The sequence below is a fragment of the Nonomuraea sp. PA05 genome (genome assembly GCF_008086045.1).
GTDB lineage: Bacteria > Actinomycetota > Actinomycetes > Streptosporangiales > Streptosporangiaceae > Nonomuraea > Nonomuraea monospora.
In genome coordinates this window covers 111,452-196,507 of record NZ_VSEY01000025.1, presented here as the reverse complement: position 1 = coordinate 196,507, position 85,056 = coordinate 111,452, and the positions used below count along the sequence as shown (strand labels likewise).

At 71.8% G+C, this 85,056-nt stretch carries 73 protein-coding genes (1 of these 73 running past the window's edge); 41 read left to right on the top strand and 32 right to left on the bottom strand.

The features are described 5' to 3' along the window. The 4 genes from FXF51_RS61135 to FXF51_RS35275 form a co-directional block, all read left to right on the top strand. On the top strand, positions 1–2,274 hold a 2,274-nt coding region (locus FXF51_RS61135; RefSeq protein WP_187414737.1), incomplete at its 5' end, for an ATP-binding protein. A gap of 73 nt (positions 2,275–2,347) precedes the next feature. Then, positions 2,348–3,484 (top strand): FAD-dependent monooxygenase, encoded by a 1,137-nt coding sequence (locus FXF51_RS35285; protein WP_148439035.1) that lies wholly within the window; start codon positions 2,348–2,350, stop codon positions 3,482–3,484. Between the two features lie 33 nt (positions 3,485–3,517). Next, positions 3,518–4,087 (top strand): hypothetical protein, encoded by a 570-nt coding sequence (locus tag FXF51_RS35280; protein ID WP_148439034.1) that lies wholly within the window; start codon positions 3,518–3,520, stop codon positions 4,085–4,087. A 134-nt stretch (positions 4,088–4,221) separates the two neighbouring features. Continuing rightward, positions 4,222–4,407, top strand: coding sequence for a hypothetical protein (locus FXF51_RS35275; protein ID WP_148439033.1), 186 nt, complete (start codon positions 4,222–4,224; stop codon positions 4,405–4,407). Positions 4,408–4,465: 58 nt separating this feature from the next. On the opposite strand, the gene FXF51_RS35270 is transcribed toward FXF51_RS35275, so the two are convergent. Beyond that, positions 4,466–5,566, bottom strand: a complete 1,101-nt coding sequence (locus tag FXF51_RS35270) for a serine hydrolase domain-containing protein (RefSeq protein ID WP_148439032.1) — start codon at positions 5,564–5,566, stop codon at positions 4,466–4,468. 105 nt (positions 5,567–5,671) lie between these two features. Between FXF51_RS35270 and FXF51_RS35265 the strand changes: the two genes are divergently transcribed. After that, complete coding sequence (locus FXF51_RS35265; protein ID WP_148439031.1) at positions 5,672–6,310, top strand: TetR/AcrR family transcriptional regulator; 639 nt, start codon at positions 5,672–5,674, stop codon at positions 6,308–6,310. Here FXF51_RS35265 and FXF51_RS35260 read toward each other — a convergent pair. Both FXF51_RS35260 and FXF51_RS35255 read right to left on the bottom strand, forming a co-directional pair. Next, complete coding sequence (locus FXF51_RS35260; protein WP_148439030.1) at positions 6,291–7,079, bottom strand: N-acetylmuramoyl-L-alanine amidase; 789 nt, start codon at positions 7,077–7,079, stop codon at positions 6,291–6,293. The genes FXF51_RS35265 and FXF51_RS35260 overlap by 20 nt on opposite strands. 120 nt (positions 7,080–7,199) lie before the next feature. Then, positions 7,200–8,885 (bottom strand): carbamoyltransferase C-terminal domain-containing protein, encoded by a 1,686-nt coding sequence (locus tag FXF51_RS35255; protein ID WP_148439029.1) that lies wholly within the window; start codon positions 8,883–8,885, stop codon positions 7,200–7,202. 183 nt (positions 8,886–9,068) lie between these two features. Between FXF51_RS35255 and FXF51_RS35250 the strand changes: the two genes are divergently transcribed. From FXF51_RS35250 to FXF51_RS35235, 4 genes are all read left to right on the top strand, one after another. Beyond that, entirely contained in the window at positions 9,069–10,553 is a 1,485-nt protein-coding gene (locus FXF51_RS35250) for an APC family permease (protein ID WP_222871599.1), read from the top strand. Positions 10,554–10,576: 23 nt separating this feature from the next. Next, positions 10,577–11,242: a GNAT family N-acetyltransferase gene (locus FXF51_RS35245; RefSeq protein WP_222871598.1), complete on the top strand. Its 666-nt coding sequence runs from the start codon at positions 10,577–10,579 to the stop codon at positions 11,240–11,242. A gap of 109 nt (positions 11,243–11,351) precedes the next feature. Beyond that, positions 11,352–12,467: an alkaline phosphatase PhoX gene (locus tag FXF51_RS35240; protein WP_148439028.1), complete on the top strand. Its 1,116-nt coding sequence runs from the start codon at positions 11,352–11,354 to the stop codon at positions 12,465–12,467. A gap of 51 nt (positions 12,468–12,518) precedes the next feature. Next, positions 12,519–13,367: an SGNH/GDSL hydrolase family protein gene (locus FXF51_RS35235; protein WP_148439027.1), complete on the top strand. Its 849-nt coding sequence runs from the start codon at positions 12,519–12,521 to the stop codon at positions 13,365–13,367. Here the strand turns inward: FXF51_RS35235 and FXF51_RS35230 are convergent. Together FXF51_RS35230 and FXF51_RS35225 are read right to left on the bottom strand one after the other, a co-directional pair. Next, positions 13,351–14,568, bottom strand: coding sequence for a PucR family transcriptional regulator (locus FXF51_RS35230; RefSeq protein ID WP_148439026.1), 1,218 nt, complete (start codon positions 14,566–14,568; stop codon positions 13,351–13,353). The genes FXF51_RS35235 and FXF51_RS35230 overlap by 17 nt on opposite strands. An 83-nt stretch (positions 14,569–14,651) precedes the next feature. Continuing rightward, positions 14,652–15,137 carry a hypothetical protein gene (locus FXF51_RS35225; protein WP_148439025.1) on the bottom strand — a complete coding sequence of 162 codons (486 nt, stop codon included), beginning with the start codon at positions 15,135–15,137 and terminating at the stop codon, positions 14,652–14,654. A 170-nt stretch (positions 15,138–15,307) separates the two neighbouring features. On the opposite strand from FXF51_RS35225, the gene FXF51_RS35220 reads away from it, so the two are divergent. The 11 genes from FXF51_RS35220 (at position 15,308) to FXF51_RS35170 (ending at position 27,745) form a co-directional block, all read left to right on the top strand. Next, complete coding sequence (locus FXF51_RS35220) at positions 15,308–18,838, top strand: ATP-binding protein (protein ID WP_148439024.1); 3,531 nt, start codon at positions 15,308–15,310, stop codon at positions 18,836–18,838. Between the two features lie 136 nt (positions 18,839–18,974). Then, positions 18,975–21,503: a glycoside hydrolase family 9 protein gene (locus tag FXF51_RS35215; RefSeq protein WP_148439023.1), complete on the top strand. Its 2,529-nt coding sequence runs from the start codon at positions 18,975–18,977 to the stop codon at positions 21,501–21,503. A 59-nt stretch (positions 21,504–21,562) separates the two neighbouring features. Then, a complete protein-coding gene (locus tag FXF51_RS35210) occupies positions 21,563–21,886 on the top strand; it encodes a PadR family transcriptional regulator (RefSeq protein WP_148439022.1) in 324 nt (107 codons plus the stop codon). Between the two features lie 161 nt (positions 21,887–22,047). Next, positions 22,048–22,470, top strand: coding sequence for a hypothetical protein (locus tag FXF51_RS35205; RefSeq protein WP_148439021.1), 423 nt, complete (start codon positions 22,048–22,050; stop codon positions 22,468–22,470). A 52-nt stretch (positions 22,471–22,522) separates the two neighbouring features. Next, complete coding sequence (locus tag FXF51_RS35200; RefSeq protein ID WP_148439020.1) at positions 22,523–23,143, top strand: TetR/AcrR family transcriptional regulator; 621 nt, start codon at positions 22,523–22,525, stop codon at positions 23,141–23,143. Continuing rightward, positions 23,140–24,453: an MFS transporter gene (locus tag FXF51_RS35195; protein ID WP_187414736.1), complete on the top strand. Its 1,314-nt coding sequence runs from the start codon at positions 23,140–23,142 to the stop codon at positions 24,451–24,453. Before FXF51_RS35200 ends, FXF51_RS35195 begins: the two co-directional genes overlap by 4 nt. Next, entirely contained in the window at positions 24,450–25,871 is a 1,422-nt protein-coding gene (locus tag FXF51_RS35190) for a pyridoxal phosphate-dependent decarboxylase family protein (RefSeq protein WP_148439019.1), read from the top strand. Before FXF51_RS35195 ends, FXF51_RS35190 begins: the two co-directional genes overlap by 4 nt. Before the next feature lie 104 nt (positions 25,872–25,975). Then, positions 25,976–26,374: a YbaB/EbfC family nucleoid-associated protein gene (locus tag FXF51_RS35185; RefSeq protein ID WP_148439018.1), complete on the top strand. Its 399-nt coding sequence runs from the start codon at positions 25,976–25,978 to the stop codon at positions 26,372–26,374. Next, a complete protein-coding gene (locus FXF51_RS35180; protein ID WP_148439017.1) occupies positions 26,371–26,700 on the top strand; it encodes a hypothetical protein in 330 nt (109 codons plus the stop codon). The genes FXF51_RS35185 and FXF51_RS35180 overlap by 4 nt, the downstream gene beginning before the upstream one ends. Beyond that, positions 26,697–27,185, top strand: a complete 489-nt coding sequence (locus tag FXF51_RS62955; protein ID WP_148439016.1) for a hypothetical protein — start codon at positions 26,697–26,699, stop codon at positions 27,183–27,185. Before FXF51_RS35180 ends, FXF51_RS62955 begins: the two co-directional genes overlap by 4 nt. Next, positions 27,182–27,745, top strand: a complete 564-nt coding sequence (locus tag FXF51_RS35170) for a hypothetical protein (protein WP_148439015.1) — start codon at positions 27,182–27,184, stop codon at positions 27,743–27,745. Before FXF51_RS62955 ends, FXF51_RS35170 begins: the two co-directional genes overlap by 4 nt. 3 nt (positions 27,746–27,748) lie before the next feature. Here the strand turns inward: FXF51_RS35170 and FXF51_RS35165 are convergent, their stop codons facing one another. The 3 genes from FXF51_RS35165 to FXF51_RS35155 form a co-directional block, all read right to left on the bottom strand. Next, complete coding sequence (locus FXF51_RS35165) at positions 27,749–28,903, bottom strand: monooxygenase (RefSeq protein ID WP_148439014.1); 1,155 nt, start codon at positions 28,901–28,903, stop codon at positions 27,749–27,751. A gap of 99 nt (positions 28,904–29,002) precedes the next feature. Further along, the gene (locus FXF51_RS35160; RefSeq protein WP_148439013.1) at positions 29,003–30,085 is read right to left on the bottom strand and encodes a sensor histidine kinase; all 1,083 of its coding nucleotides are present in this window, start codon (positions 30,083–30,085) and stop codon (positions 29,003–29,005) included. 151 nt (positions 30,086–30,236) lie between these two features. After that, the gene (locus tag FXF51_RS35155) at positions 30,237–32,246 is read right to left on the bottom strand and encodes a family 10 glycosylhydrolase (protein WP_148439012.1); all 2,010 of its coding nucleotides are present in this window, start codon (positions 32,244–32,246) and stop codon (positions 30,237–30,239) included. Positions 32,247–32,400: 154 nt separating this feature from the next. On the opposite strand from FXF51_RS35155, the gene FXF51_RS35150 reads away from it, so the two are divergent. From FXF51_RS35150 to FXF51_RS35140, 3 genes are all read left to right on the top strand, one after another. Next, positions 32,401–33,969, top strand: coding sequence for an N-acetylmuramoyl-L-alanine amidase (locus FXF51_RS35150; RefSeq protein WP_148439011.1), 1,569 nt, complete (start codon positions 32,401–32,403; stop codon positions 33,967–33,969). A gap of 190 nt (positions 33,970–34,159) precedes the next feature. Then, positions 34,160–34,648, top strand: a complete 489-nt coding sequence (locus tag FXF51_RS35145) for a SigE family RNA polymerase sigma factor (RefSeq protein WP_148439010.1) — start codon at positions 34,160–34,162, stop codon at positions 34,646–34,648. Continuing rightward, on the top strand, positions 34,648–35,952 hold the full coding sequence (locus FXF51_RS35140) for a TolB family protein (RefSeq protein WP_148439009.1): 1,305 nt from the start codon (positions 34,648–34,650) through the stop codon (positions 35,950–35,952). Before FXF51_RS35145 ends, FXF51_RS35140 begins: the two co-directional genes overlap by 1 nt. A 3-nt stretch (positions 35,953–35,955) precedes the next feature. Here the strand turns inward: FXF51_RS35140 and FXF51_RS35135 are convergent, their stop codons facing one another. Genes FXF51_RS35135 through FXF51_RS35120 form a run of 4 tightly spaced genes read right to left on the bottom strand, consistent with a single transcriptional unit; the run spans position 35,956 to position 38,989 of the window. After that, on the bottom strand, positions 35,956–36,717 hold the full coding sequence (locus FXF51_RS35135; RefSeq protein WP_148439008.1) for an SDR family NAD(P)-dependent oxidoreductase: 762 nt from the start codon (positions 36,715–36,717) through the stop codon (positions 35,956–35,958). Positions 36,718–36,737: 20 nt separating this feature from the next. Then, positions 36,738–37,316 carry a TetR/AcrR family transcriptional regulator gene (locus FXF51_RS35130; protein WP_148439007.1) on the bottom strand — a complete coding sequence of 193 codons (579 nt, stop codon included), beginning with the start codon at positions 37,314–37,316 and terminating at the stop codon, positions 36,738–36,740. A 46-nt stretch (positions 37,317–37,362) separates the two neighbouring features. Beyond that, a complete protein-coding gene (locus FXF51_RS35125; RefSeq protein WP_148439006.1) occupies positions 37,363–38,103 on the bottom strand; it encodes an ABC transporter permease in 741 nt (246 codons plus the stop codon). Next, complete coding sequence (locus FXF51_RS35120; protein WP_148439005.1) at positions 38,096–38,989, bottom strand: ABC transporter ATP-binding protein; 894 nt, start codon at positions 38,987–38,989, stop codon at positions 38,096–38,098. Before FXF51_RS35120 ends, FXF51_RS35125 begins: the two co-directional genes overlap by 8 nt. Before the next feature lie 131 nt (positions 38,990–39,120). On the opposite strand from FXF51_RS35120, the gene FXF51_RS35115 reads away from it, so the two are divergent. Beyond that, positions 39,121–40,251: a sensor histidine kinase gene (locus tag FXF51_RS35115; protein WP_148439004.1), complete on the top strand. Its 1,131-nt coding sequence runs from the start codon at positions 39,121–39,123 to the stop codon at positions 40,249–40,251. Further along, positions 40,239–40,892, top strand: a complete 654-nt coding sequence (locus FXF51_RS35110; protein WP_148439003.1) for a response regulator — start codon at positions 40,239–40,241, stop codon at positions 40,890–40,892. Before FXF51_RS35115 ends, FXF51_RS35110 begins: the two co-directional genes overlap by 13 nt. On the opposite strand, the gene FXF51_RS35105 is transcribed toward FXF51_RS35110, so the two are convergent. Genes FXF51_RS35105 through FXF51_RS35095 form a run of 4 tightly spaced genes read right to left on the bottom strand, consistent with a single transcriptional unit; the run spans position 40,885 to position 43,848 of the window. Continuing rightward, on the bottom strand, positions 40,885–42,093 hold the full coding sequence (locus FXF51_RS35105) for a hypothetical protein (RefSeq protein ID WP_148439002.1): 1,209 nt from the start codon (positions 42,091–42,093) through the stop codon (positions 40,885–40,887). The two genes, FXF51_RS35110 and FXF51_RS35105, sit on opposite strands and share 8 nt — an antisense overlap. Continuing rightward, positions 42,090–42,599, bottom strand: coding sequence for a SigE family RNA polymerase sigma factor (locus tag FXF51_RS35100; RefSeq protein WP_148439001.1), 510 nt, complete (start codon positions 42,597–42,599; stop codon positions 42,090–42,092). The genes FXF51_RS35105 and FXF51_RS35100 overlap by 4 nt, the downstream gene beginning before the upstream one ends. A 53-nt stretch (positions 42,600–42,652) precedes the next feature. Then, positions 42,653–42,796: a hypothetical protein gene (locus FXF51_RS61130; protein WP_187414735.1), complete on the bottom strand. Its 144-nt coding sequence runs from the start codon at positions 42,794–42,796 to the stop codon at positions 42,653–42,655. Then, positions 42,793–43,848 (bottom strand): glycosyltransferase family 9 protein, encoded by a 1,056-nt coding sequence (locus tag FXF51_RS35095; RefSeq protein WP_148439000.1) that lies wholly within the window; start codon positions 43,846–43,848, stop codon positions 42,793–42,795. The genes FXF51_RS61130 and FXF51_RS35095 overlap by 4 nt, the downstream gene beginning before the upstream one ends. Positions 43,849–44,029: 181 nt before the next feature. Between FXF51_RS35095 and rfaE2 the strand changes: the two genes are divergently transcribed. Together rfaE2 and FXF51_RS35085 are read left to right on the top strand one after the other, a co-directional pair. After that, positions 44,030–45,445 carry a D-glycero-beta-D-manno-heptose 1-phosphate adenylyltransferase gene (rfaE2, locus tag FXF51_RS35090; RefSeq protein WP_148438999.1) on the top strand — a complete coding sequence of 472 codons (1,416 nt, stop codon included), beginning with the start codon at positions 44,030–44,032 and terminating at the stop codon, positions 45,443–45,445. A 39-nt stretch (positions 45,446–45,484) separates the two neighbouring features. Next, entirely contained in the window at positions 45,485–46,027 is a 543-nt protein-coding gene (locus FXF51_RS35085) for a hypothetical protein (protein WP_187414734.1), read from the top strand. Positions 46,028–46,032: 5 nt separating this feature from the next. Here the strand turns inward: FXF51_RS35085 and FXF51_RS35080 are convergent, their stop codons facing one another. Beyond that, on the bottom strand, positions 46,033–47,586 hold the full coding sequence (locus FXF51_RS35080; RefSeq protein ID WP_187414733.1) for an IucA/IucC family C-terminal-domain containing protein: 1,554 nt from the start codon (positions 47,584–47,586) through the stop codon (positions 46,033–46,035). A gap of 80 nt (positions 47,587–47,666) precedes the next feature. On the opposite strand from FXF51_RS35080, the gene FXF51_RS35075 reads away from it, so the two are divergent. The 4 genes from FXF51_RS35075 to FXF51_RS35060 all read left to right on the top strand — a co-directional run bounded on the left by FXF51_RS35075 (position 47,667) and on the right by FXF51_RS35060 (position 53,114). Further along, on the top strand, positions 47,667–49,211 hold the full coding sequence (locus FXF51_RS35075; protein ID WP_148438998.1) for an IucA/IucC family protein: 1,545 nt from the start codon (positions 47,667–47,669) through the stop codon (positions 49,209–49,211). A gap of 112 nt (positions 49,212–49,323) precedes the next feature. Then, on the top strand, positions 49,324–50,145 hold the full coding sequence (locus FXF51_RS35070; protein ID WP_187414732.1) for an STAS domain-containing protein: 822 nt from the start codon (positions 49,324–49,326) through the stop codon (positions 50,143–50,145). Between the two features lie 73 nt (positions 50,146–50,218). Continuing rightward, positions 50,219–51,229, top strand: a complete 1,011-nt coding sequence (locus tag FXF51_RS35065) for a chemotaxis protein CheB (protein ID WP_187414731.1) — start codon at positions 50,219–50,221, stop codon at positions 51,227–51,229. 28 nt (positions 51,230–51,257) lie between these two features. Next, the gene (locus FXF51_RS35060) at positions 51,258–53,114 is read left to right on the top strand and encodes a CheR family methyltransferase (protein WP_148438995.1); all 1,857 of its coding nucleotides are present in this window, start codon (positions 51,258–51,260) and stop codon (positions 53,112–53,114) included. 4 nt (positions 53,115–53,118) lie between these two features. On the opposite strand, the gene FXF51_RS35055 is transcribed toward FXF51_RS35060, so the two are convergent. Further along, complete coding sequence (locus tag FXF51_RS35055) at positions 53,119–54,081, bottom strand: endo alpha-1,4 polygalactosaminidase (protein WP_148438994.1); 963 nt, start codon at positions 54,079–54,081, stop codon at positions 53,119–53,121. Between the two features lie 158 nt (positions 54,082–54,239). On the opposite strand from FXF51_RS35055, the gene FXF51_RS35050 reads away from it, so the two are divergent. Beyond that, positions 54,240–55,148 (top strand): hypothetical protein, encoded by a 909-nt coding sequence (locus FXF51_RS35050; RefSeq protein ID WP_148438993.1) that lies wholly within the window; start codon positions 54,240–54,242, stop codon positions 55,146–55,148. On the opposite strand, the gene FXF51_RS35045 is transcribed toward FXF51_RS35050, so the two are convergent. Next, on the bottom strand, positions 55,145–56,248 hold the full coding sequence (locus FXF51_RS35045) for a sialidase family protein (protein WP_148438992.1): 1,104 nt from the start codon (positions 56,246–56,248) through the stop codon (positions 55,145–55,147). The two genes, FXF51_RS35050 and FXF51_RS35045, sit on opposite strands and share 4 nt — an antisense overlap. 171 nt (positions 56,249–56,419) lie before the next feature. Between FXF51_RS35045 and FXF51_RS35040 the strand changes: the two genes are divergently transcribed. Further along, a complete protein-coding gene (locus FXF51_RS35040; RefSeq protein WP_148438991.1) occupies positions 56,420–57,826 on the top strand; it encodes a dihydrolipoyl dehydrogenase family protein in 1,407 nt (468 codons plus the stop codon). Positions 57,827–57,875: 49 nt separating this feature from the next. On the opposite strand, the gene FXF51_RS35035 is transcribed toward FXF51_RS35040, so the two are convergent. Genes FXF51_RS35035 through FXF51_RS35020 form a run of 4 tightly spaced genes read right to left on the bottom strand, consistent with a single transcriptional unit; the run spans position 57,876 to position 61,166 of the window. Further along, positions 57,876–58,307, bottom strand: coding sequence for an STAS domain-containing protein (locus FXF51_RS35035; protein ID WP_148438990.1), 432 nt, complete (start codon positions 58,305–58,307; stop codon positions 57,876–57,878). A 48-nt stretch (positions 58,308–58,355) separates the two neighbouring features. Continuing rightward, positions 58,356–58,883 (bottom strand): MarR family winged helix-turn-helix transcriptional regulator, encoded by a 528-nt coding sequence (locus tag FXF51_RS35030; RefSeq protein ID WP_148438989.1) that lies wholly within the window; start codon positions 58,881–58,883, stop codon positions 58,356–58,358. A 38-nt stretch (positions 58,884–58,921) separates the two neighbouring features. Further along, positions 58,922–59,917: a hypothetical protein gene (locus FXF51_RS35025; RefSeq protein WP_148438988.1), complete on the bottom strand. Its 996-nt coding sequence runs from the start codon at positions 59,915–59,917 to the stop codon at positions 58,922–58,924. Between the two features lie 43 nt (positions 59,918–59,960). Then, the gene (locus FXF51_RS35020) at positions 59,961–61,166 is read right to left on the bottom strand and encodes a hypothetical protein (protein WP_148438987.1); all 1,206 of its coding nucleotides are present in this window, start codon (positions 61,164–61,166) and stop codon (positions 59,961–59,963) included. A 378-nt stretch (positions 61,167–61,544) separates the two neighbouring features. On the opposite strand from FXF51_RS35020, the gene FXF51_RS35015 reads away from it, so the two are divergent. The 3 genes from FXF51_RS35015 to FXF51_RS35005 all read left to right on the top strand — a co-directional run bounded on the left by FXF51_RS35015 (position 61,545) and on the right by FXF51_RS35005 (position 66,021). Next, positions 61,545–63,581 carry a transglycosylase domain-containing protein gene (locus FXF51_RS35015; protein WP_262380041.1) on the top strand — a complete coding sequence of 679 codons (2,037 nt, stop codon included), beginning with the start codon at positions 61,545–61,547 and terminating at the stop codon, positions 63,579–63,581. Positions 63,582–63,809: 228 nt separating this feature from the next. Continuing rightward, on the top strand, positions 63,810–64,781 hold the full coding sequence (locus FXF51_RS35010) for a LacI family DNA-binding transcriptional regulator (RefSeq protein ID WP_148438985.1): 972 nt from the start codon (positions 63,810–63,812) through the stop codon (positions 64,779–64,781). Beyond that, positions 64,768–66,021 (top strand): serine/threonine-protein kinase, encoded by a 1,254-nt coding sequence (locus FXF51_RS35005; protein ID WP_148438984.1) that lies wholly within the window; start codon positions 64,768–64,770, stop codon positions 66,019–66,021. Before FXF51_RS35010 ends, FXF51_RS35005 begins: the two co-directional genes overlap by 14 nt. Positions 66,022–66,099: 78 nt before the next feature. Here the strand turns inward: FXF51_RS35005 and FXF51_RS35000 are convergent, their stop codons facing one another. Beyond that, on the bottom strand, positions 66,100–67,467 hold the full coding sequence (locus FXF51_RS35000) for a GH12 family glycosyl hydrolase domain-containing protein (RefSeq protein WP_148438983.1): 1,368 nt from the start codon (positions 67,465–67,467) through the stop codon (positions 66,100–66,102). Between the two features lie 261 nt (positions 67,468–67,728). Between FXF51_RS35000 and FXF51_RS34995 the strand changes: the two genes are divergently transcribed. Next, positions 67,729–68,790 (top strand): lytic polysaccharide monooxygenase, encoded by a 1,062-nt coding sequence (locus FXF51_RS34995; RefSeq protein ID WP_148438982.1) that lies wholly within the window; start codon positions 67,729–67,731, stop codon positions 68,788–68,790. Further along, complete coding sequence (locus tag FXF51_RS34990; protein WP_148438981.1) at positions 68,787–69,314, top strand: hypothetical protein; 528 nt, start codon at positions 68,787–68,789, stop codon at positions 69,312–69,314. Before FXF51_RS34995 ends, FXF51_RS34990 begins: the two co-directional genes overlap by 4 nt. A gap of 184 nt (positions 69,315–69,498) precedes the next feature. Here FXF51_RS34990 and FXF51_RS34985 read toward each other — a convergent pair whose 3' ends face one another. Both FXF51_RS34985 and FXF51_RS34980 read right to left on the bottom strand, forming a co-directional pair. Further along, positions 69,499–72,258 carry a glycoside hydrolase family 9 protein gene (locus FXF51_RS34985; protein ID WP_148439049.1) on the bottom strand — a complete coding sequence of 920 codons (2,760 nt, stop codon included), beginning with the start codon at positions 72,256–72,258 and terminating at the stop codon, positions 69,499–69,501. A gap of 50 nt (positions 72,259–72,308) precedes the next feature. Continuing rightward, complete coding sequence (locus FXF51_RS34980; protein ID WP_411268405.1) at positions 72,309–75,179, bottom strand: glycoside hydrolase family 48 protein; 2,871 nt, start codon at positions 75,177–75,179, stop codon at positions 72,309–72,311. A 378-nt stretch (positions 75,180–75,557) separates the two neighbouring features. Here FXF51_RS34980 and FXF51_RS63535 point away from each other — a divergent pair, with 378 nt between their 5' ends. Beyond that, on the top strand, positions 75,558–77,870 hold the full coding sequence (locus FXF51_RS63535; RefSeq protein ID WP_148438980.1) for a glycoside hydrolase family 6 protein: 2,313 nt from the start codon (positions 75,558–75,560) through the stop codon (positions 77,868–77,870). A gap of 473 nt (positions 77,871–78,343) precedes the next feature. Here the strand turns inward: FXF51_RS63535 and FXF51_RS34970 are convergent, their stop codons facing one another. From FXF51_RS34970 to FXF51_RS34950, 5 genes are all read right to left on the bottom strand, one after another. Further along, positions 78,344–78,751 (bottom strand): DUF1992 domain-containing protein, encoded by a 408-nt coding sequence (locus FXF51_RS34970; protein ID WP_148438979.1) that lies wholly within the window; start codon positions 78,749–78,751, stop codon positions 78,344–78,346. Between the two features lie 13 nt (positions 78,752–78,764). After that, on the bottom strand, positions 78,765–79,664 hold the full coding sequence (gene folP, locus FXF51_RS34965; RefSeq protein ID WP_222871597.1) for a dihydropteroate synthase: 900 nt from the start codon (positions 79,662–79,664) through the stop codon (positions 78,765–78,767). Positions 79,665–79,733: 69 nt separating this feature from the next. After that, the gene (locus FXF51_RS34960) at positions 79,734–80,207 is read right to left on the bottom strand and encodes an ATP-binding protein (protein WP_187414729.1); all 474 of its coding nucleotides are present in this window, start codon (positions 80,205–80,207) and stop codon (positions 79,734–79,736) included. A gap of 101 nt (positions 80,208–80,308) precedes the next feature. Then, entirely contained in the window at positions 80,309–81,358 is a 1,050-nt protein-coding gene (locus FXF51_RS34955; RefSeq protein WP_148438977.1) for an NAD-dependent epimerase/dehydratase family protein, read from the bottom strand. 53 nt (positions 81,359–81,411) lie between these two features. Further along, positions 81,412–82,593 carry a zinc-dependent alcohol dehydrogenase gene (locus tag FXF51_RS34950; RefSeq protein ID WP_148438976.1) on the bottom strand — a complete coding sequence of 394 codons (1,182 nt, stop codon included), beginning with the start codon at positions 82,591–82,593 and terminating at the stop codon, positions 81,412–81,414. A gap of 40 nt (positions 82,594–82,633) precedes the next feature. On the opposite strand from FXF51_RS34950, the gene FXF51_RS34945 reads away from it, so the two are divergent. Both FXF51_RS34945 and FXF51_RS34940 read left to right on the top strand, forming a co-directional pair. Next, positions 82,634–82,885, top strand: a complete 252-nt coding sequence (locus tag FXF51_RS34945; protein ID WP_148438975.1) for a hypothetical protein — start codon at positions 82,634–82,636, stop codon at positions 82,883–82,885. A gap of 87 nt (positions 82,886–82,972) precedes the next feature. Next, positions 82,973–84,331: a carbohydrate-binding protein gene (locus FXF51_RS34940; protein ID WP_148438974.1), complete on the top strand. Its 1,359-nt coding sequence runs from the start codon at positions 82,973–82,975 to the stop codon at positions 84,329–84,331. A gap of 27 nt (positions 84,332–84,358) precedes the next feature. Here FXF51_RS34940 and ispG read toward each other — a convergent pair whose 3' ends face one another. After that, positions 84,359–85,056 carry the 3' portion of a flavodoxin-dependent (E)-4-hydroxy-3-methylbut-2-enyl-diphosphate synthase gene (ispG, locus tag FXF51_RS34935; RefSeq protein WP_148438973.1) on the bottom strand. It continues 448 nt past the right edge of the window, so 698 of the gene's 1,146 nt are visible here — the last part of the coding sequence; the start codon falls outside the window, past its right edge — the gene reads right to left on this strand; it ends in the stop codon at positions 84,359–84,361.

Sequence of the window (85,056 nt, the reverse complement as noted above, 5' to 3'; positions counted from 1 at the left end):
GGTGAGGCGGCGGTCGGTGAGGCGGCGGTCGGTGAGGCGGCGGTCGGTGAGGCGGCGGTCGGTGGGGCGGCGGTCGGTGGGCAGGTGGCGCAGGTCGTGCTCGGGGCGCTCGGGGTGCGGGAGCCCGCGCTCAGGCCGCCCGCCGCCGGCGCGCCCGACCCCGCGGAACGGCTCGTCGCCGCGCTGGCCGGGCAGGAGCTGCTGCTCGTCCTGGACAACTGCGAGCACGTCATCGGCGAGGCCGCCGCGCTCACCCGCCGCCTGCTCGCCCAGTGCCCCGGCCTGACCGTCCTGGCCACCAGCAGGGAACCGCTGGGCATCACCGGCGAGCACCTCGTCCCGCTCGCGCCTCTCCCCACCCCGCCCCCGGACGCGCTGGACCCGATGGCCTACCCGGCCGTCAGGCTGTTCGCCGACCGGGCGGCGGCCGTCCGGCAGGGGTTCGAGCTCGACCCCGGCAACCTGGACGACGTGCTGCGGATCTGCGCCGCGCTCGACGGGCTGCCGCTGGCCATCGAGCTGGCGGCGGCACGGGTGCGGACGTTCAAGGTGGCGGAGATCGCCGACCGGCTGGCCGAGCACGGACGGTTCCGGCTGCTCTCGCGCGGCGACCGCACGGCCGCCGCGCGCCACCAGACCCTGCACGCGGTGGTGGAGTGGAGCTGGAGCCTGCTCGGGGCCGATGAGCAGGCGCTGGCCAGGCGCCTGTCGGTGTTCACCGGCGGCGCGACGCTGGAGGCGGTCGAACACGTCTGCGGCGGCGCCGCGGAGACCGTTGTGGACGTGCTGGCCGACCTGCTGGACAAGTCGCTGGTCGAGACCGACGGCGAGCGCTACCAGATGCTCGACACCATCCGCCTGTTCTGCCTGGAGCGCCTGGCGGAGGCGGCCGAGGAGGAACGGCTGCGGCACGCCCACGCCACCTGGTTCCTCCGGTTCGCCGAACGCGCCCACGAACACCTCTACCGGGGCGAACAGCTCGACTGGCTCGCCTCCCTGTCGGCCGACGACGCCAACCTGCAAGCGGCCCTGCGCTGGAGCGTCGAGCACGACAGGCCGACCGCGTGGCGGCTGGTGGGCACGCTGGGCATGTACTGGTGGCTGACGGGCCGGCGCGGCCAGGCGGTCCGGCACGCCGAACGCCTCCTCGACGCCACCGGCGCCGAGCCGCCCGCCGGGCTGGCGGAGGAGTACGTGCTGGCCGTGCTGCACGCCGTGCCCGACACCGGCTCACCGCACTGGGAGGCGGCCAAGGAGATCGTCGGGTCGCTGGACCAGCCGATGCGCTACCGGTTCGGCGTGGCGCTGTGGGGCATGATCGCGGGCCCGCCCGAAGGCGGGCTACCCGCGGATCGGGGCCGGTGGATGTCCAGGACCGACTCGTGGAGCCGGGCGCTCGACCAGCTCGGCGTCGCGCTGATGACGCTGCACGACGGGCGGCTCACCGAGGCGGAGACCAGGCTGGAGCAGGTGCTGGCGGACTTCGGCGCGCTGGGCGAGCGGTGGGGCATGGGGCAGGCGCTCGACTGGCTGGCCCTCATCGCGAGCTGGCGCGGCGACTGGCGGCCGGCGATGGAGCTGTGGGACCGGGCGCTCGCCCTGTTCGCCGAGCTCGGCGCGCTCGACGAGCTGGCGGACGTGCTGAGCAGGCGCGGCAACGCGCACTGGCGGGCCGGTGACGCCGAGGCCGCGCGGGCCGACAACGAGCGGGCCGGTGAGCTGGAGCGGCGGCTGGGGCGGCCGGAGCTGATGAGCTGGGTGCAGCTCCAGCTCGGGGACATCTCGCGGCACCAGGGCGATCTGGCCGAGGCCGAGCGGCGGCTCGACGCGGCGCTGTCCGGCTCGGAGACCGGGGCCTTCACGGCCGGGGGGACTCGGTCGCGCGTGTACACCGCGCTGGGGCGGCTGGCCGCCGCCCGGGGGGACGTGGAGGGGGCGGGGCGCATGCACGCGCGGGCGCTGGCGGCCGCGGTGGGCTCGCCGCTGGCGAGCGACGTGGCCGAGGTGGCGGAAGGGCTGGCCGGGCACGCCCTGTCCGAGGCCACGGGGCGTGCAGCAGGCAGGGACGCGGCGGCGCGGCGGGCGGCGGTGTTGCTCGGGATCGGGGCGGCGGTGCGTGGCACGGCCGTGGCCGGGGATCGCGACGTGGCCGCGACGGCGTCGGGCGCCACCCGCGTGCTCGGGCCCGAGGCGTTCGCGGCGGCGTACGCGAAGGGGGCGGCGATGAGCCGCGAAGAGGCGCTCACCACCCTGCGCGCCACCGCGGGCCTGTAGCGCTGACAGCCGCGCCGTGCACTGTCAGCCGGCAGTCGCCCCACTGTCAGCGTCGCCCACGAAGCTTCCCACCATGCGAAACGTCCTCATCTCCGGCGCCAGCATCGCCGGCCCCGCCCTCGCCCACTGGCTCACCCGCTACGGCTTCAAGGTCACCGTCGTCGAGAAGGCCCCCACCCTGCGCCCCGGCGGCCAGGCGGTGGACTTCAAGGGCGAGACCCACCTCACCGTGCTGCGCCGCATGGGCATCCTGGACGACGTGCGCCGCCTCCAGACCGGCGGCACCGACCAGGAGATCGTGGACGCGAACGGCCGCGGGCTGGCGACGATCCCCGGCGAGTTCACCGGCGGCGCCCTGGAGATCAAGCGCGGCGACCTGGCCGCGCTCCTGTACGAACGCACCGCCCCCCACTGCGAGTACGTCTTCGGCGACTCGATCACCTCGCTCACCGAGACCCCCGGCGGCGTCCAGGTCACCTTCGAGCGCACCGCGCCCCGCACCTACGACCTGGTCATCGGCGCGGACGGAATCCATTCGAACGTGCGCCGCCTGACCTTCGGCCCCGAGTCCGACTATGTCCGGCACCTCGGTTACTACTACGCCCTGGTGGACATCGACGGGAACTTCGGCGGGAAGCCGCAGATGTACAACGAGCCCGGCAGGATGGTGGCGACGGGCGGGCCGAAGGCGCCGGCGTTCTTCGTCTTCGCCTCCGAGCCGCTGACCTACGACCGCTACGACACCGGGCAGCAGAGGGAGCTGCTGGCCAGGGCGTACCAGGGCATGGGCTGGCGGACGCCGCGGATCATGGAGGCGGTGCGCCGGTCGGACAGCGTCTACCTCGACTCCATCAGCCAGGTCGGGATCGACCGCTACAGCCAGGGCCGGGTGGCGCTGCTCGGCGACGCCGGGTACGGCAACACGCTGGGCGGCTTCGGCTCGGGGCTGGCGGTGGTGGGCGCGTACGTGCTGGCGGGCGAGCTGGCCACGGCGCGCGGCGATCACCACGTGGCCTTCGCCGAGTACGAGCGGCAGTTCAGGCCGTACGCCAAGATCGCCAAGAACGGCAACGCCGGCCCCTTCCTCGCGCCGCCCACCACGGGACACATGCGCATGCGCAACTGGATGTTCAAGTCGAGCTTCCTCATGGGTCTGATGCTTAAGATGACCGACAAGTTCGCCACGGACATCACGATCAAGTCGTACTGAACTTTCTTCGCACCGGCCGCATCCAATCCCGGCATGAGAACCAAGAACGTGCTCGCGGCCCTGACGGCGGCGCCCCTCGCGGCGGCCCTGATCGCCGTCCCCGCCCACGCCGCGACCGCCGCCCCCGCCTGCCCGGCGCCCACCAAGGCCGAGCTGAAGGGGCAGGACGACAGCGACAAGCCCGCCAAGGGCACGAAGGCACTCAGGGGTGTGCGCGTCCGTCATCTTCCCAAGGGCTTCACCAACGGCTGGCTCTCGGCGATGAAGGACAACGGCATCACCGAGTACGGCTACACCTGGTCCGACAATCGTGACGACATCGACCTCGCGCACCGGTCTCTGTGGGTGCGGGTGGTGTGCTGGCCGAAGGCGACCAAGCTGTCGCACTTGAAGAAGCTGCCCGTGAGCGGGGGCACGTTCGCGGGCAACCCGCGGACCGTGAAGCTGGGCGGGCGCACGGTGCTCAGGAAGGAGGGTGACGGTGCGCTGGGTCATGGCCGGTTCGTCGGCTGGGTCGAGCGTCCCGGCGTCGTCGTCACCGTGATGGCCAGCCAGCCGCTGGTGCCCGAGCTCGCCGCCATCGTCAGGGGCATCAAGCTCTGAGAGATGGGGCTCCTACTCAGGACGTACAGAGTTACGGCCGCATGACGGATGCGCTCGGGGGCCGAGCCTGTGCATCCTGGTGGGGACAGGTCCGTTGGGGGCCTCGTTCCGGACCTGAGAGGAGCCAAGTGGGGATGAACGACACGGCTGGCCGCCCCACCGTGATCCTGGGCAACGGCGCCGTCGGCAGGGTCGTGCTGGCCCATCCGTCCCGGTGCGACCTGGTGCTCGTGCTCGGCATGGACGGCACCCTGCTGAGCTGTGCGCTCGACGACATCGCCTGCGTGGTCGGCGGCGCGCCGCTGTGCCGGGACGGCTGACCCTCTCGGCCGGACGCCGCTGTGCCGGGACGGCTGACCCCTCGGCGGCCCACCGGGGTCAGGAGCGCTCCACGAGCCCGCTGAGCAGCTCGGCCGCCGCGAAGTCGTTGGTGAGCCGGTTCTTGGTGAGCGCGAACGCGGTGCCTGTGGCCGTGTCGGCCCAGGCCGCGCTGCCGCCGGCGCCGCCGATCCCGAACACGGTCGGGGTCTGCTCCGGCGTGGAGCCGGGCCGGCCGATGTTGAATCCGAGCCCCCACGCGGACGGCATGCCGAAGACCTCGTCGGCGCCGCTCGACGCCACGGCCGTCACCTCGCGCAGCCGTTCCGGCGTGATCAGCCGCACGCCGTCCACCTCGCCCATGAGCGCCGCGTACATCCGCGCGATGGCCCTGGCCGAGGTCTTGCCGCCGGCCGGGATGTCGGCCGACAGGTAGTCGGGCCGGCTGCCCAGCTCCGCGTTCGGCATCAGCGTCATCGGCCCGGCCTTGAGCATCGGCAGGTCAGCGGGCATCTCGCCCCACTCGGACATGTCCATGGGCACGTCCTCCAGCCGGGCCAGCCGGGCGTGCTCCCGCTCGGGCATCCCGAAGTACAGCTCGCCGGCCACTCCCAGCGGCCCCGAGACCTCCTCCAGCAGCACCTGCGAGATGGGCTTGCCGGTCACCCGCCGGACGATCTCGCCGACGAGGAAGCCGAACGTGTAGGCGTGGTAGCCCATCTTGGTGCCCGGCTCCCACCACAGCTCCGCGTCCTCCAGCGCGGCGACCATCTTGTCCCAGTCGCAGACGTCCTCGGGGGTGGTGTCGAGCGGCACGCCGGGCACGCCCGCCGTGTGCGAGAGCACGTGCCGTACGGTGACGGCCTCCTTGCCGTGCCGGGCGAACTCGGGCCACAGCTCGGCCACGGGCGTGTCGTAGCCGAACAGCCCCCGCTCGGCGAGCACGTGGGCCACGGCGGAGGTAGCGCCCTTGCCGATGGAGAAGTTGTAGAAGGGGGTGCCGGAGGTGACGGGCCGGCCGGTCTCGGGGTCGGCCACGCCGGCCACCACGTCCACGACCTGGACGCCGTCCCGGTAGACGGCCACCTGGAGCCCGCGCTCCTCGCCTGACTCGACGAGCCTGTCGGCGGCTTCCTGCACCTGCTTCTGAAGATCACTCATGACGTGTCCATATCCTTGTTCGTCGAGGAAACTAGACGGTACAGTACTCACATCAGTACGGAACTGTCCAGTACTGTACGGAGCAGGCGAACGAGAGGGCGGTCGATGGCAGCGGAAGAGGACGGCCGGACGGCACGCAAGCGCAGGCAGATCCTGGAGGCGGCGCTCCCGGTGTTCCTGCGCAACGGCTACGTCGGCGCCAGCATGGACGAGGTGGCCGCACTGGCCGCGGTGTCGAAGCAGACCGTCTACAAGCACTTCACCGACAAGGAACAGCTCTTCACCAGCATCATCATGGACACCACCGGCCAGGTGGAGGGGCTGGCCAAAATGATCACGGCGGCGCTGGAGGACAGCGACGACCTGGAGAAGGACCTTGGCGAGCTGGCCCGCCAGTTCCTGGCCCGCATCATGAGCCCCGACGTGCTGCGGCTGCGCCGGCTGGTGATCGCCGAGGCCGACCGCTTCCCCGACCTCGGCCGCACCTGGTACGCGCAGGGCTTCGAACGCTCGCTCAAGACCATGACCACGGCGTTCGAGAAGCTGACCGAGCGCGGCCTGCTGCGTGCCGACGACCCGGCGCTGGCCGCCGAGCACTTCGTCGGCCTGCTGCTGTGGATCCCGGTGAACAAGGTGATGTTCTCGGGCATCGGCGAGCACTACACGCAGGCCGACCTTGAACGCCTGGCAGAGGCGGGAGTGGCCGTGTTCCTGCGCGCCTACGCTAACCCAGGAAGCGCTTGAGCCCGTCGGCCAGCGCGGTGGCCATGCGCTCGCGGAAGGCGGGGTCGGACATCTTGGCGGCGTCGCCCTTGTTGCGCATGTTGCCGCACTCGATGAACACCGCGGGCCGCTTCGACAGGTTCAGCCCGCCCAGGTCGGTACGGGTGTCGAGGCCGTTCTTGGCGGTGTAGGTGGCGTACGGCATGCCGGTGCCGTCGCGGTAGGCGTCGCGGATGTCGCGGCCGAGCCTGGCCGACGGCTTGACCACGTCGTCGTTGTGCCCGCGCAGCAGCCCCGGCATGATCACGTGGAAGCCGTGCCCGCCAGGCGTGGCCCCGTCGCCGTGGATCGACAGCACCGCGTCCGCCCTGGCCTCGTTGCCGATCGCGGCCCGCTCGGTGACGCAGGGGCCCACGCCCTTGTCGTCGGGGCGGGTGAGCACGACCTTGGCGCCCATGCCCTCCAGGATCGGCTTCAGCCTGCCCGCGACGTCCCAGGTGAAGGCGTGCTCAGGGAAGCCGTCGTCGGTCTCGGTGCCGGTGGTGTTGCACGCCTTGCGGCCGGTGATGATGTCGACCTGGCGGTTGATCTCCTTGGGGTGCGAGGCGTTGCCGCCGTTGTGCCCCGGGTCGAGCACCACGGTCTTGCCCGCCAGCGGCTTCCCGCCACCTGATGGCGAGGCGGGCAGTGCCACCTTCTGGGCGGCGGGCACGGCGGCGCCGCCGCCGCAACCGGCGGACAGCGCGGCGAGCATGGCCAGGGCCACGGGTCCGGCTCGGTAGGCGCGCATGTCACCGACCGTACCGGGCCGGGCACCCGAATCCCAAGACCCCGCTGACCTGCGATTTCGTGTCGCCGCACGCGGTCGGCCGCTCGGCAGGACCGCTCCGTCGCGCGGGTGAGCGGCCGCTCAGCCGCGCAGCCCCGCCGCGGGCGGCTCCTGCTGCTTGCGGATCAGGTACGGCGGCATCGCCAGCGCGTGCGTCCCGGTCGCGATCAGCGTCTCGATCGAGTGCTCCGGCGTCTCCGTCAGCGGCTCGCCCGGCCCGTTCAGCGAGGTGTTGATCAGGACGGGCGTGCCCGTGCGCTCGTGCCACCTGGTCAGCAGCGCGTGCAGGAACGGCGTGGTCTCCCGGGTGACCGTCTGCACCCTGGCCGTGCCGTCCACGTGCGTGATCCCCGGCAGCCGGTCGCGGTGCCCGGGCCGGACGGCGGCGGTGTACTGCATGAACGGGGCCGGCCGGTCCAGCTCGAAGATCTCCTCCGCGTGCTCGGCCGGCACCAGCGCCGCCAGCGGCCTGAACCACTCGCGGCCCTTGACCTGGAAGTTCAGGTAGTCCTGCATGTCGGGGTCGCGCGGGTCGGCCAGGATGCTGCGGTTGCCCAGCGCGTTCGGCCCCGACTCGCTGCGGCCCTGGTGCAGCCCGACGACGCGGCCGCTCTCCAGCAGCGTGACCAGGGCGCCCGCCAGGTCGTCCGGCTGCTCGGCGTACAGGCCGGCGGGCAGGGCGTGCACGGCGGCGTCGATCTGGCTCGCGTCGGCGTCGGGGCCGAGGAAGTCGTGCGTCCAGCGGAAGTGGCTGTCCACGCCGAGGCAGGCGATGAGCCCGTACAGGGCGCAGCCGACGGCCGTGCCGCCGTCGTGCGGGGCGGGCGGCACGAACACCTCGCGGAACGGCGACTCGCGGATCAGCGTGCCGTTGGCCGAGCAGTTGAGCGCGGCGCCGCCGGCGAAGGCCAGCGCGTCCAGGCCCGTCTCGGCGTGCAGCCAGGCGGCCACCCGGGCCAGCGCCCGCTCGAAGGCGCGCTGGCCGGCGGCGGCCAGGTTCGCGGCGCGGCGGAACTCCTCGCCGCCCGGCTCGTAGACGAACGCGTCCCCCCGGCCGAACGTCCGCAGCCAGGCGGCCGGGATGTGCACCTCGTGGCCGCGCACGTCGAGGTCGGGCAGGCCCAGCGCGTCCGGGTCGCCGAACGCCGCCAGGCCCGTCACCTTGCCCTCCTCGCCCTCGGTGCCCGGCCACAACATCCTCGTCAGCAGCGTGTAGAAGCAGCCGAGCCCGGCGGGCCTGGCCCAGTCGCCGTCCCAGAGCTGCTTGGCCAGGCATTCCAGGCGTCCGCGCCCGCACCGGTAGAACGAGGCCACCTCCAGCAGGTCGCCGCCCGTGCCAGGCGGCAGCGGGACGTCCTCGGTGAAGTCCCTGACGCGGCTGCCCCGCGCGTCGATGACCAGCCCGGCCGCCTCCTCGAACGGCGAGGGGTAGAACGCGCCGTAGAGGTGGGAGAGGTGGTGCGAGACCAGAACGATCGGCGCGCCGTCCCTGAGCCCGAGCGTCTCGCGCGCCTCTTCCTGGTACGCGGGCGCGTGCTCGACCTCGGTGTCGGACGAGTAGCCCTCCACGACCAGGTCCACCGGCTCCTTCAGCAGCGGCATGGCCGGTAGGTAGCGGTCGGGCAGGTCGCCGAGGCGGCCCCAGTGGTGCTTGCGCCGGCTGACGCGCTCCTTTTGCAGGCTGTACATGCCGGACTCGCCCACCGCGACGGCGATGGAGCCATCCTTGGTGCGATTTATACCGACGACGATGGGAAAGTTCGCCATCTACAGTGCCTCCTGATCGTGATCACGGGCACCGATACCCCAGGTCGTAACAAGTGGATCTCTCAACCGCGTAAGGGACACGTCAGCAGAGCTTGTCCTTGGCGAAGCGGCGGCGGCCGGGAGCAGTAAAGCGTGGCCGGCGCGGTGCTGGCCGGAATCGGCGATCCGCCGCACCATACGGACGTGCCGCAAACCTCCCCGACCGGCCCCGGGCAAGAACCCGCGGCGGGCGCGCTGGCCGCCGACCGGCTCGGCGCGCCCACGGTCGTCTACTTCGTCCTGTCGGCCGCCGCGCCGCTCACCGTCGTCGCCGGGGTGGTCACCACCGGCTACGCCGTCACCGGGATCACCGGGCTGCCCATCGCCTTCCTGGTCGTGGGCGTCGTGCTCGCGCTCTTCGCGGTCGGGTACGTGGCGATGGCCCGTCACCTGGCCAACGCCGGGGCCTTCTACACCTACATCACCAGGGGCCTGGGCCGCCCGGCCGGCATCGCGGCGGCCTGGATGGCGCTCATCGCGTACAACACGCTGCAGGTCGCCCTCTACGGCGCGTTCGGCGTGGCGACCGCGCCGCTGCTCGAAGGGTGGCTGGGCGTCACGCCCGCCTGGTGGGCCGTCTCGCTGGCCGCCTGGGCGCTGGTCGCGGCGCTCGGCCTGATGCGCGTGGACGTCAACGGCCGGCTGCTGGCCGTGCTGCTGACCGCCGAGGTGGCGGTCATCCTGCTGTTCGACCTGGCCGACCTGATCAACCCGGCCGCCGGCGGCTACTCCGCGGACACGCTGTCGCCCGCCGCGCTGTTCGTGCCCGGCGTGGGGGCGCTGCTGGTGCTCGCGACGCTGGGGTTCGTCGGGTTCGAGTCGTCCGTGGTGTTCTCCGAGGAGAGCAGGCGGCCGCGGCGGACGGTGCCGATCGCCACGTACGCGTCCGTGGCGATCATCGCCCTGGTGTACGCGCTGTCGTCGTGGGCCATGACCGTCGCCACGGGGCCCGGCCAGATCGTGGCCACCGCTCGGCAGCACCAGGCGGACACCATCTTCGTCCTGGCCGGGCAGCACCTCGGCGCCTTCGTCGTGGACCTCGGCAGGGTGCTCTTCGCCACCAGCGTCCTGGCCGCGATGATCTCCTTCCACAACACCAGCGCCCGCTACTTCTTCGCGCTCGGCCGCGAGCGGGTGCTGCCCGCCCTCTTCGCCAGGACGCGGGCCCGCACCGGAGCGCCCCAGGCCGGCTCGATCGCGCAGAGCCTGCTCGGCCTGGCCACGATCCTGCTGTACGCGGCGCTCGGCCTCGACCCGCTCGTGCAGCTCTTCTTCTACGGCGGCGCGTTCGGCGGCCTCGGCGTGCTGCTGCTGATCTTCGTGACGTCCGTCGCGGTCATCGCCTTCTTCGCCCGGCAGCCGAGCGGCGAGACGCTCGGCAGGCGGGTGATCGCGCCCGTGCCCGCCGCGATCGCGCTGGCCGTGATGGTGTGGCTGGCGCTCGACAACTTCTGGGCGCTGCTGGGCGTACCTCAGGGTGACACCCTGGCGTGGGTGCTGCCCGCCGTCTACGGGGCCGCAGCGGCGCTCGGGGTGGTGTGGGCGTTCGTGCTGCGTGCCGGACGGCCCGCCGTTTACGCTGCGGTGGGGATGGGCGCCAAGGCCGCCACCGTCCCCGACGGCGCATGATCGACGAGAGGAGACCTGGGCCGATGGAGGAGACCTTCCGAGCAGGGCCGGCAGAGGCGTTCGGGCCCTGGCCGGTGTTCCACCGCGAGAGTGAGGCGGCGTTCGCCTTACGGCCCGCCGTCCGCCTGGCGACGGCGGACGACGCGCAGCGGGTCGCCGACCTGATCGCGACCGCGTTCGCGGGGCTCCGCCCCATGGCCTACCTGGTGCCCAGCCGCAGGGACCGGCACCGGATCATGGCCGCCAACTTCCGCATCTTCGTGGAGCACGCCGTCGAGCACGGAGAGATCCACCTCATCGACGACGGCCCCGCCGTGGCGGTGTGGTTCCCCTACACCTCGCCGCTGCCCGCCCCGCACGACTACGGCCGCAGGCTGGCCGAGGCCACCGGCGAATGGGTCGACCGGTTCCGCACGCTGGACGAGCTGTTCGAGAAGAACCACCCGGCCGCGCCGCACCACCACCTGGCGTTCCTGGCCGTGCACCCCGAGCGGCAGAACGAGGGCCTCGGCACCGCCCTGCTGCAGTACCAGCACGCCCGCCTCGACGGGCTCCCCGCGTACCTGGAGGCCAGCGACCCGCGCAACCGCGACCTGTACACCCGGCACGGCTACCAGGCGCGAGAGCCGTTCGCGCTGCCGGACGGCGCCCTGTACTGGCCGATGTGGAGGCCGGGCGCCGATTTGTGAGGCGTCACAGATTTGACCGCCGACATTTACTCCCCTGTCCAGTTCACAGAATGACGAGCATGGCTCATCGTGTGTCTGCGAATCCAACCGCGACCACGGGAGAGCCCTCATGCGCCGCCGTACCTTCCTGACAGCCCTGCCCGCTTCGGTGGCGTTCTCCGGGGCGGTGTGGCACGAGGCCGTGGCGTCGGTCTCCGCAGGCGAGAGCCCGTACGGGCCGCTCGGCGCGCCCGACGCCAACGGCATGGCGTTACCCGCCGGCTTCACCGGGCGGATCGTGGCGCGGACCGGCCGCAGCGTCGGCGGCACGCTCTGGCACCCGGCCCCCGACGGCGGCGCCTGCTTCGCCGACGGCGCCGGCTGGATCTACGTGTCCAACTCCGAGGTGCCGCTGATCGGCGGCGCCTCGGCGATCAAGTTCAGGGCGGACGGGTCGATCGAGCGCGCCTACCGGATACTGAGCGGCACCAACCTCAACTGCGCCGGCGGCGCCACCCCATGGAACACCTGGCTGTCGTGCGAGGAGATCTTCCGCGGCCGGGTGTACGAGACCGACCCGTACGGCGTACGCGCCGCCCAGCCCCGCCCCGCCATGGGCCGCTTCAAGCACGAGGCCGCCGCCTGCGACCCCGACCGCCGGGTCGTCTACCTGACCGAGGACGAGTCCGACGGCTGCTTCTACCGGTTCACCCCGACTACCTGGGGCGATCTGTCCAGCGGGCGGCTGGAGGTGCTGTGCGGCGACGGCGTCGTGTGGCGCGAGGTGCCCGACCCCTCGCCCGCCGTGCTGCAACGCCAGACCAGGCACCAGGTGCCCGAGGCCAGGCACTTCAACGGCGGCGAGGGCTGCCACTACGCCGCCGGCGTCTGCTACTTCACCGCCAAGGGCGACCGCAAGGTGTGGGCCTACGACACCGCCCGCCAGACCGTCACCGCGATCTACGACGGCACCGGCACCCTCGACGGCGTCGACAACGTCACCGGCCTACGAGGCGACCTCTACGTGGCCGAGGACGGCGGCAACATGGAGATCAACATCATCACGCCCGACGGCGTGGTGGCCCCGATCATGCGCCTCGACGGGCAGGCGCAGTCGGAGATCACCGGGCCCGCGTTCTCCCCCGACGGGACCCGGCTCTACTTCTCCTCCCAGCGCGGCACCAGCGGCGAGAGCGCGGGCACCGGAGGCATCACCTACGAGGTGACCGGCCCCTTCCGCCGCTGACCCGACCACGGATTCCGACACCCCCCACCCCCCTGCCGGAAGGAGTCCACCATGGTCCGACGGATGCTCACCCTGCTCGCCGCCGCCTGGCTCGTCCTGAGCCTCGCCCCGCCGGCGCACGCCCAGGCCGAGGTGTACGTGGCGCTCGGCGACTCGGCCGCCGCGGGACCGCTGGTGCCCAACCAGATCCACCTCGGCTGCCTGCGCTCCGACCGCAACTACCCGCGCCTGACCTCCCAGGCCATCGGCGCGGCCACGTTCCGCGACGTGACCTGCTCCGGCGCCGAGACGGAGGACATGTACCAGCCGCAGAGCACCGAGCTCGGCGACGTGCCGCCCCAGCTCGACGCGCTCACCCCGAGCACCACGCTCGTCACCGTGCAGATCGGCGCCAACGACGTCGGCCTCACCGACTTCATCGAGGACTGCCTCAACCTGCTGCCCCCGCCCATCGGTGACGCCTGCAACGACGACTACAACGTGGGCGGCCAGGACAAGTGGCGGGTGGACACCGACGCGCTGCGGCCCGTCCTGGTCACCCTGATGTCCGACATCCGCGCCCGCGCCCCGCAGGCCCGGATCTTCATGGTCGGGTACGGCACGTACGCGCGGCAGGACGGCTGCTACCCGCGCGTCCCGATCATCAGGGCGGACGCCAACTACATCAGGGCGACACTGCGGTACTTCAACCAGATGCTGGCCGAGCAGGCCGCCGCGGCCGGGGTGGGCTTCATCGACCTGCAGACCCCGAGCGTCGGCCACGACCCGTGCGCCTCGGCCGGCACCCGCTGGATCGAGCCGTACGTGCCCGCCTCGCCCGCCGCGCCGTTCCACCCGAACGCGGCGGGGATGCGCGGCTTCGCGGTGGCGGTCACGGCCGCCGTCACGGGAGCCCGTTGAGAGGTGGCCAGCGGCGTTCGGTGAGGCGGCGGGCCGCCAGCGCGGCCCCGATCCGCTGCAGGTGGGCCGGGTCCATCGGATCCAGCCCGGTCAGGACGACCACCCTGCGCAGCCGGTAGTCGACGGTGTTCGGATGCACGTGCAGCAGTTCGGCGGTCCGCCGCCGGTCCAGGCCCGTGCCCAGGTACGCCGTCAGCGTCCTGAGCAGATCGGGGTTGTCGAGCAGCGGGTCGAGCAGCCCCGCCAGCAGCGCCGTCGCCTGGCTCGACCGGGTGAGCTGGTATTCGAGCAGCACGTCGGCCAGCCGGTAACCGCCCGGCGGCCGCTCGAAGACCCGCACCACCTCCAGCACCTCCTCCACCAGCCGCGCCGCCGCCGGCACCCCCTGCGGCGGCGCGCACTCGGCGGCCAGCCACATCGGCACCCCCGCCGCCTTGGCCGCCGCCCGCGCCAGCTCGCCCGGCTCAGGCTCCTCCCCCTGCAACGGCACCAGCACGAGCCCGCCCGCCGTGTCCAGCGCGGGCAGCACCGGCTCCGCCGCGTACCGCTGCAACGCGGTCCTGAGCCGGTGCAGCTTGCGCCGCCCGGCGACCGGCGCGCCCGGCCCGTCCTCGTCGGGATGCCGTCCGGCCGCGACCGCCAGCACCAGGTAGCGCGGCGGCAGCCGGACGCCCGCCAGCGCCGCCCGGTCACCGCCGAGCAGCGCCGCGACGGTGGCGTGCATGGCGTGCTGCTCCTGGCTGAGCAGGCTCTCGCGCTCCTCCAGGTACGCCGAGCAGACGGCGGCCGTCGCCGCCTCCATGTAGAGCAGCACGATCCGGCCCGCCTCCAGCACGTCGTCCAGGTCGTCCGGCCGGGCGTCCGCGAACAGCTTCTCGCACACCATGCGCGCCCCCAGGTGGTAGGCCGAGAGCAGCGCTTCGAGCGGCACCCCCTCCTGGGCGCGGCGGGCCGCCGACTCCCGCAGCGGCGCCAGGTCGGCCCTGACGGGCGGCCGGCGCTCGCGGAAGGCCCGGGAGATCAGGCGCAGGTTGTGCTCGGTGATGGCCGTGATGTCGCCGTCGAGCTCCTCCTCCGGCAGCCGCCGGTAGACGGGGATCCGCTCGGCGAACCCCCGTACGAGCCGCCTGGCCAGCTTGGCGCTCTGGCGGTCGAGCAGCTCGTGCATCGGGCAGCCGGCCAGTTCGAGTGGGCGCACCACGCTCGAACCCTGCCACGGGGTGAGCCATTAATGAAGGCCCCGGCCTCACCACCCCTGAGGCCGGGGCCCTACCGCCGATGGGCCTACAGCCCGGTCACCTTGAGCTTGACCTGATAGGAGTAGAAGGTCTCGTCGGTCCCGTCGATGAAGTCCTCCACGTAGTCCACGGCGTTCGTCGCGAGCGGCGCGCACACGCTGCTGCCCGAGACCGAGATGGAGCCGAGGCTGTCACCGCTGCCGACGACGGGCGGGGTGACCTCGCGCAGGCTGAACGAGACACTGCCCGAGTTGCCGACGACGGTGCTCGGGTTGCCGAAGTCGGCCGGGTCGGCGTCGTCGCCGTTGCGCATGTTGACGTAGCCGTTGTTGGGGAACAGGTTCCCGCCGACGAGGAAGCGGAGTTCGTCCTTGCCGTCCCTCTCGTCGACGTTGAGGTTGTCGATGTCGTACAGCTCCACGCGGCAGTTCGCGGCCATGGCCGTGGCGGTGGCCGGGCTCGCGGCCAGCACCGCGGGTGCGGCCAGGCCGGCGGCCAGGGCGAGTGCGGCGATCAGCTTGTGAGAGTGCATGCTGTGCTCCTCGATGTGCGTCGTCTCCGCGGCCTTCGCCGAGACGCGGCATCAGGGTGCGGACAGCACCGTGAGCGCACCGTTAACGCCCAGGTGAGTCACGCAGAACACAGGCCTTGTGTAACTTTTCACACAGAACGGGAGTGGCTCTGTGCTTACCCTCCTGATCCATGACGGCGTCACTGACGGTGCTCTTGCTGGGCTCTCCGGAGCTCGCCGTCGGAGGGATGCCCGTCGGCGTCCGCTCCGCCAAGGCCCGCGCACTGCTCTGCTACCTCGCCACCACGACCGCGCCCCGGTCGCGCGCCGAACTCGCCGCGCTCCTGTGGGGCGAGCGGCCCGACGCCAACGCCAAGGGCAGCCTGCGCCTGGCCCTGTCCGAGCTGCGCAGGGAGGTCGGCGGCTGGCTCGACATCACCCGCGAGCAGGTACGCCTGCGCGCCGCCGACGGATGCTTCGTCGACCGCCGGCACCTCGCCCAGGCCCCCACCGTCGCCGAGGCGCTGCGGCTGTGGCGCGGCAACTTCATGGACGGCGTCTCGTTCTGCGACGCGCCCGCCTTCGCCGAGTGGCTGGAGGGCGAGCGCCGAGGGGTCCGGCTGCTGCTGCGCCAAGTGCTCATGGGCGCCCGCGACGAGCCGGCCGAGCAGGTGACGCGGCTGGCGTACATCGTGGCGGGGCTGGACCCGTACGACGAGGAGGCGCACCGGCTGCTCATGACGGCGCTGGCTCGCGCCGGGAACCGGGCGGGGGCGCTGGCCTGCTACGACGAGCTGCGGCGGCGGCTCACCGCCGAGCTGGGGATCGAGCCCGCGCCCGAGACCCGCGCCGTCCGGCTTCAGCTCGCCGCCCGGCCACCCGCGCCCGCCCTGCGCGCCCGCGTGCCCGCGCCCGGGACGGAACTGGTCGGCAGGGACGCCGACATCCGGCGGCTGCGGGCGCTGCTGGGCCGCGAACGCCTCGTCACGCTGGTGGGGCCGGGCGGCATCGGCAAGACCCGCCTCGCCATCGCCGCCTCCACCCCACCCGCCCCGACGTCCGCCGACCCGGGAAACGCGACGGCGAGCAGGCCGGGAAGCGCCGCCTCGCGCGAGCCGGGAGGCGACGCACAGCGCGAGCCGGGAGGCGACGCACAGCGCGGGCCGGAATGGGCCGCACAGCGCGGGCCGGAATGGGCCGCACAGCGCGGGCCGGAATGGGCCGCACAGCGCGGGCCGGAATGGGCCGCACCGGGCGGGGCGGCGAGCGGGGCGGTGGGCGGGTGGGAGGCGGCGTTCGTGTCGTTCGCCGGAGTGCGTCCTGAGGCGGCCGTCACGACGCTGGCCCGCCGCCTCGACGTGGACCTCTCCCCACCACGCCCCGCCCTCGGCCTGCTCATGGACGCCCTGACCACCCGCCCGCACCCCCTCCTCCTCGTCCTGGACAACCTCGAACACCTCCCCGCCTTCGACCAGGTCATCGGCGCGATGCTGACCGCCGCCCCCGAGCTGCGGATCCTGGCGACGAGCAGGCGGCGGCTGGACCTGCCCGGCCAGGTGACGGTAACGGTGGAAGGGTTGCGCGCCCCGGCGTCGGAGGCGTTGTTCGCGGCCAGGGCGGCGCAGGCGTGCCCGGCGTTCGACCCGGACCGCGAGGCCGCCCTGGTGGCCGCGATCTGCGCCGCCACCGGCGGCCTCCCGCTGGCGATCGAGCTGGCGGCCGGCCTGCTGCGCGCCGTGCCGTGCGCGGAGCTGGCCAGGCACCTCGGCGCGGGCCTCGGCCTGCTGTCGGTGGCGGGCCCGGCGGCGCGCTCGCGGCACGCCTGCATGCGCACGGTGTTCGAGACGTCCTGGCGGCTGCTGGACCCGGCGGGGCAGCGGACGCTGACGGCGCTGTCGGTGTTCGGCGGCGGCTGCACGCTGGACGCGGCCGTCGAAGTCGCCGGCGCCACCCCGGACGTGCTGGTGCGCCTGGTGGACCACAGCATGATCCGGCTGGCCCCCTCGGGCCGCTACGCCGTCCACCCGCTCATCCAGCAGTACGCCGCCGCGCACCTGAGCCCGGAGGAGCGCAGGGCGGCGCGCAGGCGGCACGCCGCCTACTTCGGCCGGCTGCTCGAACAGCACGCGGGCGCCCTCCAGGACGCCTCTGACGCGGCGGCCACCGACGCGCTCGGCGTGGAGATGGACAACGTCAGAACGGCCTGGGCGGCGTCGGGGCGGCCCCGTTTCCTGGAGCTGTACTGGACGTTGTGCCTGCGGTTGCGCCTGTACGAGGAGTCGGCGGCCGTGGTGCGCCGGCACCTGGCCCGTACCTCGCAGGACGCCCGGCTGCGGGCCCGTCACCTGTGGATGGCGGGAACCAGCGAACACCACCTCGCCAGGGAGCACGAGGCGGCCCGCCTGGCCAGGGCCGCGCTGGAGGCGCTGGGCGAGCCGCTGCCGGAGTCGCGGCGCGGCCTGGCCGCCGCATCACTGGCCGCCGCAGCCCGGCAGGCCGTCCGGCTGCTGGCAGCCACGGCCCGGCAGGCCGCGCACCGATTACTTCCGCCCGGCCCGTCGCGGAACGGCCGCGAGCCCGCGCACCGGTCGCCACGGCCCCGCTCGCCGGGGTCTTCCCCGGACGGGCGGGAGGCCGCGCAGGCGCTGACCATGCTGGCCAGGCTCGCCTTCCATCAGCACGACGTCCTGACGATGCTGGCCGCCTCGCTGCGCCAGCTCAACGCCGCCGAACGTACGGGCGACGCCGCGCTGCGGGCGGAGGCGTACGCGAACGCCGCCACGATCGCCCGCGTCGCCGGCCGCCACCGCCTGGCCACCCGCTACGGCACACTGGCCGACCGCTCCCTGGCGGACGTCGATCACGCCGCGGAGCCCGCGAGCCGCGCTCAGCTGGCCCGGGGGCTCGACCAGCTCTACGCGGGCGCGTTCGAGGCGGCCTGGCGGTCGTTCACCGAGTGCCGCGCCAGGACGCTCGCCCCGCGCGTGGCGGAGAACTGCTCGGGCCTGCTCGCCGAGACCGCGCTCTGCCAGGGACGGTTCGAGCGGGCGGCCGAGCTGTTCGCCGCCACGGCGGAGGTGGCGGCCAGGCGGGTGGGCGGGGACGACATCGGCCGCCACTGGTGCCTGATCGGGCAGGCGGAGGCGATGCTGCGGCTCGACGCGGTGCCCGTGGCGCGGATCGGCGCGGTTCTGTCGGCCGCGCGCACTTCGCACGAGCGGCGGCGTACGCATGAGAAGGAGCTCGGGCTGTGCGACGGCCCGGTCCTGCCCACCATCCAGGAGATGCGCCTCATCACCGCCACCGCCCGCCTCACCCTGCGGGAACGCCAGGCGTCCGGCACCGCCCTGGGGCGCGGGGTGGCGGGCGAGGACCCGCGTGAGGTGCTGGCCACGGCGCTCACCCTGGCCGGGCGGTTGCCCGCCGCCCAGCGCGGCATGCTGGAGTGCTGGACCGGCCTCGCCGAGCTGCTCTGGTCGCTCGACCCCTGGCCCGACCGTAAGAGCATCCGTCTCCTCCACACCCACCTGGCCCGCTACGCCACCAGGAACCCGGGCGCCGCGGCGCGGCTCGGCTGGGCCCGCGCCCTCGTCCTGACCGCCGCGGGCAAGCGGGCCGCGGCGCGCGAGGCGGCGGAGCAGGCCCTGGCCACCGCGACTCGCCTGGCCACCCCCTACGACCGGCGCAGAGCCGAAGAGATCATCCAGTACCTCGGCTCTTGAGCACACCGGGGCGTGAAAGTTTCACGATTCTCGGAAGGGTGCTGTGCGCAGCCGTTGACGGGGCGACGGCGGGAAAGGAGGATCGGATTCCGCGCTGTTTTGGGAGCGCTCCCAATTTCTCCCCCCAAGGACCTCCATGACCCGATGCCGGGCCGCCTTACTGGCCCTTCTCACCATGGTCGCCCTGTCCCCCGCCACCGCCGCCCAGGCCGCGGACGAGGGACCCGAGCAGATCGTGAACGGCACCTTCGACGCCGGCACCGCCCCCTGGTGGAGCACCGGCAACACCGCACTCACCGTGCAGGACGGCCGGGCCTGCGCCGACATCCCCGGCGGCACCGCCAACCCGTGGGACGTGATCATCGGCCAGAACGACCTCCCGCTGGTGGAGGGCGAGACGTACGCCTACAGGTTCTACGCCTCGGCGACCCCGGCCAAGGTCGGCAGGGCGCTGATCCAGCTTCCGGTGGACCCCTGGACGCAGTACCTGTCGGCCGCGCCGGAGATGAGCGTCTCGGGCAACAGCTACTCCTACACCTTCACCGCCCCCGTGTCGCTGCCGAACGCGCAGGTCGTCTTCCAGTTGGGCGGGAGCACCGAGCCTTGGAGGTTCTGCATGGACGACGTGTCGCTCAGGGGCGGCGCCGAACCCGAGGAGTACGAGCCGGACACCGGCCCCCGCGTGCGCGTGAACATGGTGGGCTACCTGCCCGCGGGCCCCAAGAAGGCCACGCTGGTCACCGAGGCGACCGAGCCGCTGGAGTGGGAGCTGAAGAACGCCGACAAGGAGACGGTGGCCTCCGGTGAGACCGTCCCCAGGGGTGTGGACGGCAGCTCGGGCCAGAACGTCCACACGCTGGACTTCACCGGCTACCGCAAGGCGGGCGAGGGCTTCACGCTGTCGGCGGACGGCGAGACGAGCAGGCCGTTCGACATCGCGGCCGATCTGTACGACCAGCTCCCGGTGGACGCGCTGAAGTTCTACTACACGCAGCGCAGCGGCATCGAGATCCTCGACAGCCTGCGCCCCGGCTACGCCCGTCCCGCCGGTCACGTGGGCGTCGCGCCGAACCAGGGCGACGTGAGCGTGCCGTGCCAGCCGGGCGTCTGCGACTACAGCCTGAACGTCAAGGGCGGCTGGTACGACGCCGGCGACCACGGCAAGTACGTCGTCAACGGCGGCATCTCCGTCCACCAGCTGATGGCCGCCTACGAGCGGGACAAGGCCGCGTTCGGGGACGGCCAGCTCGACATCCCGGAGAGCGGCAACGGCCGGCCCGACATCCTGGACGAGGCCCGCTGGGAGCAGGAGTTCCTGCTGAGCATGCAGGTCCCGGACGGCAAGCCGTTCGCGGGCATGGCGCACCACAAGATCCACGACCAGAACTGGACGGGCCTGCCCCTGCTGCCCCACCTCGACCCGCAGCTTCGCGAGCTGCACCCGCCGTCCACGGCCGCCACGCTGAACCTGGCGGCGACGGCCGCGCAGGCGGCCCGCCTGTACGCGCCGTACGACGCCGCGTTCGCCGCCAGGAACCTCGCGGCGGCCCGCAAGGCGTGGGCGGCGGCCAAGGCGAACCCGGAGAAGTACGCCGACCCGAACGACGGCATCGGCGGCGGCTCCTACAGCGACGGCGACGTGAGCGACGAGTTCTACTGGGCGGCGGCCGAGCTGTACCTGACGACGGGCGAGAAGGAGTTCAAGGACTTCGTGCTGGCCTCGCCGCACCACACCGGCGACATCTGGCGCGAGCGCGGCTTCGACTGGGGCAACACGGCGCAGCTCGGCCGCCTGGAGCTGGCGACCGTGCCGAACGCGCTGCCGGACCGGGCGCGGGTGCGGCAGTCGGTGGTCGAGGGGGCCGAGAAGTACCTGGCGATCCAGACGGCGCACCCGTACGGGCTGCCGTACAACCCGCCGGACTTCGACTGGGGCTCCAACAACCTGGTGCTGAACAACCTGGTCGTCATGGCCACCGCCTACGACCTGACCGGCAGGGAGAAGTACCGTGCGGCCGTGCGTGAGGGCATGGACTACATCCTCGGCCGCAACGCGCTCAACCAGTCGTACGTCACCGGCTACGGCGAGGTGGCCTCGAAGAACCAGCACAGCCGCTGGTACGCCCGACAGCTCGACCCCGCCCTGCCCAACCCGCCGGTCGGCACGCTGGCGGGCGGCCCGAACTCCGCCATCCAGGACCCGCTGGCGCAGCGGCTGCTCACGGGCTGCGAGCCGCAGTTCTGCTACATCGACCACATCGAGTCGTGGGCCACGAACGAGCTGACCATCAACTGGAACTCCCCGCTGGCCTGGGTCTCGGCGTTCCTGGCCGACCGGGGCGAGCGCGCGGACTGCCGGGTCCGCTACACCGCGCACGGCTCGTGGCCGGGCGGGTTCACCGCGCAGGTGGTGATCGAGAACACCGGCAAGGAGCCGGTGGACGGCTGGAGCCTGCGCTGGTCGTTCCTGAGCGGGCAGCGGGCCGGGCACGCCTGGGGTGCGGCGCTGTCGCAGTCCGGCTCGGTGGTGACGGCGAAGGACCTGCGCTGGAACGGCAAGATCAAGCCGGGGCAGAAGGTGACGTTCGGCTTCAACGGCACGAACGCCGCCGGGCCGAACCCGGCGCCTGAGGTGTTCCACCTCAACGGCGCGCGCTGCAAGTAGCGGCACAGGGTTCCCCTGGGCGTTGCGGACACTCCGTTGAACGGAATAGCGTCGTCCTCATGCCCAGGGGAACCTCTGAAGTCAGCGAGCCGATGTACTTCGTGCTCACGGCACTCCGCGCCGGCCCGTTGCACGGCCACGCGATCAGCAAGACGATCAAGGAGCTGTCGCGGGGGCGGGTCCAGCCCTCCGTGGGCACGCTCTACGGCATCCTGGAGCGCCTGAACGAGCGCGGCGTGATCACCGTGGACCACGAGGAGACGGTCAACGGCCGCGACCGGCGCTACTTCAGGATCACCCCCGACGGCCAGGCGCTCGTGGAGGCCGAGGCCAGGCGGATGCAGGAGGCGGCGGCCCTGGTCCTGCGACCGTCCGGCGCATGACGGCGCCAGGCGGATGGTCTCGCTGGTCGGCAGCGCCGACTTCACGCTGGTGATGGAGCGCACCCAGGAGATCGGCCTGCGCCGCGCGCTCGGCGCGGCCAGGATGGAGCCGGTGAACGCACTCAGGTGAGCCGATCGGGCCCGCGAGACGTCTAACGGACATGACGATCTGGCGAATCGTGCTCCTGCCCGCGCTGCTGCTGCCGGCGCTGAGCACGTCCATGGCTCCGGCGCAGGCGGAGGTCGCCCCCAAGCGGGTGCTCGTGGAGCTGCGCAAACAGGGCGGCTTCGCGGGGCTGAACGACCGCGTGGTCGTCTACGGCAGCGGGTGCGTACGGCTCAGCCGCCGTACCGGGCCGACCATCGACAAGTGCCTGACCGCCAAGGAGGAGCGCAAGCTGCGCGGCTACCTGCGGCACCTGAAGATCGGCCGTTCGCAGCGCCCGCCGCAGGGCGCGGACTTCATCAAGTACACGCTGGCCTACGACAAGCGGCGGGCCAGCGTGTACGACGTGCCCTCGACCTGGCGGCCGGTGGTCAGGGAGCTGGACAAGATCATGGAGAAGTACTGGGCTCCCGACTGAGTCTCCATCAAGCGATTGACCGGGAGAGGGTGACCGAACTACCTTCGGTCGCATGACATCCGGCCAGGCCCAGGTGATACTCAAGGCCGCCACGCAGCTCTTCGCCGCACTCGGCTACGACGGCACCTCCACCCGCCAGATCGCCGACGCCGCCGGCCTGAACATCGCGACCGTCAACTACCACGTGGGCGGCAAGCGGGAGCTGTACCTCGCCGTCATGGAGGCCGCCCACCGGGCCGAGAAGGCGGCGCTGGAGCAGGCGCTGGCCCGGCTGCCCGGCGACGACCCGGTGGCCGCCATCCACCGCCTGGCCGACGACTACCTCGACTTCTGCGTGGACAACCCCGAGGTGCCCGCCCTGTGGATGCACCGCTGGCTCTCCGACGCCAGCGACATCACCGAGCTGGAGCGCCAGTACGTCCAGCCGCTGCTGAACGCGGTGGGCGCCGCGCTGCGGCCCGCCGTCGAGGCCGGGCTGATCTCCGCCGGAACGGACCTCGACTACACGGTGTGGAGCGTCATCTGGACCGTGCACGGCTTCGCCAAGGGCGGCGTGCTGGACGCGGAGGGCCGCCGCCGGGCGGCCGGCGACCGGGCGGCGCTGCGCCGCTTCCGCGCCCACCTGCACCAGAGCCTGCACCGCACGCTCGGCCTGCCGGGCGACCCCCGGTGACCCGCCTCGGCAGGGACAGGCTGCTGGGCTACGGCATCGGCTCCGTCGGCACCGGCGTGTTCTCCGCGGTGCCCGGCCTGCTGCTCCTGTACTACCTGACGGACGTGCTGGGCGTCCCCGCCGCCGTGGCGGGCTTCGTGCTGGTCGCCCCCAAGATCTGGGACGTGCTGCTGAACCCCCTCGTCGGCGCCGCCAGCGACCGCGAGGCCGTCAGGACCGGCCGCAGGACCCGCCTGCTCGCCGTCGGGTCGGTCGCGCTGCCGGTGACGTTCGCGCTCATGTTCGCCGTCCCGGGAGACCTTCCCGGCGCGGTCTGGACGGGGGCGGCGTTCCTGCTGGCGGCCAGCGCGTTCGCCTGCTTCCAGGTCCCGTACGTGGCCCTGCCCGCCGAGATGTCGCCCGACCAGGGCGAGCGGACCAGGATCATGTCCTGGCGGGTGGTGTGCCTGACGGTCGGCATCCTGGTGGCGGGCGGGCTGGCCCCGGCCGTGGTGGACCTGGCGGGCGGCGGCCGGGCCGGATACGCCGTGATGGGCGTGACGGTCGGCGCCGTCATGGCGGCGGCGCTGGCCGGGGCGACGCTGGCCACCCGGTGGGTGCCGTCCAGGCCGGGGCCGCGCCAGCTCGCCCCGGTGGCCGCCTTCCGCCTGGCCAGGGGCAACGTGCCGTTCTTCGTGCTGCTGGCGGCGTTCGTGACGCAGGCCCTGGCCGTGGCCGTGATGCTGGCCGGGGCGCCGTACGTGGCCGCGTACCGGCTGGGCGACTACGGCCTGACCTCGGTGATGTTCGTCTGCCTGGTCGGGCCGAGCATGCTCGCCGTGCCGGTGTGGGCGTGGCTGGCCCGCGTCCACGGGCCGGTGCGCTGCTACCTGGCCGCGTCCGCCGGCTTCTGCGGCGTCACGGTCGCGCTGGTCCCGGCCGTCGCGGCGGGCGGGACCGCGGCGACGCTGGCGCTGACCGCGCTGGCCGGGATCTGCTACGCGGCGCTGCAACTGCTGCCGCTGTCGCTGCTGCCCGACACCGTGCACGCCGACGCCGCCCGCACCGGGCACGCCCAGGCCGGGGCGTTCACCGGGCTGTGGACGGCGGGCGAGACCGCGGGGCTGGCGCTCGGGCCCGGCCTGTTCGCGCTGGTGCTGACCGTGTCCGGGTTCGTCTCCGCGCCGGTCGAGTCGCCCGTCGCGCAACCGGCGGGGGCGCTGACCGGGCTGCTGCTCGGGTTCACCGCGCTGCCCGCCCTGCTCATGCTGATCAGCCTGCCGTTCGTCGTCCGGTACGGGCGGCTCACGACGAAGAAGGAGACCGTGTGAACCTGCCGCCGACGGGGAGGACCGCTGAAGACCTGCTGGCCGAGGTGGCCCGGCTCAAGGAGCACGACCTGCCGGTGCGTGGCGGCCAGGTGACCGCCTACGTCTACGACACCGGCCGGGCCGAGGTGAACGACGCCGCGACCCGGGCGTACCTGGAGATGCTGGAGGTCAACTGCCTGGACCCGACCGCGTTCCCCAGCGTGGTGGAGATGGAGCGGCAGGTCGTCGGCGCGGTCGCCGGCCTGCTGGGCGGCGGCCACGGCATCTTCACCAGCGGCGGCACCGAGTCGATCATGCTGGCCGTCAAGGCCGCCCGCGACCTGGCCGGCCGCGACCGCCCGAACCTGGTGCTGCCGGTGACCGCGCATCCCGCCTTCCACAAGGCGGCTCACTACCTGGGCGTCGTGGTCAGGCCCGTGCCGGTGGACCTGGAGACGTACAAGGTGCGGGCCGGCGAGATGAAGGCGGCGATCGACGAGGACACGATCCTGGTCGTGGTCTCCGCGCCGTCCTATCCGCAGGGTGTGATCGACCCCGTCGAGGAGGTGGCGGCCGTGGCCGCGGCGGCGGGCGTGCCGTGTCACGTGGACGCGTGCGTGGGCGGTTGGCTGCTGCCCTGGCTGCGGGAGGCGGGTGCGGAGGTCCCGCCGTTCGACCTGTCCGTGCCGGGCGTGACGTCGATCTCCTGCGACCTGCACAAGTTCGGCTACGCGCCCAAGGGCGCCTCGGTGCTGCTGTTCGCCGATCCCGCGGCGCGGCGCAAGGCGTACTTCGCGTCGGCGGCCTGGCCCGGCTACACGATCATCAATGCGACCGTGCAGAGCTCCAGGTCGGCGGGCCCGCTCGGCGGCGCCTGGGCCACCCTCCAGTCGCTGGGCCGGTCGGGGTACGCCGAGCTGGGCCGCACCACGCTGGAGGCGACCCGCAGGCTGCGCGCGGGCCTGGCGGAGATCCCAGGGCTGCGGGTGCTCGGCACGCCCGAGTCGTCGCTGGTGGCCTTCACCGGCGCCGACGTGGACGTGTTCGTGCTGGCCGACGAGGCGCGGGCGCGGGGCTGGTTCCTGCAGCCGCAGCTCTCCTACGCGGGCATCCCGGCGAACCTGCACGTCACGGTCACCGGGGTCACCCTGTCGGGGGTCGAGGCCATGCTGAAGGTGATCGCCGAGTCGGCCGCGGCGGCGCGCGAGCGCGGGCCCGTCGTGCTGCCGAAAGGGCTGATCGAGCTGGTGGCGGGGCTGGACCTGGAGGCGATCGACGACGCGACGTTCGGCGAGCTGAGCGCGTCCGTGGGGGTGGATCTGCGGCCGGGGACGGGGCAGCCGGAGATGGCGGTGGTCAACACGGTGCTCGACGCGCTGCCCGCCGAGGCGCGAGAGGCGGTGCTGGTGCGCTTCCTGTCGGTCCTCTACAGCGAGTGACTTCACATTGGTCTGGTATATAGGGATTTCCCGAAATGGACCCCCGGGGGTGCGACGAACAGATGCCGGAACACGAAGGACGTGCGGCGGACAGCCTCGATCGCATGATCGAGCAGGCCCGGCAGGCGCTGGCCGCCGTGCAGGCATCGAGCGCCTCGGCATCGGAGTCGCCCGACGCCGAGCCGCCGCTGCGCGGGGAGGGACAGGCGGCCGAGGGCAAAGTTCGCGCCGTGGTCGTGGCCGGGGGCCGGCTCGCCTCGCTCTCCGTCGATCCGCGGGTCATGCGCGAGGGCTCCGAGGAGATGTGCGCGCAGATCATGGCGGCGGTGAACGCCGCCGCCGACGGCCTGCGCGCCCAGGTGATGGAACGGGCGACCGCCGCCGCGGGCGGCGCCGAGATCGCCTCGACCCTGCTGACGCTCCAGCAGGAGTCGGTGCGGCAGATGGAGAGGTTCACCCAGTCGCTCGACGACGTGGTGGCGCGGTTCGAGAGGCGGCAATGACTCCGGACGACACCTGGGAGATCCACGCCCCCAGCCTGCGGGCCGCCGGCCAGGGGCTGCACGGGGCGGTGGAACAGCTCGTCGCCCACTGGACGTCGCTGGGCCGCGCGCTCGACGAGCTGCAGCCCAAGATGGTGGGGGAAGACCTCGTCAGCCAGCTCATCGGCGGTTCGTTCCAGGGGATCAGGGAAACCGCCGACGACACCCTCCGGTCGGTGATGGCGGGCCTGGCCGGCCACGGCGAGAAGGTGCTGCGGGCCGAGGCCAACGCCTCCGGGGCGGAGACGGCCGTCGCGCAGCAGGTCGCCTCCATCCGTACGCCATGAGCGTCGAGATGCCCGGCTGGGCCGCGACGCTCCTGGAGGGACTCGGATACTGGTGGACGCAGGCGGACGAGGACCTGCTCGCCCAGGCCGGCGTCCTCGTCGCCGCCGCCGAGCCGCTCCTCGACGCGGTCAGGGACCTGGCCGGCGCGTCCTCCGCCCAGGTGTGGACGGACAACGTCGGCCAGGAGTTCGACACCTTCCGCACCGCCTGGGCCCACGAGGACGGGCCGCAGGCTGTGCTGTCGGACGCCACCAGCGGGATGCTCGCCGTCGGCGGAGGGCTCTACGTCTCCGCCGCGCTCGTGCTGTTCCTGAAGACCACCGTGCTGGTGCAACTGTCGGCGCTGGCCACCGCCATCCTCCAGGCGACCGCTCTGGCGGGCGCGACCATGGGGACCTCCCTCCTCCAGATCCCGGTCCTCAAGGAGATCACCGGAAGGCTGATCGGCCTGCTGATCAACCTCGCGGTGGGAATCCTGCTTTGATCAGGGCGAGCGGCGGTGGCGGGCTGTTCGCCAAGATGGCACGGCACCTCTTCAGACGGACCGGAAACTCGGGCTCCCTGGGGCTCGGCGGCCTGGGCATGCGCCTGCCGAGCCGCCCCGACCCGCTGAGAGCGGCCGCCAACCGGAACATCGACGTCAACGCGATCACGCCGTCGCCGGTGTGGCGCACCGACCGGCTCATCCTGCGGCGTGCCGACGACCGTCACCCGGACGAGGTCTTCGAGGGCGGCTTCCATCCCCGCGATCCGGCCAACACCGATCTTGAGTCCCACCTGCGCTTCGAGCCTTCGGCCTTCGTCAGCACGACCCGGCTCGACAACCCGATGGACATCTTCGAGACGCGCTACCTCTACGACGTGGACGCGCCCGGCGGCATCGACATCCCCCAGACCATGGGCAGCGCCCTGCGCACCGGGCACCAGCTCGAGATCGCGTTCCCCGGCGGCGTCGAGGGCCGGTTCATCCGCGGCGCCAAGTCCTACGATCCGGCGACCCGGACGTTCGGCCCTTACATCAACAATCCCCACTACAGCCCCTGACCCCTACCCCCGCGCGGCGGAGGTGATGGCGATGCCCAGGCACATCTCGTCGCTGGTGCCGTCGCCCCACACGACGTACCGGGGCGGGGTGCCGCGCAGCTCCGGCAGCAGGGCGCGCAGTCCGGCGTCGTGGGTGCAGGTGACCCGTACGACGTCGCCCTTCCGGACGGTGACCGGCTCGGGCAGCAGCCGCAGCGACTGGTCGTCGAAGTTGTACTCGGGCACGTCGAGCAGCGTCCTGGCCTTGGCGGTGCCCGGGTTCAGCTCGACCTTGACGGCCCTGCCGAGCAGGTGCATGTGCCCGGCCAGCGCGTGCACCGTGAACGGCGACTCGACGGGCACGTCGCAGTGCTGGGTCGGCCCCGCCTTGACCGGCCCGCAGTACTGCTCCAGCAGCCTCACCTGCGACAGGCTGTCCTGCCCGAAGCGCTTGCCGACGTCCCGCACGGCGGCCTCCCTGTCGCACAGCGGGCCCGACTCGTCCGGCGTGCAGGGCAGCTCGACGGGGGCGAAGAACAGCCCGGTCTCCAGCGGTTCGAGCCGCCGGTCGGTGACGCGCAGGCGGATGCCCGAGCGGTCGGTGCCCGGCTCGCCCCGCACGTTCAGCAGGTTGTAGTGCACCTGCATGATCAGGCTGCTGCCCGGAGGCAGGTCGTAGCCGTAGCGGGGGTCGAGCAGCGCCTCGTTGCTGCCGGGCGCCCAGTGCGCCACCCAGGAGGCGTCGCCGATGCCGGCGTCGCCGAAGCAGGACCAGCCCTGGCCGGGTGAGCTCTCGTCCACCGCGCGCACCCGCCCGGCCTGCTCGGGCGACAGCCGGAAGAAGATCGCGTGGTGCACGATGGCGGTGTTCTGCGGCTCGAACTGGGCGCCGGTCAGCGACACCCGGCCGGTCAGCTTCGGATCGACGAGGAAGCAGCGGTAGTCGTCGGTGCCGCCGTTGGGCGGGCCCGGCTTGTACGGCTCCGCCATCGAGAGGTTCACGAACCGCTCACCGGGCCGCAGCGGCGACGCCGTGGGCGCGGGCTCGGTGGCGTGCCCGGAATGCCCCGGAGAGGAGGAGGGCGGCGCGGTGGCGGCGGGGGGTTCGGCGGCCACGCCGCAGGAGGCGAGCAAGACGGCCGCGCCGAGCGCGGCTGCGATGCGGGCGAATCGCGTCATGATGCCACACTCACCCGCGCGAGGCCCCCGGACATCCTTCCCCAGGACGCTCTCACTACTTCCCTGGGATGACCCGCCCGTCAGACCACGGTCGCGCCCTCACGAGCTGGGAAAGGTGGCCTCGACCCGGAAACCGCCGTCCTCGGTCGGGCCGCAGGACAGCGTGCCGCCCGCCAGCTCCACCCGCTCCCGCAGGTCGGGCAGGCTCATCCCGGGACCGGCGACGGCCACCCAGGCGTCCGGCATCCCGCCGGTGTTGCGCACCGCGATCCGCACGCTGCCGGGCGCGTACCGCACCCCCACCCGCACGTCCGCGCCGGGCGCGTGCTTGTGCACGTTGGCCAGCGCCGCCTCGACCACCAGGTACGCGGTCCGCCCCACCAGCCCGGACACGGAGGCGGGAGGGCCGTCCACCGACAGCTCCACGGGCACCCCGTCGCGGGCCGAGTCGATCACCAGCGGTCGCAGGTCGGGCAGCGGCAGCCCCAGGTCGAACCCCTCGCCGGTGCCGCGCCGCAGCAGCGCCACCATGTGCCGCAGCTCGTCGAGCGCGTCGCAGCCCATCGTGCGGATGTCCTCGGCCGCCACCCTCGCGCGGTCGTCGCCCGCGGCCAGGGCCAGCACGCCCGCCTGCAGCACGATCCGGCTGACGCGGTGGGTGACGACGTCGTGCATCTCGCCGGCCAGCCGCTCGCGCTCGATCCGCTCGGAGCGTTCCGCCAGCTCGGCGCGGAGCCGTTCCCTGACGGACACGTACATGCCGTACATGACCGCGAGCGCGATCGCCGCCTCGCTCCTGGCGATCAGCGCGAGCCGGTCGGGCAGGGTCAGGACGGCGAAGCCGATCACCATCACCGGCATCCACCGGGACAGCGGGCGCCGGTCGCCCGCGAACGCCATCGCGCCGTACGCGGCGAACGGCGCCGCCGGCGGCCAGAGCGGCGCCCCGGCGGACGGCAGCGGCACGGCGGACGGGACGACCAGGGCCAGCACCGGCACCGCCAGCGCCGTGCCCGCGCAGATCCAGGCGACGACGAGGGGCGCGCGGCGCATCCACAGCAGCGGCAGCGTCCCCGCCAGCGCGATCACCAGGCCTGGGCCCGCATAGCCTGTCGCGGCTGTCAAACCTGCCGCGGCCAGGACCGCGACAGCGTCGATCGGTCGCGCGCGGGCACCGTCCACCGCCTCATCGTACGATCACCCGCCGTGCCTGCCCACCCCTGAACGCGTAGCCGATCACCGCCCCCACCCGCCTCCGCACACCTGGCCGACGGCCGTGCCCGCCGACCTCCGCACGCGTAGCCGATCGCCGCGCCTCCGCACGGGTGGCCGATCAGAGCTTGGTGATGCGGACGGCGTCGGCGATCACGTACCCGGTGGTGGAGGTCCAGCGGCTCACGCCGACCACGTCGTAGGTGCCCGCGGCAAGGGTGAACGTCCCGAGATCGCGCCAGGCCCCGCCACCCGTGCGCTGGTCGACGGTGACCGTGCGGTTGCCGCCGGAGGCCGCGACGATGTACGGCGTCGCGCTGTTGTAGCCGGAGTTGGCCGGATACCACACCTCCACCCGGTAACTCCCGGCGCTGGGAACGGCCGCACGGAACCACGCCGGATCGCTGGCCGCGACCGGCTCGGCGAAGCGGTAGTCGGTGCCGTGAAGCTGCGTGGAGTACGTAGAGGTGCCCCAGGCCGAGCCGGCGGCGAACCCACCGGACGCGTTGTCGATCACCACGCTGAACCCGCCGGACGACGACCCCGTGACGGCCCGGCCGGCGCTGGGCCCGCTCTCCTGGTGGGTGCGGTTGAGCGCGGTCACGTAGTAGGTGTACGCCGTTCCGGCGGCGGCCGTGGCGTCGGTGAACGTGGTCTGCCTGGTCGTCCTGATCAGGTTGCGGGCGTCGGCGAAGAGGCACGGGTCGGCCGCCGTGGGCGTGCCGTCCACCCGGTACACGGCGTAGGAGGTGCCTGAGCCGGACCAGGAGAGCTGCACGCCGCTGGAACCCCTGGTGGCGGCGGTGATGGCGGGCACGGCGGGGGCGGCGGCGGAGCCGCGGGCGGGCAGCAGGGCGGGCTTGGCGTAGTGCGCGTTGAGTACCCGGGTGAAGGCGCCGATCCGGTCGGCCTTGACGTCCTTGGCGCTGAAGTAGACGTCACCGGTGATCTCGGGGTGCTGCCGGTTGTCGTGGAGGTGGTCGCTCAGCTCGGCCGGGTCCTGCCACGCGGCGTCCTGGCCGGAGGCGCCCGCCCGGTAGGCGGCCTGCCCGATCACGAGCTGCACGCCGGTGCCCCTGACCTGTTCGGACCACCACGCCGTGAGCACCTCGTACCCGGCGGTGGAGAAGCCGATGTGCCAGTAGATCTGGGGCGCCAGGTAGTCGACCCAGCCCTGCTTGACCCACTGCCGGCTGTCGGCGTAGATCGCGTCGTAGGACTGCAGCCCCGTGGTGCGCGAGCCGAGCGGGTCGGTGCCCGCGTTGCGCCAGATCCCGAACGGGCTGATGCCGAAGGAGACGTGCGGCTTGGCGGTGTGGATGCGCTGGTCGAGCTCGCGTACCAGCAGGTTGACGTTGTTGCGCCGCCAGTCGCCGACGTCGGTGAACGAGCCGCCGTACCGGTCGAACGCGGCCGCGTCGGGGATGCTCTGGCCGCTGACCGGATACGGGTAGAAGTAGTCGTCGAGGTGCACGCCGTCCACGTCGTACCGGGAGACGGCGTCCATGATCGCGTCCTCGATGAAGTCGCGTACCTCCGGGATGCCCGGGTTGTAGTACAGCTTGCCGCCGTAGGCGAAGCGCCAGTCGGGGTGTTGCCGCGCCGGGTGCGTGGAGACCAGCTTGGCCGGGTCGTCGTGGTTGGCGACCCGGTACGGGTTGAACCAGGCGTGGAACTCCAGGTTGCGGGCGTGGGCCTCGCCGACCATGAAGGCGAGGGGGTCGTAGCCCGGGTTTCCGCCCTGGGTGCCGGTGAGCCACTGCGACCACGGCTCGTACGGCGACGGCCAGAACGCGTCGGCCGTGGGCCTGACCTGCACGACCACGGCGTTCATACGCTTGGAGACGGCCAGGTCGAGCCAGGCGCGGAACTCGGCCTGCTGTGCCGCCACGCTCAGCCCCGTGCGGCTGGGCCAGTCGATGTTGGCGACCGAGGAGATCCACATGGCGCGGAGCTGCCGTTTGGGGGTGGCCGGGTCGGTGGCGCAGGCGGCGGTCGCCGCGGTCCGGGTGGGGAGGGAGCCGGCGAGCGCGGTCTGGGTGTGGAGGGGGCTGGCGAGCGCGGCGGCGACGAGCACCGCGAGGACGGTACGCAGGAGCGCGGTCACGAAGGGAAGTTTCAGCGCATCCATCAAAAAGCGCAATAGTCTTCACAAACATCTGACGACACCGCGAGCCCCGATGAGGGCGAGAAGTTTCACCTAACTCAGCAGTAATGTCAATTATCGACATCGGTCAAGATCTTGACGTAGCGTGCTCCCGTCACCTGTGAACGAGGAGCACCCCATGACTCTCGCCCGCACGCGATTAGCAGCCCTCGCCACCTCGATCCTCGCCATCCTCCCCCTCAGCGCGGCCGCCCAGCCCGCCTGGTCGCAGTCCCAGGCGGTCACGGTCAAGGAATCCCCCCTCTCCGCGGCCTTCGGCAAGGCCGCCGCCGCGCACGACGTACCGCGTGACCTGCTCATCGCCCTCGCCTACGCCGAGACCCACCTCGACGGCCACAACGGCGAGCCCAGCGCCAGCAACGGCTACGGTGTGATGCACCTGGTCAGCAACCCCACCAACCACTCGCTGGAGAACGCCGCCGAGCTGACCCGGATCCCCGCCGACAAGCTCAAGACCGACGACGAGGCCAACATCCTCGGCGGCGCGGCCGTCCTGCGATCCCTCGCCGACAAGCTCGGTCTCGACGAGGCCGCCAGGAAGGACGCCGGCCGCTGGTACCGCGCCGTCGCCCTGTACGGCAACGCCACCTCACCCGAGCTGGCCCGCCTGTACGCCGACGCCGTCTACGAGCAGCTCGGCCTCGGCATCGACCTGCGCGGCGTCCAGGTCAGGCCGCAGGAGATCACCGCCGACCGCGGCGAGTACGCCGACGCCCGCGACCTGAACGCCCGCGCGGGCAAGCAGGCAGGGGAGCCGGCCGACAGCCCGGTCGCCCTCGCCAGCGCCGACTACCCGCCGGCCGCCTGGGTCGCGGCCAGCAGCAGCAACTACCGCGTCTCCAGCCGCGAGACCAGCTACAACATCGACCGCGTGGTCATCCACGTCACCCAGGGCTCCTACGCCGGAACCATCTCCTGGTTCCAGAACCCCAGCGCGCAGGTCTCCGCCCACTACGTGGTCAAGTCCTCCAACGGCGCCATCACCCAGATGGTCCGCGACAAGGACGTCGCCTGGCACGCGGGCAACTCCACCTACAACAACCGCTCCATCGGCATCGAGCACGAGGGCTTCGTCAGCGACGCCTCGTGGTTCACCGACGCCATGTACCGGGCCTCGGCCGCACTGACGCGTTACCTCTGCGACAAGTACGGCATCCCCAAGACGAGGACCGGCATCATCGGCCACAACGAGGTCCCGGGCGCCACCCACACCGACCCGGGCTCGCACTGGAACTGGACCACGTACATGAACTACGTGACCGGTGGCGGCGGCACCCCCACGTTCACCACCACGGTGGACAACGCCACCTCCGGCCAGTTCACCGCCAGCGCCAACTGGGGCACCTCCACCTACTCCAGCCAGCGCCACGGCGCCGACTACCGCTTCGCCGACCCCGTCGCCGCCAGCGACCCGGCGTGGTACTCGGCCACGATCCCCAGCGCGGGCACGTACCAGGTCGAGGTCTGGTATCCGGCGGACGCCGGGTACAACAGCTCGGCGCCGTACATCGTGGCCACGTCCAGCGGCAACCAGACCGTGTTCGTCGATCAACGGTCCGGAGGCGGGGCGTGGCGCAGCCTCGGGACGTTCTCGCTGAACGCCGGCACGTACAACGTGGTCGGCGTGAGCCGGTGGACCTCGGGGACCGGCTACGTGATCGCGGACGCGGTGCGTATCAGCAGGTAGCGACCCCTTCCGCGTGACGGCCCGCGCCCGATTCCCCTCCCGGGCGCGGGCCGTCGCCATGCCGTCTCACCTGCTCGGGCGGGATGCCGTACGCACGCCTTACCCGCAGCCCCGGCCAGAATGATGGCCGGACGATGCAACATCCTGACCCCTTCGGCCGTCTGGGACGTGACGATCGAAGGGACGACAAGTGGACGACGAACCCGGCTTCGACGATTTCGTGGCAGAGCACACGGACGCGTTGCTCCGCTACGGATACGTCCTGACCGGAAACCCCCACGACGCCGCGGACCTGGTGCAGGAGGCCCTGGTACGGCTGTGCGGCGCCTGGCCGCGAGTGAGACGCAAGGACAACCCGCACAGCTACACCCGGATCACGATGGCGCGGTTGCACATCAGCGTCTGGCGGCGGCACAGGCGCGAGCACCTCACCGCGGAGCCACCGGAACAGGTGAAGCCCCCGCCCGACGAGGATCTCGGGCTGTGGCAGGAGCTGGCCGGGCTGCCCCGCAGGCAGCGGGCCGTGCTGGTGCTGCGCTATTACGAGCAGCTCAGTGACGCCGAGATCGCGAAGGTGCTCGGCATCTCCCCTGGAACCGTGCGCAGCCAGGCGTCCCGTGGCCTGGACAAGCTGCGTTCCTCCCTGTCCTCCGCACCGGCGCCCAACAGGAGCATGTGATGACCGACCTGGAAGACAAGCTGAGCCGCGTCCTGTCCGGGGCGGCGGAGCGTGCGCCGCAGGCGCCGCCCGGCCTGGCCGCGACGGTCAGGACGCGCCACCGCCGCCGCCGGGCGCGCACCGCCGCCGTGTACGCCGCCGCGGCCGTGGTCCTGGTCGCGGGCGGGGCGGCCGTGGCCGTGGACACCCTGGGCACCTCGGCGGCGCCGCAGCCCGCGGTCGGGCCGACCGGCAAGCCCGGACAGGACGAGATCCCGCCGCCCATCGAGCAGGTGTGGCCGCAGGCCGTGCACAAGATCCCGGCCAAGCTGCCCGACGGCCGTACGTACTACCCGCAGCTCCTCCTCGACGACCGCACGCTGCTGGTCATGACGGGCGCCCTGGACGGGACGCGCCAGTACCTGTGGGCCTACGACCTGGGCACCGGCCGGCCCAGGCAGATCGCCGAGATCCCGCCGACGAAGAACTCGGCCATCTTCGCCGAAGGCGTCGCCGCAGGTGAGGGCGCCATCGTCTGGTGGGCGTCGTACAAGGAGGCGGGCAGCCGGCGGGTCGCCAAGATCTGGACGGTCCCGGCCACCGGCGGCCGGCCCCGGCTGGTGAGCGACGTCCCCCTCGGCGACGTCATGAAGCAGGGGCACATCAACGGGCTGGCGGTGGCCGGCTCGGACGTCGTCTTCTCCTACGAGAAGGGCGGCGTCTACCGGGTGCCGCTGAGCGGGGGGACGCCGCGGCCGGTCAAGGGCGCCGAGCGGCACCACGTCCTGCGGTGGCCGTGGGTGGGCGTGCACCGCGGCAAGGCGGTCTTCCGCGACCTGCTCAACGTCGAGACCGGTGAGCGGCGCGAGGCCGTGGTCAAGTCCGGCGAGGAGGTCAGGTGCGGCGTCGAGCGGTGCTGGGGCGTGGCCATCCGCTACAAGACCGTCAAGGTGGAGCGCCGCCGCGACAGCTCCGGCAAGGAGATCAAGTGCGGCGACCGGCGGTGCCCGACGACGGCGCGGGTCGCGACCGTCGTGCGCAGGTTCGTCCGCGACCGCGACGGCTCCCATGAGCAGGCCCTGCCTGCCGGGTTCCAGCAGGGCGACGACGCCGGGCTGGAGCGCTTCTTCAAGATCATGCTGAACGGGCCGGGGAATCGGCCCGTGCTGGCCCTCCATGACGCCGAGACCGGCCGCTCCGCCGACCTGGGCGTCCGGGAGGACGCGACGGGGGTCATGTCGATCCCGGACGGCGGCCTCGACCGGCTGATGACCTACCCGATCAAGAACGAGATGTGGGTCCTGGACCTGGCCGCGATCAAGTAGAGGTCATGCGGTCGCGCCGCCGTCGATCACGTGGTCGGCGCCCACCACGAAGCTCGACTCCTCGGACGACAGCCACAGTGCGGCGGCGGCGATCTCCTCGGGGGTGGCCACCCGCCCGATGGGCAGCGCGGTCCTCATCCGCTCGTCCCGCTCCTCCCGCGTCTCGCCGGGCCGCGCCGACATGGGCGTGTCGATCGGCCCGGGGCTGAGGGCGTTGACGCGGACGCCGTCGGCGATGTGGTCGCGGGCCGCCGCCCGCGTCAGGTGGCTCACGGCGGCCTTCGAGGCGGCGTACGCGCTCGCCCCGGCCAGCCGCCAGTGGGCCCCGAGGTTGGAGGAGACGTTGACGATGACCCCGCCCCCGTGGGCCCGCATGTGGGCGATCTCGTACTTCATCGACAGGAACACGCCCTTGAGGTTGACGGCCAGGACCTCGTCCCAGACGTCCTCGTCGTAGTCGGCCAGCGGCGCCATCGTGCCGAAGATCCCGGCGGCGTTGAGCGCCACGTCCAGGCCGCCGAACCGGGAGACGGCGGCCTCGACCATGGCGGCCACCTCGGCGGAGCGGGTGAGGTCGACGGTGCACGCGGCGGCCCGGCCGCCGCCCTCCTCCACCAGTTTCACGACCTCGGCCAGGCGGGCGGCGTCACGCCCGGCGGCGAGGACGGCCGCGCCCTCCCGCGCGTACGCCAGCGCCGCCGTGCGGCCCACCACCCCGCTCGCGCCCGTGACGAGCGCGACCTTGCCTGCAAAACGTCCAGTCATATTTTTCAGACCAATCATTCTCAAATTTGAACAGTCGTCATGGCTTGCTCGACCGCGTCGCGCAGCCTGCGCGGGTCCGGGTCGGCCCGGCCGAGCACCCTGAGCCCCTGCAGCAGCACGAGCAGGAACCTGGCCAGCGCCTGCGGGTCCTTGCTCGCCGGGATCTCCCCCTGGGCGCGCGCCCTGATGAGCGTCCCGGCCAGCGCCGTCTCCAGCTCCGCCCAGCTCGTCACCACCTTGGCCAGCACGATCGCGTCGCGCGAGGCGAACTCGACGGCCGTGTTCACCACCATGCAGCCGCGCCGCAGGTCGTCCGCCAGGATCTCCGCGACGTAGGAGTCGAGGAAGGCCTGGACGGCGGGCAGCGCCGGCCCCGGCTGGGACAGCCGCTCGATCACGTCGCCCTGCTCCAGATAGCGCTCCAGCGCCTTCAGGTACAGCTCGCGCTTGCCGCCGAACGTCGCGTAGATGCTCGCCCGCGCCAGGCCGAGCCGCTCCACGAGGTCGGCCATCGAGGTCGCCTCGTAGCCGCGCTCCCAGAACAGCTCCAGCGCCTGCTGCAACGCGACCTCGGGGTCGAACTCCTTGCTCCTTGCCACGCGAGGAAGGCTAGCACTATCGAGAACGATCGGTCTAGTTAGCTCGTCAGGAGAAGCGGCGGCCCTCGTCGCGGCGGTAGGCCCAGGCGGCGGCGACCGCCATGCCTGCGGTCCAGACGGCCAGCATGACCAGCGACACCGCGTTCGGGCCGACGCCCGCGATCGCCCACCAGATCAGCTCGGCCGCGCCCCTCGTCGGCACGTACACGGACAGGGTCTGCACGAACTCCGGCATGACCGCGGGCGGCAGCAGCAGCCCGCCGAGGATCGCCATCGGGAAGAACAGCAGTTGCGACACCGCCATCGCGGCCTTCGCCACCAGCGTGAAGCCGACGAACAACCCCATCAGCATGAACGGCACGACGCCTGCGACCAGCGCGCCGATCCCCAGCAGCAGCCGGGCCGGGGTGATCGTCGCCTCCGTGAACAGCGCCCCCATCACCAGCACCGGGATCACCGAGATCAGCATGGTGGCCAGCGTCGCCAGGATCCGCCCGGCGAAGCGCGGCAGCGGGCCCGCCGGCAGGGTGCGCAGGTACGGGTTCCACGGCAGCTCGCGATCCTGCGAGACCGCGACGCCGAGCCCGGTCAGCGCGGACGACATGGCGCCGAAGAGCATCAGCGCGCCCGTCGCCGTGGTCGCCGCCGTCGCGTCCCGGCCCGCGAACGGCACCACGAACGCCAGCATCGCGACGGCCGGGAAGAACGCGCTGGCCACGATGCCGATCGGCACCCTGATCTGCTCGATCATCAGGTAACGGGTGTGCGCGAGCACCAGGCTAGGCATGTGCGGGCTCCTTCGAGGTCAGGGCGAGGAAGGCCTCTTCGAGGGTGGCCGGCCTGATCTCCAGGCCGGAGAACGGCACGCCGCTGCGCACCAGCTCCACGACGAGCCGGTCGGGGTCGCTGACGACCAGGTCGATCCGGCCGTCCACGCGTTCGGCGCCGAGCACGCCGGGCAGGTCGGGCAGGCTCTCGGCGACGAGGGAGAGGCGCCGGGTGCCCACCAGACCGCGTACCGCCCGCATGGTGTCGTCGGCCAGCACGCGGCCGTTCCCGATCACCACCACCCGCTCGGCCAGCGCCTCCACCTCTTCCAGGTAGTGGCTGGTCAGCAGGACGGTGCCACCGTCCTCGTGGAAGGCCTTGATGCCGTCCCACAGCGCCCGTCTGGCCTCGACGTCCAGGCCGGTCGTCGGCTCGTCGAGGAAGACCAGTTCCGGCCGGCCGGCGAAGGCCAGCGCCACCCCCAGCCGCCGCCGCTGCCCGCCGGACAGGCTGCCCACCTGCCGCCTGACCAGGTCGCCGAGGCCGAACCTGGCCAGCAGCTCGGCCGTACCGAGCCGCTCGGGGAAGTGCGCGCCGACGAAGTCGACGATCTCGCCGACGCGCAGCGAGTCGGGCAGGCCCGTCTCCTGCGGCGTCACGCCGATGCCGCGCCGCACGGCCGCGTCCAGCGGCGAGCCGCCGAGCAGCTCCACCGTGCCCGACGTCGGCCTGCGCAGCCCCACGAGCAGGTTGATGAGGGTGGACTTGCCTGCGCCGTTCGGGCCCAGCAGTCCGACCAGCTCGCCCGCCCTGATGTCGAGCGAGACGCGGTCGAGCGCGACCACGTCGCCGTAGCGGCGGGTGACCTCGCCGGCTCTGGCGAGGAGCTTTCCGGAGGAGTTCATGCCGGTCAGCCTCGCCCGCCGGGCCGGTCCGCCACATCGGGCGCGCGGTCGCTCCGCTCCCTACTCGCGTGGGGCCGGGGTCCTTCTTTAGTAGGTGACGGGTCCGCCGCACCGCCGTCTAACCTGGGCCGATGAGCCAGATTCGCTCCCCGCACCCCTACGCGGTGGCCGGTGTGCTGCTGGGGATGGGCGCGCTGACCGCCGTGGGGCTGTGGGGTCAGTCAGGCCGCTCCACCTGGTGGCTGGACGCGGCGATCGCGGTGGTGAGCGTGGCCGCCGCGCTCGCCACCTTGTGGTGGCCGGTCCACGGGGCGCTGGCCGCCACGCTGCTCGCCGTGCTCTCCCCGGTGGCCACGCCCGCGGCGACGGCGGGGGCGCTCCAGGTGGCCCAGCGCAAGAAGTTCCCCGTCGCGGCCGCTGTGGCCGGCGCCGGCATGGCGGCCCACCTGGCGCAGGGGCTGTGGCGGCCCAACTCGGGCATCTCACTGTCGTGGTGGCTGCTGCTGATCTGCGCCGCCTACGGCGCGCTGCTCGGCTGGGGCGCGCTGGCCCGCTCCCGCCGCGCCCTGCTCGTCTCCCTGCGCGAACGCGCCCACCGCGCCGAGGCCGAGCAGGGCAGGCGGGTCGCCGAGGCCCGCATGGCCGAGCGCCACCGGCTCGCCAGGGAGATGCACGACGTGCTGGCCCACCGCCTGTCCCTGGTGGCCACGCACGCCGGGGCGCTGGAGTACCGCCCCGACTCATCCCCCGACCAGCTCGCCAGGGCCGCCGGGGTGATCCGCACCGGTGTCCACCAGGCGCTGGAGGAGCTGCGCCAGGTGATCGGCCTGCTCCGCGAGCCGTCCGACGACGAAGGCGAGCTCGAACCCTGGCCCGGCCTGGCCGACCTGCCCGGCCTGCTCGCGGAGGCACGCGGGGCGGGCCAGCCCGTACGGCTCACCGAGGAGATCACCGACGCCGCCACCCTGCCGCCCTCCGTGTCCAGGACCGCCTACCGCGTCGTGCAGGAAGGGCTCACCAACGCCCGCAAGCACGCCTCCGGGCAGCCGGTCGAGGTGCTGCTGGCCGGCGCCCCCGGCACGCCCCTGCTGATCGACGTCCGCAACCCGCTGCCTCCGGCGGGCGCCGAGCCCGTCGCGGCCGGCAGCGGGCTCGGCCTGGTGGGGCTCACCGAGCGGGTCCGGCTGGCCGGCGGGCACCTCGACCACCACGACACCGGCGGGGAGTTCCGGCTCCAGGCTCGGTTACCATGGCCCGCGTGATCCGCGTGCTCCTGGTAGACGACGACGCGCTGGTCCGCGCCGGGCTGTCCATGATGATCGACGGCGCCGCCGGCATCACGGTCGTCGCCGAGGCGGCCGACGGCCAGGAGGCCATCACCGCCACCGACGCCCACGCCCCCGACGTCGTCCTGATGGACCTGCGGATGCCGCGCGTGGACGGCATCACCGCCACCCGACGGCTGCGGGCGCGCGCCAGGCCGCCCGAGGTGATCGTGCTGACCACCTTCGACACCGACGAGAACGTCCTGCACGCGCTGCGCGCGGGCGCCGCCGGGTTCCTGCTCAAGGACACGCCGCCGCCGCGCATCGTGGAGGCGATCACCCGGGTGGCGGCGGGCGACCCGATACTCTCCCCGCGCATCACCCGCCGGTTGATGGAGCGCACCGTCGCCCAGGCCGGCGCCTACGAGCGGGCCCGCGCCGCGCTGGCCGCCCTCACCCCGCGCGAGCACGAGGTGGCGCTGGCGATCGCCCAGGGCAGGACCAACGCCGACATCGCCGCCGATCTCGCCATGGGCGTCACCACCGTGAAGGCCCACGTCTCCAGCATCCTGACCAAGCTCTCCCTGGACAACCGCACCCAGATCGCGCTCCTCGCCCACGACGCCGGCCTCACCTGAGCGTGAGGACCCAGTGCCAGGCGCCTTCGCCGTTGCTGTCGCGGTCGGCGGCGAGCTGGGTCATCTTCGAGCCGTCCACGCTGACCAGCACCAGGCCGCTGTTGAACTCGTTCTCGCACTTGCCCGCGCACCCCAGGGCGATGACGTTCTCGTCGTCCGCCCAGGCGTGCAACTGGAGTACCCGCTGCCGACCGGCCACCCGGCCCGTCGCCACCTCGGTGATCTTCGTAGGCAGGCCGTCGTCGCCCAGGGCCAGCCGGCCGTTGGGTGAGATGGCCGACAGGCTCGACCCGTACCGGTGGTACCGCTGTCCGGCGGGGGCGTCGGCGGGCCTGCCGTCCAGGGTGTAGAAGGGCCGGTTCAGGCCGGTTGTGGGCCCCCAGAGGAGCGCGCCGTCCATGCTCCAGCCGAGGTCCTGGCGGCCGTTGGTGTTGGACGGCTTGCCCGCCTCGTCGCCGGGGCGGCTGTCGCCCAGCGGGGCCAGCTCGTGGTAGGCCGCCTCCCCCGTCCGGGTGTCGATGACGTAGTAGCCGGTGCGTGGGCTCGCGGTCATCACCGGCCCCATCTGGTCGCCCTCACCCTGCATGATGTTCGGGTAACTGGAGTAGGCGGTGGCGACGATCCTGGTTCCGTCCGGCGACCACGCGACGGAGCCCACGGAGTGCTCCAGGTCGTACCAGCGCAGCACCTGCCGGGTGTTCATGTCGAGCACGCCCACCCGCTTGCCGAGCAGGTCCCCCTCGACCACCGCCGCGACCTGCAGCCCGGGGGCGACGTCCAGCCACGCGTACGGGGTCTGCTCGTAGCTGTCGGTGCGCGGGTCGTACAGGGACCAGCTGTAGCGGACACGCGTCAGACCGCCCTCGATCGGCTCCCGCCTGGTCCGGTAGTACGCCGACACGGCCATCCGGCCCGCGGCGATGAGCTTGGCCGGCGGGCTGTGCTCGGTGTCGGTGCGCACGTCCGTCGGCGCGGGCGACGGCCGGGCGGGCAGCGTGACGCCGTCGGCCGGGCGGATCACGGGGTCGGGCTGGCGCTGCCCCGTGACGAACACGGCGACAGCCGCGATCATGGCCGCCACCAGCACCGCCGCGCCGTACGGCTTCCAGGCGCGCCTCCGCAGCGCCCGGTCGGCCAGGCCCGGAGGCACCCTGGCCTCGTCGGCCCAGTCCTCCATCGTGTCGCGCAGCAGGCGGGTCACGCCGTCACCTCCAGGTCTCGGGCCAGCTCGGGGGCGATCTCACGCAGCCGCGCCAGCGACCGGTGCGCGGTGCTCCGCACCGTGCCGACGGAGCAGCCCAGCACTCGGGCCACCTCCTGCTCCGGCAGGTCCTCGTAGTAACGCAGCACCAGCACCGCGCGCTGGCGGGCGGTCAGCCTGGCCAGCGCCGAGCGCAGCACCAGGCGCAGCTCGCTCTGGTGGTGCGCGTCGCGCGCCTCCCGCTCCGGCGGGCCGGCCTGCAAGACCTCGCCCCGCCGCGTGCTCGCCCGCCACCAGCTGATCTGCTGCCGGTACATGATCTGCTTGGCGTACGCCTCCGGCGCCGCCACCCGCCGCCATCTGGCCGACAGCTTCGCCAGCGCGGTCTGCACCAGGTCCTCGGCCGCGTGCTGGTCACCGCCGGTGAGCAGGTACCCGAGCCGCATGAGGGCAGGAGAACGGGCGTCGACGAACTCGCGGAACCGTTGCTCTTCCGCGGCGTCCACGGTCACCTCCAGGGGATCGACATCACCCTCTCAGACGCCCGCCGTGCCGCTCGCTATGCGTCCTGTCCCGGAACCGTCAGCAGCCCCAGCGTGTCCTGCTCGCCCCTGCGGGTGATCACCCCGTTGATCGCCTCGGTCAGCTCCCGCTTGTCGTAGGGGCCCTCGGGCAGCTCGTCGAGCACAGCGTGGTCGGTCATCGCTCCTCCTTCGCCAGCAGGTCGTCCACCTGCTCTGTCACCATCTCCACCGTGACGTCGCACACCCACGAGTCGTCGTGCGGGCAGCGCTCGGCGGCCGGGTCCACGCCGTCGGCGCCGCATCGCGGGCAGGACGTGGTCCAGGAGATCAGCGGCCGGTGCGCGGTCCTGCTGAGCGGCCCTGCCTGGATGAGGTTGCCGCACCAGTAGACGGCCACGGTGGGGGTGCCGACGGCCGCGGCGAGGTGGCGGGGGCCGGTGTCGTTGGCGATCACCAGGTCGCAGCGCTCGTACAGGGCGGCCAGCGCGCCCAGGCCGAGCGCGCCGACGACGGGGATCGCCGGCCGCCTCATGGCCTCGACCACGCCCATCACCAGGTCCTGCTCCGCCCGCGTGCCGGTCACGGCCACGGGACGGCCGGTCAGGTCGGCCACCTCGGCGAAACGCTCCACCGGCCAGCGCCGCCGCGGGTCGCGGGCGCCCGGGTGCACGGCCACCAGCCCCGGCGGCGGCTGCCCGAGCGCGCGTGCCAGCTCTGCCCGGTCGGCCGCGGTGACGGTCACCCGCGGCTCCAGCCCGCCGTCCATCGCGCCGACCAGCGCCGCGACCTGGAGGAACCGCAGGGTCTCGTGGTGGTAGTCGGTGTACGGCACCCAGCGGTCCAGCCGTTCGGCACCCGGCGCGCGCAGCCCGGCGGTCACCCGGGCGCCGAGCCGGCGCACGAACGGGTTGGAGAACCGGCCGCCGCCGTGGATCTGGACCGCCAGGTCGAACTCCCGCTCCCGCAACCGGGCGCACACCTCCTCGGGCACCGGATGCCCCGGATCCCAGGTGGAGACGCCCGAGATCGGCGGCAGCGCCACCACGTCGTCCACCGGGCCCGGCCGTCCGGTGAGGAACGCGGCGTGCCAGGGCGTGCCCAGCAGCGTCAGACGGGCGCCGGGGTAGGCGCGTTTGAGCGCGTCCAGCGCCGGGACGGCCACCAGGTAGTCGCCGACGGCGTTGGCCCGCAGCACCGCGATCCGCCGGACATCACCGACCAGCGCCGTCATGACGGCTCCCGCACGCAGGCGTGACAACCGGCCGGCGCGAGCGCGGCCGGTCGGTCCCTGGCAGGGACGAGCACGTCGAGGTCTGCGGGTCGGTGCATAGCGGCCCGGCTACCCGTCGCCCTACGCCCGTAACTTCCGCTTTGTATGGTTTGAGCTGGTCTTTTACAGGTACACGCTCTCCATGGGCACAGATGAGATCGTCAACGCCGTGGTCGTCGGCGACGTCATGCTCGACTCGTGGCTGCACGGCTCGGCCAAGCGGCTCGCGCAGGAGGCGCCCGTGCCCGTGATGAGCCTGGAGGCCACCGAGGACGCCCCCGGCGGCGCCGCCAACACCGCCGCCAACCTCGTGGCGCTCGGCGCCCGCGTCCGGCTCGTCGGCGTGGTCGGCGACGACGCCTGCGGCGAGAAGCTGGAACGCGCCCTGCACCTGCTCGGCGTCGGCGTCGACCTGGTGACGGTGCCGGGGCGGCGCACCGCGCACAAGCGGCGGCTGGTCACCAGCGGGCAGCTCACCGCCCGCTACGACGACGAGGACCTGTCCGTCATCCCCGAGGAGGCCGAGCGCGAGCTGCTCTGCCGGGTCGTCGAGGCGGTGGCGGGCGCCGACGTGGTGGTGGCGTGCGACTACGGCGGCGGGGTCTTCACCCCGGCCGTGCGGCAGGCGCTGGCGGGGCTGCCGCTGCTGGTGGTGGACGCGCACGCGGTGGCGCCGTGGCGCGAGTGCGGGCCGGCCGCGGTGCTGCCGAACTACACCGAGGTGGTGAGCCTGCTCGGGGGCGACGGCGGAGCGGTGGACCGGCCCGCCTACCTGATGGGCTGCTCCGACCGGCTGCTGGAGCTGACCGGCGCCGGGATCGTGGTCACCACCCTGGACGGCGAGGGCACGCTGCTGCACAAGAAGGGCGAGCCGCCGTACCGGACCTACGCCCAGCCCGCGCCGCACCACATGGCGACGGGCGCGGGCGACACGTACACGGCCGCGTTCGCGCTCTGGCTGGCGAGCGGGGCCTCGCCGGAGGAGTCGTCGCAGGCGGGCCAGGCGGCGGCGGGCGTGGTCGTGCGCCGCCAGGGCACCGCCGTCTGCACGCGGTACGACCTGCTGCGCGCGCTGCGCCGCCAGGAGGGCACGGTGCAGACCGCCGAGCGGCTGGCCCGGCTCCTCGACGAGCACCGGCGCAGGGGCGAGCGGGTGGTGTTCACCAACGGCTGCTTCGACGTGCTGCACCGGGGGCACGTGACGTACCTGGAGCAGGCGGGGCAGCTCGGCGACGTGCTGGTGGTGGCGGTCAACAGCGACGCCAGCGTGGCCCGGCTGAAGGGGCCGGGCCGGCCGGTCAACCCGTGCGAGGACAGGATGTCCGTGCTGGCCGCGCTCAACGACGTGGACTACGTGACCCCGTTCGACGAGGACACGCCGGAGCGGCTCATCAGGATGATGCGGCCCGAGCTGTACGTGAAGGGCGGCGACTACACCGCCGAGATGCTGCCGGAGGCGCCGCTGGTGCGCGCGCTCGGCGGCGAGGTGCGGGTGCTCGGCTACCTGCCCGACCGCTCGACGACCGCGATCATCGGCCGCCTGCGCTCGCTGCCGTAGCGAGGTTTGGCGTTCCCGCCGTTCGGTAGGCGGCATGCCATGACTCAGACCCTGCGGACCCCTCCCCGCCTGCTTGAAGGCGCGCCGGCTGAGCGGGAGCGCAAGCCGATCGTGCGTGCGGCCGCCAGGGGCGCGATCGCCTCCATGGCGATGTCGGGCCTGCGGCAGCTCACCACCGCGCTCGGCCTGGTGCCGTACACCCCGCCGGAATCCGTGATCGAGAAGACCGCGCCGGCGGCCTTCCACGCCATCCCCGCCGAGCGGCGGCCCGCCGTCGTGGAGATCGTGCACTGGCTGTACGGGGCGGGCGGCGGCGCGGTCTTCGGCCTCCTGCCGGAGCCGGTGCGGCGCCGGCGGTGGGCGGGGCCGGTCTACGGCGTGCTGGCCTGGGCCGCGTTCGAGGTCGCCATCGCGCCCGCGCTGGGCCTGCCGCGCAAGCACGGCGCGGGCGAGCGGGTGGCGCTGCTGACCGACCACGTGCTGTACGGCGTCGTGGTGGCCGCCTCGCCCTGGCCCCACAAGGACAGGCCGGAGGACGACGGCGCTCCCCCGCCGCCGTCCTGGGCCGAGGAGCGCCCTTAGGCGGCTCAGGATGTGAAGGGCAGCAGCGGGTTGGGGATCGGCACCCACCGCATGGCCGCGCCGTCCGCGTCCAGCCAGCGCAGCAGCAGGTTGGCCTTGGCCGGGATGTGCGTGGCGGCCAGCAGGTCGCGCAGCTCGGGCGGGTCCGCGTACTCCTTGGCCGCGTCGGCGAACACGGTCCTGGCCCGCGTCCACAGCTCGGCCTCCAGCCGGGCGTGCCGGGCCGCCAGCGCGCCGGCGATCTCGCACAGGTTGTTGGTGAGCAGGCAGTACACGAGCCGCTCCCAGGCGCGCACGCCGCCCAGCACGGGCGAGCTGAGGCCCGGGTGGCGCTCGGCGACGAGCTTGACGCCCTCGTGGTCGCGGAACAGCGCCTGACCCGGCATGCCGTGCTCGTCCACCGCGACGAGCACGTTCTGCAGGTGGCATTCGAGCACGATCCCGTGCCGCAGGTACGCGTGCAGCACCGGCGGCACCACGTGCTCCAGGTAGCGCTGCCACCACAGCAGTGCCCCGTCCTCGTCCAGGGTGTCGAGCGGGTTGCCGGGGAAGCCCTCGCTGATCCCGGCCGCCAGCAGCGGTGTCAGGCCGGGCGGGACGTGCCGGCCCAGCCCGTCGCGGACGATCACCGCCAACGCCTCGCCGCCGTCCCCGCCCCGGCGGGCACTGCGCCAGCCCCGGTCGCGCAGCACGGCCGGGCGCGGCAGGTGGGTGGGCAGGTCGTCGAACGCCACGTCCACCAGGGCCGCCACGAGGGAGAGGCGGCGCAGGTCGTGCAGCCACAGGCGGCGGACGTCGTTGGTGATCCGGACGTCCAGGCTGAACTTGCAGAACAGGTCGGGCTCCGGCAGGTACACCGTGCGGATGGACGCGGTGGCCACGGCGGTGGCGGCCGTGACGCCCACGGGCCGCAGGCCGGTCTCGCCCAGCAGCTCCAGTTGCCAGGGATGGGCGGGCAGCAGGGTCAGCCCGCCGTTCAGCAGGTCCAGCCCGCCCAGGAGGTCCAGCGCGCTCGGGTCGCCGTCCTGCACCAGGTCCTCGGCGGGCACGGCGAGCAGCGGCAGGGCGAAGCTCGCCCGCGCCTCGGGCGAGTAGCGCAGCCACGCCCCCGGCCCGCCGCCGCCGCGCGCCTTGGGCGCGGGGTGGTAGCGGTGACCCGCCAGGAGGGCCTGCTCGGAGCGCAGGTACGCGTCAGCGGGCGGCACGGTGGCGCGCCTGGCCGCCAGCAGGGCGGCGGTGACGTCCCGGCTGTCGAGGATCTCGGCGGGCAGCGCGGCGTTGGCGACGCCGGTGGCGGCGCGCAGCTCGTCGGCCGTCAGCTCGACCAGCTCCGTCAGCGTGAGCGGGCGCCAGCCGTCCGGGGTGCGCAGGGCCGGGGAGGTGGGGTACCGGGTACCGCCGACACGCAGCAGGCGTCCGGTCTCGGGCAGCAGGAGGGCACCGGGCTCGGCGGGCCTGGCCACCTCGCGGACGAGGCAGTTCAGCAGCGCCGTCACGGCAAGGGACTCGGCTTCGAGCCCCGGCCCTGTGGCGGGCAGGAGGCTGTCAGTAAATGCCATGGCGACCCTACTCCTACCCTTTGTCCCCATTGGTGCCCACAGAGTAGCTATCAGGATGGTTTCTGGGAAAGATGGGGGTTATGAGGCGTTTAGAGGGGGAGTTCGCCGCCGAACTGGCCCTCGTGCGGCCCGAGCTGTCCGCCCGCTACGCCGAGGCCCTTCCCGGCGCGCGGGCAGCCGTCATGGGGCGGTTGTGGCGCGGGCTGCTGTACGAACCGCTGCCCGGCCTGACGGTCACCGGGCCCTCCCGGGTGCTGCTGGCCGACGGGCGCGAGCTGACAGGGCCCGAGCGGCGGCCGTACGACCTCGGGGACGAGCCCGTGCTCCGGCTGGACGGCCACGCCCACACCCATCCGGCCGCGCTGCTGGCCGCCCTCGGCCTGCCCGGCGCGGACCGGCTGGTCGAGGACCTCGACAACAGCGTGGCCTCCATGGCGCTGTCCCGCGCGGGCGCCGCACCGCCGGTAGGCGCCGCCCTGGAGGATCACGAGCAGAGCGTGATCGACGGCCACCCCTACCATCCCGGATGCCGCAACCGGCCGGGCGTGTCCGTGGCGGAGCAGCTCGCCTACATGCCCGAACACCGTCCCACCGTCGCCCTCGACCTGCTGGCCCTGCCGCTGCGCGACTGCCTCGTCACGGGGCCGTGGCCGGCCTCGCTGGTGGACGGCGACCGGCTGCTGCTGCCCATCCACCCGTGGCAGACCACGCACGTCCTGCCCGCCCTCGGTCTGCGCCCGCACGCCACCGGGGCCGTCCGGGCAAGACCGCTGATGTCGGTGCGCACGCTCGCCCCGCTCGACGGCGGCCCCCACCTGAAGACGGCGTTCACCACCAGGATGACCTCCGGCGTCAGGGACATCTCGCCCGGCTCGGTACGCGACTGCGTCCCCCTTTCGAGCCTGCTCACCACGCTGGCCGCCCGGTGCGGCGGCGGCCTGCGCATCGCCCGCTACCTGGCGGGCGCCGCCGGCCCGGTGGACGGCGAGCACAGCGCCGACCTGTCCTGCATGCTCCGCGAGCCCACCCCCGAGCGGGGGCCGGTGCTGCCCGTCGCCGCCGTCACCGCCGCGATGGCGCCCGACCCGGCCGCCTGGCTGACCGCTTTCGCCCGGCTGGTCCTGCGGGACACGCTGGGGCTGCTGTCACTCGGCGTGGCGCTGGAGGCGCACGGGCAGAACCTGCTGGTCGCGCTGGGCCGGGACGGCCTGCCGTACCGGCTGATCTACCGCGACCTGGCCGACGTGCGGATCAGCCCCGGCCGGCTGGCGCGCAACGGGATCGAGCCGCCGCCGGTCAGCGCCAGGCTGCTCAGCGACGACCCGGCGGTCCTGCACGCCAAGCTGTTCGGCTCGCTGGCCGGCACCACGTTCGGCAGCCTGATCGCGCTCTTCGGGCAGGGCGACAGAGCCGTGGAGGGGCGGCTGTGGGCGATCGTGGCCGCCGCGGCCCGCGAGGCGTTCGGCGCGCTGCCGGACACACGGGACGTACGCGCCGATCGGGACGCCCTCCTCGGCGAGCGCATCGCGGTCAAGGCACACCTGGTGGCGCGGCTGGACGGCGCCCCGGCCGGTGACAGCTGGACCTCTCTGCCCAACTTCCTCAATGATCGGAAGCACACTTGATGGCGAATCGCCTGGCCCTTTGCTCGACGGGGCGAGACTATGGGTTCGAGCCGGAATCTGTCGTGCGCGACCGTCCCCGAAGGCGCGCCGATCCAGAGAGAGGGGGCTCGCCATGATGCAACTGTCAGTACGTCTCGTGCCCGTCGACGACACCACCCTGGTGATCGCGTTGACCGGAGAGCTCGACTCCACGACGAAGCCCGTGCTGGCCGCCTTCCTCGACCCCCTGCCGCAGACCTCTGTGAAGCATGTGCTCGTGGCGGCGGGCGACCTCTGGTTCTGCGACCTCAACGGGCTCGACCTGCTCGCCACCACGCATCGCGCGTTGCAGGAGAAGAGCGGTTACCTGGCCCTGGCCGAGGTGCAGCCGTCGCTGCGCCGCCTGATCGCGCTGATGACCGAGCAGTCGCTGACGGCCATCCCGGTGTTCGCCAGCATGCCCGAGGCTCTCGCGGCGGCCGGCGTCGAGGCGTACCAGGTGCCCACCCCGGCCACGGGGCGCCGTCACCTGCCGCGCCTGCGGGCCGTTCCCCGCGCCACGGCCACGCGCGCCCAGTCCGCCGAGCGCGGCCGATCCGCCAAGCGGGGCCAGTCCCCCTGGCGCGCCCGGTCCGCCGAGCAGAGCCAGGACCGGCCGCGCGTCAAGCCGGCGCCCGAGCCGAAGCCGGCCCGCCCGCGCACACCGCCCATCACGCTCGACGCGAGCCGGCTGCCGACGGTCATCTCCCAGGCGCGCTCACTCCGCGACCAGGCCCTCCACCAGCAGGAGGCGCTCCACGACCGGCTCACCGCCACGGCCCAGGCCCGCGAGCGGCTCCTCACGATCCGCCGGCGCTGCGACGACAGCCTGGTCGCCATGCGCAGCAGCCTCTCGGAGGCACGCTCGATCATGACGCTCACCGAGACAGGCTCGGTGCCACCCCACTTCTCATAGATCGCGCCCTCCTGCGGGCGCGAATCCGGGTACGGCAGGCATGAGGTCCCTCTCCCCGGATAGGGGGGAGGACATGGAAGTCGCAGGGCGAGACGTGGTCGTGGTCGCCGCATCGGCGGGCGGTGTCGAACCACTGCGGGCCCTGCTGAGCGAGCTGCCGCCGGACCTGCCGGCGGCGGTGCTGGTGGTGCTGCACGTGCCGCCACAGGGCAGCAGCGTGCTGGCCAGCATCCTCGACCGGGCGGGCCCGCTCAAGGCGGCCCCCGCCGAGGACAGGGAGGCCATGCGGCCAGGCCGCGTGTACGTCGCCCGCCCCGACTACCACCTGCTCCTGAACGAGGGACAGGTCCGCCTGTCGAGGGGCCCGCGGCACAACGGGCACCGACCGGCGGCCGATCCGCTGTTCATGAGCGCGGCACTGGACGCGGGAGCGCGGACGGCGGCCGTGGTGCTGAGCGGCACGCTGGACGACGGGGCGAAGGGATGCGAGGCGATCGACAGGCACGGGGGCGCGGTCGCCGTACAGGATCTGTCGGAGTGCGCCTTTCCCGGCATGCCGGGGGCCGCCATGACGGCGGTGCCGGCCGCGCGGGCGCTGCCCGTGCGTGAGCTCGCGGGCTGGATCCTCAAGCAGAGCCGTACCCCTGTGAGTACGGAGGTTCAGGTGCGCGACAACGAGATGGAGCGGGAGATCGAGCAGTTCCTGCGGGAATCGCCGGCGCTGGGGGATCCGGAAGGGGAGCTGATCGCCTTCAGCTGTCCGGAGTGCAGCGGGCCCATTTATGAGCAGAGGAGCACCACGACCTCACGGTACGTGTGCAGGGTGGGGCACGCGTGGTCGCGGGACAGCATGATGAGCGCCCAGTCGGACGCCGTGGAGCGGGCCCTGTGGGTGGCCATTCAGCGGCTGGAGGAGCGGCTGCGGGTGCTGGAGCGCATGCGCCGCTCCGCCGAGGAGCGGGGCCAGCACCTCTCACTGCGGTACTTCGCCGACGAGGAGGAACGCACGAGCGAGGCATTGAACACCATTCGCATGCTGCAATCCCGCATCGGTGGCAACGGTGACACGCTGCTGACAGATTGAGCAGCCCGAATCGGCGTAGGCTGCCCTTGTGACCACTGAGGAAGAGCGTGAGTTCGACGACCTCCTCCTTCTCCTCAAGGAGACGCGCGGTTTCGACTTCACGGGCTACAAACGCAACACCCTGATCCGGCGGATCGCCCGCCGGCTCGAGGCGCTGAAGCTGCATGACTACGGGGAGTACCGCGATCTGCTGGAGTTGGAGCCTGAGGAGTTCACCCGACTCTTCGACAGCCTGTTGATCAACGTCACGAGTTTCTTCAGAGACGCCGCCGCCTGGCAGCGCATGCGCGAGCTCGTGGTCCCCGCGCTGCTCGACCAGAAGTCCGCCGGCCAGCCCATCAGGATCTGGAGCGCCGGCTGCGCCACCGGTGAGGAGGCCTACACCATCGCCATGGTGCTGGCCGAGGAGCTCGGCATGGACGCGTTCCGCGACCGGGTCAAGATCTACGGCACCGACCTCGACGAGAAGGCGCTGCACCTGGCCCGCACGGGCGTCTACAACGACCGTTCGCTCGCCGACGTGCCGATCGACCTGCGCGAGACCTATTTCGAGCGGGTCGAGAACGGCTACACCTTCCGCCGCGACCTGCGCCGCCAGCTCATCTTCGGGCGCAACGACCTCACGCACGACGCACCGATCTCCCGCGTCGATCTGCTCCTCGCCCGCAACACGCTGATGTACTTCAACACGGAGATGCAGCTCAACATCATCCGGCGCTTCCACTTCGCGCTGTCCGACCCCGGCTTCCTGTTCTTGGGCAAGGCGGAGATGCTGCTCAACCACAGTGACAAGTTCGAGCCGGTCGATCTGCGCATGCGCCTGTTCAGGAAGATCAGGCCCGCCAACCACGGCAACCGGGCGCCCTGGTCGGTCACCGGCGCCGCCGCCGACCTGGCCTCGCGCCTGCCGACGCTGGCGTCCGTGGCGCTGGCCTCCGGCCCCGTGGCCCAGCTCGTCGTGGACGTCTCCGGCAACCTTGCGCTGGCCAACTCCAAGGCGGAGGCCTTGTTCAATCTCAACCCGCGTGACGTCGGCCGCCCCTTCCAGGACCTCGAGGTGTCCTACCGCCCCGTGGAGCTGCGTTCTGTCATCGAGCAGGCCCGCCACGACCTGCGCCCGGTGGAGTTGCAGGAGGTCGTCTGGCACCGCGTAGGGTCGCCGGAGGCCAGTGTCTTCGACGTCTCCGTCGTCCCTCTGCTCGCCTCAGGCAATCTGGTCGGTATGGGCATCCACTTCTACGATGTCACCCGCTACCGCAAGCTGCGGGACGAACTGGAGCAGGCCAACAGGCAGCTCGAACAGGCCTATGAGGAGCTCCAGTCGCTCAACGAGGAGCTGGAGACCACCAACGAGGAGCTCCAGTCGACCAACGAGGAGCTGGAGACCACCAACGAGGAGCTCCAGTCGACCAACGAGGAGCTGGAGACGATGAACGAGGAGCTCCAGTCCACCAACGACGAGCTCCAGCACATCAACGACGCCCTGACGGCCCGCACGATCGAGCTCGACGAGGTCAACCGGTTCGTCTCCTCGGTGGTGCGCAGCCTCGGCGACGCCGTGGTGGTCCTCGATGACGACCTGCGGGTGGTGGTCTGGAGCCCCGGCGCCGAGGAGCTGTGGGGGGTGCGCGCCGACGAGGCCGTGGGCGAGACGCTCGCCGGGCTCGACATCGGCCTGCCGCTCGAACTGCTCCTGCCGCGCCTGCGCACCGCGCTCTCCGACGGCTCCAACCCGCTGGAGGAGGTCGAGGGGCTGGTGCTCAACGCGGTGAACCGCCGCGGCAGGCCGGCGCCGCTGACCGTGCAGCTCTCACACCTGCGTTCCGAGGACGACACCGTGCACGGCCTGATCATGGTGATGAACGTCGTCAACTCGGACGGCTAGGCGGCTACCTGCAAGGCTTGTACGGCTGGTCCTTCAGCGAGTAGTCGGCCGACTTCTTGATCGAGTTGAAGTTCAGCTTGTTCGCCTTCGCGCAGAAGGACCCGGGGGCGGTCTCGTACTCGACCTGGAAGACCGGCTTGCCGGCCTTGACGAAGACGTTCAGCTCCGAGCACTCGTCGTACTGGAAGCACTCCTCGTTGACCGCGTAGTCGAAGCTGGAGACCAGCTCGGCGGCCTGGCTCAGGTCGTTCTTGAGCGCCACGGACAGGCCCTTGGCGTGCGCCATGGCGGCCAGGGCCTTGTTGTAGGTGAGCTGGGTGGCGGCGCTGACGGTCCAGCCGGTGACCGGCTTGCCCTCCTCGTGGGCGTTGACGACGTCGAACTCGACCCCGTCGAACCCGGCCCGCGCGCACTTGTCGACGCGGGCCGCCATCATCTTCAGCAGGAAGTCCCGCTGGCCCTTGTCGTTGTTGATGTTGGCCCAGCGCTCGTTCGGGAACTCCGCGCTGAACGGCTTGCCGAGCAGGGAGTTGCCGTTCGCCTTGTGCCAGTCGGCGAACTGCTTGTAGTCGGGCCGGTAGTCCTCGATCGAGCCCGCGTCGATGTAGCAGATCGCCTTGGCGCCGCGGGCGTGGATGGCCTTGACGGCGGCGGTGTTGACCGTGGTGTTGTCGCCCGCGACGTCGCCGTCCACGTAGAGGTCGATGTCGAAGACCGTGGGCTTGACGCAGGCGCCGCCGGTCTGCGGGACCGTGCAGATGTCGACGTTGATGCCGCCGGTGGAGGCGTACTTGGGGTTGCCTTCGAGCTGGTACTGCCAGCGGCTCTGGAGCGGCGGACGCCACAGCGCGGCACTGGCCGTGCCGGTCGTCTCGGCGGTCGTGCTCGCCGTCGTGGCCGCGTTCGCGACCGCCTGGTACGGCCCCAGCATCGTCACGGCCAGCACCGTCACCGTGAACAAAGACACACGGGTATTACCCACACCATCCCCTAATTCAGCAAATTTCGTGCGATCGGGTGATCTTCGAAATGGATCTTGTCAGCCTCGCCGCGTCCCTGTCCCCCACTTGTGCGGATCCCCGCCAAGTGAGATAAGCCAAGCAACTCCCCAGACAGGAGATGCCGATGCGACGCAAACCCCATCGCCCCTTCCTGGCGACACTCCTGGCGCTGTCCCTGCTGATCTGGGCCCACCCGGCCCACGCCGCGGACCAGGTCATCGTCCTGCCCGGCGCCACCTCCGCAGAAGGCATCGCCGCCGGAGCCGGCAGCACCTTCTACGCGGGCGACCTGTTCAACGGCGACATCTTCCGCGGCGACGCCAGGCGCGGTACCGCCGAGCGCTTCATCGACGTGCCGGACGGCCGCATGGCGGTGGGCATGGTCGCCGACCTCCGGCACGGCCTGCTGTTCGTCGCGGGCGGCTTCACCGGCCAGGCCTACGTCTACGACCTGAGATCCGGGGCGGAGGTGGCCACGTACCAGCTCACCGACCCGGATACGGGAATCGTCAACGACACGGCCCTGACCCGCGACGGCGCCTGGTTCACCGACTCGCTGCAGGCCAAGCTCTACTTCGTGCCGATCGGCCGCAAGGGCGCGCTCGGCCCCGCCCGCACCCTGAACCTCACGGGACCGGCCGCCGACACCAGCGGCGAGTTCAACCTCAACGGCATCCAGGCCGCCGACCGCACCCTGATCGTCGCCCACACGACCCTCGGCAAGGTCTACACCGTCGATCCCGGCACGGGCGCCAGCAAGGTCATCGAGGGCGTGGACGTGCCCGACGCCGACGGCCTCGTGCTGTCCGGCAACCGCCTGTGGGCGGTCAACTCGCTCAGCCAGGTCTCCCGCTTCCGGCTCGACCCGCGCCTGACCAGCGGCGTCCTGGAGAAGACGATCACCAGCCCGCTGTTCGACTTCCCCACCACGGCCGCGCTCATCGACCGCCACCGGCTGGCCGTGGTCAACGCCCATCTCGGCACGATCCCGCCGACCTCCCCGACGTACGAGGTGATCGTCGTCGAACCCTAGGAAGCTGCCAGTTCGGAGACGGGGACGCGGCGGAAGGCGATGCTCTCGTACGGGCCGAAGTTCCCCGTCTCGAACAGCAGGCCCACCGTCTCGTCGTCGAGCCGCACCAGATCGGAGTACGCGGCGGGCAGCCCCGACACCGTGTGCGCCGGCCGCCAGGTGACGCCGTGGTCGTGGCTGGCCCGCACCGTCATCAGCGCCCGCGCGTCCGGCGCCGCCGGGCCCGAGAACAGCAGCACCTCCGGCGACTCCGACCACAACACGCTGCCCTCCACCACCGGCCCCACCAGCCCGGCCTGGGGCCGGAAGGGCAGCTCCAGCGTCTGGCCGCCGTCCGCCGAGTAGGCGTCGGCCCTGGTGCCGGGCGCGGTGGACTCCGTGCGGGTGTTGACGTAGATCCGCCCGCCGGGCAGCTCGGTGGCGGTGGTCTCGTTCACGTTGACGTACCCGTCGGGGTTGTCGTCCACGTACCCGATCCGCCAGGTCTGCCCGCCGTCGTCGCTCAGCAGCGAGTGGCCGCCGTTGTACTTGCCCTCGGTGCCGTTGTCCTGTCCGCCGGGCGGCAGCGAATGGTTGGCGGGCACCACGATGCGCCCGGCGTGCTCGCCCTGCCGCAGCACGATCGCGTGGCCGGGGGTGGTCGCGTACCAGCGCCACTCGGGCTTCTTCGCGCTCTGGGTGATCTCCCTGGCCGCCTGCCAGGTGGCGCCGTCGTCCTCGCTGACCTGCACGAACACCCGCCTGCCGTCAGCCGCCGCCACCTGGCCGCGCCTGATCTTGTCCTCGGTGGCGGACGGGCCCTGGCGGACGAAGACCAGCACGATCCGGCCGTCGTCCAGCACCACCGGCGCCGGGTTCCCCGCCGTCCCCCTGCGCGGCTCCGTCGCCACCACCTGGAGCGCGCCCCACGTCCGGCCGCCGTCGGACGAACGCTTGAGCACCAGGTCGATGTGCCCGGAGTCGGCCGCCGAGCCCCGCCTGCCCTCGGCGAACGCCAGCACCGTGCCGGTCCGCGTCACCACGACCGCCGGGATCCGGTAGGTGTGGTAGCCGTCGGTGGACCGCCGGAAGGGGAACGAGGTGGGGTAGTCATCCGCCATGCGGGCACGCTACGACGCGCGGGTTAACGGACTTCGACGCGCGCCGTACGCGAGGGCGAAGAGGCAGGCGATGCGGAGGCGGCCGGCGCACCGGCGGGACCGTGTTCGCGCACCGCCGACCACGCGTGAAAGCATTTCCCTGATAGCCGAACGAGTCTTGTGGAGGCAGGGGTGGCTGACGAGTTCGATGTCATCGTGATCGGGGCGGGGCCCGCCGGTGAGAACGTCGTGGACCGGGCCGTGCGGGGCGGCCTGACGGCGGCGATCGTGGAGGAGCGGCTGGCCGGCGGCGAGTGCTCCTACTGGGCGTGCGTGCCCAGCAAGGCGCTGCTGCGGCCGATCGACCTGGCGGCCGAGGTGGCGCGGGTGCCCGGCCTCTCGCTGGGCCCGATCGACGTGGCGAAGGTGCTGGCCAGGCGGGATGAGGCGGTGTCGGGCTACGACGACGCCGGCCAGGCGCGGTGGATCGAGAGCGTGCCCGCCGAGCTGGTACGCGGCCGGGGCCGGCTCGACGGCCCCAGGCGGGTGCGCGTCACGACCGGCACCGGCGAGGAGCGTGTCCTGACCGCCCGCCAGGCGGTCGTGCTGGCGACGGGCAGCACCGCCGCGATCCCGCGCACGCCCGGCCTGGCCGAGGCGTCGCCCTGGACGAGCCACGAGGTGACGGCGGCGACCGCGATCCCCGAGCGGCTGGTCGTGATCGGCGGCGGGGTGGTGGCCTGTGAGATGGCGCAGGCCATGCACGGGCTGGGCGCCCGGCAGACCACGGTGCTGGTGCGCGGCGGCGGGCTGCTGAACCGCATGGAGCCGTTCGCGGGCGAGCTGCTCGCCGAGTCGTTCGCCGAGGCGGGCATCGACGTGCGCACCCACACCGACGTGTCCAGGGTGGAGCGTCCCGAGCCCGGCGGGAAGGTCACCGTGCACCTGTCGGAGGGGCCGCCGCTGGAGGCCGACGAGCTGCTGGTGGCGACGGGCCGTCACCCGGCGACCCGTAATCTCGGCCTCGCCTCGGTGGGCCTGCCCGAGGACAAGCCGGTCGAGGTGGACGACAGCCTGCGGGCCACCGGCGTCGAGGGCGGCTGGCTGTACGCGGTGGGCGACGTCAACGGCCGGGTGCTGCTGACGCACATGGGCAAGTACCAGGCCAGGATCTGCGGCGACGTGATCGCCGCGCGGGCGCGGGGCGACGAGCTGCCCGCGATGCGGGATGTGGCCGGCGGCTACGGCGCGCCTCAGGTGGTCTTCACCGACCCGCAGATCTGCGCGGTCGGCCGGACCGAGGAGGCGGCCCGCGCGGACGGGTTCCGTGTACGGGTCGTGGACTACGACATGGGGTCGGTCACCGGGGCGTACCTGCTGGGTGACGGCTATCGGGGCAAGGCCAGGGCCGTCGTGGACGAGGACAGGAAGGTGCTGCTCGGCGTCACGTTCGCGGGGCCGGGGGCGGCGGAGCTGCTGCACGCGGCCACGATCGCGGTGACCGCCGAGGTGCCGCTCGACCGGCTCTGGCACGCGGTGCCGTCGTTCCCGACGGTGAGCGAGGTGTGGCTCCGGCTGCTGGAGGCCTACGGCCTGTAGCGAGCGGGTTCAAGCCGGTGGCGAGCGGGTTCAAGGCCGGTGGCGTGGCTCAAGGCCGGTGGCGGGGCGGGGAGATCATCGACGACGGCGGGATCGCGGCGTGCTCGGACACGCCGCGCTCCCCCGACTGCAGCATCAGCTCCGCCACCGTCTCCTCCACGCTCTCGCGCAGCTCGACGTGCGACAGCAGGTCCGTCAGCCGCAGCACCGACAGCAGGTGGTCGGACGGACGGACCACGAAGATCCGCCCGCTGTCCTCCTCGGCCATCCGCTGCATGGCCATCGCCAGCACCCCGATGACCGAAGAGTCGTAGAAGTCGAGGTCGGCCAGGTCGAACACGAGGGTGGGGCCGGGCGACCAGTCCCAGACGGCGTTGATGCGGGCGCTGAACCTGGCCCGTCCCGCGTGGTCGAGCACGCCGCTGGCGCGCATGACCGTGCAATGGAGATGCCGGGTCGTCTCAATTCGCAAACCGCTCATGCCCACACGAATCCACTGCCCGCTCAGCGGCGTTATCACAGGTGATCGCTATTTTTCCGTTTTTCCTTGGGCATCGTCATCCCCCTGATCACCAAGAGGACCGTTGACCAGCTTGCGCATGAGCTCGCTCAGCGTCTCGACGTCCTCGGGGGTGAGCGGGGAGGCCAGGCGGGTCAGGTTGGCGGCGTGCTCGGTGAGGGCGTCGTCGATCACGCGCAGGCCCTCCTCGGTCAGCCTGACGCGGAAGCTGCGCCGGTCGGCCGGGTCGAGGCTGCGCTCGACCAGCCCGGCGGCCTCCAGCCGGTCGAGCCGGTTGGTCATGCCCGCTCGCGACATCATCAGCACGTCCGACAGCTCGGAGGGGATCAGCGTGTACGGCGGCCCCGCCCTGCGCAGCGCCGCCAGCACGTCGAACTCGCCCTGACGCAGGCCGCGCCTGGTGAAGACCTGATCGACCTGCGGCATCGACAGGCGCATCGCCTGGGCGATCCTGCCGAAGACCCCCATGGCCGACAGGTCGAGATCGGGCCGCTCGCGCCGCCACTGCTCCAGGATCCTGTCGATGGCGTCGCCCATGACCTCGCATCCTAGCCGCGCCGGCGCTCAGAGGGCTGTCAGTGGGCGGTGCCCGACTCCAGGGTCACGAGCGCGTCCGGGCAGGGGCCGAGGATCACCAGCAGCGGCGAGCCGGCCGGGCTGGCCAGCTCCAGCTCGGTGATGTTCCCGTGCACGGTCTGCGCGGGCGCCCCCAGGTCACCGTCCCTGAAGCTGATGATCCGCTCCACGGACGGCGCCGCCGCGTGCAGCAGCTTCCTGGTGGCGTGCCGCAGCCACCGCAGCTCGCTGTTGACCCGCCGCCAGGTGGCCGGGATCATGCTGACCGCCTCGGCCCGCGTCCCCAGCCGGAGCGTGACGCGCCCGCTGGACCCGAACCGGTCCTTCAGCACCGGGTTGACCACGAACATGCCGGACCGCAGCGCCCGCACGCCCTGCCGGTTGACGTTGGCCAGCCCGCCCGCGCTGATCAGCGAGTACAGCTCGCACCGCGACCCGTCGAGCGTGTCGGGGTCGTAGTCGGTCGGCGGCGGCTCCTCGAACACGACCTTGTCCAGCCGCACCCCGGCCACCCCGTCGGCGGCGACGCGCCCGGACACGGCTTCGCGCACCTCGTCGCAGACGCCGTCGCCCTCGGTGACGTCCAGCGCCTCGACGCAGATCAGGCCGTCGTCGGGGATCTCCTCAGGGGTGAGGTCGAACGCCACCTGGGCGTGCGCCTTCTTGCCGCGCAGCAGCACGCACTGGCGCAGCCGTCCCTGGGAGCGGATCTGCACGAGACGCGGCAGCGTGACGGCCTCGTTGCGGCCGGTGTGCCAGCCGCTCACGGACCGCTCGTCCGCCGACAGCGACACCAGCACCCGCAGCGGCCGTCCCTGCGCCGACACCTTGAACCCGGCCAGCCCCGACGTCTCGAACCTGCCCACGATCTGGCTGCCGCGACGCAGCCGGTCGGTGACTTGCAGGGGGGCGATCCGGCCGTTGGTCAGGTGGACGGGCGGGATGGCGGGAAGGATCACCTGGTCCAGGTCTGTGGCGGATCCTGCGCTGGTCATCGGATGCTCCTGGAGGGAATGGTCGGAATGCTGTGAAAGGTGCTCACCGGGCGTTCCCCAGGGGGATCAGCGCGGCGGGGTCGTGGAAGTCGAAGCGGGTGAGCATGGGCTCGCGCCGCTCCCACATCCGCCGCACCGCGGCGTACAGGGGATCCCCGCCGGGCTCCACGTGCCGCAGGTTGACGGCCAGCGCCCGCGCGTAGTCGTCCGCCTGCTCCCAGTGCGGCAGGAGCTGGCTCGGCACGTCGGACCCGCAGCGGCGCAGCCATAGCCACAGCCGGGCGCGCTCGCGCTGCTCGGGCCCGAGCACGGGCTCCCCCTTGGCCTGCTTGGCGATGGCGTCCGCGAGCAGCCGGCGATGCTCGTACGGCGAGCCGGGCACGTGCGCGGCCCCGCAGGCGCCGCCCTCCGCCCAGCCGGCCTGGATGACGGGGATGCCGAAGCCGGGCAGGTCGCTGTCGCCGAACGCGACGGCCACGTCCGTCATGCTCCACGACATGGTGGTGGACAGGGTTGCGCCGACGCACCGGATGCGGGGGTGGCCGGCGGCGGGCACGGGGTCGTGGAAGAGCCAGTTGGCCGACTCGTCGGCGGCGGCGTAGTCGACGGTGGCGTCGAACAGCTCCGTGTCCCGGTCGGGCGTGTGGCGGAACACCGCGATGGTGGGCCGGTCGGCGTCGATGCCGAGGCGGGCGCAGCCGTGGTGGCGCAGTTGCCGGCGTTCGGTGTCCGTACGGACCTGGTAGTCGCTCCTGGCCCGCCAGGCGACCCGCTCGGCACTGGGCCTGATGAGGTCCCTGTGCGGCCAGACGTGCCGTTCGAAGAAGGCGCCGATCCTGGCGGGCAGCTCGTCACCCATGGAGCACGGCCCCTGGTCGGGGAAGAGCGCGTAGGCCTGCAGCGTCCCGGTTCCGTGCACGTGCACGACGGGGAGGTCGCGGGCCACGGCCCGGTCGGCCCGGCTGGTGACCAGCGCGAGGGGCGGCGCTTCCGGTCGCGGGTCCTGGACCGCGCCGTACGCGCGGGCCAGCGGCATCCATTCCGCCCTGGTCAGCACGGCCAGCCGCGCGGAGAGCAGCCCGCAGACGGCTCTGGCGACCGTCAGCGTGCGCGCCACGATCCGCAGGTCCTCGTCGTACGCCTCCGCCACGACGCACCCGTCACCGCCGGGGCTGTTTCCCCAGCAGGCACTGGCAGCGGCGAGCAGCCGATCGACGTGCCCGCCGTCACCGCCGACGCGACGACGCATAGCCCCTCCACCAAGAAATGCCTCGGTGGAACGCTGCCAGACCGGTCCGCGAAGGCCGGGCGGGCGACACGGTTTTTTGCCTGGGCCTGGGGGAATCTCGAACAACCCCAGAGATCTCAGGAGCCCCACGGTGCACGAACCCGCCGATGACCCCGATTCCGGCGAAAAACCCCGAACAATCCGGCCTTGCCGAACGTCCAAGTTTTTACCCGGAGCATGTCATGCCCGGGTTTAGGATGCACCGTATTGCCAGGATGGGGAGGTTTTACCAGCATGGGTTCCCGTTTGTCGAGTGTCGCACGCCTGACGGCGGCGGCTGCCGCGGCCGGTGTGGTCGCCGCGGCGATCGCCTTGCCTGCGGTCGGGGGTACAGGAGCGATGTTCGTCTCGGCATCGGAGGATCTGGGCATCAAACCCGAGGACCTCGCCGAGCCTCCTCTCGCGGAGAAGACGGAGATCCTGGACGCCGAGGGCAACCAGATCGGGCAGTTCTACGAGGAGTACCGCGAGACGATCTCGCTCGACCAGGTCGCCCCGATCATGAAGACGGCGATCATCTCCATCGAGGACTTCCGCTTCTACGAGCACGGCGCCATCGACATCGAGGGCACCATCCGGGCCCTGGCCAAGAATTTCACCTCCGGCGGCATCGCCCAGGGTGGCTCGTCCATCACCCAGCAGTACGTCAAGCAGGTGCTGCTCAACTCGGCGACCACCAAGGAGGAGCAGGCGGCGGCGCTGGAGGCCAGCTACGCCCGCAAGCTGCGTGAGCTGCGCTACGCGATGGCGGTCGAGGAGAAGTACACCAAGGACCAGATCCTGGAGAAGTACCTCAACATCGCCTACTTCGGCGCCCACGCCAACGGCATCGAGGCGGCGGCCAAGCGCTTCTTCGGCGTGAAGGCCTCCGAGCTGAACCTGGTACAGGCCGCGACCCTGGCGGGCGCCGTGCAGGACCCCAACGCCACGGACCCCAACCTGGGCAAGAAGCAGCGGGCGAAGCTGCTGTCGCGACGCAACGTGGTGCTCGACCGGATGGCCGAGCTGAAGAAGATCACCCCGGAAGAGGCGGCCGAGGCCAAGAAGAAGCCGCTCGGCTACAAGGGCACTCCCCTGCCCGGCGGCTGCGAGGCCAGCCCCTATCCGTACTTCTGCATGTACGTGCGCAACGAGGTGCTCAGCAACGAGGACTTCGGCAAGACGGCCAAGGCCAGGAGCCAGTACCTCAACCGCGGCGGCCTGAAGATCCAGACGACGCTGGACCCGAAGATGCAGAAGGCTGCCGAGGCCGCGATCAAGAAGCACGTGTTCGCCTCCGACAACCCGGTCGCCTCCGAGGCGCTGGTGCAGCCGGGCACAGGCCAGATCAAGGCGATGGCCGCCAGCCGCAAGTACGGCAACAACAAGCGCAAGAAGGAGATGTCCTTCAACGTCGTGGCCGACAGGGTGCACGGCGGCGGCGTCGGCTTCCAGGCGGGTTCGACGTTCAAGACGTTCACGCTGATCACCGCCCTCAAGGAGGGCATGAAGCTGAACGACGGGTTCTCGGTCAGCAGCGGTTACCGTGCGCCGTACTACTCGACCTTCAAGAACTGCAAGGGCGACAACATCGGCGACCCCACCCACACCGTCACCAACGACGAGGGCGGCGGCGGCTTCCACTCGCTGCAGACCGGCACCTGGGGCTCGGTGAACACCTTCTTCATGAAGCTGGAGGAGCACGTCGGTCTCTGTGACACGATCAAGACCGCCAAGTCGCTGGGCATCAAGCGCTCCGACGGCCTGGACCTGACCGAGTACGAGACGTTCACGCTGGGCACCAACGAGATGGACCCGGTGACCGTGGCCAACGCGTACGCGGCGATCGGCGCGCGCGGCAAGTACTGCGCGCCGATGGCGATCACCAAGATCACCGACCGCGACGGCAAGGTGAAGAACTTCAAGCCGAAGTGCAAGCAGGCTCTGGACCCCGAGGTCGCCGACGCGGCCGCGGACATCCTGTCCGGCGTGTTCACCAAGGGCACGATGCGCGGCGTCGGAGGCATCGGCCGGCCCGCCGCGGGCAAGACCGGCACCACCGACGCGCAGGCCACCGCCTGGTTCGCCGGATTCACGCCGGACCTGGCCGGGGCGGTCAGCATCGGCGACTCGCGCGGCGCGCAGAAGTACAAGCTGAACGGCGTCACCATCGGCGGCCGTTACTACAGCTCGGTCTTCGGCGCCTCGATCCCCGGGCCGATCTGGAAGGACACCATGCTCGCCGCCCTGAAGGGCACGCCGGCGACGGACTTCACCCCGGTGAACAGCTCCCGCTTCGGCGGCTGCGGCTCCGGCTGCCGGCCGGTCGAGCGCACCGAGCCGCAGGGCGAGGACGACGGCACGCTCGACGACGTGGACATCGCCGATTTCGGCTGATCTTAGGTAGGAAGGGTTTCCTGATCGCCGGATGTGACAAATCGGGCATGGACAATATGTCGTGATCCACATCCGGCACAGAAACCTCTGTCGGTTACCAGTGCCTCTAGCTGAGCAAATTCGGAGTGCGTCCGTACTGCGGGACGCACTCCTTGCAAAGGCCCTATTAACAGCGGCGAAACATTGGTAACGTGGGAGCGCTCCCAGGATCTTTCCGCGAGGTGCTCCATGACCGAGCAGCCCACACTGGCACAGGTGGCGGCCGCTGCAGGGGTTTCCCCCGCGACCGCATCTCGAGTCCTCACAGGCTCGGTGCGGGTCAGTACCTCGACCCGCCGCCAAGTCTACGACGCCGTGTCCCGAATGGGATACGTCCGACAACGCGCGCCCCGGGGAACGGCCGCCAAGACCATGGCCGACGGCGTCACAGCCGTCGTCTGCGACCACCTTCCCCGGCTCTTCTCCGAGCCCTACTACGCCAGGCTCCTGTCCGCAGCGGGCGCCGTGATAGCCGAGCACGGCACCCACCTCATGGTGACCACCGTCACCCCCACCTCCTCCACGCTGCCCGCGTTGTCCGGCGCGGTGCTCATCGTGGGCGCGAGAGAGCGTCACCCCCTGGCGATCAAGTTATCCACCTCGGGCGTCCCCGTCCGCAACATCGGACGCCCGCCCCACGACCTCAAGCTGCCGTACGCCGACGTCGACAACCTCGACGGCGGCAGGCAGGCGGCCGAGCACTTCCTCCTGACGGGCCGCCGAAACGTGGCTGCCATCGGCGGCCCGCCGTCCTTACCCGGCGCCCGGGACCGGCTGGAAGGTCTGATACGCACCCTCCAGGCGGCGGGCGCACCCGACGTGCCGGTGGCCTACGGCGACTTCACCGCCGCCTCGGGTACCCACGCCATGCAATGGCTGTTACGCCACGCCCCCGGCCTCGACGCCGTCTTCGTCGCCTCCGACCTGATGGCGGCGGGCGCGATCCAGGCTCTGCGCAGAGCGGGGCGCAAGGTGCCGGCGGACGTGGCGGTGATCGGGTTCGACGACGCCCCGGTCGCCAGGCACACCGTCCCGGCCCTGACCACCATCCGCCAGCCCGTCGAGGAGCTCGCCACGGTCGCCACCCGGCTGCTCCTGACGGGGGCCGCGGGCATCGACCCCGTACTCCCTACGGAACTGGTCGTCCGTGAGTCGGCTTGAGCCCGGGGACGTACTGGCCCGCAGGTATCTGTTGCTGGACCCGCTGGCCCGCGGAGGCATGTCGGTCATCTGGCGCGCCTTCGACCAGTCCCTGCACCGGATGATCGCGGTCAAGGTGCTCACGGCCTCGCTGCACACCGACCCTGGAGAACGGGTCAGCGTGCGCAGCGAGGCCCGCGCCGCGGCCAGGTTCATCCACGCCGACTCCATCGAGATCTACGACTACGGGGAGACCGTCACCACGAGCGGCGGCGTCGCGGCGTACGTCGTGATGCCGCTGCTCGACGGCACCCCGCTGGCCGAACGCATCGAGAAGGGCCCACTGCCGTGGCACGAGGCCGCGGCCATCGCGCTGCGGCTGGCCCGCGTGCTGATGGCCGGGCACGCCCGCGGCCTGGTGCACAGGGACGTCACCGCCGAGAACGTGCTGCTCACCGCCGACGGGCCCAAACTGCTCGACTTCGGCATCGCGGCATGGGCGGGCGACCCCGACGACGACCGCGGCACCCCGCCCTACGTGGCCCCCGAGCGGCTGCTCGGCGCGCCGACCCATCCGGCCGTGGACGTCTACGCCCTGGGCGTGCTGCTGCACACGATGCTCACCGGGCGCACCCCGTACCCGGGGACGACGTGGGAGGAGATCGAGGCCGCGCACCGGACCGAGCCGCCGCCCCGCGTGGCGGGCGTGCCGTACGCGCTGGCCTCGCTCTGCCAGCGCTGTCTGGCGCACGAGCCGGAGGACCGGCCGACGGCGGCGCAGATCGTCTCAGGGCTGACCTCCACGCTCGGCACGGCGACGCTGGGCCGCCACGTGCGGCGCGGCCTCACGGTGGCCAGCTCGGCGGCTCTGGCGCTGTCGGCGCTGCTGTGGTTCCAGCAGACGCCGGCGCCCGAGCCGCTGCCGAAGCCCACACCGCCGGCGCCGTCGCCCACGGCCAAGCTGATCGAGAGCACGCCCAGCTCGGTGATCACCGTGGAGCAGGCCGCGGCCGGCTTCACGACCGTGCTCAGGGCGCGCACCCCGTGCGGCGCGACCGACGACGACGTGGTGCTCGACCTCACCCAGGTGCTCCAGAACGCGGTCACGCCGCGGCACGGCCCGTCCGCGCAGACCTCCGGCACCGGGAGCCTGCGCCAGAAGCTGTCCGACCGCCTCAGGGAGGGCAGGCTCAGCCCCGCCTGCCTGAGCGAGCTGGAGGCCCGGCTGGACGACATCGACACCGCATTGCGTCACGATTGATGAGGGGTACGGCAGCACCAGCCGTACCCCTCCATCGCGCGGGCGAGGGCCCCTCGCAAAGCGTGCCCGCGCGAGCTTCTAGGCGCAGGTGTAACCGCTGGGCACCTGCGTGTTCCCGGTCGGCCGCGTGGCCTGGTACCCGAACGAGGTACTGGCGCCGGCCGCCAGGTTCCCGTTGTGTGCCAGGCTCCTGACCGTCACGGTGCCGCCGCTGACGGTGTAGGTGGCGTTCCAGATGCCGGTGATCGTGTGCCCGGACGGCAGCGGGAAGGTGACGGTCCAGCCGTTCATCGCCGAGGTGCCGCGGTTGGCGACGGTGACGGGCTGGATGACGTACCCGTTGTTCCAGGCGGTCTGGGTGGTGGGCGTGACGGCGCAGCTCCCGCCGCCCCCACCGCCGGGCTGGGTGGTGACCGTGACGGTCGCCGAGTCCGGTGAGACGTTGCCCGCGGCGTCCCTGGCCCTGATCCGGTAGCGGTAGGCGGTGGACGGGCTCAGGCCGGTGTCGGTGTAGGAGGTGGCGCTGCCGCCGCCGACCCTGGTGAAGGTGTCGCCGGTGGCGCGCATGACGTCGTACCCGGTCACGCCCACGTTGTCGGTGGAGGCGGCCCAGGTGAGGGTGGCGCTGGAGGAGGTGACGTTCGAGGCCGTCGGCGTGCCGGGGGTGCTCGGCGGGGTCGGGTCGGCAGGGCCGCCGCCCGTACCGTAGGAGAAGGAGTTGACCGCCAGGCCGGTGCCGCCGATCCAGGGCTCGAAACCGGCCTGGACGCTGGTCAGGTACCACGACCGCTGGCCGTAGCCGCGGCTGACCACGTCGGAGTAGAAGGTGTCGATGGTGAAGTCGAGCGAGGTCGTGGGTGAGGTGCGCACGTAGGAGATCACGTTCCAGCCCACGTTGCCGAACCAGACCTGCCACGTCGAGCCGGCCAGGTTGGCGGTGCCGACCTGGGAGCCGATCGGCTGGATCGAGCCGGCCCTGTTGAGCCAGATCATCAGCTCGGCGCCGGTGTTCTGGCCGTCGGTGCGTGGGGTGGGGTCGAACCACAGGTCGTAGGAGGCGTTGTAGGTGCCCGAGCCCGGGTAGGTCATGCTCACGCTGCTGCGGAGGGCGGCGAAGCCCGACGCGCTCGCCTGCATGGGCAGGTTGCTGCCGGTGGTGCAGTTGGCGTAGTGGCAGCCGGCGTAGATCGACGGGTAGCCGGCCGGGGCGCCGCTGGTGGAGTTGTTGTGCGCGGACTGGGTGACGGTGAAGCCGCCGCTCTGGTTGACGTCGATGCACTGTGCGGTGCTCGCGCCCCAGACGTTGTTCTGCACGATGTAGCGGTTGCTCTGGATGCTCGTGGAGCCGTACTTCTCGCAGATCACCGGCGCGGCCTGGGCCGGCACGGCGAACAGGCCCATGCTCAGTAACGCCCCGATGATGAGGAAGATGTGCGCGTGCCTCATGGCGTGTTGCTCCCGCCTCTCTGACAGGTGAGTGTAGTGGGAGCGCTCCCAGCATCAGCCTCCTTTGGGGTCACGAACCGGGCAAGCACCCCTGGCCGTAAACGATCTGGAGCGGGCCTGGCCACCAGCGGAAATCATGACCAAGATCGGTTGAAAGTTTCACGGAACGTTGTCGGATTCGCGCCCATCGTGATTCAATGCGCTGGCCGGGCGGGCAGGTCGTGGGCAGGTTTCCTCTGTCGTCAGCGCAAGGGAATCCCCATGAAGTTCTTCAAGTCGGCGGCGGTCACCGCCGTCCTGGTCCTGATCACCAGTCTCCTGATGGCCCCCACGCAGGCGCAGGCCCACGGCGTGTCGATGTTCCCCGGCAGCCGTACGTTCCTGTGCTGGCAGGACGGTCTGCGGGAGAACGGGCAGATCCTCCCCTACAACCCCGCGTGTGCCGCAGCGGTCAACCAGAGCGGCGCGACCCCCTTGTACAACTGGTTCGCGGTGCTGCGCTCCGACGGCGCGGGCCGGACCACCGGGTTCATCCCCGACGGGCAGCTCTGCAGCGGCGGAACCGGCGGGCCCTATGACTTCTCGGCCTACAACGCGGTCCGCTCCGACTGGCCGCTGACCCACTTGACCTCCGGGGCGAGCATCCAGATGCGGCACAGCAACTGGGCCGAGCACCCCGGCGCGTTCAACTACTACGTCACCAAGAACGGCTGGAACCCCAACGGGCCGCTGAAGTGGTCCGACCTGGAGCCGTTCGGCAGCGTCACCAACCCGCCCAAGTCCGGCGGCGCGGGCGGCCTCAACTACTACTACTGGAACGCCCAGCTCCCGTCCGGCAAGAGCGGCCGGCACATCATCTTCACGCACTGGATCCGCTCGGACAGCAACGAGAACTTCTACAGCTGCTCGGACGTCACCTTCGACGGCGGCAACGGCCAGGTCACCGGCGTCGGCCCCGGCGGCAGCAGCCCCGGCCCGACCCCCACGGTGACGCCCACCGACCCGGCCCCCACCGGCGCCTGCACGGCCACGTGGAAGGCCACCAACACCGGCTGGGCCGGCCACTTCCAGGGCGAGGTGACCGTCAAGAACAGCAGCACCAGCTCGATCAACGGCTGGACGGTCAAGTGGACCTACGCCAACGGTGAGGGCTTCGACGGCTCACCGTGGAACGGCGTGCTGACCACGCAGGCCCCCAACGTGACGGTCAAGAACGCCAGCTACAACGGGCAGCTCGCGCCGAACGCGACCACCGCGTTCGGGTTCAACGCGACAGGCTCGGTCCCGGCCACCGCCCCGACCCTGACCTGCACCAGCCCGTGATCAAATCCCGTCGCGGGCTCATCGCGGCGATCGTCACCCTGGCCGGCGTCGTGCTGGCCGGGGTGACGTTCTTCGTTGCCAGGCAGCCGTCATCGACGCTGAACGACGAGCTCGCCGCCCAGGTGACCCTGATACTGGAGCAGGCCTCGCCAGGCGAGCACCACGCCCACGGGCACAGCGGCTTCGACTCCCGCGTCGTGTGCGCCGTGGAGCCCTTCGGCACCGAGCCGCCGAACGCCACCGCGCTGGTCGAGGTGCGCTGGGTCTACGCCCGCCACCTGTGCGCGATCACCGGGGAGAGCCCCGACTGGGCGGCCTCCGTGCGCGCCTCAGGGCCCATCGCCGTCAAGATCGACATCCCGCCCGAGGTCAGGGTGCCCAAGGCCGGGGCCGGCTATCCGGACCGGGTCAGGCAGCTCATCCCCGAGCGCTACCACACGCTGGCGTTCGAGGAGTTCTCGGACGACTCGGCGATCGAGGCCGCGCGCGAGCGGTTCGCGCTGGCCTCCTCGACAGCCAAATAGGAACCACACGAAAACGGACGCGGCCGAGGTGGAGGTTCTCGGCCGCGTCCGTCCCATCCGGGCGGGGATGGTTTCGGGCAGGGATTCGATGGGTTAGTGCCTCACCTCCTCATACGCACCTGTCGATCGGGCGGTTCAGGTGGAACCGCCCCCGCCGCGGCTGCGGCGGGGGCGGGATCGTGGGTCAGGCCGGGGTGCAGGTGATCGGGTTCGGAGCGGTGGAGGTCCCGTTCGCGATGAAGCCGAACGTGGTCGTCGCGTTCGGCGCGAGCGAGCCGTTCCACGCCTCGTTCCTGACCGTCACCGTCCCGCCGGACACCGTGTGCCTGCCTCCCCAGAGCTGGGTGATCGTGTTGGCGGAGCTCCAGGCGACCGTCCACGCGCTGGTTGCGGACGTGCCGTCGTTCTTCACCGTCACCTCGGCCTGGTACGCGCCGCCCCACGAGCCGATCACCTTGTAGGTGGCCGTGCACCCGCCGGTCGGCGCGCTGGTGGTGGTGAACGCGGTGCCGTCGGAGGCGGCCGAGCTGTTGCCCGCCGCGTCCCTGGCCACCACGGTCACCGTGTAGGCGGTGCCGGGCGTCAGCCCGCTCAGGTCGAACGACGTCGTCGTGACCGTGCCTGCCTTGGCGGACCCCAGGTAGACGTCGTAACCGGTCACGCCGACGTCGTCCGTGGACGCCGCCCAGCTCGCCCGCGCACCCGTCGCGGTGATCCCGGACACCGAGGGCTTGCCGGGTTTGCTGGGCGGCGTCCCGTCCACGGTGCCCGACGTGGTGAACGCCGTGCCGTCGGACTGCGCCGAGGTGTTGCCCGCCGCGTCCCTGGCCACCACGTGGGCGGTGTAGGCCGTGGCGGGGGTGAGACCGCTCAGGTCGAACGTCGTCGTGGTGGCCGTGCCTGCCTTGGCGGACCCCAGGTAGACGTCATAGCCGGTCACGCCGACGTTGTCGGTGGAGGCCGTCCAGCTCAGCCTGGCCGAGGAGCCCGTGATCGCCGAGACGGCGGGCTTGCCCGGCTTGCTGGGCGCGGTCGTGTCCTCCTCCACCGGACCTGGCGGCTCACCCCAGATCTTGGTGGCGCCGCTGTAGAGGGTGATGTGGTCGGTACGCACCGGCGTCGTGCCGGGCGTGGTCGGGATGCCCGCGTAGGACCAGTCGTTGGCCGGGTCCCAGGTCCCCGCGCTGCTGATCCTGAACTGCACCTCCCTGCGGTGCTGCGACTGCCCGGCGGGCGCGATGACCTGGCCCGAGCAGTCGATCGCCACGTAGTACGTGCTGCCGCTCGCCTGGTGCAGCGTCGGCGCCTTGCACTGCGTGTAGGCCGACGACACGCTGATCTGCGAGGCGGTCGTCGAGCCGTCGAGGGTGAAGTAATAGCGGAACGAGCCGTCGGACAGGACCCTGGCGGGCCACGCCGACTGGTTGCGGACCAGCGCCTTGATCTCGGTGAAGTTCGTGCCGGAGGCGTTCACCCCGGCCTCGACGAAGATCTCCGGCCCGTCCGGGGTCTCCTGGGTGGGGAAGCTCGCCGCCGGGGCGCCGCCGTACTCCTTGTAGAGCCTGGCCAGCGCGCTGGTGAAGCCGGCGTTGTAGTCGGTGGCGACCTCGTTCATGACGTAGTCGTCACGCTTGTCGGTGTAGGCGTCGTTCGGGTCGGGCGGGCCGCCGACGAGCGCCCCGTACAGGGTGTGGCGCGTCTGCTCGGGGTTGGTGATCTGGTCGGTCCACGAGCCGTGCGCCGTGCGGTGGTGCGGGTTCTTCGGCGGGTTCGCCCCGAAGCCGACCACGTAGGAGGAGTTGCGTGGGTTGTCGCCGAGCGCGTAGTTGATCTGCCGCACCGCGAAGTCGTGGTAGCGGGCCTTGCGCGTGGCGTCGGTGATCGTGTCGCTGTGCACGAGCGCCGCGAAGGAGGTGTTGGCCGCGTACCGCAGCGAACCCCACCGGTCCAGCACCGCCTGGCCGCCCGGCGAGTACGCCACCTTCTGGCCGTTCACGCCGACCGTCCAGAAGTCGAGCCAGCGGTTGGCGTCGTCCAGGTACTGCTGCTTGCCGGTCAGCTTGTGCAGCAGCACGTACGCGCCGTACGACTTGTCGTCCCAGGCGATCGTCCACTTGTAGGACTTGGTGGTGCTCTGCGGCTCGGTGCCCAGGTTGGCGTAGCCGCTCTCGGCCTTGGCCAGGTACGCGGCGTCGTTCGTGGCCCGGTAGAGCCAGATCGCGCCCCACACCAGCTCGTCGTTGTAGCCGCTCCAGGAGTTGTAGAAGCTGGAGGCGTCGGTGACGCACTCGCTGTACTTCTTCCTGACCGTGTCGGCGAAGGAGTAGAGCTGCTTGGCGTGCGTCACCAGCGTGTCGGCATACGACGGATTTGTCGGGCGGAAGACGATCGAGGAGGCCGCCATCGCCGCCGCCGTCTCACCCGCCAGGTCAGACCCGCCGCACGACGCGTCGATCTTGTACGCGGGCCTGTTCATCGCCATCGCCTCGGCCGGGCCCCACCAGGCGTGGTCCGTGCCGCCGTTGCCGACCTGCCCGTACAGCACGTTCGCCGACGGGTGGGCCTTGATGAAGTAGTCGTTGACGTACTTGAGGTTGTTCAGCAGGTGGGTGAGCTGGCCGGAGCCCGCGTACGCGTCGCGGTACTCCACCGCGCCCCAGGCCAGCATGGTGGCGGAGAACGCCATCGGGAAGCCGAACTTGACGTGGTCGCCCGCGTCGTACCAGCCGCCCGTGAGGTCCACGCCCACGTCCTTGCCGTCGTTCAGGCCCGAGTCGCCGCGCCAGGAGACGCGGTTCCAGTCGGACAGCGCGCCCGACTGCTGGGCCTCGTAGAACCACAGCGACTTCTGCAACGCCTCGCCGTACGCGAAGGCGGGCGCGGCGGCGGTCGCGGCGGCCGTCGTAGCGGCGGTCGCGGCAGAGGCCGCCGGCCCCGCCCCCATGGAGAGGGGCAGGACCAGCGACGCCGCAGCCAGGAGAGCTGCCTTTCTGATCACGGGAAGAGCCGCCCGTACTCGGCCAGGGCGACGGCCACGTCCACCTGCGCCCAGAACCGGTGGTAGTTGAAGACCGGCGCGGGGCCGGTGCCGTTCAGGAACGCCTGGACCCTCGGCCAGTCAGGGTCGTCCTCGTAGAACGACCTGATCGACAGGAACGTGGAGTTCGAGTTGATCGCGTCACCGTTGGGCATCTCGCCGCTCCAGCCCGGCGGCACGTACACCGGGTCGTCCACGCGCTGGTAGTCGGTCTTGGTCTCCGGCACCGAGACGCCTTCCGCGTCCCGGTTGTCCCAGATGCCGTCCAGCAGCGCCTTGGCCGTGTCACGCGCCTCGGCGTGGTTGGCCTTGGCCGCGTAGTACATCAGCACCTTGGCGTACGCGCCGGCGACGCCGACGTCCTGGGTGTGGTCCACGACGGTGACGTGCAGGCCGGGGTTGGCCGGCGGCATGCCCGTGGTGGCGCTGAAGTTGCCCGCGGGCTGGCCCGTCCACCGCAGGGTGGAGGGGATCTGGTAGCTGCCGTCGGCGTTGATCGTGGTGTTGTCCAGCGCCCACGTCACCCACTTGTCCAGCAGCGCCTTGGCGTCGGCGTTGCCGGTGGCGTAGTAGAGCTGCGCCACCCGGTCCATCGTCCACGCCTGGAAGCCGAACCACTGGTTCGACGGCGGGTCGTGGTAGACCGGCTGCCAGTCGTAGGTCATGCCGTGGAACTTCGGCAGGCCCGCGGGCGGCGTGGCGTAGTGGCCCTCCCAGCTGTTGGTCGCGCCGCCGGCGATGGCGCCCTCGGCCGACTGCAGCCACGTGTAGAACTGCAGCTGGCGGGTCAGGCTGGTGCTCCAGTCGGCCGCGCCGGTGGAGCTCTTCGGCTTGAGCTCGGTCACGTTCGACAGCGCCCAGGCAGCCAGCGGGTTCTGGTAACCGGAGTGGTTGTGGCTGGAGCCGATGCGCCACGCCCAGCCGGCGCTGGAGTCGGTCGCGCCGCCCCAGGCGTAGTACCAGCTCAGCAGGTAGTTCGAGGCGTTCTTGCCGGTGCCCGCCGGGCAGGACGTGCTCGTGCACCCGGGCTGCTTGAAGTACTTGTCGTACATCGAGTAGCGCAGGTAGTCGCCCATCTTGGCGGCCTTGGTCACGGTGGCGGAGATGTCCCCGGCCTTGTTCTGCTCCTTGGCCCAGGTCAGCGCCCAGTAGGCGGCCTGGACGGCGCGGGCGTCGGCGTCGGGGGCGTTGGTGTACTTCCACTGCTTGGCGTACGAGGCGTCCTTGGTGAACAGGTCCAGGTAGCCGTTGGGCCCGCCGTGGGCGAAGGTGTCGCAGGACGGCTGCGGGATCGTCTCGAAGACCGACTCCTCCGGGCCGCGCTGGTAGGTGTTGATGTAGGCGGGCCTGGTGGTGCCGTCGCCGCAGCGGCCGAAGCCGTAGGTGTTGTCGACGTCCAGCAGCCAGTGCATGCCGTAGATGTCGCGGGTGCCGTACGCGGTCTGCAACTCGCTCGCGATCGGGTCGGTGCCGACCGTGACGCCGCTGTCGAGCTGCGACGGGTAGTTGCTGATCGTGTTCGACTCCGGCGCGTACGTCGCCGGCTTCGAGGCGTTGTAGAAGCTGTTCGTCGGCTGGTCGGCGGTGGCCGGGATGATGTACTTCTCCATCGAGGCCCACGCGGCGTTGAACTTCGACCAGTCACCGGTCACGCGCCCGTAGGCCGCCTCCAGCCACAGGTAGTAGCTGTAGGCCTCGGACGTGGTCTCGTGCCCGTGGTCCGGCGCCTCGACCATGAAGGTCTCGATCGAGTGGTACGGCACGCCCTCGGGCGAGAAGTACCCGTTGGCCGGGTCGTGCAGCTCGTTGTAGAGCTCGACGAAGCGCTGCACGTACACGTTGTTGCCGCCGACGTCGTCGTCCGCCTCGTTGGCGGTGACGTCCACGGCGGTGTAGCCGGTGGCGCTGATCCGGAAGACGGCCGAGCCGGCCGTCGTGTCGGTGTCGTTGGCCGCCGACAGCGTGAAGGTCTGCTCGGTGTTCCAGTTGGACGGCGTGAACGTCCTGGTCGCGGGCGAGACCGTGAGGTCGGTGTCACCGCTGACGCGCGCCGCGGAGACGGTCACGTTCGCTGACGGCGCCTGCGACAGCTTCACGCCGACGTTCGCGGTGCCCGCCTCGGGCACGGACACCGTCGTCGGGCTCACCACGAGCGCCGGGCCGGTGTTCGGCGAGACCGTGATCCCGACCGGGGACGAGGTGGTGACCAGGCCGGCGTTGTCGGTCGCCCTGGCGGTGATCGAGTAGCTGCCCGCCGCCACGTTCTGCCAGTTGTAGCTGTACGGCGAGGAGGTGTCGGTGCCCAGCAGCGTGGAGCCCTGGTAGAAGTCGACCTTGGCGACGGTGCCGTCGGCGTCGGCGGCGTTCGCCGAGATCGGCACGGTGGCCGGGGCGGTGAACGTCTGGCCGGCGGTCGGCGAGGTCAGCGACACGGTGGGCGCGGTGCCTGTGCCGCCGCAGGTGACGCCGTTGACGCTGAAGGAGGTCGGGCTGGGGTTGCTGCCCGTCCAGGTGCCGTTGAAGCCGATGTTGGTGGAGGCGCCGGTGGCCAGGTTGCCGTTCCACGGCATGTTCGTGCCGGTCACGCGGGTGCCGGACTGGCTCCAGTTCGCGCCCCAGCCGGACGGCGTGTACCTCTGGCCCGTCGTCGGGTAGTCGAAGGCCAGCGTCCACGACGTGATGGGGTCGCCGGTGTTCTTCAGCGTGATGTTGGCGGTGAAGCCGCCCTGGTTCTGGCCGCTCGTCCACTGGTTGGCCGCGTACGTCACGTCGCACGCCACGGCCGCCTGGGCGGGCACGGCCGTGACAGCCGAGGTCACACCCGCCACGAGGACAAGAGTCGTAGCCACGGCCAGGCGTTTCGATAAGCGGGTCACAAGAAGGGGAGGTCTGTACTTCACGAGGTCTCCATGGGAGTAGGGGTGTGGGAGCGCTCCCAAAGTGGATTGTGGGTGCCCTCCGGCGTATGTCAACGGAATGGCGTCGTCGTAACCCTCGTGTTTCCTCTCACCAGGCTGGCCAGGATGAAAGTTTCATCCACGTTCCGGGGCATTCAACGAGCATGCGGGGCGGTGGCCGCCTTCTCGGCGGAGGGCCGATTTACACAGCCTCTGCCGCGGCAGACCATGGGAGCGCTCCCAGCCATCTAGCACTGGAGATGATCGCTCGTGAGACTCCACCGCGGCCTTCGCAAATGGGCCGTGACCATGACCGCCGCGAGTGTCGCGGCCTTAGGCCTCGTCGTCGGCCAGGGCACGGCCGCGAACGCCGCCGTCGCCTGCGACGTGACCTACACAGCCAACTCGTGGACGAGCAGCCCTGGTCAGGGCGGATTCACCGCGAGCATCACGTTGAAGAACACCGGCGACCCGCTGAGCTCCTGGTCGCTGGCCTTCGACTACCCGACCACCGGTCAGAAGTACACGCCGTCCGGCTGGGGCGCGAACTGGAGCCAGTCCGGCACCCGCGTGACCGGCACCAACATGCCCTACAACGGCAGCCTGGCCACCGGCGCCTCCGTCTCCATCGGCTTCAACGGCACCTGGACCGGCACCAACCCGAACCCGACGACGTTCAGCGTCAACAACACCACCTGCGGCGGCACGAACCCGACCACCCCGTCGGTGGTCACCTCCTCCAGCGCCGTGGCGGTCAACGAGGGCGGCACCGCCACCTTCACCGCGCGCCTGTCCTCCGCGCCCAGCTCGAACGTGACCGTGACGACCGCCCGCACCACCGGCGACACGGACCTCACCGTCAGCTCCGGCGCCTCGCTCACCTTCACGCCGAGCAACTGGAGCACCGCGCAGACCGTCACCCTGGCCGCCGCCCAGGACTCCGACACCACCGCCGGCACCGCCGCCTTCAGCCTCAGCGGCACCGGCGTCACCGGAGCCACGGTCAACGCCACCGAGGTGGACGACGACGGCACCGTCGAGCAGTCGATCGTGGTCACCCCGACCTCGGTCACCGTCCCCGAGGGCTCGACCGGCACGTTCACCGCGCGCCTGGCCGCCCAGCCCAGCTCCAGCGTGACCGTCACCACGACGGCCGGCAGCGGCGACAGCAACCTCACCGTCAGCTCCGGCGCCTCACTGACCTTCACCACGTCGAACTGGAACACCCCGCAGACGGTCACCCTGGCCGCCGCGCAGGACACCGACACGACGAACGGCAGCCGCACCTTCACCGTCGCCTCCACCGGCCTGACCTCCCGCACGGTCACCGCCACCGAGGCCGACGACGACGGCGGCCCCAACCCGACCCACGTCGAGAACCCGTACGCCGGCGCCACCGGCTACGTGAACCCGAACTGGAGCGCCAGGGCCGCGGCCGAGCCCGGCGGCTCGGCGGTCGCCAACACCTCCACCGCCGTGTGGATGGACCGCATCGCCGCCATCGCCGGCACCGGCGGGGCGATGGGCCTGCAGGCCCACCTCGACGAGGCCGTCAGGCAGGACGCCGCCAACGGCTCCGCGCCGCTGACCATCCAGATCGTCATCTACAACCTGCCCAACCGCGACTGCTCGGCGCTGGCCTCCAACGGCGAGCTGCTCATCGCCCAGGACGGGTTCAACCGCTACAAGACCGAGTACATCGACCCGATCGCGGCCATCATGCGCAGCTCCGCCTACGCCGGCCTGCGCATCGTCACGATCATCGAGCCCGACTCGCTGCCGAACCTCGTCACCAACCTCAACTCCTTCGAGAAGTGCCGCGAGGCCAACGGCGCCGGTGGCTACCGTGACGGCGTCCGCTACGCCCTCAACCAGCTGCACGCCATCCCGAACGTCTACACCTACATCGACGCCGCCCACCACGCCTGGCTGGGCTGGGACTCGAACTTCCAGCCGTCCGTGAACCTCTTCCACGAGACCGTCGCCGCCACCACCGCCGGCGTCGACAGCGTGGACGGCTTCATCGTCAACACCGCCAACTACTCGGCCACCTCCGAGCCGTACTTCACCATCAACTCCATGGTGGGCAGCACCTCGGTCAGGCAGTCCAAGTGGGTGGACTGGAACTGGTACGTGGACGAGCAGACCTTCGCCACCGCCCTGCGCAACGCGCTCATCGCCAAGGGCTTCCGCTCGGGGCTCGGCATGCTGATCGACACCTCCCGCAACGGCTGGGGCGGCAGCGCCCGCCCGGGCGGGACGAGCACCTCGACCAACGTGGACGAGTTCGTCAACCAGTCGCGCGTCGACCGGCGCATCCACGCCGGCAACTGGTGCAACCAGAGCGGCGCCGGCATGGGCACCCGCCCGACCGCCAGCCCGGCCGCCGGCTTCGACGCCTACGTCTGGATCAAGCCCCCGGGCGAGTCCGACGGCGCCAGCACCGACATCCCGAACGACGAAGGCAAGAAGTTCGACCGGATGTGCGACCCGACCTACACCGGCAACAGCCTCAACGGCAACAACATGTCGGGCGCCAAGTCCGGCGCGCCGCTGTCCGGCCAGTGGTTCTCCGCGCAGTTCCGCGAGCTCCTGGCCAACGCCTACCCGCCCATCAACTGACCGCTCGTCAACTGACCGCTCATCAACTGAAAGGACCCGGCCGGCCGGGGACCCGCCTGACCCGGGCCCCCGACCGGCCAGAGGGACCCGCCTGACCCGGGTCCCTCAGCTACCGGAGGGGGTCCGGGCTTTCCGCCCGGGCCCCCTCTTCGTGCTCAGGACGTACGGCGTCCGCCACCGTGCCGCTGTGGATGCCGGGCTCCTTTCCCTGCCCAGAGGCAAGTCCTCTGACCGTCTGTTCCTGATTCGCGATTCCAAGGACCCTAGCCGCCGTCCAGTTTCCGGGCACCGCGAAGCGCCTTCCGATTGCGAGATCCGTGCCACGGTCAGGGTGGGCTCCCAACGGCCAAGCCGGTACATGGGATTCGGGCGGGCGAGGGCGAGCGGAGCGAGCGGGGTTTCGGGGGGTCGAAGGGGGGCGGCAGCCCCCCTGGGAAGCGCTGCCCGAGTGGCCGCATGGCGCGTAGCGCCTCTTATTGCGAGGACCGAGCTGTGCGCCACTCCGAGACGACCTGGTCCACGTCGAAGGGCATCAGGTTGAGCGGCGGCCCCGGCAAACCCGTACGAATCGCCTTCCGGATCCGCTCGTTGATCTCCTCGATGATCCGCCGCACCTCAGTCTCCGACCGTGCCCCCCGCGCCTGCCGCAGCGCCTCCTCAGCGTCCTTGCGCAACGCCAGCGTGGGCGGCAACGGCATCGAGAGCCCTTCGCTCTCGACCTTCTGCTTGATCCACCACATCTCGTCGAGGTGCCGCCCCTCGCCGGGCAGCGGCTTGCCCTTGCCCGGCAGGTCCTCGAACTCCCCCCGCTCCTCCGCCTCCCTGATCTGCCGGTCGATCCAGCTCTCGAAGGGCATCCCGATGGGCTTGCGGTCGGTCACCTGTGCTTCCTCCTCACGCCAGGTTGTGGCTGGGCGCCACGGGGCCGCGCCATCCCAGCACGGCCTCGGTCATCCGGACGGACGCGACGGTGGCCGCCACGTCGTGCACTCGCAGGATGCGGGCGCCTTTGAGAATGGAGACCACGTTGGCGGCGATGGTGCCCTCCTTGCGCTCCCCTTGCGGCCGGTCGAGCGTCTCTCCGATGAAGTCCTTGTTGGACAGGGCCACCAGCGTCGGGTAGCCGATCGCGGTGATCTCCTCCAGCCGCCGGGTCAGCTCCAGGGAGTGGAAGGTGTTCTTGTTCAGGTCGTGCCCAGGGTCGATGACGATCCTGTCGGGCGCGATGCCGGCCTTGAGGGCGGCAGAGACGCGTTCGCGCAGGAAGTCGGCCACTTCGCTGACCACGTCGGCGTAACTGGGCCGGAAGACGCGCCGTCCGGGCCCGCCGAGGCTGTGGGTGACGACGACGCAGGCGCCGGTCTCGGCGGCGACCTCGGCCATGCCCGGCTCGCGCAGCCCGTTGGTGTCGTTGATGACGTCGGCGCCCGCTTCGACGGCCGCGGCGGCGACGTCGGGCCGGTGGGTGTCGACGGAGATGACGGCGTCGGTGGCGGCCCTGACCCTGGCGATGACGGGGACCACCCGGTCGATCTCCTCGGCCACCCCGATCTGCGCCTGGGCGGCGCTGAAGGCGAAGCCGCCGATGTCGACCCAGTCGGCGCCCTCGTCCACGGCTTTGGTGGCGGCGGCGACGGCGCTGTCGAGCTCGAAGGTGCGGCCCTGGTCGTGGAAGGAGTTGGGGGTCCTGTTGACGATGGCCATGATGGCGACCTGGCGTTCGAAATCGAACTCCCGCCGCCCGATGCGCCGGGCTGGGGAGATGATCTCGGGGGATAGCTTCTCGCCGCTCACCCTTCGAGCCTACCTGGCCGTGCAGGCGCAGGTCAGGCTGTGAAGCCGCCGAAAGGACGCCCGGCCCCGTCAAGCGGTGAAGCCGCCGAAGGGGCGCCCGCCCGGCGCGGTGACCCTGATGCGCCGCATGCTGCCGCGCGCGTTCAGCCCCGACCGGCGCGGTAACCGCATGGTGAGCAGGACGGTGGTGCCGCTGGGCCCGGTGCGGAAGTCGGCGACGTCGCACAGGCGGCGGATCAGGTAGATGCCTCGCCCGGTGTAGGACGAGTCGGAAGGGCGTTTGCCGCCGTTGACGTACGACTCGGGGATGCCCGCCCCCCGGTCGCTCGTCTCGGAGCAGATGACGCCGTCGACGGTGTAAAGCTTGAACCGCCCCCAGCCGCCCGCGTGCTCGACGGCGTTCACCACACTCTCGTGCACGGCCAGGACGAAGTCGTCCAGCCGTGGCCCGTGCAGCCCGCAGGTCTCGGCCTGCTCGGCGACGACGTGGCGCAGCTTGCTCACGTCTTGAAGGGTGAAGCTCTGGGCGATCAAGGTACGCATGCGCTCCTCCGTGTCGTCCAATCGACACGCAGGCCGCGCTTCAGGACCTCGCGTGGTCATTCCTCTTCCCCGGTGTGCGGAATCTACACACGGTCATGTCATTACGGTCGTCCGCCAATCCCGGTCGCGAGCTCGCGCACGCGCGCGACCGGCCCGGCGTCGGGCGCCAGCGGCGCGGTGTCCATGCCCGCTCCGTCGTGCAACCCGTCGAACAGCTCTCGCATGGCCTCCTCCGAGGAGTGTCCCGGCTGCCAGCCGAGCACCTCGCGGGCCCGTTCTATCTTCATGACCGGAACGCGCAGTGCCAGCTCCAGCAGCCCCGGCGCGGCGGGGATGAGGCGGAGGTGCCAGCCTGCGGTCACGGCGGCGGTGGCCAGCCCGCGCGGGATCCGCACCGTGCGCGTGTCCAGCATCCGGGCCAGGTCGTGCGGGTCGAGCACGGGGTCTGCGGCGATGTTGAACGCGCCCCGCACGGGTTTGGTGACGGCCAGCCGGTACGCCTGCGCCGCGTCCTCGGCGTGCAGCGCCTGCAGCCGCAGCCCGGGGATGTCCGGCACGAACGGGATCCGGCCCGCCTTGATGAGCCGTCGCGGCACGAGCGGCCCGGCGAACAGCCTGCGCTGCTCGGTGGCCGCGGCCCGCTGGAAGATGAAGCCGGGCCGCATGCGGACCACGCGGATGTTCGGGTGGTCGTGCTCGAAGACGTCGAGCACCCGCTCGACGTAGGCCTTCTCGCGCCCGTACGCGGCGCCGGGCCAGCCGTGCGTGGGCCAGCTCTCGTCGACGGGCCGATCCTTGGGCCCCGGCGAGTACGCCCCCACGGAGGAGGCGTGCACCAGCGCGGGCACTCCGGCCTCGGCGGCGGCGCGGAAGACCCGCATGCTGCCGAGCACGTTGGCCCGCCAGGTCACGGCCGGGTCCCTGGTGGGCTGGAACAGCCACGCCAGGTGCACCACCGCGTCGGCGCCGTCGAAGATCCTGGTGAGGTCGGCGGTCGCGACGTCCGCCTGCCGCCAGTCGGTGTGGTCGACCTGCCAGCCGGGCAGCCGGCGGGCGACCCCGACGATCGAGGTCACCCTGTCGTCGGCGGCCAGCGCCCGTACCACACTGGTGCCGACGTTCCCGGTTGCTCCCACCACAACGACTCTCATGCTTTGCTCCGCTGCCCTGCGAGAGGCCCGCGAAACCCTGTGAGCTGCGAACTCTAGGGTTGAAGCATGACCTTCACGGCGCCGTCGGCCTTCTTCTGGAACATCTCGTACGCCTGCGGCGCCTGATCGAGCGGCATCCGGTGAGTGGTGAGATCCATCACGCCGAGCGGGTCGGCGTCGTCGGTGACCAGCGGCATGAGCGCCGGGATCCACCGTTTGACGTGGGCCTGGCCCATGCGCAGCGAGATGCCCTTGTCGAACATGCGCAACATCGGCATGGGGTCGGTCATGCCGCCGTACACGCCGATGATGGAGATGACGCCGCCGCGCCGGACGGAGTCGATGGCCTGGTTGAGCGCCGCGAGCCGGTCCACGCCGGCGTTCGACATGAGGGGCGCGGCCATCGCGTCGGGCAGCAGCCCGGTGAGCGTCTGGGCGAGCTTGGCGGCGGGTGAGCCGTGGGCCTCCATGCCGACGGCGTCGATGACGGAGTCGGTGCCGCGCCCGGAGGTGCGCTCCCGGATCTCGTCGGGCACGTTGTGCACGTCGCTCGCGTCGATGACCTCGATGCCGTGGCGGCGGGCCATCTCCAGGCGGGTGGTGATGCCGTCCACGCCGATCACGCGGTGGCCGAGGTGGCGGGCGATGCGGGCGCACATCTGGCCGATGGGGCCGAGCCCGAAGACGGTGACGCTGCCGCCGTGGGGGATCTCCGCGTAGACGACGGCCTGCCAGGAGGTGGGCAGCACGTCCGACAGGTACAGGAAGCGCTCGTCCGACGGCCCGTCGGGCACCCTGATCGGGCCGAACTGCGCTTCGGGCACCCGCAGGTACTCGGCCTGCCCGCCGGGCACCCGCCCGTAGAGCTTGGTGTAGCCGAACAGCGCGGCGCCCATGCCCTGCTCGCGGACCTGGGTGGTCTCGCACTGCGCGTAGAGCTGCATGCCGCACATGTGGCAGTGGCCGCACGAGATGTTGAACGGGATGACCACGCGGTCACCGGGCTTGAGGTTCGAGACGCCGGCTCCGACCTCCTCGACGACGCCCATGGGCTCGTGCCCGAGGATGTCGCCTTCGGCCATGAAGGGCCCGAGCACCTCGTACAGGTGCAGGTCGGAGCCGCAGATCCCGGTGCTGGTCACCCTGATGACAGCGTCGTTGGCTTCCTTGATGGCCGGGTCGGGAACTTCCTCGACCCGTACGTCCCGTTTGCCGTGCCAGGTGACTGCTTTCATGACTGCCGCATACCCGGGGGCACCGCCCTAAACTGCGCGCATGACACGCAGAGAGCCCACGCCGCTCACAGCCGACGAGATGGCCAGATTCCTCCCGGCCATGACGGACTGGCTCGCCAGGGAACTGCTGGAGAAGGGATCCGTACGCCTGGCCGCCCTCGACACCGCCGGCAGCCAGCGCAACTTCCAGGAGGTGGCCAGCCGGGTGAGCACGGTGCTCGGACGGCGAGTGATCACCGTGACCAGCAGCCACGGGATGACGTTCGAGCTCGCTCAGGAGGAGCTGCCATAACACCGTGATAGGTGTTTTTTGACACGACCACTCCTCGTATCGGGTCCCGTACGGTGACGGCACCCCCCAAGTACGAGGAGAGTCACCATGCTCCCCAAGAAAACCCTGACGGCCGGCATCGCGTTAGCGGCCGTCGCCATGATCACCGTCCCCGCCGTCGCCTACGCCGCACGGCAGGACGACTCGCTCTTCGAGGCGGCGCGGGCAAGCGCGTCCATCGCGGCCGATCCCCCTCCCGGCCTGGTCGACGCGCTCGCCCGCGACCTCGGCGTCACCGCCGAGCAGGCCGAGCAGCGGCTGGCCAACGAGGCCGCCGCGGCCGGCGTCGAGCCCGCGATCAGGGCCATGCTCGGCCCGGCCTACGCCGGCACCTGGGTGAGCGGCCCCACCGCCACCCCGGTCGCGGCCACCACCGACCCGTCGAAGGTCGCCGGCATCACCGCCGCCGGCGTCGAGGCGCGCGTCGTCAGCCGCTCGCTCGGCCACCTCGACCGCGCCAAGGCCGCCCTCGACCAGGCCGCCGCGCAGGCGCCGGGGACCGCGCCCGTCTGGTACGTGGACGTCGTCGAGAACACCGTCGTCGTCCTCACCTCCACCCCCGCCAAGGCCACGGCCTGGGTCCGCGCCAGCGGCGCCGACACCTCGGCCGTGCGCGTGGTCCGTTCGGGCGAGCAGCCGCGCACCTACTACGACGTGCGCGGCGGCGACGCCTACTACATCGGCTCGGGCTCGCGCTGCTCGGTCGGGTTCTCCGTGACGCGGGCCGGCTCGCAGGGCGGCTTCGTGACGGCGGGCCACTGCGGCAGCACCGGCGCCACCACGACGGGCTCCAACCGGGTGGCCCAGGGCACGTTCCGCGGCTCGTCCTTCCCCGGCAACGACTACGCCTGGGTGGAGGTCAACACGCAGTGGACCCCCGTCGGCGTGGTGAACGGCTACAGCGCGGGCATCCTGCCCGTCCGCGGCGCCGCCGTGGCCCAGCCCGGCTCGTCGGTCTGCCGATCGGGCTCGACCACCCAGTGGCACTGCGGCTCGGTGCAGCAGCTCAACACCAGCGTCACCTACCCGCAGGGCACGGTCAGCGGCGTCACCAGGACCAGCGTGTGCGCCGAGCCCGGCGACTCCGGCGGCTCGTTCATCTCCGGCGACCAGGCCCAGGGCGTGACGTCGGGCGGTTCGGGCAACTGCAGCTCGGGCGGGACGACGTACTTCCAGCCGGTCGGCGAGATCCTCTCGACGTACGGGCTGAGCCTGGCCGGCCAGGGCCCCGGCCCGTCACCGACCGTCACGCCGACCAACCCGGGCGGCACGTGGGCGCCGAACACGGCGTACGCGACCGGCGCCACCGTCACCTACGGCGGGGCGACCTACCGCTGCCTGCAAGGCCACACCTCGCAGGTCGGCTGGGAGCCCCCGATCGTGCCCGCACTCTGGCAGCGGGTCTGACCTCACCTCAGCCCGCCCCCCGCGGGTCTAACCAGAGCCCCCGGGCCGGGGAGCCCCCTCCCCGGCCCGGGACTCCCGCTCCTCCGCGAGACGCATGGCCTCCTCGACCAGCGTCTCGACGATCTGAGACTCGGGGACGGTCTTGACCACCTCGCCCTTGACGAAGATCTGCCCCTTGCCGTTGCCCGAGGCCACGCCCAGATCGGCCTCCCGCGCCTCGCCCGGCCCGTTGACCACGCAGCCCATGACGGCCACCCGCAGCGGATGCGGGAACCCGTCGAGCGCGGCCGTCACCCGGTCGGTCAGCGTGTAGACGTCCACCTGGGCCCGCCCGCACGACGGGCAGGAGACGATCTCCAGCCGCCGCTCCCGTAGCCCCAGCGACTCCAGGATCTGGATGCCGACCTTGACCTCCTCCACAGGAGGCGCGGACAGCGACACCCTGATCGTGTCGCCGATCCCCTCGTCGAGCAGCAGCCCGAAGGCCACCGCCGACTTGACCGTGCCCTGCATGAGCGGCCCCGCCTCGGTCACGCCCAGGTGCAGCGGGTAGTCGCAGCGCGCGGCCAGCAGCCGGTAGGCGGCCACCATCACGCGCGGGTCGTGATGCTTGACGGAGATCTTGAGGTCGCGGAAGCCGTGCTCCTCGAACAGCGAGCACTCCCACAGCGCCGACTCCACCAGCGCCTCCGGCGTGGCCCTGCCGTGCCTGGCCAGCAGTCGCG

Coding starts and splice junctions, on each gene's coding strand:
- FXF51_RS34955 (WP_148438977.1), bottom strand. CDS start 81,358: ATGAGAGTCGTTGTGGTGGGAGCAACCGGGAACGTCGGCACCAGTGTG.
- FXF51_RS35270 (WP_148439032.1), bottom strand. CDS start 5,566: ATGAGTGATCTTCAGAAGCAGGTGCAGGAAGCCGCCGACAGGCTCGTC.
- FXF51_RS35095 (WP_148439000.1), bottom strand. CDS start 43,848: ATGACGGCGCTGGTCGGTGATGTCCGGCGGATCGCGGTGCTGCGGGCC.
- FXF51_RS35150 (WP_148439011.1), top strand. CDS start 32,401: ATGACTCTCGCCCGCACGCGATTAGCAGCCCTCGCCACCTCGATCCTC.
- FXF51_RS35285 (WP_148439035.1), top strand. CDS start 2,348: ATGCGAAACGTCCTCATCTCCGGCGCCAGCATCGCCGGCCCCGCCCTC.
- FXF51_RS35155 (WP_148439012.1), bottom strand. CDS start 32,246: ATGGATGCGCTGAAACTTCCCTTCGTGACCGCGCTCCTGCGTACCGTC.
- FXF51_RS35035 (WP_148438990.1), bottom strand. CDS start 58,307: ATGAGCGGTTTGCGAATTGAGACGACCCGGCATCTCCATTGCACGGTC.
- FXF51_RS35180 (WP_148439017.1), top strand. CDS start 26,371: ATGACTCCGGACGACACCTGGGAGATCCACGCCCCCAGCCTGCGGGCC.
- FXF51_RS35045 (WP_148438992.1), bottom strand. CDS start 56,248: ATGGCGGATGACTACCCCACCTCGTTCCCCTTCCGGCGGTCCACCGAC.
- FXF51_RS35000 (WP_148438983.1), bottom strand. CDS start 67,467: ATGAGGCACGCGCACATCTTCCTCATCATCGGGGCGTTACTGAGCATG.
- FXF51_RS62955 (WP_148439016.1), top strand. CDS start 26,697: ATGAGCGTCGAGATGCCCGGCTGGGCCGCGACGCTCCTGGAGGGACTC.
- FXF51_RS35215 (WP_148439023.1), top strand. CDS start 18,975: ATGACCCGATGCCGGGCCGCCTTACTGGCCCTTCTCACCATGGTCGCC.
- FXF51_RS35050 (WP_148438993.1), top strand. CDS start 54,240: ATGCGACGCAAACCCCATCGCCCCTTCCTGGCGACACTCCTGGCGCTG.
- FXF51_RS35085 (WP_187414734.1), top strand. CDS start 45,485: ATGACTCAGACCCTGCGGACCCCTCCCCGCCTGCTTGAAGGCGCGCCG.
- FXF51_RS35115 (WP_148439004.1), top strand. CDS start 39,121: ATGAGCCAGATTCGCTCCCCGCACCCCTACGCGGTGGCCGGTGTGCTG.
- FXF51_RS35125 (WP_148439006.1), bottom strand. CDS start 38,103: ATGCCTAGCCTGGTGCTCGCGCACACCCGTTACCTGATGATCGAGCAG.
- FXF51_RS61130 (WP_187414735.1), bottom strand. CDS start 42,796: ATGACCGACCACGCTGTGCTCGACGAGCTGCCCGAGGGCCCCTACGAC.
- FXF51_RS34950 (WP_148438976.1), bottom strand. CDS start 82,593: ATGAAAGCAGTCACCTGGCACGGCAAACGGGACGTACGGGTCGAGGAA.
- FXF51_RS34985 (WP_148439049.1), bottom strand. CDS start 72,258: ATGGGGGCGGGGCCGGCGGCCTCTGCCGCGACCGCCGCTACGACGGCC.
- FXF51_RS34995 (WP_148438982.1), top strand. CDS start 67,729: ATGAAGTTCTTCAAGTCGGCGGCGGTCACCGCCGTCCTGGTCCTGATC.
- FXF51_RS35015 (WP_262380041.1), top strand. CDS start 61,545: ATGTTCGTCTCGGCATCGGAGGATCTGGGCATCAAACCCGAGGACCTC.
- FXF51_RS35120 (WP_148439005.1), bottom strand. CDS start 38,989: ATGAACTCCTCCGGAAAGCTCCTCGCCAGAGCCGGCGAGGTCACCCGC.
- FXF51_RS63535 (WP_148438980.1), top strand. CDS start 75,558: ATGACCGCCGCGAGTGTCGCGGCCTTAGGCCTCGTCGTCGGCCAGGGC.
- FXF51_RS35020 (WP_148438987.1), bottom strand. CDS start 61,166: ATGCGTCGTCGCGTCGGCGGTGACGGCGGGCACGTCGATCGGCTGCTC.
- rfaE2 (WP_148438999.1), top strand. CDS start 44,030: ATGGGCACAGATGAGATCGTCAACGCCGTGGTCGTCGGCGACGTCATG.
- FXF51_RS35245 (WP_222871598.1), top strand. CDS start 10,577: ATGGAGGAGACCTTCCGAGCAGGGCCGGCAGAGGCGTTCGGGCCCTGG.
- FXF51_RS35275 (WP_148439033.1), top strand. CDS start 4,222: ATGAACGACACGGCTGGCCGCCCCACCGTGATCCTGGGCAACGGCGCC.
- FXF51_RS35200 (WP_148439020.1), top strand. CDS start 22,523: ATGACATCCGGCCAGGCCCAGGTGATACTCAAGGCCGCCACGCAGCTC.
- FXF51_RS35235 (WP_148439027.1), top strand. CDS start 12,519: ATGGTCCGACGGATGCTCACCCTGCTCGCCGCCGCCTGGCTCGTCCTG.
- FXF51_RS35070 (WP_187414732.1), top strand. CDS start 49,324: ATGATGCAACTGTCAGTACGTCTCGTGCCCGTCGACGACACCACCCTG.
- FXF51_RS35265 (WP_148439031.1), top strand. CDS start 5,672: ATGGCAGCGGAAGAGGACGGCCGGACGGCACGCAAGCGCAGGCAGATC.
- FXF51_RS35165 (WP_148439014.1), bottom strand. CDS start 28,903: ATGACGCGATTCGCCCGCATCGCAGCCGCGCTCGGCGCGGCCGTCTTG.
- FXF51_RS35240 (WP_148439028.1), top strand. CDS start 11,352: ATGCGCCGCCGTACCTTCCTGACAGCCCTGCCCGCTTCGGTGGCGTTC.
- FXF51_RS35255 (WP_148439029.1), bottom strand. CDS start 8,885: ATGGCGAACTTTCCCATCGTCGTCGGTATAAATCGCACCAAGGATGGC.
- FXF51_RS35260 (WP_148439030.1), bottom strand. CDS start 7,079: ATGCGCGCCTACCGAGCCGGACCCGTGGCCCTGGCCATGCTCGCCGCG.
- FXF51_RS35030 (WP_148438989.1), bottom strand. CDS start 58,883: ATGGGCGACGCCATCGACAGGATCCTGGAGCAGTGGCGGCGCGAGCGG.
- FXF51_RS35025 (WP_148438988.1), bottom strand. CDS start 59,917: ATGACCAGCGCAGGATCCGCCACAGACCTGGACCAGGTGATCCTTCCC.
- FXF51_RS35110 (WP_148439003.1), top strand. CDS start 40,239: ATGGCCCGCGTGATCCGCGTGCTCCTGGTAGACGACGACGCGCTGGTC.
- FXF51_RS34940 (WP_148438974.1), top strand. CDS start 82,973: ATGCTCCCCAAGAAAACCCTGACGGCCGGCATCGCGTTAGCGGCCGTC.
- FXF51_RS35080 (WP_187414733.1), bottom strand. CDS start 47,586: ATGGCATTTACTGACAGCCTCCTGCCCGCCACAGGGCCGGGGCTCGAA.
- FXF51_RS34945 (WP_148438975.1), top strand. CDS start 82,634: ATGACACGCAGAGAGCCCACGCCGCTCACAGCCGACGAGATGGCCAGA.
- FXF51_RS35210 (WP_148439022.1), top strand. CDS start 21,563: ATGCCCAGGGGAACCTCTGAAGTCAGCGAGCCGATGTACTTCGTGCTC.
- FXF51_RS35220 (WP_148439024.1), top strand. CDS start 15,308: ATGACGGCGTCACTGACGGTGCTCTTGCTGGGCTCTCCGGAGCTCGCC.
- FXF51_RS35225 (WP_148439025.1), bottom strand. CDS start 15,137: ATGCACTCTCACAAGCTGATCGCCGCACTCGCCCTGGCCGCCGGCCTG.
- FXF51_RS34960 (WP_187414729.1), bottom strand. CDS start 80,207: ATGCGTACCTTGATCGCCCAGAGCTTCACCCTTCAAGACGTGAGCAAG.
- FXF51_RS35140 (WP_148439009.1), top strand. CDS start 34,648: ATGACCGACCTGGAAGACAAGCTGAGCCGCGTCCTGTCCGGGGCGGCG.
- FXF51_RS35185 (WP_148439018.1), top strand. CDS start 25,976: ATGATCGAGCAGGCCCGGCAGGCGCTGGCCGCCGTGCAGGCATCGAGC.
- FXF51_RS35280 (WP_148439034.1), top strand. CDS start 3,518: ATGAGAACCAAGAACGTGCTCGCGGCCCTGACGGCGGCGCCCCTCGCG.
- FXF51_RS35065 (WP_187414731.1), top strand. CDS start 50,219: ATGGAAGTCGCAGGGCGAGACGTGGTCGTGGTCGCCGCATCGGCGGGC.
- FXF51_RS35010 (WP_148438985.1), top strand. CDS start 63,810: ATGACCGAGCAGCCCACACTGGCACAGGTGGCGGCCGCTGCAGGGGTT.
- FXF51_RS35205 (WP_148439021.1), top strand. CDS start 22,048: ATGACGATCTGGCGAATCGTGCTCCTGCCCGCGCTGCTGCTGCCGGCG.
- FXF51_RS35135 (WP_148439008.1), bottom strand. CDS start 36,717: ATGACTGGACGTTTTGCAGGCAAGGTCGCGCTCGTCACGGGCGCGAGC.
- FXF51_RS35075 (WP_148438998.1), top strand. CDS start 47,667: ATGAGGCGTTTAGAGGGGGAGTTCGCCGCCGAACTGGCCCTCGTGCGG.